Annotated in this window: 108 protein-coding genes and 1 pseudogene (1 of these 109 only partly in view); 66 read left to right on the forward strand and 43 right to left on the reverse strand. The window is 72.3% G+C overall.

From position 1 onward, the window contains the following. Positions 1–93: 93 nt before the first annotated feature. Positions 94–1146 (forward strand): tyrosine-type recombinase/integrase, encoded by a 1053-nt coding sequence (locus IG74_RS0100005; RefSeq protein WP_051854405.1) that lies wholly within the window; start codon positions 94–96, stop codon positions 1144–1146. 200 nt (positions 1147–1346) lie between these two features. Here IG74_RS0100005 and IG74_RS0100010 read toward each other — a convergent pair whose 3' ends face one another. The 4 genes from IG74_RS0100010 to IG74_RS0100020 form a co-directional block, all read right to left on the reverse strand. After that, entirely contained in the window at positions 1347–2036 is a 690-nt protein-coding gene (locus IG74_RS0100010; RefSeq protein ID WP_051854406.1) for a DNA polymerase III subunit epsilon, read from the reverse strand. A gap of 384 nt (positions 2037–2420) precedes the next feature. Beyond that, the gene (locus IG74_RS53085) at positions 2421–2954 is read right to left on the reverse strand and encodes a hypothetical protein (RefSeq protein ID WP_234334163.1); all 534 of its coding nucleotides are present in this window, start codon (positions 2952–2954) and stop codon (positions 2421–2423) included. 63 nt (positions 2955–3017) lie between these two features. Beyond that, the gene (locus IG74_RS53090; RefSeq protein ID WP_234334164.1) at positions 3018–3257 is read right to left on the reverse strand and encodes a hypothetical protein; all 240 of its coding nucleotides are present in this window, start codon (positions 3255–3257) and stop codon (positions 3018–3020) included. A 448-nt stretch (positions 3258–3705) separates the two neighbouring features. Beyond that, on the reverse strand, positions 3706–4749 hold the full coding sequence (locus tag IG74_RS0100020; protein ID WP_078868466.1) for a magnesium and cobalt transport protein CorA: 1044 nt from the start codon (positions 4747–4749) through the stop codon (positions 3706–3708). Positions 4750–5005: 256 nt separating this feature from the next. On the opposite strand from IG74_RS0100020, the gene IG74_RS0100025 reads away from it, so the two are divergent. From IG74_RS0100025 to dmpI, 3 genes are all read left to right on the forward strand, one after another. Beyond that, positions 5006–6127 carry a winged helix DNA-binding domain-containing protein gene (locus IG74_RS0100025; RefSeq protein ID WP_030667334.1) on the forward strand — a complete coding sequence of 374 codons (1122 nt, stop codon included), beginning with the start codon at positions 5006–5008 and terminating at the stop codon, positions 6125–6127. Between the two features lie 44 nt (positions 6128–6171). After that, a complete protein-coding gene (locus tag IG74_RS0100030; RefSeq protein WP_030667336.1) occupies positions 6172–7062 on the forward strand; it encodes a LysR family transcriptional regulator in 891 nt (296 codons plus the stop codon). A 204-nt stretch (positions 7063–7266) separates the two neighbouring features. After that, positions 7267–7449, forward strand: a complete 183-nt coding sequence (gene dmpI, locus IG74_RS0100035; RefSeq protein ID WP_030667339.1) for a 4-oxalocrotonate tautomerase DmpI — start codon at positions 7267–7269, stop codon at positions 7447–7449. Between the two features lie 81 nt (positions 7450–7530). On the opposite strand, the gene IG74_RS0100040 is transcribed toward dmpI, so the two are convergent. Continuing rightward, positions 7531–8373 carry a helix-turn-helix transcriptional regulator gene (locus IG74_RS0100040; protein WP_030667343.1) on the reverse strand — a complete coding sequence of 281 codons (843 nt, stop codon included), beginning with the start codon at positions 8371–8373 and terminating at the stop codon, positions 7531–7533. A gap of 152 nt (positions 8374–8525) precedes the next feature. Between IG74_RS0100040 and IG74_RS0100045 the strand changes: the two genes are divergently transcribed. Further along, complete coding sequence (locus IG74_RS0100045) at positions 8526–10229, forward strand: AMP-binding protein (protein ID WP_030667345.1); 1704 nt, start codon at positions 8526–8528, stop codon at positions 10227–10229. 56 nt (positions 10230–10285) lie between these two features. Then, complete coding sequence (locus tag IG74_RS0100050; protein WP_037824195.1) at positions 10286–11920, forward strand: AMP-binding protein; 1635 nt, start codon at positions 10286–10288, stop codon at positions 11918–11920. 109 nt (positions 11921–12029) lie between these two features. Here IG74_RS0100050 and IG74_RS0100055 read toward each other — a convergent pair whose 3' ends face one another. Beyond that, positions 12030–12752 carry a hypothetical protein gene (locus IG74_RS0100055; RefSeq protein WP_030667349.1) on the reverse strand — a complete coding sequence of 241 codons (723 nt, stop codon included), beginning with the start codon at positions 12750–12752 and terminating at the stop codon, positions 12030–12032. 353 nt (positions 12753–13105) lie between these two features. On the opposite strand from IG74_RS0100055, the gene gcl reads away from it, so the two are divergent. Both gcl and IG74_RS0100065 read left to right on the forward strand, forming a co-directional pair. Beyond that, positions 13106–14884, forward strand: a complete 1779-nt coding sequence (gcl, locus tag IG74_RS0100060) for a glyoxylate carboligase (RefSeq protein WP_030667351.1) — start codon at positions 13106–13108, stop codon at positions 14882–14884. Positions 14885–14984: 100 nt separating this feature from the next. Further along, complete coding sequence (locus IG74_RS0100065) at positions 14985–16211, forward strand: Shedu anti-phage system protein SduA domain-containing protein (RefSeq protein ID WP_234334165.1); 1227 nt, start codon at positions 14985–14987, stop codon at positions 16209–16211. A 38-nt stretch (positions 16212–16249) separates the two neighbouring features. On the opposite strand, the gene IG74_RS0100070 is transcribed toward IG74_RS0100065, so the two are convergent. From IG74_RS0100070 to IG74_RS0100085, 4 genes are all read right to left on the reverse strand, one after another. Further along, a complete protein-coding gene (locus IG74_RS0100070; RefSeq protein ID WP_051854429.1) occupies positions 16250–16819 on the reverse strand; it encodes a hypothetical protein in 570 nt (189 codons plus the stop codon). A 400-nt stretch (positions 16820–17219) separates the two neighbouring features. Then, complete coding sequence (locus IG74_RS0100075; RefSeq protein ID WP_030667357.1) at positions 17220–18677, reverse strand: catalase; 1458 nt, start codon at positions 18675–18677, stop codon at positions 17220–17222. A gap of 189 nt (positions 18678–18866) precedes the next feature. After that, entirely contained in the window at positions 18867–19763 is an 897-nt protein-coding gene (locus IG74_RS0100080) for a 2-hydroxy-3-oxopropionate reductase (protein ID WP_030667359.1), read from the reverse strand. Positions 19764–19812: 49 nt separating this feature from the next. Then, complete coding sequence (locus tag IG74_RS0100085; protein ID WP_030667361.1) at positions 19813–20646, reverse strand: TIM barrel protein; 834 nt, start codon at positions 20644–20646, stop codon at positions 19813–19815. 160 nt (positions 20647–20806) lie between these two features. Here IG74_RS0100085 and IG74_RS0100090 point away from each other — a divergent pair, with 160 nt between their 5' ends. The 8 genes from IG74_RS0100090 to IG74_RS0100125 all read left to right on the forward strand — a co-directional run bounded on the left by IG74_RS0100090 (position 20807) and on the right by IG74_RS0100125 (position 28029). Beyond that, positions 20807–21067 carry a thiamine-binding protein gene (locus IG74_RS0100090; protein WP_078868467.1) on the forward strand — a complete coding sequence of 87 codons (261 nt, stop codon included), beginning with the start codon at positions 20807–20809 and terminating at the stop codon, positions 21065–21067. Continuing rightward, positions 21064–21426, forward strand: coding sequence for a helix-turn-helix domain-containing protein (locus IG74_RS0100095; protein ID WP_030667374.1), 363 nt, complete (start codon positions 21064–21066; stop codon positions 21424–21426). The genes IG74_RS0100090 and IG74_RS0100095 overlap by 4 nt, the downstream gene beginning before the upstream one ends. Before the next feature lie 124 nt (positions 21427–21550). Beyond that, a complete protein-coding gene (gene uraD, locus IG74_RS0100100; RefSeq protein WP_107058831.1) occupies positions 21551–22108 on the forward strand; it encodes a 2-oxo-4-hydroxy-4-carboxy-5-ureidoimidazoline decarboxylase in 558 nt (185 codons plus the stop codon). Between the two features lie 6 nt (positions 22109–22114). Beyond that, entirely contained in the window at positions 22115–22522 is a 408-nt protein-coding gene (gene uraH / locus IG74_RS0100105) for a hydroxyisourate hydrolase (protein ID WP_030667381.1), read from the forward strand. Between the two features lie 3 nt (positions 22523–22525). Further along, positions 22526–23497, forward strand: coding sequence for a factor-independent urate hydroxylase (gene pucL / locus IG74_RS0100110; protein WP_030667383.1), 972 nt, complete (start codon positions 22526–22528; stop codon positions 23495–23497). 64 nt (positions 23498–23561) lie between these two features. Beyond that, the gene (locus tag IG74_RS0100115) at positions 23562–24959 is read left to right on the forward strand and encodes a nucleobase:cation symporter-2 family protein (protein WP_030667385.1); all 1398 of its coding nucleotides are present in this window, start codon (positions 23562–23564) and stop codon (positions 24957–24959) included. Positions 24960–25007: 48 nt separating this feature from the next. Beyond that, complete coding sequence (locus IG74_RS0100120) at positions 25008–26396, forward strand: 8-oxoguanine deaminase (RefSeq protein ID WP_030667386.1); 1389 nt, start codon at positions 25008–25010, stop codon at positions 26394–26396. A gap of 202 nt (positions 26397–26598) precedes the next feature. Next, entirely contained in the window at positions 26599–28029 is a 1431-nt protein-coding gene (locus IG74_RS0100125) for a nucleobase:cation symporter-2 family protein (protein WP_030667388.1), read from the forward strand. Between the two features lie 34 nt (positions 28030–28063). Here the strand turns inward: IG74_RS0100125 and IG74_RS0100130 are convergent, their stop codons facing one another. Together IG74_RS0100130 and IG74_RS0100135 are read right to left on the reverse strand one after the other, a co-directional pair. Then, positions 28064–28933: an alpha/beta hydrolase gene (locus IG74_RS0100130; RefSeq protein ID WP_030667391.1), complete on the reverse strand. Its 870-nt coding sequence runs from the start codon at positions 28931–28933 to the stop codon at positions 28064–28066. Between the two features lie 157 nt (positions 28934–29090). Continuing rightward, positions 29091–29954: a chitosanase gene (locus IG74_RS0100135; protein WP_030667394.1), complete on the reverse strand. Its 864-nt coding sequence runs from the start codon at positions 29952–29954 to the stop codon at positions 29091–29093. Between the two features lie 419 nt (positions 29955–30373). Between IG74_RS0100135 and IG74_RS0100140 the strand changes: the two genes are divergently transcribed. After that, positions 30374–31018: a DUF4360 domain-containing protein gene (locus tag IG74_RS0100140; protein ID WP_030667397.1), complete on the forward strand. Its 645-nt coding sequence runs from the start codon at positions 30374–30376 to the stop codon at positions 31016–31018. A gap of 102 nt (positions 31019–31120) precedes the next feature. Here the strand turns inward: IG74_RS0100140 and IG74_RS0100145 are convergent, their stop codons facing one another. Together IG74_RS0100145 and IG74_RS0100150 are read right to left on the reverse strand one after the other, a co-directional pair. Further along, positions 31121–33340, reverse strand: a complete 2220-nt coding sequence (locus tag IG74_RS0100145; protein ID WP_030667400.1) for an alpha-N-acetylglucosaminidase — start codon at positions 33338–33340, stop codon at positions 31121–31123. Positions 33341–33485: 145 nt separating this feature from the next. Then, positions 33486–33776, reverse strand: a complete 291-nt coding sequence (locus tag IG74_RS0100150) for a hypothetical protein (RefSeq protein ID WP_158857365.1) — start codon at positions 33774–33776, stop codon at positions 33486–33488. A 307-nt stretch (positions 33777–34083) separates the two neighbouring features. On the opposite strand from IG74_RS0100150, the gene IG74_RS0100155 reads away from it, so the two are divergent. Continuing rightward, complete coding sequence (locus IG74_RS0100155; RefSeq protein ID WP_030667407.1) at positions 34084–35901, forward strand: alpha-L-fucosidase; 1818 nt, start codon at positions 34084–34086, stop codon at positions 35899–35901. Here the strand turns inward: IG74_RS0100155 and IG74_RS0100160 are convergent. From IG74_RS0100160 to IG74_RS0100175, 4 genes are all read right to left on the reverse strand, one after another. Beyond that, the gene (locus IG74_RS0100160) at positions 35870–36685 is read right to left on the reverse strand and encodes a GNAT family N-acetyltransferase (protein ID WP_030667410.1); all 816 of its coding nucleotides are present in this window, start codon (positions 36683–36685) and stop codon (positions 35870–35872) included. The two genes, IG74_RS0100155 and IG74_RS0100160, sit on opposite strands and share 32 nt — an antisense overlap. Further along, a complete protein-coding gene (locus IG74_RS0100165) occupies positions 36682–37260 on the reverse strand; it encodes a TetR/AcrR family transcriptional regulator (protein WP_030667414.1) in 579 nt (192 codons plus the stop codon). Before IG74_RS0100165 ends, IG74_RS0100160 begins: the two co-directional genes overlap by 4 nt. Positions 37261–37269: 9 nt before the next feature. Then, positions 37270–38484 (reverse strand): Cmx/CmrA family chloramphenicol efflux MFS transporter, encoded by a 1215-nt coding sequence (locus IG74_RS0100170; protein WP_030667417.1) that lies wholly within the window; start codon positions 38482–38484, stop codon positions 37270–37272. A gap of 158 nt (positions 38485–38642) precedes the next feature. After that, complete coding sequence (locus IG74_RS0100175; protein WP_030667420.1) at positions 38643–39473, reverse strand: MOSC domain-containing protein; 831 nt, start codon at positions 39471–39473, stop codon at positions 38643–38645. A gap of 307 nt (positions 39474–39780) precedes the next feature. Between IG74_RS0100175 and IG74_RS0100180 the strand changes: the two genes are divergently transcribed. Continuing rightward, positions 39781–40392 (forward strand): S1 family peptidase, encoded by a 612-nt coding sequence (locus IG74_RS0100180; RefSeq protein ID WP_234334166.1) that lies wholly within the window; start codon positions 39781–39783, stop codon positions 40390–40392. Here IG74_RS0100180 and IG74_RS0100185 read toward each other — a convergent pair. Further along, a complete protein-coding gene (locus IG74_RS0100185; protein ID WP_030667425.1) occupies positions 40386–40634 on the reverse strand; it encodes a DUF397 domain-containing protein in 249 nt (82 codons plus the stop codon). The genes IG74_RS0100180 and IG74_RS0100185 overlap by 7 nt on opposite strands. Further along, positions 40634–41464 (reverse strand): helix-turn-helix domain-containing protein, encoded by an 831-nt coding sequence (locus tag IG74_RS0100190; RefSeq protein ID WP_030667428.1) that lies wholly within the window; start codon positions 41462–41464, stop codon positions 40634–40636. The genes IG74_RS0100185 and IG74_RS0100190 overlap by 1 nt, the downstream gene beginning before the upstream one ends. A gap of 192 nt (positions 41465–41656) precedes the next feature. Here IG74_RS0100190 and IG74_RS0100195 point away from each other — a divergent pair, with 192 nt between their 5' ends. Then, positions 41657–42049: an ATP-binding protein gene (locus IG74_RS0100195; protein ID WP_420709842.1), complete on the forward strand. Its 393-nt coding sequence runs from the start codon at positions 41657–41659 to the stop codon at positions 42047–42049. Positions 42050–42108: 59 nt separating this feature from the next. Here the strand turns inward: IG74_RS0100195 and IG74_RS0100200 are convergent, their stop codons facing one another. Together IG74_RS0100200 and IG74_RS0100205 are read right to left on the reverse strand one after the other, a co-directional pair. Next, positions 42109–42540 (reverse strand): hypothetical protein, encoded by a 432-nt coding sequence (locus IG74_RS0100200; protein ID WP_030667435.1) that lies wholly within the window; start codon positions 42538–42540, stop codon positions 42109–42111. A gap of 390 nt (positions 42541–42930) precedes the next feature. Next, a complete protein-coding gene (locus IG74_RS0100205) occupies positions 42931–43602 on the reverse strand; it encodes a hypothetical protein (RefSeq protein WP_037824122.1) in 672 nt (223 codons plus the stop codon). Between the two features lie 100 nt (positions 43603–43702). Here IG74_RS0100205 and IG74_RS0100210 point away from each other — a divergent pair, with 100 nt between their 5' ends. Next, positions 43703–44596, forward strand: coding sequence for an oxidoreductase (locus IG74_RS0100210; RefSeq protein WP_051854407.1), 894 nt, complete (start codon positions 43703–43705; stop codon positions 44594–44596). 3 nt (positions 44597–44599) lie between these two features. On the opposite strand, the gene IG74_RS0100215 is transcribed toward IG74_RS0100210, so the two are convergent. After that, a complete protein-coding gene (locus IG74_RS0100215) occupies positions 44600–45046 on the reverse strand; it encodes an acyl-CoA thioesterase (RefSeq protein ID WP_051854408.1) in 447 nt (148 codons plus the stop codon). 236 nt (positions 45047–45282) lie between these two features. On the opposite strand from IG74_RS0100215, the gene IG74_RS45380 reads away from it, so the two are divergent. Beyond that, positions 45283–45786: a hypothetical protein gene (locus tag IG74_RS45380; RefSeq protein WP_234334167.1), complete on the forward strand. Its 504-nt coding sequence runs from the start codon at positions 45283–45285 to the stop codon at positions 45784–45786. Between the two features lie 89 nt (positions 45787–45875). Continuing rightward, positions 45876–46508 (forward strand): hypothetical protein, encoded by a 633-nt coding sequence (locus IG74_RS0100225; protein ID WP_030667446.1) that lies wholly within the window; start codon positions 45876–45878, stop codon positions 46506–46508. Between the two features lie 46 nt (positions 46509–46554). Here IG74_RS0100225 and IG74_RS0100230 read toward each other — a convergent pair whose 3' ends face one another. The 4 genes from IG74_RS0100230 to IG74_RS0100245 all read right to left on the reverse strand — a co-directional run bounded on the left by IG74_RS0100230 (position 46555) and on the right by IG74_RS0100245 (position 50378). Continuing rightward, positions 46555–47154, reverse strand: coding sequence for a histidine phosphatase family protein (locus tag IG74_RS0100230; protein ID WP_030667448.1), 600 nt, complete (start codon positions 47152–47154; stop codon positions 46555–46557). Between the two features lie 87 nt (positions 47155–47241). After that, positions 47242–48459 carry an FAD-dependent monooxygenase gene (locus IG74_RS0100235; RefSeq protein WP_030667451.1) on the reverse strand — a complete coding sequence of 406 codons (1218 nt, stop codon included), beginning with the start codon at positions 48457–48459 and terminating at the stop codon, positions 47242–47244. Between the two features lie 48 nt (positions 48460–48507). Beyond that, entirely contained in the window at positions 48508–49119 is a 612-nt protein-coding gene (locus IG74_RS0100240) for a C39 family peptidase (protein WP_030667454.1), read from the reverse strand. 47 nt (positions 49120–49166) lie between these two features. Further along, positions 49167–50378, reverse strand: a complete 1212-nt coding sequence (locus IG74_RS0100245; protein WP_030667456.1) for a pyridoxal phosphate-dependent aminotransferase — start codon at positions 50376–50378, stop codon at positions 49167–49169. An 84-nt stretch (positions 50379–50462) separates the two neighbouring features. Between IG74_RS0100245 and IG74_RS0100250 the strand changes: the two genes are divergently transcribed. Next, positions 50463–51098 (forward strand): winged helix-turn-helix transcriptional regulator, encoded by a 636-nt coding sequence (locus tag IG74_RS0100250; RefSeq protein WP_030667459.1) that lies wholly within the window; start codon positions 50463–50465, stop codon positions 51096–51098. 80 nt (positions 51099–51178) lie between these two features. On the opposite strand, the gene IG74_RS0100255 is transcribed toward IG74_RS0100250, so the two are convergent. After that, positions 51179–51931, reverse strand: a complete 753-nt coding sequence (locus tag IG74_RS0100255) for a hypothetical protein (RefSeq protein ID WP_030667462.1) — start codon at positions 51929–51931, stop codon at positions 51179–51181. Further along, positions 51931–53214, reverse strand: a complete 1284-nt coding sequence (locus tag IG74_RS0100260; protein ID WP_030667466.1) for a VWA domain-containing protein — start codon at positions 53212–53214, stop codon at positions 51931–51933. The genes IG74_RS0100255 and IG74_RS0100260 overlap by 1 nt, the downstream gene beginning before the upstream one ends. A gap of 71 nt (positions 53215–53285) precedes the next feature. Between IG74_RS0100260 and IG74_RS0100265 the strand changes: the two genes are divergently transcribed. Then, positions 53286–54200, forward strand: coding sequence for a HipA family kinase (locus tag IG74_RS0100265; RefSeq protein WP_030667469.1), 915 nt, complete (start codon positions 53286–53288; stop codon positions 54198–54200). Further along, entirely contained in the window at positions 54197–54472 is a 276-nt protein-coding gene (locus IG74_RS0100270; protein ID WP_030667471.1) for a SelT/SelW/SelH family protein, read from the forward strand. The genes IG74_RS0100265 and IG74_RS0100270 overlap by 4 nt, the downstream gene beginning before the upstream one ends. Before the next feature lie 2 nt (positions 54473–54474). Here IG74_RS0100270 and aceB read toward each other — a convergent pair whose 3' ends face one another. Continuing rightward, entirely contained in the window at positions 54475–56097 is a 1623-nt protein-coding gene (aceB, locus tag IG74_RS0100275) for a malate synthase A (protein WP_030667473.1), read from the reverse strand. Positions 56098–56428: 331 nt separating this feature from the next. After that, positions 56429–57052: a nucleotidyltransferase family protein gene (locus IG74_RS0100280; protein WP_030667476.1), complete on the reverse strand. Its 624-nt coding sequence runs from the start codon at positions 57050–57052 to the stop codon at positions 56429–56431. A gap of 97 nt (positions 57053–57149) precedes the next feature. Between IG74_RS0100280 and IG74_RS0100285 the strand changes: the two genes are divergently transcribed. Beyond that, a complete protein-coding gene (locus IG74_RS0100285) occupies positions 57150–57461 on the forward strand; it encodes a DUF5955 family protein (RefSeq protein ID WP_030667479.1) in 312 nt (103 codons plus the stop codon). A 193-nt stretch (positions 57462–57654) separates the two neighbouring features. Here the strand turns inward: IG74_RS0100285 and IG74_RS0100290 are convergent, their stop codons facing one another. Then, a complete protein-coding gene (locus IG74_RS0100290) occupies positions 57655–58467 on the reverse strand; it encodes an IclR family transcriptional regulator (protein WP_030667482.1) in 813 nt (270 codons plus the stop codon). A 346-nt stretch (positions 58468–58813) separates the two neighbouring features. Between IG74_RS0100290 and allB the strand changes: the two genes are divergently transcribed. Beyond that, positions 58814–60151 carry an allantoinase AllB gene (allB, locus tag IG74_RS0100295; protein WP_030667499.1) on the forward strand — a complete coding sequence of 446 codons (1338 nt, stop codon included), beginning with the start codon at positions 58814–58816 and terminating at the stop codon, positions 60149–60151. Between the two features lie 29 nt (positions 60152–60180). After that, on the forward strand, positions 60181–61284 hold the full coding sequence (alc, locus tag IG74_RS0100300) for an allantoicase (RefSeq protein ID WP_420709843.1): 1104 nt from the start codon (positions 60181–60183) through the stop codon (positions 61282–61284). 97 nt (positions 61285–61381) lie between these two features. Here the strand turns inward: alc and IG74_RS0100305 are convergent, their stop codons facing one another. Then, entirely contained in the window at positions 61382–62131 is a 750-nt protein-coding gene (locus IG74_RS0100305) for an SDR family NAD(P)-dependent oxidoreductase (protein WP_030667505.1), read from the reverse strand. 254 nt (positions 62132–62385) lie between these two features. On the opposite strand from IG74_RS0100305, the gene IG74_RS0100310 reads away from it, so the two are divergent. After that, a complete protein-coding gene (locus IG74_RS0100310) occupies positions 62386–62994 on the forward strand; it encodes a dihydrofolate reductase family protein (RefSeq protein ID WP_030667507.1) in 609 nt (202 codons plus the stop codon). A gap of 123 nt (positions 62995–63117) precedes the next feature. After that, the gene (locus IG74_RS0100315; protein ID WP_030667509.1) at positions 63118–63552 is read left to right on the forward strand and encodes a ribonuclease domain-containing protein; all 435 of its coding nucleotides are present in this window, start codon (positions 63118–63120) and stop codon (positions 63550–63552) included. A 30-nt stretch (positions 63553–63582) separates the two neighbouring features. Here IG74_RS0100315 and IG74_RS0100320 read toward each other — a convergent pair whose 3' ends face one another. Then, on the reverse strand, positions 63583–63792 hold the full coding sequence (locus IG74_RS0100320; RefSeq protein ID WP_030667510.1) for a hypothetical protein: 210 nt from the start codon (positions 63790–63792) through the stop codon (positions 63583–63585). Between the two features lie 280 nt (positions 63793–64072). Between IG74_RS0100320 and IG74_RS0100325 the strand changes: the two genes are divergently transcribed. The 6 genes from IG74_RS0100325 (at position 64073) to IG74_RS0100350 (ending at position 70417) form a co-directional block, all read left to right on the forward strand. Beyond that, positions 64073–65293, forward strand: a complete 1221-nt coding sequence (locus IG74_RS0100325) for a sensor histidine kinase (RefSeq protein ID WP_030667511.1) — start codon at positions 64073–64075, stop codon at positions 65291–65293. 165 nt (positions 65294–65458) lie between these two features. Next, a complete protein-coding gene (locus tag IG74_RS0100330) occupies positions 65459–66667 on the forward strand; it encodes a hypothetical protein (RefSeq protein WP_078868469.1) in 1209 nt (402 codons plus the stop codon). Continuing rightward, a complete protein-coding gene (locus IG74_RS0100335; protein ID WP_030667513.1) occupies positions 66664–67851 on the forward strand; it encodes a hypothetical protein in 1188 nt (395 codons plus the stop codon). Before IG74_RS0100330 ends, IG74_RS0100335 begins: the two co-directional genes overlap by 4 nt. 59 nt (positions 67852–67910) lie before the next feature. Then, positions 67911–68579 (forward strand): response regulator, encoded by a 669-nt coding sequence (locus IG74_RS0100340; protein WP_030667515.1) that lies wholly within the window; start codon positions 67911–67913, stop codon positions 68577–68579. Positions 68580–68746: 167 nt separating this feature from the next. Next, positions 68747–69931 (forward strand): cytochrome P450 family protein, encoded by a 1185-nt coding sequence (locus tag IG74_RS0100345; protein ID WP_030667517.1) that lies wholly within the window; start codon positions 68747–68749, stop codon positions 69929–69931. Between the two features lie 51 nt (positions 69932–69982). Continuing rightward, positions 69983–70417 carry a PaaI family thioesterase gene (locus IG74_RS0100350; protein WP_420709844.1) on the forward strand — a complete coding sequence of 145 codons (435 nt, stop codon included), beginning with the start codon at positions 69983–69985 and terminating at the stop codon, positions 70415–70417. 70 nt (positions 70418–70487) lie between these two features. On the opposite strand, the gene IG74_RS0100355 is transcribed toward IG74_RS0100350, so the two are convergent. Then, positions 70488–71507: a Gfo/Idh/MocA family oxidoreductase gene (locus IG74_RS0100355; protein WP_030667524.1), complete on the reverse strand. Its 1020-nt coding sequence runs from the start codon at positions 71505–71507 to the stop codon at positions 70488–70490. 141 nt (positions 71508–71648) lie between these two features. Between IG74_RS0100355 and IG74_RS0100360 the strand changes: the two genes are divergently transcribed. The 8 genes from IG74_RS0100360 (at position 71649) to IG74_RS0100395 (ending at position 80126) form a co-directional block, all read left to right on the forward strand. Then, on the forward strand, positions 71649–72398 hold the full coding sequence (locus IG74_RS0100360; RefSeq protein ID WP_030667527.1) for a GntR family transcriptional regulator: 750 nt from the start codon (positions 71649–71651) through the stop codon (positions 72396–72398). 129 nt (positions 72399–72527) lie between these two features. Next, entirely contained in the window at positions 72528–73526 is a 999-nt protein-coding gene (locus IG74_RS0100365) for a sugar ABC transporter substrate-binding protein (RefSeq protein ID WP_030667530.1), read from the forward strand. Between the two features lie 191 nt (positions 73527–73717). After that, a complete protein-coding gene (locus IG74_RS0100370) occupies positions 73718–74701 on the forward strand; it encodes a sugar ABC transporter substrate-binding protein (RefSeq protein WP_107058834.1) in 984 nt (327 codons plus the stop codon). Next, the gene (locus IG74_RS0100375; protein WP_030667535.1) at positions 74698–75756 is read left to right on the forward strand and encodes an ABC transporter permease; all 1059 of its coding nucleotides are present in this window, start codon (positions 74698–74700) and stop codon (positions 75754–75756) included. Before IG74_RS0100370 ends, IG74_RS0100375 begins: the two co-directional genes overlap by 4 nt. Further along, entirely contained in the window at positions 75753–76580 is an 828-nt protein-coding gene (locus IG74_RS0100380) for an ATP-binding cassette domain-containing protein (protein WP_030667538.1), read from the forward strand. The genes IG74_RS0100375 and IG74_RS0100380 overlap by 4 nt, the downstream gene beginning before the upstream one ends. Before the next feature lie 214 nt (positions 76581–76794). Then, positions 76795–77952, forward strand: coding sequence for an ROK family glucokinase (locus IG74_RS0100385; protein ID WP_030667542.1), 1158 nt, complete (start codon positions 76795–76797; stop codon positions 77950–77952). Next, positions 77953–78552 (forward strand): hypothetical protein, encoded by a 600-nt coding sequence (locus tag IG74_RS0100390; RefSeq protein ID WP_030667545.1) that lies wholly within the window; start codon positions 77953–77955, stop codon positions 78550–78552. A gap of 305 nt (positions 78553–78857) precedes the next feature. After that, complete coding sequence (locus IG74_RS0100395; RefSeq protein ID WP_030667548.1) at positions 78858–80126, forward strand: sulfite oxidase; 1269 nt, start codon at positions 78858–78860, stop codon at positions 80124–80126. Positions 80127–80133: 7 nt separating this feature from the next. On the opposite strand, the gene IG74_RS0100400 is transcribed toward IG74_RS0100395, so the two are convergent. Continuing rightward, a complete protein-coding gene (locus tag IG74_RS0100400; protein WP_030667551.1) occupies positions 80134–81111 on the reverse strand; it encodes an ornithine cyclodeaminase family protein in 978 nt (325 codons plus the stop codon). A gap of 238 nt (positions 81112–81349) precedes the next feature. Here IG74_RS0100400 and pcaC point away from each other — a divergent pair, with 238 nt between their 5' ends. From pcaC to IG74_RS0100415, 3 genes are all read left to right on the forward strand, one after another. Further along, on the forward strand, positions 81350–82645 hold the full coding sequence (gene pcaC / locus IG74_RS0100405) for a 4-carboxymuconolactone decarboxylase (protein ID WP_030667554.1): 1296 nt from the start codon (positions 81350–81352) through the stop codon (positions 82643–82645). Positions 82646–82699: 54 nt separating this feature from the next. Then, positions 82700–83368 carry an MBL fold metallo-hydrolase gene (locus IG74_RS0100410; protein WP_051854410.1) on the forward strand — a complete coding sequence of 223 codons (669 nt, stop codon included), beginning with the start codon at positions 82700–82702 and terminating at the stop codon, positions 83366–83368. Between the two features lie 65 nt (positions 83369–83433). After that, on the forward strand, positions 83434–84213 hold the full coding sequence (locus IG74_RS0100415; RefSeq protein WP_030667562.1) for an exodeoxyribonuclease III: 780 nt from the start codon (positions 83434–83436) through the stop codon (positions 84211–84213). Between the two features lie 9 nt (positions 84214–84222). Here IG74_RS0100415 and IG74_RS0100420 read toward each other — a convergent pair whose 3' ends face one another. Next, a complete protein-coding gene (locus IG74_RS0100420) occupies positions 84223–85995 on the reverse strand; it encodes an SGNH/GDSL hydrolase family protein (RefSeq protein ID WP_030667564.1) in 1773 nt (590 codons plus the stop codon). 209 nt (positions 85996–86204) lie between these two features. Between IG74_RS0100420 and IG74_RS0100425 the strand changes: the two genes are divergently transcribed. From IG74_RS0100425 to IG74_RS0100450, 6 genes are all read left to right on the forward strand, one after another. Continuing rightward, on the forward strand, positions 86205–86648 hold the full coding sequence (locus IG74_RS0100425) for a DUF3093 domain-containing protein (protein ID WP_030667567.1): 444 nt from the start codon (positions 86205–86207) through the stop codon (positions 86646–86648). A 170-nt stretch (positions 86649–86818) separates the two neighbouring features. Continuing rightward, a complete protein-coding gene (locus IG74_RS0100430; protein ID WP_030667571.1) occupies positions 86819–87259 on the forward strand; it encodes a DUF6278 family protein in 441 nt (146 codons plus the stop codon). A 124-nt stretch (positions 87260–87383) separates the two neighbouring features. Next, on the forward strand, positions 87384–88127 hold the full coding sequence (locus tag IG74_RS0100435; RefSeq protein WP_030667574.1) for an amino acid ABC transporter ATP-binding protein: 744 nt from the start codon (positions 87384–87386) through the stop codon (positions 88125–88127). A 16-nt stretch (positions 88128–88143) separates the two neighbouring features. Further along, positions 88144–89058, forward strand: a complete 915-nt coding sequence (locus IG74_RS0100440) for a glutamate ABC transporter substrate-binding protein (RefSeq protein ID WP_030667576.1) — start codon at positions 88144–88146, stop codon at positions 89056–89058. Between the two features lie 9 nt (positions 89059–89067). Continuing rightward, complete coding sequence (locus IG74_RS0100445; protein ID WP_030667579.1) at positions 89068–89712, forward strand: amino acid ABC transporter permease; 645 nt, start codon at positions 89068–89070, stop codon at positions 89710–89712. After that, positions 89709–90599, forward strand: a complete 891-nt coding sequence (locus IG74_RS0100450; RefSeq protein WP_030667582.1) for an amino acid ABC transporter permease — start codon at positions 89709–89711, stop codon at positions 90597–90599. The genes IG74_RS0100445 and IG74_RS0100450 overlap by 4 nt, the downstream gene beginning before the upstream one ends. A 49-nt stretch (positions 90600–90648) precedes the next feature. Here IG74_RS0100450 and IG74_RS0100455 read toward each other — a convergent pair whose 3' ends face one another. The 3 genes from IG74_RS0100455 to IG74_RS0100465 form a co-directional block, all read right to left on the reverse strand. After that, positions 90649–92235, reverse strand: a complete 1587-nt coding sequence (locus IG74_RS0100455; RefSeq protein ID WP_030667585.1) for a CocE/NonD family hydrolase — start codon at positions 92233–92235, stop codon at positions 90649–90651. Positions 92236–92352: 117 nt separating this feature from the next. Next, positions 92353–93558, reverse strand: coding sequence for a L,D-transpeptidase family protein (locus tag IG74_RS0100460; RefSeq protein ID WP_078868470.1), 1206 nt, complete (start codon positions 93556–93558; stop codon positions 92353–92355). Positions 93559–93696: 138 nt separating this feature from the next. After that, positions 93697–94443: a hypothetical protein gene (locus tag IG74_RS0100465; protein ID WP_030667591.1), complete on the reverse strand. Its 747-nt coding sequence runs from the start codon at positions 94441–94443 to the stop codon at positions 93697–93699. A gap of 104 nt (positions 94444–94547) precedes the next feature. On the opposite strand from IG74_RS0100465, the gene ggt reads away from it, so the two are divergent. Then, the gene (gene ggt, locus IG74_RS0100470; RefSeq protein ID WP_030667593.1) at positions 94548–96434 is read left to right on the forward strand and encodes a gamma-glutamyltransferase; all 1887 of its coding nucleotides are present in this window, start codon (positions 94548–94550) and stop codon (positions 96432–96434) included. A 132-nt stretch (positions 96435–96566) separates the two neighbouring features. On the opposite strand, the gene map is transcribed toward ggt, so the two are convergent. Further along, complete coding sequence (gene map, locus IG74_RS0100475) at positions 96567–97334, reverse strand: type I methionyl aminopeptidase (protein WP_030667595.1); 768 nt, start codon at positions 97332–97334, stop codon at positions 96567–96569. 48 nt (positions 97335–97382) lie between these two features. Here map and IG74_RS0100480 point away from each other — a divergent pair, with 48 nt between their 5' ends. Then, positions 97383–97634: a helix-turn-helix domain-containing protein gene (locus IG74_RS0100480; RefSeq protein WP_030667597.1), complete on the forward strand. Its 252-nt coding sequence runs from the start codon at positions 97383–97385 to the stop codon at positions 97632–97634. A 97-nt stretch (positions 97635–97731) separates the two neighbouring features. Here IG74_RS0100480 and IG74_RS0100485 read toward each other — a convergent pair. Then, positions 97732–98898 (reverse strand): annotated as a pseudogene (locus tag IG74_RS0100485) (Cmx/CmrA family chloramphenicol efflux MFS transporter); the annotation flags it as partial. A gap of 446 nt (positions 98899–99344) precedes the next feature. Between IG74_RS0100485 and IG74_RS0100490 the strand changes: the two are divergent. The 7 genes from IG74_RS0100490 (at position 99345) to IG74_RS0100520 (ending at position 108173) form a co-directional block, all read left to right on the forward strand. Continuing rightward, positions 99345–100976 carry a hypothetical protein gene (locus IG74_RS0100490; protein ID WP_030667602.1) on the forward strand — a complete coding sequence of 544 codons (1632 nt, stop codon included), beginning with the start codon at positions 99345–99347 and terminating at the stop codon, positions 100974–100976. Between the two features lie 198 nt (positions 100977–101174). Continuing rightward, on the forward strand, positions 101175–102017 hold the full coding sequence (locus IG74_RS0100495; protein ID WP_030667603.1) for a nitrilase-related carbon-nitrogen hydrolase: 843 nt from the start codon (positions 101175–101177) through the stop codon (positions 102015–102017). Then, entirely contained in the window at positions 102014–103294 is a 1281-nt protein-coding gene (locus IG74_RS0100500; protein WP_030667605.1) for an aspartate aminotransferase family protein, read from the forward strand. The genes IG74_RS0100495 and IG74_RS0100500 overlap by 4 nt, the downstream gene beginning before the upstream one ends. 72 nt (positions 103295–103366) lie before the next feature. Beyond that, complete coding sequence (gene hydA / locus IG74_RS0100505; protein WP_030667606.1) at positions 103367–104770, forward strand: dihydropyrimidinase; 1404 nt, start codon at positions 103367–103369, stop codon at positions 104768–104770. Positions 104771–104781: 11 nt separating this feature from the next. After that, complete coding sequence (locus IG74_RS0100510; protein WP_030667608.1) at positions 104782–105780, forward strand: TIGR03842 family LLM class F420-dependent oxidoreductase; 999 nt, start codon at positions 104782–104784, stop codon at positions 105778–105780. Positions 105781–105865: 85 nt separating this feature from the next. After that, positions 105866–107419: an NCS1 family nucleobase:cation symporter-1 gene (locus IG74_RS0100515; protein WP_030667610.1), complete on the forward strand. Its 1554-nt coding sequence runs from the start codon at positions 105866–105868 to the stop codon at positions 107417–107419. A 7-nt stretch (positions 107420–107426) separates the two neighbouring features. Further along, positions 107427–108173, forward strand: coding sequence for a DUF4232 domain-containing protein (locus IG74_RS0100520; RefSeq protein WP_051854411.1), 747 nt, complete (start codon positions 107427–107429; stop codon positions 108171–108173). Here IG74_RS0100520 and IG74_RS0100525 read toward each other — a convergent pair. After that, a complete protein-coding gene (locus IG74_RS0100525) occupies positions 108139–109203 on the reverse strand; it encodes a lipoate--protein ligase family protein (RefSeq protein WP_030667614.1) in 1065 nt (354 codons plus the stop codon). The two genes, IG74_RS0100520 and IG74_RS0100525, sit on opposite strands and share 35 nt — an antisense overlap. A gap of 108 nt (positions 109204–109311) precedes the next feature. Here IG74_RS0100525 and IG74_RS0100535 point away from each other — a divergent pair, with 108 nt between their 5' ends. The 3 genes from IG74_RS0100535 to IG74_RS0100545 all read left to right on the forward strand — a co-directional run. Continuing rightward, positions 109312–111135, forward strand: a complete 1824-nt coding sequence (locus IG74_RS0100535; protein ID WP_030667617.1) for a gamma-glutamyltransferase family protein — start codon at positions 109312–109314, stop codon at positions 111133–111135. A 115-nt stretch (positions 111136–111250) separates the two neighbouring features. Continuing rightward, positions 111251–112105 (forward strand): inositol monophosphatase family protein, encoded by an 855-nt coding sequence (locus IG74_RS0100540; protein ID WP_030667620.1) that lies wholly within the window; start codon positions 111251–111253, stop codon positions 112103–112105. 108 nt (positions 112106–112213) lie between these two features. Continuing rightward, positions 112214–113019, forward strand: the 5' portion of a protein-coding gene (locus tag IG74_RS0100545; protein WP_030667623.1) for a phytoene desaturase family protein. The gene runs 616 nt beyond the window's last position; only the first 806 of its 1422 coding nucleotides appear in the window; the start codon lies at positions 112214–112216; its stop codon lies beyond the right edge, outside the window.

The raw sequence follows: 113019 nt of genomic DNA on the forward strand, positions 1-113019 counted from the left end.
CAGCAACGCGGGCCTACTCAGTGACCTTGGTCGATCACTCGGGAAGGTACGCCCTTCACGTCCCGCCCGAGCCTGATCCACAAGTCCTGAGCATTGCTCTTCGTCGACCCGCGCGATGGCTCCATCACGCTGGCCGACTACGTCACTCGCTTCTGGAAGGAGGGCGTACGGGGCGCCCCGGGCACGATCAAGCGCGTCGACGAGCGCGTCCGCCTCCACATCCTTCCGCACCTCGGCGCGGTCGGTCTGAGGGACATCTCGGCGACCGTCCTGCGCGGCTACATCGCCACGCTCGAAGGCGAATGCGCGCCGCGCTACGCCCGCCAGATCCTGACCACCCTCTCGAACATCTTCGAGACGGCCATCGACGACAAGCGCCTTGTCCGCAACCCGATGCGCGCCAAGTCGGTGCGCTGGCCCAAGGTGCCGGAGGACCAGCGGGAGGCATGGCCGCTGGAGACCGCGCAGCGGATGCGGGACGCGATCAAAGCGCGGTACCGCATCGCGGTCGTGGTCGCCCTTGGCTGCGGGCTGCGGCAGGGAGAGGTCTTCGGCCTCTCACCGGAGGACGTCGACTTCCAGCGAGGCGTTATCCGCGTGCGCAGGCAGGTCCAACTGCTCAACGGCCGCTTGTACTTCGCCCTGCCCAAGGGTGGGAAGACGCGCTTCGTCGACATGCCTGGGTCGGTCGCGGCTGAGCTGGCAGTGCACTTCCTTCAGAACCCGGCCGTCGAGGTCGAACTGCCCTGGGGCGGGCCCGAGCCGGAGCGGGAGAAGCGGACGTTCCCGCTCGCCCTGACGACGACGTACGGCAACGCGCTGCGGGCCAACATCTTCAACGACGAGGTCTGGAAGCCCGCCCTCGCCGAGGCCGGGGTCATCCCGATGCGGGAGAAGGGGCAGCGCTGGAAGGCGTCCCGCAAGGACGGCTTCCACGTGCTCCGGCACACCTTCGCCTCGGTCATCCTCGAAGCGGGCGAATCTGTCGTCACCTTGGCCCGCTGGCTCGGCCACTCCAGCCCGACGATCACGCTCGACCACTACGCGCACTTCATGCCGGAGGCTGGCGGCAAGGGACGGGCGGCCGTCGACGCGTTGCTCGGGGTGGTTCCTGAGTACGTACCAGAGGGCCTCGCGAGCGTGTGAGGGGGAACGGGTGGCACAGCGCACGCTGTGCCACCCGTTTTGCTGTACCTGGGCGAGCTCGGGATTCGCCAACTTGCCCACAAGACGCACTGCTCGCTGATGACGCTGAGGCCGTGCGACGTCGTGCCGCGACCAACCCCGCCATCGCGGTGAACTGGCCTATTGGATTTCTCGGCACCGCCGATCCCACCATCGCCGCGTCAGGCGGGATCGTGTTCCTTCCAGGCCAATACCTGGACTGTCTCAAGGGGCCAGTGACGGTCCCTGTTCCTGTCGGGGCGTCGAGCCTCCGCCTCTTGTACGAACTGCTCGTTCCAGTGGGCCTGTTCCCGGTGGAGCGCAGGTCGGGACAATCGTCCGATGGCGGGATGGCAGGCCGCGACGACCTGTGCGAGGACGAGTGCGGCTTCGGCATCGCAGGAGGGATCACCGGGGCGTTCGTGCGGGATGCCGTACCACTCGGTGACGGCCTCCAGGGAGCGCCGACCGGAGCGGAAGGGTTCGGCGTGCCGGTCCAGGACGAGTGGATCACAGATCGGTGACAGGCCGTTGGCCAGGCGATCGGTCAGTGACGTGAGCCCGTGCCGGAGGAGTTCCGTCTCCAACGAGGTCAGCACGAACGGGGCGTGCCAGACCACCAGAGGCTCCTTGGCCACCAGATGCCCGATGAGCGTGGTTGTCAGTTCCTCCAACGCCTGGGCGGCAGGCTCCCCGCGAGCACGTGCGTGCTCCACCGAGATGCCGTGCTTCTTGCGAGGCGTGACAGACAGCGGGCCAGGGCCAGGATCGATGAGCCAGGTTTGCTCCGTCCCGTCGCTGGTGCGCAGCGCGGCACCGAGGATCCGGTCGACGTTGTATCGGTTTCCCGTGGTCGCGATGTCCAGGGCCATGAGGCGACGTCGGTGCCAACCCGGGTGGCGACGGCGGCGTGGCGGTGCGGGCTCGCGGGCGTGTTCGCGGTGGTACACGTCCCATCCGCCGAAGGCGGTGTCCACGAGCACACCGAGCCCTGCTGGAACGATCGAGCCGCAGACCTCGCACTCCCCGTCCCTCCGGTTGGGCCGCATCGCAGAGGGGTCCGACGTGGTGCCGTCCGGATCGGGTGCCGGCGCGTGTGCTGGGTGATAGACCACCCAGCCGCCCCATGCGCTGCGGAGCAGTACGCCGGCCTCGGCCACGACCTCCGCGCTGCACCGGGCGCAGTGACCCGCGAATTGGTTCGTTCGAACGTGACTGTTCATTGGCCACCTCTATGAGGATCCAATGCTGCCGGGTCAATACCCGCGGTCGTAGATCTCCCGTAGCCACGGTTCCAGGACGGCGGGCATCCGCGCCAGCGTGTACCGGAAGGCATCGCCAGACGGCCGGAATGGCAACCACGGGTGTGTCGGCAGCGGATCATCCCGCTCCACGCCCGTTGGCAGTCCGCCGACCGTCGGCAGGCGCGTGCGATGGGGCGGGAAGACCAACTCGGCCCAGAGCGTGGCATCGAGGGGCACGACCACGGCGCCGCCGCTCGGCTGCCACATCTCGCCGGTCTGCGGATGTACCGGCACCAGCACCAGCTCGGCGGCTGGCGCACTGAGCCCCGGTCCCGCCAGGTCCAGCCGCTTCGTGGCTTCCCCCGTAGGTAATAGCTCGGCGAGGACCAGGCTGAAGAGCTCGGCGACAGACCCGGGCACCACCTCCACTGGTCGGCCCCTGGCGGTCACCACGACGTGGGCGAGGGCCACGCCCGCCGGGATGTCCCGGTACTCGCCGAGCTCTTGCCACAGTGCGCCGTTGGCCAGCAGCTCCAGCCAGTCCATGACGGGCCGCTCCGTCGGTCCGGGCAGCCGCACGATCGCCTGCGGGAGGAGTCGGACGAACTGTCAGCACCCGCAATCGTCCATCCTCGTTCCGATCAGCAGATCGCAGCCCGCGCAGGCAAGGTTCGGCCCGTCCCGCCCGTCGATGCCCATGCAGTAGCCCGCGGCCCGTTCGAGGATGAGTCTGGTGCCGCGCATGTCGCCGGGTGCGAGGAGGACGGTGTCCGACGGTCCGTCGGACAGGTTGCCGGACGGGGCGAAGACTCCTCGCGCTGCCGACGCCTGCGCCCGAACTCCTCCCACGTCCGCCAGGGCGGACCGTACGGCTTGGGGTCGACGGCATACGTCCCTGCCTTCAGGAGGGGCGGGTGCGACCTCTCCCAGTGGGTGTCGCGCAGGTGGACCGGCAATGCCACCTCCGACGCCGCCGCCGTCAGCACCGCACCGCAACCCGCACACTGCCAAGCTGTCCCCTCCCGCCATCGAAACCCCTGCATCGCACCAGGATGGCGACCGGCAAGCAACGGGTTTTCGTCCGATGTCGAACGTCTCGCCAGCCACTCTCGGTAACGGTCAATGGCAAGTGCTCGGCTGGAGCCGAGGCTCTCGACAGGTGTGGAGCAGCAGGTGGGGGAGGCGATTGCGCACTCCCCACCGCAGCGCATTCTCCCCAGATTCTCCCCAGGGGGTCAGGAGTGAACCTAACGATCCTTCGCGTACGCGAAGTTGATCAACGGCTTAGAGTCCGCTACTACAGCCAATCCCGCCGCTTGAAGATGAAGTACAAGCTCACACAAACCACCGCCATCAGCAGGATCGCGAACGGATACCCGAGCCCCCACCCCAGCTCTTGTTGGGTGACCAGGGTCGCGTTGACCGTGAGGATGTCTGCGAGGGCCTGGCGGAAGCCGTCGACGCGTTCGCTGGTGTGGGTGACGTGGTCGGCTACGTCGCGGAGGTAGCGCTGGAGTTCCTCGTCGGTGCCGTACTTGGCGAAGCCGGCCATGAGGGCGTGCAGCATGCCGACCAGGGGGCGGGTCGCGCGTTGGAACTCGACCATTTCGCGGGCGAGTTCGTAGATGCGGCGGGAGACTTCGGGGGCGCCGCTGAAGACCTCGGTCTCGATTTCGTCGATGTCGTTCTGGACGCCCGCCACGACGGGTGCGTAGCCGTCCACCACCGCGTCCAGGATGGCGTACAGGACCGCCTCCGGGCCCAGGCGCAGGAGTTCGGGGTCGTCCTCCATGCGGTGGCGCACCGCCGAGAGGTCGGGGGCCGCGCCGTGCCGGACGGTGATGACGAAGTCGGGGCCGACGAAGACGTGCAGCTCGCCGAAGTCGACCTCCTCGGGCGCGTCGAGGTAGCGGGCGGCGCGAAGGACGACGAAGAGCGTGTCCCCGTACCGCTCCAGCTTGGGGCGCTGGTGGGCCTCCATCGCGTCCTCGACGGCCAGTTCGTGCAGGTCGAACTCGGCGGCCAGGGAGAGGAGTTCCGCCTCCGTGGGGCGGGCGAGGCCGATCCACGCCATGCCGTCGGGGCGGGTGCGCAGCTCGCGGTACGTCTCGGCGAGCGTCGTGGGCGACGACACGCGGATGCCGTCCCGGTAGAGGGCCGCCTGCACCACGCTCGGCGCCTGCGGCGCGGTGCGGCGCTGGGGGCGGCGGCGGGGCGGTTCGGCGGCCGACGGGGTCGGGGTCGCTGATCCCTCGGGCGTGCGGCGCTCCGCGGCGCGCCGCCAGGAGTGCTTGCGCGTCGACTGTGGACGTGGGCTGTGTGCTCGTCGCTCCGGGGTCACCGGTGGCCCTTCCTGTCGCCGGTCCGTCTGTCTGCTTGCCGGGCCGGTTCTCGTTCTCTGGTCGCCGGTCCTTCTGCTGGCTCGCCGGGTCGGCTGTTCGCTGTCTGGTGTCTGCCGGTTCCGTCTCTGTGTCCTGTGCCTCGACGGCCCTGAGCAGGATATATGCGGCAGATGACGCGAGTGTGACGCCGGTGCGCCGCCGCCCCCGGAGGGCTTGCGGACGGTATCTGTCCGCAAGGCGCGTTAGCGTGCGGGCATGACGAAGACCCCGTCGGCCCCGGTGCTGAGCCGCCACGCGCTGAACCGCGCCACCCTCGACCGGCAGCTCCTGCTGCGCCGGACGCGGATGTCCGCCGCGGCCGCGCTCACCCACCTCGTGGGCCTCCAGGCGCAGAACGTGAAGCCCCCGTACTACGCCCTCGCCGCCCGCCTCGACGGCTTCGTCCCCGAGGAGCTCTCGGACCTGATGAGCGGCCGCGCGGCCGTACGGGCCGTCACCATGCGCTCCACCGTGCACACCCTCACCGCCGACGACCTGCTCACGCTGCGCCCGCTGACCCAGGCCGCCATCGACCGCGAGCTGCGGGCGTTCCGCAAGGGCCTCGGCGGCGTCGACCTGGACCGGCTCGCCGCCGTCGCCCGCGCGTACGTCGAGGACGAGCCCCGCACCCCCGCCCAGCTCCGCGCCGAGCTGGCCCGCCACTGGCCGGACGCCGACCCGCAGTCGCTCGGCATCGCCGCCCGCGCCCGCCTCCCGCTGGTCCAGGTCACCCCGCGCGGCCTGTGGCGGCGCAGCGGCCGGGTCGCGCTCACCACGGCCGAGCACTGGCTGGGGCGCCCGCTCGTGGCGGCGCCCGCGCCCGACGCCGTCGTGGAGCGCTACCTCGCCGCCTTCGGGCCCGCTTCCGTCCAGGACATGCAGGCCTGGGCCGGGGTGACGCGGCTGCGGGACGCCTTCGAGCGGCTGCGGCCTCGGCTGCGCACGTTCCGCGACGAGAACGGCGTCGAGCTCTTCGACCTGCCGGACGCGCCCCGGCCCGACCCGGAGACCCCGGCGCCCCCGCGCTTCCTGCCCGAGTTCGACAACCTCCTGCTGTCCCACGCCGACCGTTCCCGCGTCGTCCCCGCCGAGTACAAGGCCCGCACCTGGAAGTCCAACCAGGCCTTCTGCGCCTTCCTGGTGGACGGCTTCCTCGCGGGCGTGTGGCGCCTGGACGAGACGGACAGCGATACCGTCGCCGTCGTCGTCGAGGCGTTCGGGACGCTGACCGAGACGCAGCGCGCGGACGTCGAGGACGAGGCGGTCCGGACGGCGCGCGTGCTGGCCCCGGGCGCCTCCTCGTACGACGTGCGGTTCGGGGCCGTGATCGACGGCTGAACCCGCGGCCGGGGCGGGCGGACCCGCTGCGTAGGGTTCGAGGCATGGAACTGCGGCAGCTCGGCTATTTCGTGACGGTCGCCGAGGAGCTGCACTTCGGGCGGGCCGCGGAGCGGCTGCACATCGTGCAGTCGGCGGTGAGCCAGCAAGTGCGGCGCCTGGAGCGGGAGCTCGGCGCCGAGCTCTTCGACCGCTCGCCGCGCCAGGTGCGGCTCACCGCCGCGGGGGAGCGGCTGCTGCCCGAGGCGCGGGCCGTCATCGCCGCCGCCGAACGGGCTCGGGCCGCGGTCGGCGCCCGCCCGCGCGGCCTGCGCCTCGGTACCTGTACGGGGCTCGGCGAGCACCTCGACCGCGTGCTCGCCCACTTCGCCGAGCGGGCGCCCGGGGCCCCGGTGGAGCTCGTGTCGGTCAACGCCGGGGAGCGGCTCGCGCGGGTCGCGGACGGGCGCCTCGACGCGGCCTTCGTACGGGCCGCCGAGCCCGCGCCCGGGGTACGGATCGTGCCGCTGTGGCGGGACCCCCTGGTGGCGGTCGTACCGGCGGGGCACCCGGTGGCCGAGCGCCCCGACGCGGCCCTCGCCGACCTCGCGGACGTGCCCCTCGCGCTCACCGCGCGCCGCGCCAACCCGGCCCTGGTCGACCTCGTCGTCGGCGCCTGTCACGCGGCCGGGTTCACGCCGGTGCGCGGGCCGGTCGGCGGCTCGCTCCAGGACACCCTCGCGACGATCGGCGCGGGGGCCGCGCCGCTGTGGACCGTCGTGTACGCCTCGCACGCGCGGCTGCTGCGCAGCACCCGGGTGGCGTTCGTGCCGTTCGCGGCGGAGCTCGCCCTGGAGACGGGGCTCGTGGTCAGGGACGGGGCGCCGGACGCCGGTGCTCCGCTCGACGGGTTCCTGGCGGCGTGCGCCGCCGCCGCTGACGATCTCGGTTCGTGATCGCCGCGATCGTCGGCTGCTTCTTGGTCGCGGCGCGCGGGTGGGCTGAACTGATGTCGTCCCGCAGGGGACACGGAGGAACCGGATCGGGCGATCCGGCGCCTCGGACCATCAGCCGTGCCGGTCACTCCGGCCGTCACCCGTGCCGGTCACTTCGGCCGTCACCCGTGCCGGTAAGCCCGGCCTTCGACAAGGGAGTTCAGCATGCCCACCGTCACCGTTCAGCAGGGTCCCCGGGACGTCGAGCTCAAGCGGGAGCTGGTGCGGCGGATCACGGACGCGTTCGTGGACGCGTACGCGATTCCGGCGGAGACCGTCACCGTGTGGATCGAGGAGTACGGGGCCGAGAGCTGGGGGGCCGCGGGTGTGCTGACCGCTGACAAGTAGGCCCGGGGCTTCGCCCCTTGGCCCCCACTCGGCGTGGCGCGGTGCCGTGCGCAAGGTGCCGCGCTGCGCAGCTCGGTGGCGCTACGGCAACACCCCCGCCCGCCGCGCCGCCACCACCGCCTCCCACCGCGTGTGCACCCCCAGCTTGCGCATCGCCGAGCGCAGATAGGCCTTCACCGTCTCGGGGCGCAGGCCGAGCCGCTCCGCGGCCGCGGCGTTCGTGGTGCCCAGGGCCACGCAGGTGAGGACGTCGAGTTCGCGCGGGGTCAGGGCGACCGCGGGGGAGTCGCCCGCGGCGGTCAGCGTGGCGCAGACGGCGAGGAGGTCGCGGCGCAGGGCGGGGTCGGCCGTGCGCGCGGCGAGCGCGCGCAGGGCGCCGTGCGCCTCCCGTACGCGCTCCCAGGCGGCGGGCCCGGGACCGGCCGCCGCCGTGTCCCGCGCCGCCGCTACCAGGGCGCGGGCCTCCTCGCGCACGACGAGGCCCTGCTCGACGTCGCGCGCGGCGGCGACGGCCGCGGCCAGCGTGCGGTCCCCCAGCGGCTGCGCGGTGCGCAGGGCGCCGTACAGCAGGCCGCGCACCCGGCGGCGCACCACGACCGGCACCGCGAGCACCGAGCGCAGGCCCTCCGCCTCCACCGCGGCGTCGTACTCGTGGCTGATGTGCCGCGAGGAGCTGTAGTCGGTGACGGCGCACGGCCGGGCCAGGGCCAGGGCCTTGCCGCCGAGGCCGTTGCCCAGGCGGATGCCGAGGCCGCGCAGGACGTGCGTACCGGTGCCGCTGAGCTCGGCGATCCGCAGCTGCGGGGCGGCATGGGGCTGCGCGTCGGTCAGCCCGCCGAACGCCACCGGAAGCCCCGTGGTGCGCCGAAGCCGCACCAGCGCGGCCCGTACGTACCCCGCCTCACCCGCGCCCGCAGCCGTCACGCGCCCGCCCTTTCACCGCACCGCACCCCCGTCCGGGGGTAGTGAGACCCACATCACGGACTCCACGATGGTACGGATGCGGAGCGGGCCGGGGAACGGCCGCGCGACCGGTCGTGTGGACAGCGGAGACCCAGGGAGAGCGGAGCATGCCGATGACGGTGACGGAGACAGGGGGCGGCACGGAGGCGTTCCGGGCCGCACGGGACTTTCTGCTGCGCCACCGCGAGGACTACGCGGCCGCGTACGAGGGCTTCGCGTGGCCGCGCCCGGAGCGGTTCAACTGGGCGCTCGACTGGTTCGACGCCATCGCCGAAGGCAACGACCGCACGGCCCTGCACATCGTCGAGGAGGACGGTTCCGAGGCCCGGCTGACCTTCGCCGAGCTCGCGCGGCGCTCCGCGCGGGCCGCGAACTGGCTGCGCGGGCTCGGCGTCGCGGCCGGGGACCGCATCGTCGTGATGCTCGGCAACCAGACCGAGCTGTGGGAGGTCGCGCTCGCCGCCATGAAGCTGCGCGCCGTGGTCATCCCGGCGACGCCGCTGCTCGGCGCGGCGGACCTGCGCGACCGGATCGAGCGCGGCCGGGCCCGGCACGTGGTGGTGCGCGCCGAGGACACCGCCAAGTTCGCGGACGTGCCCGGGGACTACACCCGGATCGTGGTCGGCGACCCGGCCGCGGGGTCGTCCGGCGCGCCCGGCTGGATCTCGTACGACGGCGTCGACACCGCACCGGACGACTTCGCGCCCGACGGCGTCACCCTCGCCACCGACCCGCTGATGCTCTACTTCACCTCCGGCACCACCGCCCGGCCCAAGCTGGTCGAGCACACCCATGTGTCGTACCCCGTCGGGCACTTGGCGACGATGTACTGGATCGGGCTCAAGCCCGGCGACGTCCACCTGAACATCTCCTCGCCCGGCTGGGCCAAGCACGCCTGGTCGAACCTGTTCGCGCCGTGGAACGCGGAGGCGACCGTCTTCATCCACAACTACACGCGCTTCGACGCCGGCCGCCTGATGCGCGAGATGGACCGCGCGGGCGTCACCAGCTTCTGCGCCCCGCCCACCGTGTGGCGGATGCTCATCCAGGCCGACCTGACCCAGCTGAAGACCCCGCCGCGCGAGGTCGTCGCCGCGGGCGAGCCGCTGAACCCCGAGGTCATCGAGCGGGTGCGGAGCGACTGGGGGGTGACCATCCGCGACGGCTTCGGCCAGACGGAGACCGCCGTCCAGGTCGCCAACACGCCCGGTCAGCCGCTCAAGCCCGGCTCCATGGGGCGGCCCACGCCCGGCTTCCGCGTCGTGCTGCTCGACGCGGTGACCGGCGAGCCGGGAGCCGAGGAGGGCGAGGTCGCGCTCGACCTGTCCGCCGCGCCCGTGGGCCTGATGGCGGGCTACCACGGCGACCCGGAGCGCACCGCGGAGGCCATGGCGGGCGGCTTCTACCGCACCGGGGACATCGGCGCGCGCGACGCCGACGGCTATCTGACGTACGTGGGCCGCTCCGACGACGTCTTCAAGGCGTCCGACTACAAGATCTCGCCCTTCGAGCTGGAGAGCGCGCTGCTCGAACACGACGCGGTCGCGGAGGCCGCCGTCGTGCCCGCGCCCGACCCGGTGCGCCTCGCCGTGCCGAAGGCGTACGTGGTGCTCGCCGAGGGCTACGCGCCGGGGCCCGACACCGCCAAGGTGCTCTTCGAGCACTCGCGCGCGGTCCTCGCGCCCTACAAGCGCCTGCGCCGCCTGGAGTTCGGCGCGCTGCCCAAGACGGTGTCCGGCAAGATCCGCCGCATCGAGCTGCGCGAGGCCACGGCGAAGGGGTCCGACGCCGAGTACCGCGAGGAGGACTTCCGGTGAGCGCCGCCCCTCCGCGCGGCGCCGGGGGAGCCGACGGGCCGCCGCCCGCGCACGAGCTGTCGTACGCGCACGAGCCGCCGCTCGCACACGAGTTGTCGTACGCGCACGGCACCGGCTCCGTGCCGCTGCTCGGCGACACCATCGGGCAGAACCTCGACCGGGCCGTCGCCGCCTGGCCGGAGCGCGAGGCCCTGGTCGACGTGCCGTCCGGCGCGCGCTGGACGTACGCCGAGTTCGGCGCGGCCGTCGAGCGCCTGGCGCGCGCCCTGATGGGAGCCGGTGTCGACCGGGGCGACCGGGTCGGGATCTGGGCCGTGAACTGCGCCGAGTGGGTCCTCGTCCAGTACGCGAGCGCGCGCGTCGGCGCGATCATGGTGAACATCAACCCGGCCTACCGCTCGCACGAGCTGTCGTACGTCCTGCGGCAGGCGGGCATCGGTCTGCTCGTCGCCACGCAGACCCACAAGAGCAGCGACTACCGCGCGATGGTCGAGCAGGTCCGGGACGAGTGTCCTGACCTGCGCCGGGTCGTCTACGTCGCGGACGGCTCGTGGGACGCGCTGCTCGCCGCCGCCGACACCGTCACGCCCGCCCAACTCGCCGCCCGCGAGGCGGAGTTGACCTGCGACGACCCGGTGAACATCCAGTACACGTCGGGCACCACCGGCTTCCCCAAGGGGGCCACCCTCTCCCACCACAACATCCTCAACAACGGGTACTGGGTGGGCCGCACCATCGGCTACAGCGAACAGGACCGCATCTGCGTGCCGGTGCCCTTCTACCACTGCTTCGGCATGGTCATGGGCAATCTCGCGGCCACCTCGCACGGGGCGTGCGTCGTCATCCCCGCGCCGTCCTTCGACCCCGTCGCCACCCTGCGCGCCGTCGAACGCGAGCGGTGCACGTCCCTGTACGGCGTGCCGACGATGTTCATCGCGGAGCTGAACCTCGCCGACTTCGCCGCGTACGACCTGTCGTCGCTCAGGACCGGGATCATGGCCGGGTCGCCGTGCCCCGTCGAGGTCATGAAGCGGGTCGTCGCCGAGATGCACATGGAGCAGGTCTCCATCTGCTACGGCATGACCGAGACCTCGCCCGTGTCCACGCAGACCCGCATGGACGACGACCTGGAGCGCCGCACCGCCACCGTCGGCCGGGTGCTTCCGCACATCGAGGTCAAGGTCGTCGACCCCGCCACCGGCGTCACGCTGCCGCGCGGCAGCTCGGGCGAGCTGTGCACCCGGGGCTACAGCGTGATGCTCGGCTACTGGCGCGAACCCGAGCGCACCGCCGACGTCATCGACTCCGGGCGCTGGATGCACACGGGCGACCTCGCGGTCATGCGGGACGACGGGTACGTCCGGATCGTGGGCCGCATCAAGGACATGATCATCCGTGGTGGCGAGAACATCTACCCGCGCGAGATCGAGGAGTTCCTGTACGCCCACCCGAAGATCGCGGACGTCCAGGTGGTGGGCGTGCCGGACGAGCGGTACGGGGAGGTGCCGCTGGCGTGCGTGATCCTCCACGAGGGCGTGGACACCCTGACCCTCGACGAGGTACGGGCCTTCTGCGAGGGCCGCCTCGCCCACTTCAAGGTCCCCGCGGGCCTCCGGGTCCTGGACGCCTTTCCGATGACGGTGTCCGGGAAGGTGCGCAAGGTGGAACTGCGCGAACGCTTCGGAAACTGAGGAACGGTCGGAAACCGAGGAACGGACCGGGGGCGAAAATCGCAGCCCGTCCGGCGTTTGAGGACGAGCCCGCAGGGCGAAACCCCCGTGCCCCCTGCCTTGGAAGGGCCTACGCCCCGCGGGCGGCCAGCTCGTCCGCCGCCCCGTTCAGCGCCGCGGGCACCCCGTCCAGCTCGATGCGGAACAGCGGTACGCCGAGCTCCGCGGCGCGCTCGCAGGCCTCGGGCGTGAAGTCGGACAGGGCGAAGCACACGCACGTGACCTCGTGGGTGAGCGCGGTGAGCCACGCGCACTCCAGGTCGCGCAGGGAGGCGGGCCGCGCCGAGGGCTCGACGTGGGCGAGGACGCCCCGCGCGGTGAGCCGCGCGCCCGACGGCGCGCGGCTCTCGGGCCCGGCCTCGGCGTCCCGTACGTCCGCGTAGCCCAGCCAGCGCAGATACAGCGCGGCCGTGGTCACGGCGTCGCGCGCGCTGCGCACCGGGACGGGCCGGAACGCGGGCCGGGGCGCCGGCGCCGTCGCGGGCGGCGGCTGGGGTGCGGCGAGGTCGGGCCCCGGCGCCGAGACGGCCTCCGTGAGGACCGGGATCCGCAGCACCGCCCCGCACGCGCAGCCGACCTCCGGCTGGGGCCAGTCCGCCTCGCGCCCGCAGGACCCGCACCGCACCGTCACCCAGTCGTCGGCCCAGCTCCGCTCGGTGACGGGGGTGGCGGCGGCGCCGTACGCGACCGGCGGGACGACGGGCGCGCCGCAGGAGCAGGGGAACGCGGGGGGAGCGTAGGCCTGCTCGTGACGGCACACCGGGCAGCGCACCGGGACCCCGCCCGTGGTCATCTCCCTCACCGCCTCCCCCTCGTCACCCGTGACGCATCGCCGGACAAGCCTGGGCCCATGGTCTTACGGAACGCAACTACCCCGATACGCGATTTCGAGCTTCGGGAGTGCTCCCGGGCGCGTCGTGCCGCCGGTCGCGCCCCTCCCGTCCCGCTCCCCGGCCGGGACTCCCTTGACGACCCCGCCGCCCCGCCCTACATTGCTTCCACATAACAGAAACTCAATTCCGCAATGTGAAAGTACAGCTCACGGCCGCGAGGCCAGCCAACCGCAGGACCGGAATTCACAGCTCACCGCGGGGCGCGACGGGAGCCCGAATTCGCCAGCTGGAGCAGGAGAACTCAATGGCTCGTATGACCGCCGCCCGCGCGGCAGTTGAGATCCTCAAGTGCGAGGGCGTCACCAACGCGTTCGGTGTGCCGGGTGCCGCGATCAACCCCTTCTACAAGGCGCTGCAGGAGGGCGGTGGCATCGACCACACGCTCGCCCGCCACGTGGAGGGCGCCTCGCACATGGCCGAGGGCTACACCCGCGCGAAGCCGGGCAACATCGGCGTCTGCATCGGCACGTCGGGCCCGGCGGGCACCGACATGATCACCGGCCTGTACTCGGCGATCGGTGACTCGATCCCGATCCTGTGCATCACGGGCCAGGCGCCCACGCACGTGATCCACAAGGAGGACTTCCAGGCCGTCGACATCGCCTCGATCGCCAAGCCGGTGACGAAGATGGCCGTGACGGTCCTGGAGGCGGCCCAGGTCCCCGGCGTCTTCCAGCAGGCCTTCCACCTGATGCGCTCGGGAAGGCCCGGGCCCGTCCTGATCGACCTGCCCATCGACGTCCAGCTCACCGAGATCGAGTTCGACCCGGAGACGTACGCGCCGCTGCCGGTCTACAAGCCCGCGGCGACCCGCGCCCAGATCGAGAAGGCCATCGGCTTCCTGCTCGCGTCGGAGCGGCCGCTGATCGTCGCGGGCGGCGGCGTCATCAACGCCGACGCCTCCGACCTCCTGGTGGAGTTCGCCGAGCTGACGGGCACTCCGGTGATCCCCACCCTCATGGGCTGGGGCGCCATCCCCGACGACCACGAGCTGAACGCGGGCATGGTGGGCCTGCAGACGTCCCACCGCTACGGCAACGCCACCTTCCTGGAGTCGGACTTCGTCCTCGGCATCGGCAACCGCTGGGCCAACCGCCACACCGGCTACAAGCTGGACGTGTACCGCGAGGGCCGGAAGTTCGTGCACGTCGACATCGAGCCCACCCAGATCGGCAAGATCTTCGCCCCCGACTACGGCATCGCGTCCGACGCCGGGGCCGCCCTCACGCTCTTCGTCGAGGTCGCGCGCGAGCTGAAGGCGGCGGGGAAGCTGCCCGACCGCAGCGACTGGATCGCGGCGGGACAGGAGCGCAAGGCCACGCTCCTGCGCCGCACCCACTTCGACGACGTCCCGATCAAGCCGCAGCGCGTGTACGAGGAGATGAACAAGGCCTTCGGCCCCGAGACGCGGTACGTCTCCACGATCGGCCTCTCGCAGATCGCGGGCGCCCAGATGCTGCACGTCTACAAGCCGCGGCACTGGATCAACTGCGGCCAGGCGGGCCCGCTCGGCTGGACCATCCCCGCCGCGCTCGGCGTCGCGAAGGCGGACCCGGAGGGCCAGGTGGTCGCGCTCTCCGGCGACTACGACTTCCAGTTCCTCATCGAGGAGCTGGCGGTCGGCGCCCAGCACCGCGTTCCGTACGTCCACGTCCTCGTGAACAACTCCTATCTGGGCCTGATCCGCCAGGCCCAGCTGGGTCTGGACATCAACTTCCAGGTCAACCTGGAGTTCGAGAACGTCAACTCGCCGGAGCTCGGCGTCTACGGCGTCGACCACGTCAAGGTCGCCGAGGGCCTCGGCTGCAAGGCGATCCGGGTGACCGACCCGAACGAGCTCGGCGCGGCCTTCAAGCAGGCCAAGAAGCTGGCCCAGGAGTTCCGCGTGCCGGTGGTCGTGGAGGCGATCCTGGAGCGGATCACGAACATCTCGATGAGCCGCACGGCCGACATCAGCGACGTGACCGAGTTCGAGGAGGTCGCCACCGAGCCGTGGCACGTCCCGAGCGCGATCAAGGCGTTCAAGGCCTGACGGCGCCGGACACCATGGGGCGGTCCGTCCAGGGCCGCCCTTTCGGTGTCCCCTGACGTCGCGCCGGGTGTTGTCAGACCCTTCCCGCACAATGCCCCGCATGGCAACACGAGTCGACATGACACTTGAGTGGCAGCTGCGCGACGTCAGCAAGGAGTGCGCCGACGACGGGGTACGGCAGGCCGTGGACGCGGTCATCACCCACATGCACAGCGGCCGGAGCAACAAGCGCCGCGGGGGTAAGGAACTGGTACGTCTGCTGGCCGAGGCGCGGTCGAAGGCCGCCTGTGCGGAGGAGTGGGAGATCGTCCGTCAGCTCCACGACTCGGTCGCCTACGCGGAAGGCCGCATCCTGCGTCATGACTTCGAGGAGCGGTACCGACTCTTCCAGGACGGCGCTCGGGATGAGATCAACCGCGACTACCTGGGGCGCACCATGTGGGCGACGCATCAATGGATGGTCTCCACCGGGGGGAAGTATCTGGAGGCGCACCCTGAGGCCACCGCGGCGGAAGTCCTGGAGCATTTTCGCGCCGAGGGCGAGGACGCCTGGTTCCTGGAGGCGCCTGCGGACCGCCCCGGCCGGTACGTCATTCCTCGTGGCAGGGCCGAGACTGCCTTGTGGCTGGAGCGCATCCTGCGGAGTGGTCGCATCGACATCGAGGCCCCGGCAGAAGCGGCACGCAAGATCGCCTCTTCTCCGGAGGCGCTTGCGCTCCTCGCGGCCGACGAGCAGGGGCACCTGGTGCTCCAGGCCGCCGAGTTGCGCCGACGCGCGGCCGGCCTCGACGAACTGCGCCGCGTCATTGAGGACCCGGGGGCCCTGGAGCGAGAGTTGCAGCAGGCGCTGGAGGGGCAGCACTGGATCTTCGGCGGCCGGTTCGTCGGCGAGGCGGCCCAACGCAGGCTCGTCCCCGGCGATGAGGTGGACATACCTCTGATCCGTGGCGACGGTGCCTTGCACGTCGTCGAGTTGAAGCGCGCCATGGGACTCAAGGGGCCTCTGGTCAAGCGGCACCGCGAGGCCTGGGTGCCCGCCGCGTCGGTGCACGAGGCCGTGGGGCAGGCCGTCAACTACCTCGTCGGGCTGGACGAGCACCGCACCCATATCCGTGAACACCTGGGGATCGAAACACGCAGGGCAAGTGCTCTGGTGCTCATCGGCCACCCTGCTGTCCAGCCGGAGGCTCCCGAAGAGGAGCTCAACGAAGCGCTGCGGACGTTCAACGCCCACCTGAGTCGTGTGGAGGTCCTCACCTATAAGGAACTCCTGGATAACGCCCGTCGTTCGTTGGCCGGAGCTGACGTCGGCAGGAGTGCCGGGTGATGTCCGAGGCTTTCACCCGCAGGCCGATGGTGTCCTGCTCACCTGGACCCGGTCGGCGCCGACACGCGGTTCGCGTTCGCCGTGGACGTGTTCACGGAAGGGGTCGCCGCCCGGCGGCGTACGGCGTAGTGGACGGTGAGCGCCAGGACCAGCGGCCCCCACAGACCGACGGGCAGGACGCAGATCCGGAACAGCAGCTCCCAGGCGCCGTTGTCGAACCCCGTGAAGGCGAAGCCGGGCACCCCGAGGGCGCCGAGTGTGAACGGCCCGAAGAGGACGGTCGCGCCGAGACCCCCGAGGGTCGCGGGGACCAGGGCGACGGCGGGGTGCAGGCGCCGTCCGCCGACCACCGGCACCCACGCGGGCGCCACCTCTCCCCAGCCGCGCACCAGGCCGAAGGAGAGCAGGGCGAGGGCCTCGGTGAGCAGGCTCAGCGTGAAGACGTACGGCACGGAGATCCACAGGCTGCCGATCGAGCCGGTGCCCGAGCCCATGTCGAACCCGAAGGCGAAGGGCAGCCGCCAGACGCACTGGGGGAGCAGGACGAGCGGGATCAGATGGGCCACGCGCTCGGCCCAGCGGGGTACGGGGACTGCGGTTGTCGTCATGCCCATGAGCTTTCCGCGCGGCCGCGCGGAGATCGTCACCACATGAGTCGAACCGCCTCCACCGTATGGCGGAGGCGGTCATGTCCCTGGTGTACGAGCGGGCGGTGCGCAGGATCGAGCCCGTCCGGCGATTGAGGACGAGGCCGAAGGCCGATCAGCCGGTTCTGGCACGCTTCGCGAGGGACCGCGGCGGCCGGGCGATGGCCCCCGGCCGCTCCTCCTCTGGTCGAAGGGGCGGCCGGGGCCTTCACCACCGCACTGGCTCGCCTCGAGCCGCCGCGGTCCTCGTCCCCCCGCGTGCCGTGTGCCACCCCTCATCCGGGCCACGGCGTCGCGGGATCCGCGCTGGGGGACCGACCTCCCGTCAAGTCCCCGGCGCAGTCTGTGAGGTGATGGTGCGTCAGTCCTCGCGCAGGGCGCGGACCGCGTCCTCCACGCGCTTGCCGTAGTCGGCGTCGGCGGCGTGGAAGTGGGCCAGGTTCTTCTCGATGACGTCCTCGCGGGACACCTGGGACAGACCGCCCGCGATGTTCGCGACGAGGCGGGACCTCTCCTCGTCCGACATCAGCCGGTACAGCTCGCCGGCCTGGAAGAAGTCGTCGTCCTTGGTGTGGGCGGGCGCCTCGTGCGTGCCGGTGTGGCCGGTCACGGCGAGCGGCGCGGACAGCGGCCTGCCGGTCTCGGCGGGGCCGTCGTACGAGTTGGGCTCGTAGTTCTTGCGCTCGCGGCCGTAGGCGTTGGACGCCATGAAGCCGTCGCGGCCGTAGTTGTCCGCCGTGGTCGCCTTCGGCGCGTTCACCGCGAGCTGGGTGTGGTTGACGCCCAGGCGGTAGCGGTGCGCGTCGGCGTAGGCGAACAGGCGGCCCTGGAGCATCTTGTCCGGCGAAGGGCCGATGCCCGGCACGAAGTTGTTCGGCGAGAACGCGGCCTGCTCGACCTCGGCGAAGACGTTGTCGGGGTTGCGGTCCAGGACGAGGCGGCCCACGCGCCGCAGCGGGTAGTCGCTGTGCGGCCACACCTTGGTGAGGTCGAACGGGTTGAAGCGGTAGTTCGCCGCGTCCGCCGCGGGCATGAGCTGCACGTGCAGCGTCCAGGACGGGTTCACGCCGCGCTCGATGGCCTGGAGCAGGTCCGTCTGGTGGGAGTTGGGGTCCTTGCCCGCGAGCTCCTGGGCCTGCTCGGTGGAGAGCGAGCGGATGCCCTGGTTCGTCTTGAAGTGGTACTTGACGAAGAAGGCCTCGCCCTGGGCGTTGGTCCACTGGTAGGTGTGCGAGCCGTAGCCGTTCATGTGCCGGTACGAGGCCGGTATGCCGCGGTCGCCCATCAGCCAGGTCACCTGGTGCGTGGCCTCGGGGGCGTGCGCCCAGAAGTCCCAGACGTTGTCCGGCTCCTGCTTGCCCGTGAACGGGTCGCGCTTCTGCGAGTGGATGAAATCGGGGAACTTCAGCGGGTCCTTGATGAAGAAGACCGGCGTGTTGTTGCCGACGAGGTCGTAGTTGCCCTCCTCGGTGTAGAACTTCAGGGCGAAGCCGCGCGGGTCGCGGACGGCGTCGGCGCCGCCGAGGTTGTCGGCCACGGTGGAGAAGCGCAGGAAGACCTCGGTGCGCTTGCCGACCTCGGCGAGGAAGTCCGCGTGCGTGAAGCCGGTGACGTCGTCGGTCACCTCGAAGTAGCCGTACGCGCCCGAGCCGCGGGCGTGCACCACGCGCTCCGGGATGCGCTCGCGGTTGAAGCGGGCGAGCTTCTCCAGGAGGTGCTGGTCCTGGAGCAGGAGCGGGCCGCCGACACCTGCGGTGGCGGAGTTCTGGTTGTCGGCGACAGGGGCGCCGGACTCGGTCGTGAGCACGCGCTTCGGCATGGTGGTAGGTCGGCCTTCCGTGCAGAAATGCTGGAGCTGCTTGAGGTGACGCGAGCGTAAGGACGCCGGATCCGTCACGTCAACAGTTTGTTGAAGTTGGAGGTGGAGCGGGGTTCCGGGCCGCGGCGGAGCTTGGGCGCGACAGGACAGGTGTCAGCGCCGCCGCGGCCCGGAAGTCTGGGGGGGGGCTCAGGCTGCCGGGCCGCCGGAGAGGCGCTCGACGGAGCGGAGCAGCGCGGAGTGGTCGAGGCCGCCGTCACCCTGGGCGCGCAGGCTGGCGACCAGCTGGGCCACCACGGCGCCGACGGGCAGCGCGGCACCGACGGTGCGGGCGGCGTCCGTGACGATGCCCATGTCCTTGTGGTGCAGGTCGATGCGGAAGCCCGGCTTGAAGTCCCGGTTCAGGAAGTTGTCCTTCTTGCGGGTCAGGACGGTGGAACCGGCGAGCCCGCCGTTCAGCACGTCGAGGGCCGCGGCCAGGTCCACGCCGGACTTCTCCAGGAAGACCACGGCCTCGGCGCAGGCCTGGATGTTGACCGCGACGATGAGCTGGTTGGCGGCCTTCACGGTCTGGCCCGAGCCGTGCGGGCCGCACCGCACGATGGTCTTGCCGAGGGCGTCGAACAGCGGCTTGGCCGTGTCGAAGTCCGCCCGCTCGCCGCCGACCATGATGGAGAGGACGGCCTCGATCGCGCCGGCCTCGCCGCCGGAGACCGGGGCGTCGAGCACCCGGATCCCCTTGGCCGCGGCGGCCTTCGCGAGGTCCACGGAGGTCTGCGGGGTGATCGACGACATGTCGATGAGCAGCGCACCGGACCTGGCGTTCTCCAGGATGCCGTCGGGGCCGTAGGCGATGGCCTCGACCTGCGGCGACGCGGGCACCATCGTCACGATGACGTCGGCGTCGCGGACCGCTTCGGCGATCGAGGCGGCCGCGGTGCCGCCCGCGGCGGCGAGCCGGTCCAGCTTGTCCTGCTCCAGGGTGTGGCCGGTGACGGAGTAACCGGCCTTGATCAGGTTCTCGGACATGGGCGAGCCCATGATCCCGAGTCCGATCCACGCGACCTTGGGGAGCGTGCTGCTCATGAGGGGGACCTCTCTGCTTGCGTCGGTACGTGGTGAGGTGGGCCGGGCGTCAGCCGCGGGCCCCGGCGGGGAGCCAGTCGAAGGACTCGTGGCTCGGGCGGTCGCCGGGCTTGTACTCCAGGCCGATCCAGCCCTCGTACCCGGCCTTCCGCAGCTGGTCGAGCAGGTCTTCCAGGGGCAGCGACCCGGAGCCGGGGGCGCCGCGCCCGGGGTTGTCGGCGATCTGCACGTGCGCGGTCCTGTCGGCGTACGCGGCGATCGCCTGCGGCAGGTCCTCCCCGTTCATGGAGAGGTGGTACAGGTCCATCAGGAACTTGGCGTTGCCGAGCCCGGTGGCCTCGTTGACCTTGTCCACGATCTTGACGGCCTTGGGGGCGCTGACGATCGGGCAGCGCGGCGACTCGGGGGCGTTCAGCGCCTCGATCAGCAGGACCGCGCCCACGCGGTGGGCGGCGCGGGCGGCAAGGGCCAGGTTCTCCAGGGCGAGTTCGTCCTGGGCGGCCGGGTCCACGCCGTCGACGCGGTTGCCGTACAGGGCGTTGAGTGCCGTGCAGCCCAGGGACTGGGCGAAGTCCGCGGCGACGTCCACGTTCGCGCGGAACTTCTCGCTCTCCTCGCCGGGGATCGACAGGGCGCCCCGGTCGGGCCCCGGCAGCTGCCCGGCGTAGAAGTTCAGGCCCACCAGCCGGACGCCCGCGTCCTCGATCGCCTGCTTCAGGGCGTCCAGCTCGGACCGCTCGGGGGTGGGGGTCTCGACCCAGGGCCACCACAGCTCGACGGCCTTGAACCCCGCCGCGGCGGCGGCCGCGGGGCGCTCCAGGAGCGGGAGCTCGGTGAAGAGGATCGACAGGTTCACATCGAAGCGCTGCTCGGAGAATCCCATGGGGCTTCCGCGCTCCTTCCGTAGTGCCGTGGCCGTGACGCCGTCGGGCAGATTTCGTATTGCGGAAGTTCGTTTCTGCTTGATGGAAGACTGCCTCCGTTTCGCGGAAGCTGTCAAGAGGGGCTGCCGCAGATTCCGGAGTCCGAAGTAGGTTGAGGCCGTGCGATTGAGAGTGGAGTTCACGACCGAGCCCTTCGATCTGGACGAGGCGCCCCCGCACGCGGTGGTCGCCCGTGAGGTGGTGCAGGGAGCCGGCCTCGACGCCGTGGACGTCGGCCCGTTCGGCAACACCGCGGAGGGCGACGCGGACGCCGTGCTCGCGGCCGTCGACGCGATGCTGCGCAAGACCCTGGGCGCGGGCGCCACCCGCGTCTCCCTCCAGGTGAACGTCATCGGCGGCGCCGGGGAGGGCGAGGGATGACCGGCTTCGCGGACGACCCCTTCGCCCTCGCGGTGAAGCCGCTGGTGGACGCCATGGGCGGGCGGATCCTGCCGCCCGGCGACGCGGGCGAGGACGATGTCGTGCTCGCCTGGGAGGGCCGGGACGTGCTCGCCGTGCGGCTGCCGCAGCTCGCCGACTCCCTGGACCACATCCTGCTCGCCCTGGAGCGCAAGCACGGCAAGCCCCTCGCGGAGCTCGACCGCAAGACCAAGCAGGAGGTCGTGCGGATGCTGGAGGCGCGTGGCGCCTTCGCTGTGCGCCACGGCGTGGAAACGGTCGCCACGGCGATCGGCGTGAGCAGATTTACGGTCTACAACTACCTGAACCGCTCCACCTGAAGCCCCAGCTCACAAGCGAATCCTCGGCAGTGACACCTGGCCGCCGTCCGTTCATCGGGCGGCGGTCGTTGTTTCCCGAAGTTTTCAACAAAGTGTTGACGTCGACTTTCGGACGGCGTTAGCTATGCGCAGCCCGTCCAGCACAAAGGCCCCGGAGGCCCCCGTGACTTCGAGCACCAAGACGCCGGGCCTGGCCCGGTTCAACGCCCTCGACGAGGCCGCGGCCCGCACCGCGCTCCACGAGGCCTGCGCCTCGACCGTCTGGGGCGACACGATCCTGGCCCGGCGCCCCTTCGCCACCGCCGACGCCCTGTACGCCGCGAGCGACGCCGCCACGGCCGAGCTGACCGCGGCCGACCTGGCCGAGGCGATGGCGGGGCACCCGCCGATCGGCCGCCCGAAGCCGGGCGACCCGACCTCGTCCCGCGAGCAGCGGGGCATGGCCGGGGCCTCCGCGGAGCTCAAGGCCGAGATGCTCGAACTCAACCTGGCCTACCAGGACAAGTTCGGCCACGTCTTCCTCATCTGCGCCACCGGCAGGACGGGGGAGCAGATGCGGGACGCGGTCAAGGACCGGATCGGCAACACGCCCGAGCGCGAACGCGAGATCGTCCGCGCCGAACTGGGCAAGATCAACCGGATCCGCCTTGCCCGACTCGTCGACGTCGTTGAAGAGGACTGACGCAGCATGAGCACAAGCACCACGGCCTCGGTGTCCACGCACGTCCTGGACACCTCGGTCGGCCGCCCCGCCGCGGCGGTCGCCGTCCGGCTCTCGGCCCGCAGCGGGTGGACGGCCGACTGGCAGGCGCTCGGCGGTTCGCGGACCGACGCGGACGGGCGCTGCAAGGACCTCCCGGCCCTTCCGGAAGGCACCACCCACGTGCGCCTCGACTTCGCCGTCGAGCCGTACTTCCTGAGCAAGCAAGCCAAGCAAGCCGAGGCGCAGCAGGACGCCCCCGCGAATCGGGACAGCGGTGCGGACAGCACGTTCTTCCCAGAAGTAGTGATCACGTTCGCCGTCAACCCCGGCGAGCACTACCACGTACCGCTGCTGCTCAACCCGTTCGGCTACTCCGTATATCGAGGGAGCTAGCAGATGGTCGACTCTTCCCGCCACGCCCGCCCTGTGATCCTGGGACAGAACCAGTACGGCAAGGCCGAGAACCGAGTCGTAAAGATCACGCGGGACGGCGACACCCACCACATCAAGGACCTGAACGTCTCCGTCGCCCTCTCCGGCGACCTGGACGACGTCCACTACAACGGCTCGAACGCCAACTGCCTGCCGACGGACACCACGAAGAACACCTGCTTCGCCTTCGCCAAGGAACACGGCATCGAGTCCGCCGAGAGCTACGGCATCCACCTCGCCCGGCACTTCGTGGAAAGCCAGCCCTCCATCCACCGGGCGCGCATCCGCATCGAGGAGTACTCCTGGGAGCGCATCGCCGCCTCGGACGGCAACTCGCAGTTCATCGGCGCCGACGAGGTCAAGCACTCCTTCGTGCGCAAGGGCCAGGAGACCCGCCTCGCCCAGATCACCTACTCCGCCGAAGGCGACGGGGAGGCGCGCTTCGAGGTGCTCAGCGGTCTGAAGGACCTGACCGTCATGAACACCACGAACTCGGAGTTCTGGGGCTACATCAAGGACAAGTACACGACGCTCAAGGAGGACTACGACCGCATCCTCGCCACGTCCCTCTCGACGTGGTGGCGGCACAACTGGACCGGTGACGAGCAGCGCGCGCCGAGCTGGAACAAGTCCTACGAGCAGGCGAAGAAGCACATCCTGCACGCCTTCGTGGAGACGTACTCCCTGTCGCTCCAGCAGACGCTGTACCAAATGGGCTCGCGGGTCCTCAACAACCGCAGCGAGATCGACGAGATCCGCTTCTCCGCGCCCAACAAGCACCACTTCCGCCAGGACCTCTCCTTCTGCGGCCTCGACAACGACGCCAAGGACGGCGCGGTCTACTACGCCGCGGACCGTCCCTACGGCCTCATCGAGGCCACCATCCTGCGCGACGGTGCCGAGGCCAAGATCCCGGTCGACATGACCAACCTCTGACGCGGGACGCGCGCCCCGCCCGCCCGCAGGGGCGGGGCGCGCCACACCGGAGGGAACGACAGCTATGGCACAGCCTGCCGAAGGGCCGACCGACGGCCCGTGTTCCACCCCGCCGGACGCATGCCACCCGGTGGATGAGAAGCTCCATGTCTCGCGGCTCGTCCCCGCCGCTCTCCAGCACATCGCCGCCATGTACGCGGGTGTCGTCACCCCTCCGCTCATCATCGGCCAGGCCGTCGGCCTCGACACCGCCGCCCAGACCCGGCTGATCGCGGCCAGCCTGCTCATCGCGGGACTCGCCACGCTCCTGCAGACGCTCGGCGTCAGGAACGCCGTCGGCAACCGCCTTCCGTTCGTCAACGCCGCCTCCTCCGCGGGCATCGCGCCGATGCTCGCCATCGCCGAGAACAGCGCCACCGGCCACCAACTCCCCGCGATCTACGGCGCGGTGATGGTCGCCGGACTCTTCTGCCTCGTCGTCGGACCGTTCTTCGGACGGCTCCTGCGGTTCTTCCCGCCGCTGGTCACCGGCGTCGTCATCACGCTCATCGGCGTCACGCTCATGCCCGTGCCCGTCGGCTGGGCCCAGGGCGGCGACAAGGAGGCCGCCGACTTCGGCGACATGCGCTACCTCGCGCTCGCCGCGTTCACGCTCGTCGTGATCCTGCTCTTCCAGCGGTTCGCACGCGGCTTCTTCAAGCAAGTGGCCCTGCTCATGGGCCTGTTGATCGGCACGCTCGCGGCGATCCCGTTCGGGCTCGCCGACTTCTCCCCGCTGGAGTCCGCGCCGGTCGCGGCCCTGCCCACGCCCTTCGCCTCCGGCGCGCCCGAGTTCAAGGCGGCCGCGATCCTCTCGCTGTGCATCGTGATGCTCGTCCTGATGACCGAGTCCAGCGCGGGCATGCTCGCGCTCGGCGAGATCTGCGAGCGCAGGACGGACGGCGCCACCATCACCCGCGGCCTGCGCACCGACGGCATCGCGACCCTCGTGGGCCCCGTCTTCGGTGGCTTCCCGACCTCGGCCTTCGCGCAGAACGTCGGCGTGGTCTCGCTGACCCGGGTGCGCAGCCGGTACGTCGTCGCCGTCGCGGGCGGCGCCCTGATCGTGCTCGGCGCCTTCCCCGTGCTCGGCGCGGTCGTCAGCCTCGTACCGATGCCGGTGCTCGGCGGCGCGGGCATCGTGCTCTTCGGCTCCATCGCGGTCAGCGGCATCCGCACGCTCTCCGAGGCGGGCCTCGACGACAGCTCCAACATCGTCCTGGTCGCCGTGGCGCTCGGCGCGGGCATCATCCCGCTCGCCGCACCCACCTTCTACGCCGACTTCCCGGCCTGGGCGCAGACCGTGCTCGGCTCCGGCATCAGCGCGGGCGCGCTCGTCGCCGTCTCGCTGAACCTGTTCTTCCACCATCTCGGCACCCGTGACGGCGCGCGCAGCGACGTCGCGGCACTCAAATCTCCCTAGGGTCATGCCGTGCCCGATTCCTCGCCACCCATCCGAGAAGGACGCACCATGGCACCTTCGGCAGCCCCGCAGCGCACCGTCATCGAGAACGTCGCGATCGCAACCGTCGACGCGGAGGACACCGAGTACGCCTCCGGGCACCTCGTCGTCGCCGGGAACCGGATCGAGTCCGTCGGCGCCGGACCGGCCCCGCGGGGCCTGGAGAACGTCGTGCGCCGCGTCGACGGCACCGGCCACCTCGCGACGCCCGGCCTCGTCAACACGCACCACCACTTCTACCAGTGGATCACCCGCGGTCTCGCCACCGACCACAACCTCTTCGACTGGCTGGTCGCGCTGTACCCGACCTGGGCGCGCATCGACGAGGACATGGTCCGCGCCGCCGCCCGCGGCTCCCTCGGCATGATGGCCCGGGGCGGCGTCACCACCGCCATGGACCACCACTACGTGTACCCGAAGGGCTCCGGCGACCTGTCCGGCGCCGTCATCGGGGCGGCCCGTGAGACGGGCGTGCGCTTCACCCTCGCCCGCGGCTCGATGGACCGCAGCGAGAAGGACGGCGGCCTGCCGCCGGACTTCGCCGTGGAGAGCCTGGAGGGCGCGCTCGCGGCCACCGAGGAGACCGTCCGGGTGCACCACGACGCGTCCTTCGACGCCATGACGCAGGTCGCCGTCGCGCCCTGCTCGCCGTTCTCCGTCTCCACCGAGCTCATGCGCCAGGGCGCCGAGCTGGCCCGCCGCCTGGGTGTGCGACTGCACACGCACGGCAGCGAGACGGTCGAGGAGGAGAAGTTCTGCCACGAGCTGTTCGGCATGGGCCCGACCGACTACTTCGAGTCCACGGGCTGGCTGGGCGACGACGTGTGGATGGCGCACTGCGTCCACATGAACGACTCCGACATCGCCGCCTTCGCCAGGACCGGCACCGGCGTCGCGCACTGCCCGTCGTCCAACGCCCGGCTCGCGGCGGGCATCGCCCGCGTCCCCGACATGCTCGCCGCCGGGGTGCCGGTCGGGCTCGGCGTGGACGGCACCGCGTCCAACGAGTCCGGCGAACTCCACACCGAGCTGCGCAACGCGCTGCTCATCAACCGTCTGGGCGCCCACAAGGAAGCCGCCCTGAACGCCCGTCAGGCCCTGCGTCTCGGCACCTACGGAGGCGCCCAGGTCCTCGGCCGCGCGAGCCAGATCGGCTCCCTCGAAGCGGGCAAGCTCGCCGACCTGGTCCTGTGGAAGATCGACGGCATCGGACACTCCTCGATCGCCGACCCGGTCACCGCGATCGTCTTCGGCGCCGCCGCGCCGGTGACCCTCTCCCTCGTGAACGGCGAGCCGGTGGTCGAGCACGGCCGCCTGCTGAAGGTCGACGAGGACGCCGTCGCCCGCGCCGCGCGGGACGAGGCACAGCGACTCGCGCGCATCGCCGCGGAGCGCTGACCGCGCGGGCGACCGCAGATGTCCGGCTGAGGGGGACGGCCCTCAGCCGGCGCCCGTGGACCCGAGCGGGGTCCGCGGTCACTGTGGCCGGGGGCGCGCACGCCGTGCGCGCCCCCGGACCCTCACCTCCCACCTGCTCCACTGCACCACCTCCCTGACACCCGCGTCACGCGGTGACGTGTAACCGACCGGAGGGTCCGCCGTGGCCAAGCCAAGCTCCCGCAAGGACGCAGCGACTGCCGCTGCGCAGCACCCTGTTGACGAGCGCCTCCCGGCGCTCAAGATGGCCACCACCGGCCTCCAGCACGTCGCCGCGATGTACGCGGGCGTCGTGGCGCCGCCCCTGATCGTCGGCGCGGCGGTGGGCCTGTCCGCCACCGAACTGACCTTCCTCACCGGGGCCTGTCTGTTCACCGCGGGCCTGGCCACGTTCCTGCAGACCCTCGGCGTCTGGAACATCGGCGCCCGCCTGCCGTTCGTCAACGGCGTCACCTTCGCGGGCGTCGCGCCGATGCTCGCGGTCGTGGACTCCACCAAGGACAAGGACGACGCGCTGCCCGTCATCTTCGGCGCGGTGATCGTCGCCGGGATACTCGGCTTCGTCGCGGCCCCGTTCTTCTCCAAGGCGGTCCGCTTCTTCCCGCCCGTGGTCACGGGTACGGTCATCACCCTCATCGGCATCTCCCTGATGCCGGTGGCCTTCGGCTGGGCCCAGGGGCCGAACCCCGCGGCCGACGACTACGGCTCGCGGAAGTTCCTGGCCCTCGCGGGCATCACGCTGGTCATCGTGCTGCTGCTGCGCCGGTTCACCCGCGGCTTCGTGAAGCAGATCGCGGTCCTGCTCGGCCTGGTCGTCGGCACCCTGGTGGCGATCCCGTTCGGCGTGACGGACTTTGACCCGGTCACGCAGGCGGACGTGGTCGGCTTCCCGACGCCGTTCCACTTCGGAGCCCCGCAGTTCACGGCGGCGGCCATCCTCTCCCTGTGCGTCGTCATGGTCGTCTCCATGACGGAGTCCACGGCCGACATGCTCGCGCTCGGCGAGATCGTCGACCGCCCCGCCGACGAGAAGACCATCGCCGCGGGCCTGCGCGCCGACACCCTCGGCTCGGCGGTCAGCCCGCTGTTCAACGGCTTCATGTGCAGCGCCTTCGCGCAGAACATCGGCCTCGTGGCGATGACGAAGATCCGCAGCCGCTACGTCGTGGCGACCGGCGGCGGCTTCCTCGTCCTGATGGGCCTGTGCCCGATGGCGGCCTCGCTGATCGCGGTCGTGCCCCGGCCCGTGCTCGGCGGCGCGGGCGTCGTCCTCTTCGGCTCGGTCGCCGCCAGCGGCATCCAGACCCTCGTCAAGGCGGGCCTCGACAAGGACAACAACGTCCTGATCGTCGCGGTGTCCCTCGCCGTCGGTCTGATCCCGATCTCGGCGCCGGAGTTCTACCACGCGTTCCCGGAGACCGCGCGGATCATCCTGGACTCCGGCATCTCCACGGGCTGCGTCGCCGCGGTGGTCCTCAACCTAGTCTTCAACCACATCGGCAGCGGCAGCGAGGACGACGAGGTCACCGCCCCGATGGAACCGGGCGAGGAGATCTCCAGCTCACGGCTCCCCAAGCAGGCACCCGCCCACTGACGGTCCGTTGAGGTCCCGGGCGCGCTTCGGGACCTCAACGCCCCAGTGCGGCGAGGGCGTCCGTGACCGGCCCGGGGTCGAGCGGTCCGACGTGGGAGGCCGCCGCGAAGTTCCGGACGCGGAAGGCGTTGCCGGGCGTCCGTGCGTCCGCCCGCGCGATCATCAGGTCCTGGAGTGCAGGGGTGACCAGCCGGTCCCTGCCGAAGCGCAGATACGTCCGCGGGACCCGGCCCCAGGACGGGACCTCGCCGACGGCGCGGTCGGTGGCCACCCGGTCCGACTCGTCGGGCTGGAGCCCGGCGAGCACGCGCCGGAAGTCGGCGTCGGGGTAGTCCGCGCAGACCATCTCCTTGAACAGGGCGAGGTCCTCGGCGTCGCCGGTACGCAGGTTGAGCCGGATCACCCCCAGCTCCTTCGGGTCGCCGATGACCTGCCGGTCGGGCACGATCGCGTCGGCCGCCTCGGGCGTGGCCATGCAGTCGGCGATGCTGGGGAAGTCGGGGCCCGGGCAGTACGCCGCCATGTACACCAGGTGTGCGAGGAGGTGGGGCACGGCGTTCGCCACGCGGTTGACGGAGACGCCGCCCATGCTGTGCCCGACGAGCACCACCTTGCCGTCGCGCGCGCCGCGGGCCGCCCGGCGCACCACGCCGGTGACCCGCCGCTCGAAGTCGTCGAGTCCCAGCCGCCCGAGCGGCGTCGGCTCGGTCGCGAGCGCCGCCAGGTCCTGGCTCTGATAGGAGGCGGGAAGGTACGCCTCCGCTCCGTGGTAGGGCTGGTCCACCGCGACGACGCGGTGCCCGCGCAGGGTCAGCTCCCGCGCGATCGGCGCCCAGAAGGCCCCCGCGCTGTTGGTGCCGTGCACCAGGACGTAGGTCTGCTCGGTCACGGTCGCTTCAGTCATGGTCGCGAACGTAGGCAGTCCGGACGTGTGGCTACAAGGGGGCATCGGGTCAGGTGTGGCGCGGGGTGCGCACGGCCCCCCACGGGCCGTGCGCACCCCGCGCTCAGGTGCTCAGCCGCTCAGGTGCTCAGCGGTTCAGCGATCAGTGGTCAGTGGTTCAGCGGGAGATGTGGAACGACTGGCCGTAGACCTTCCAGTCCAGCGGCGGGTTGAGGTTCAGGTTCTTCTTGTTGAGGAAGACGCGCTGGGCGGTGTCGACGCGGCTGGTGTTGTCGTGGGCCGGCTCCTGCTTCATGGCCCAGACCCGGGCGTCGAGGAAGGCGTGCAGGTACTTCACCTCGTCGCCGCCCTGCGCCGGGGGCTTGGCGCTGCGCAGGGCGCGCTTGCGGATGTTGCTGAAGCTGGTGCTGTCGCCGCCGTCGCCGTGCATGACGATCGCGTCGTAGTACGCGAACTGCCCCAGGACGCCGATGCCGTCGGCCTTGCCCTGCTTGACGGCCGGGTTGAAGTAGACGCGGTCGCGCTCGTCGTTCTGGGCCTGCTGGAAGGCCGGGTCCTTGGCGGCCTTCTCCCAGTCCTTGGTGTAGTTCGGGTCGAGGCCCGCGTGCGAGTCGGAGCCGTTCACGCGGCGCAGCGCGGGCAGGTACTTCTCCAGGACGTTGCCCGGCTTGCGCTTGGCGTACAGCTCGACGAGGTCGAGCATGTCGCCGGTGCCGGAACAGAAGCCGATGATCCCCGCGGTGTAGCCGCGCTTGTCACCGATGTCCTCGATGTACTTGTACTGCGCCTTCCAGTCGAGCGAGGAGTTCTCCGCGCTCGACACCAGCTTCATCGCGATCTCCTTCTTCGCCGGATCGTCCAGGCCCACCGCGGCGGCGCTCGCCGGGGCCGCGGCGCGGGGCGCGGGCGCGGCGCCCGCGGACTGGGTGACGATCAGGGGCCCCGCTATCAGGGCGGCGCCTATCAGGCCGACGACGGCGCGCCGGGTGCTGGTGCGGTGGGGGGTGGGGTGGGAGTGCAACGGAACCTCCAGAGGGGGGAGTTCTTGGTGCCGTGTGCGGGTCTCGCTTTGTTAGGAAGGTTTCCTACCAGAAATCGGAGATGACGTATACCCGTCAAGCACGGTCGGGATCGCGGTCCGGTTCGCGGCACAGGAGTCACAGCGGTTCCCCGACGCGGCACGCCGCCGCGTCCCAGCGGGCCCAGGAGCGCGCTCGTACATGGCCGGTCATCGCCCTAGTCGCTGCTCACGCTGGTCCGTACGATCCCAGCACCCTCAGCCTCCGCTCATCGCACGCCGACCGGTCGCCGACCCGTGAGCGGACCCGTGCGATGGCTGAGTCAGTTCCTCCCAGCACACGCTCCATCCCCCACCTCGCGGCGGTACGCCCTGCGTGCGTACCGCCGCGGGCCGAAGCACTCGATGGGAGAACCACGAACATGTCCGCTGCACTGCTCGCGGGTGGCGCCCTCGCCACCCTGCTCGCCGCGGGTCTGCCCGCTCACGACCCGACCGAGTTCAGTGACCCGCCGCCCGACAAGATCGTGATCGAGGTCGCGACCGTGAACGGTTCGGGTTGCCCCAGAGGCACGGCAGCCGTCGCCGTCTCCGAGGACAACACCGCGTTCACCGTCACCTACAGCGACTACCTCGCCCAGGCGGGCGGCAACTCCGCCCCCACGGCGTTCCGCAAGAACTGCCAGCTCAGCCTGATCGTGCACGTCCCGCAGGGCTTCACCTACGCGATCGCGAGCGCCGACTACCGCGGCTTCGCCTCGCTGGAGCGGGGCGCCAAGGGCACCGAGAAGGCCTCGTACTACTTCCAGGGCTCGCCGGACACGGGCGCCAAGTCCCACTCGTTCTCCGGCCCGGTCGCCGACAACTGGCAGGCCACCGACGAGACCGAGGTCACCCAGCTGGTCTGGGCGCCCTGCGGCAAGAAGCGCAACTTCAACATCAATACCGAGCTGCGCGTGGACATCGGCACCTCGGACCGCACCAAGACCAGCTTCATGACGATGGACTCCACCGACGGGGCCATCAGCACGATCTACCGGGTGAAGTGGAAGGAGTGCCCGCGCTGACCCAGCTCGCTAGAGGGGCTGACTGACCAGATAGTTCCTGGTGAGGGGGTCGCGCCTCCGGCAGGGCGGAGCCCGCCCGGAGGCGCGACGACGGGCCCCGCGTCAGCGGGACCCGTCGAGAGCGTCACGCACCTTCTTCGCGATCGCGTACGTGTCTCCGGTGGGAGTCACGGCAAGGCGCCCCGGCTCGCGGATCCACCGGTCCTCCAGGGCGAACCAGTCCGCCCGGTCGAGGGTCCGCGGCTCGCGGCCCTCGTCGAGCGCGGCGCGCAGCTCGTCGAAGTACGTCGTCCAGCGCAGCCGGTACAGGCCCGAGACCAGGCCCGCCCACTCACGGTTGGCGTAGTCCTTCAGGCCCGCGTCCGCCCCGGCACGGGGACCCCACACGGTCACCAACGACAGCTGGTCGTAGGCGAGTTGCTCGCGCTCGCGGCCGTCGGCGCCCCAGGCGCGGGCGTCCGCGACCCACCGCCCGAGCAGCTGGCCGGCGTCGGTCGCGGCCAGGCGGTCGAGCAGGTCGAGCAGGCGCAGCCAGGTGCGGGTGTGCCGTTCGAAGAGGGCGGTGTCCCGCGCGTCGTACGCCGCCTCGATCCGGGGCAGCAGCACCCGGCTCCGGTTCGACAGGGCCTGCCGGGCCACGTCGAGCAGATCGCGCCGGTACGCCGCTGAGCCGCGCAAGTCCCGCCGTACCAGCAGGAGTTCGTCGAGTGCGGGCTCGAAGTCGGCCGCCGGATAACGGAGCTTCTTCGGCGACCAGGAGGCGGCGGAGCGCGCCGTGAGGGCGGGGCGGGCACCGAACAGGCCGTCGGCGCCCTCGGCCCACGAGTCGGCGCGGGTGGTCCCGTAGCAGGTGCGGCGCAGCACGTCCCAGGCGCGCTCGGCATGCGCGTCGGTGTCGCCGTACCGGCTGGTGGCCCACTGCGCGAACCACTCCTTGAGGTTCAAGTCACCTTGTCGCCAGGCGAGTTCGGAGAACAGCTCGAAGGCGGCCGGGTTGTTGTCGGCGGCCTCCGGCAGCAGTGCGATGCCGCGCAGGGCGCTGCCGTCCCTGGTGCGCCAGCGTTCGTAGAGTGCGGCCCAGTCGGGTGTGTTCGCGCCGAGCACGGTGTGTCCGCCGAAGTTCCAGATCGAGCCGAAGGCGTACGGCGTGCCGCCCCAGTCGGCCTCGCGGTCGGTGACGTGCGGGAAGCGGTCGGACAGGCCGTCGACGACGAGCATGCGGTCCTTGTCGACGGCGTCCGTGAGGGCCTTCGGCGGGTTGTGCTGCCAGCCGAGGATCACCCACAGGGCCTTCGGGCGCGCGGTCCGCAGCGCCCGCTCGACGGCCCGGGCGGCCTCGCCCACCGGCACGTCGCCGGGTTTCCCGCCCTCGTGCAGCAGGTCCATCTTGTACATCGTGGACGGTCCGAGCAGCTCGCCTTGGACGCGGTAGTGGGCGGCGGCGACCCGGGCGAATGCGTCGGTGCGCGGATCCAGCCAGTCGGGGCGCGCGAAACCCACCCAGTCGCCCTGCGGTACGGTCCGCGCGCCCGGGTTCCGCTCGGCGAAGCCGGGCGGGACGGTGCCGAAGTACCCCGGGAACACGGGTGTCATGCCGAGCGCGCGCAGCCGGTCCGCGATGCGCCGCCCGAGGCGGGCGCGCCGCTCCAGGAGCTGCCGCGACACCGGGTGCGGGAAGGCCGCCATGTTCTGCAGCAGCCACCACGGCTGGTGCGCGGGCCCCGGCACCCAGGCCCGCAGCTCCTCGTCCCCGTAGCCGAACTCCTGGAACACCCGGTGGTGGACGGCGTCGGCGCCCGCGCACACCAGGACCTCGTTGTAGCCGTGCAGGGCGAGCACGTCGATCTCGCGCTCCCAGTAGGACCAGTCGTGGTACGCGTTCGTGTAGCCGTCGTTGGTGTCGTTGAGGGCGAACCGGTGCGGGGTGTTGGCCCGACCGGTGACCGGCGCGCCGGGCGCGGGCAGCAGCTTCGGCAGGGCGAGCTGGTGGCCCGCCCAGGTGATGTTGGCGTGGCAGACCTGCTTCAGGTAGTGGTACAGGCCCTTGAGCTGGACGGCCGGGGTCGGCCCCGCCACGGTGACGCGGCCGCGCGTCCCGGTCACGCGGTAGGTGTCCGGGTCCCCGGACACCACGAAGTCGATCTGTTCCCCGTGCCGGGGCAGAAGCCGCCGGGCGGCGGCCGCGGCGCTCCCCGGATCCCCGGACGGCCCCCCGCCCACCCGCGCCGCCCCGTCGGCGGCGCGCCCCCCGGAACAGGCCACGACGGTCCCGGCCGATCCGACGAGACCGGTCAGCAGGGCGCGGCGGGGCAACTGGGACATGAGGACTCCCGGACTCGGCAGACGGTTCGACCCCCGAGCTGACTCTTGCCCCGCGGGCCCCCACTCCCTAACCAACCGTCAGACGATCGACCCCGCGCCGCAACGGCCCTGCCCCTGCCTTCGGACCCAATGGGCGACGTCACGCCTATGAGCCATCTGCGCCAGCGTGGAACAGCTTCTGCTGGCGCCTTCTTTCCAGGTAGCAGGAGCCGGTGAAGACCGCGCCCATGAGGATGCCGCCCAGGAGGGGGGTCAGGATGCTGTGGGCGACTCCATTCCCCGCGTCCAGGGACGTGAGGGAGAAGATCGCCAACATGACCACCCCCGCGAGCGTCCCGATGAGCACGGGATGCCTTGCGGAGAATTGCTGGCTTCGGGTGGGCGGACGGCTGCAGCGTCTTTCGAAGCGCCAGTAGGCATTGGTGAAGCGAGCCATCCGGCTCCTCGGGTTCGGAGGTCCCATCCGGTCGTCATCCCCTCAGTCGGGGAGGTTCCGGTCAGACCTCCACCGGTTGGCCGCAGGGCCGGGCTTCCCCGCGAAGCTACCAGTCGTCGCCCCTGCCGCGGCTGTCAGGTCGTCGGTGATTGTCCGGGCCGCGCCCAGGTCCAGAGCAGGGCAGTCATCGGAGCACCGTACGAAACATGGCGCGATTTGCGGCACGGGAGCCGCGGTTGGGGCCATTGACATCCGATGTATCCGCTCCTACGTTCCCGAGCGTCCCGTAGTCGAACAGGAGCCGCTCATGCGACGAAGAGTGACCGCACTCGCCCTGCTCCTCACCGCCACCGCCCTGCCGCTGTCCGCCGTCGCGCCCGCGCAGGGCGCGCCCCGGCACCAGCAGGCCGCGGGCCCCGGTACGGACCACGCCGCCGACGACCCCTTCACCGCCGACCGCACCAACTGGTTCCGCCAGGACCGGTTCGGCATGTTCATCCACTTCGGCGCCTACTCCAATCTGGAGGGCGAGTACACGCGCCCGGACGGCACCGTCTGCCGCAACGCCGAGTGGATCAAGCGCCAGTGCCGGATCCCGACGGCCGAGTACGAGCGGCGGGCGCGGTCGTTCGACCCCGCCGACTTCGACGCCGAGGCCGTCGTGAAGGCGGCGAAGGACGCCGGGATGAAGTACATCGTCATCACGTCCAAGCACCACGAGGGCTACGCGATGTGGCCGACGAAGGTCAACTCCTGGAACCTGCGCGACCATTCGTCGTTCGACAAGAAGCGCGACATCCTCGCCGAGCTGAAGGAGGCCGCCGACGCCGCGGGCATCAAGCTCGGCTTCTACTACTCCATCTGGGACTGGCACGACCCGGACTTCCCGGACCCGGCGACCTTCCCGAAGTACGAGAAGCGGATGTACGCGCAGCTCAAGGAGCTGGTCGACCAGTACGACCCGGCGCTGCTCTGGTTCGACGGCGAGTGGGACACCGAGGACCCGCACAACCCGTGGACCGCCCGGGACGGCGAACGCCTGGAGGCGTATCTGCGCGGCCTGGACCCCGACCTCGTCGTCAACAACCGCGTCGGCAAGCGCCGCGTGGTCGACGGCGACTACGGCACGCCCGAGCAGGAGATCCCCGACGCGCCCGTGGACGGCCAGCTCTGGGAGTCCTGCATGACCCTGAACGACCACTGGGGCTTCGCCCGCCACGACCAGAACTGGAAGTCGGGGCAGACCCTGGTGCGCAACCTCCTCGCCACGACCTCGCGCAGCGGCAACTACCTCCTGAACGTCGGCCCCGACGCGCGCGGCCGCGTCCCGCAGCCGTCCGTGGACCGGCTGGGGGAGATGGGAACCTGGCTGCGCACGGCCGGCCAGGGCGAAGCGGTCTTCGGCGCCCGCTACGGCGGCCTCGTCGAGGAGCCGGACTGGGGCACGGTCAGCCGCAAGGGCGACACCCTGTACGCGGCGGTCACGCGCTGGCCGGCCGCGGGCGGGTCCCTGCATCTGAAGGCCCGCACGGACTTCGCGGTCAAGTCGGCCCGGGTGCTCGGCAGTTCGCAGCGGGTCACCGTCACCAAGTCCGGCGACGGCTACGACCTCACCCCGTCAGGCGCGGCCACCAACCCCACCGCCACCGTCATCGAGCTGAGGGTGGACCCCGGCCGCGCGGCCCGCCCCGGCGACGGCAAGGGCCTGAAGCAGGAGGTCTTCGACAACGCCGAGCTGTCCGGCGCCCCGAAGGTGACCCGGACCGACCCCACGGTCAACCACTCCTGGAAGTACACCGGTTCACCCCACCCGGCCGTCGCGGCGGATCGGTTCGGCGTGCGCTGGACGGGTTCGGTCGAGCCGCGCCGCTCGGAGACGTACACGCTCACCACGGTCTCCGACGACGTCGTGCGCGTGTGGATCGACGGGAAGCCGGTCATCGACTCCTGGAACCCGCACGAGCCCAAGGTCGACAAGGCCCAGGTGCGCCTGGAGGCGGGCAAGCGGCACGCGATCCGCGTCGACTACGCGGAGCAGACGGGGGAGGCCCACATGAAACTCCTGTGGTCCAGCCCGAACCAGCCGCAGGAGGTCATCCCTTCGACGCAGCTGCGGACCCGCTGACCACGGCGTACTCGGTGAACGTGCCGCAGGCCGCGAAGCCGAGCGCGCGGTAGACGGGCTCGCCCTCCGGTGACGCCTGGAGCACCGCTGCGCGCAGTCCGGCGTCGCGGCCCGCGTGCAGCGCGGCCAGCGTGATGGCCCCGCCGTAGCCGCGGCGCCGGTCGGCGGCGAGCGTCGAGATGTTGTAGATCCCGGCGACGCCCGCGTGCAGGAACGCCTCGGCGGTGCACACCGGCCGCCCGTCGACGTACCCGACGAGGTAGCGGGCGGGGCAGTCCGCGGCGAGCGCCCCCTCGGCGACGGCCGCGTAGAAGGCGCGGACCGTCGCCGCCGGGGGCTCCCAGTTGGCGGCCAGGACCTGGGCGTACGCGTCGAGTTCGGCGGCCGTGGTCACGGCCCTGATCTCCAGGCCCGGCGCGTGCGCGGGCGGCGGTGCCGCGCCCAGGTCGAGCCGCATGCCGGTCTCGGTCCCGGACGCGGGAAGCCCGGCGGCGGCGAGCCGCGCGCCGAGGTCGCCCGGCGTCGAGGTGTCACCCACCCACCAGGAGAAGGCGCGCCCGGTGCCGGTCAGCTCTCGCACGGTGGCGGCGACGCGCTCGTCCGCGCTCTCCTCGGTGAACCGGGCCGCGGCGACGATGTTGAAGGTGTCGTCGTCGATGCCGCTGTCCGCGACGACCAGGTCCCCGTGGTCGGTGACGGCGGCCCCCGGCAGGTGCCGGTGGAGGTGACCGGCGTGGGCGGCGAGGTTCCGCTCGGCGGCGGCGCGCGCGTCCGGCCCCGTCACAGCTCTTCCAGGACGGCGTCGACGGTGGTCACCAGGGCCTTCCGGTCGTCCCGTACGCGGGCCAGGACCCGCAGGCCGTAGTACGTGCTCTGCACCAGGCGCGCCACCTCGCGCGGGTCGCGCCCCGCCGCGATCTCGCCGGTGGCCTGCCCGGCCCGGGTCACCGCGCACACCTCGTCCTCGACGCGGTCGAAGCCGCGCCGCACGGCCCGGCGCACGTCGCCGTCGAGCCCGGCCCGCTCGATCGCCGCGTTGATGGCGAAGCAGCCGCGGCCGTCGTCCGCGTCGAGGTCGCTCTCGATCGAGTGCAGGATCATCGCCCGCAGCCGCTCCTTGGCGGTGCCGGGGCCTTGGAGCCGCTCGACCTGCGCGCCGGTGACCGTGTCGTAGTAGCGGTCGAGGGCGCGCAGGTACAGCTCGCGCTTGCCGCCGAAGGTGTTGTAGAGGCTCGACGGGCCGAGGCCCGTCGACTCGCACAGGTCACGCGTCGACGTGCCCTCGTACCCGCGGCGCCAGAAGGTCTCCATGGCCGCGGTGATGACGCGGTCCTCATCGAACTGTCGTGGCCTGGCCATGCGCGGACCCTATCCGTTTTGGAATACCTTTTCAAAACTGGCCGACGCCGAAACGGAAGGTGCTGGGGCGGTCCGCCGCTCCAGCATCCCCGCCCACACCGCCGCCGCGCAGCCGAGGGCCGCGAGCCCCGCCCCGACCCAGGCCACGGCCGCGTACCCGTAGCCCGCGTCGATGGCGAGACCGCCGAGCATCGGCGCGAGGGTGTTGCCGACGTTGAACGCGGCCGTGTTGGTCGCGTCGACGAGCGTGGGCGCGCCCGGCGCGAGCGTGAACACCCGTGACTGGAGGGCGGGGTTGGTGACGTACCCCGCCATGCCCAGCAGGAAGACGAGCGCCACCACGACGGCCACCGCCGAGCCCGCGGTCAGCGCGAGCACCGCCGAGATCGCCGCGAGCGCGCCGAGCCCCCACGCGAGCGTGGCCACCGCGTGCGTCCGGGCGGTCCGGCCGCCGATGACCAGGCCGAGCATGCCGCCCGCGCCGAACAGCGCGAGCACCGCGGGCACCCACCCCTCGCTCAGGCCCGTCTCGTCGGTCAGCAGTGCGGCCAGATAGCTGAAGGTCACGATCACCGCGCCGAAGGCGAAGGCCGTGACGGCGTATGACAGCCACAGCTGGGGCCGCGCCATGCCGCGCAGCTCCGTCCGCACGGAAGGGGCCGCGCCGCGCTCGCTCCGGGCGCCGCCCGGCACCGCCACCACCGTGCACACCAGGCTCACCACCGTCGCCGCCGCGACCGCCCAGAACGCGGCCCGCCATCCCGCCGACTGACTCAGTACGGTGCCCGCCGGTACGCCGACGATCGTCGCGAGGGTCAGACCGCCCGCGACCAGGGCCACCGCCTTGCTCTTCGCCTCGCCCGGCACGAGCGCGACCGCCGTCGCCACGGCCACGCCCCAGAACCCCGCGTACGCGAGCGCGCTGACGATCCGCGTCGCGAAGAGGAGGCCGTAGCCCGGCGCCACCGCGCCCACCACGTGGCCCGCCACGAACACGGCTTGCAGGATCACCAGGGCCGTCCGGCGCGGCCAGCGCAGCGTCGCCACCGCGAGCAGCGGCGCCCCGACGACCATGCCGATCGCGAACGCCGAGATCAGCAGCCCCGCGTCGGGAACGGACACCCCCAAGTCCTCCGCCATGCCCGGCAGCAGCCCGGACAGCATGAACTCCGATGTCCCTTGCGTGAAGATCCCGAGCGCCAACACGTAGACGGCGAGCGGCATGGGTGTCCCCCTGGAGTAGGTGTGTTTGTTTTGGAGCGGTCGCTTCAAAACCAGGGTGGACGGTAGCATGTTCTGAAGCGTCCGCTTCAAAATGCGGGGGGGCGCCCCGTAAGGGGCGCGGGGAACTGCGCGAACCACCCCCATGCACCCGCAGACGACTACTCGGCGGCAGACTCCCAGACGGTGACGTCCAGTTCATCGCCAAGGGTCAACTTGCCCGTGCGCAGCACGGAGAACTTGGCCCCGAGGGAAACCCCTCCGCCCGGCTGCCGCCGATACGTGGCCAACGTACGCAGCGGCTCGGGCCCCGCCCGCTCGCCCGAGTCCTGGTCGACGAGGGTCACCGCGCAGCGCACCGCGAGCTTGGCGAAGCCCAGCTCGGTGTTGCCGATGCCGACGTTGCGGACCGCGTCCTCCGTGTGCGGCGCGTCCCACCCGTCGACGACGACGTTGGGCCGCAACCGGCTCAGGGTCACCGGAGCGCGACCGGCGGCCTCGATGCGCGCGTTGAGGTCGTCGTACGAGGACCGTGACAGCAGGTGCAGGGCGCCGCTGTCGGCGAAGCCGGACGTGCCGGGGTGGAGCCCGTCGGTGACCCGGTCGTGCTCCGGCGGCACCCGCACCAGACGGCAGTCCGTGCCGAGCACGTCCGACAGCCACCGGGCCGCGTCCGCGCCCTGGTCGACGGCCCGGAACGGCGCCCCGAACAGGTCCACGTCGCAGCGCGGCGACTCGGTGTCCACCTCGATCTCCAGCGGCTCCACGTCCGGGGCCCGCAGCGTGAGCCGTCCGCCGTCCCAGCTCACCTCGGGGCGGATCACCGCGAGCCGGGTGTCCTTGCGCTGCGTGCGGTACACGCCGGAGTCGTCGACCACCATGAACGCGCGGTCGTGCGTGAGGCCCGCCGGAGTCAGACCGCTCTCCGTGAGCGCCACCCCGGCACATCCCTTGACCGGATACGTGATGAGGTCCGTGACTACCGCCGTCATGCCGGTCCGATCGCGGTGACGTCGTCCATGGGTGCTGCCTTTCGGTCGGTCTGCGGTCGATCTTCCCCGTCCGCCTCAGCATGGTTCGCCGACCTGTGCGGCATCAATGCCTTTTGCCCAACCGAAAGGATCACCACGCCCGCGCTACCCGCCTCTGTAACGGTCGGCGTCCGTCCGATCGCCTGCGTTACGGTCACTCCGCCACAATGGCGGCGCCCCCACCCTTCCCCGCACTGGAGGCGCCATGAGGCCCCGTACCGCCGTCGCCCGACTCTTATGTGCCGTACTCATCGGCGCGTTCGCCCTGATGGCGGCGCCCGCCGCCACGGCCGCCCCGGCGCAGACACCGCTGCGCGGCGGCACCCTGCTCTTCAGCCCCGCCGGGCGGTGCGTCGTCTCCTTCAACGCCACCAACGGCACCCACTACTACGGCATCATGGCGGGCCACTGCGGCGGCGTCGGCACCAAGTGGTACGCCGACCCGGGCCTCACCACCCAGGTGGGCATCACCGAGACGGCCGTCTTCCCCGGCAAGGACTACGCGCTCGTGCGGTTCACCAACCCCGACTACTCGTATCCGAGCGAGGTCGCCGCCGGGGTCCAGATCATCCGCATCAACCGCGCCGCGAACCCCGTCGTGGGCCAGTCCGTCTGCCGCTCGGGACCCACGACGGGCATGCGCTGCGGCCGGGTCACGGCGACGAACGTGTCGATCACCTACCCGCAGGGCACGGTCACCGGCCTGTTCGCCGCGACCGTCTGCGCCGAGCCCGGCGACTCCGGCGGCCCCACCTTCAGCGGCGACGCCGCGCTCGGCTTCCTGGTCGGCGGCAGCGGCAACTGCACCTCGGGCGGGACGACGTACCACCAGCCCTTGGCGCCGGTGCTCAGCGCGCACGCGCTGCGGGTGGGCTACTGACCGCTGCCCGCGTACGGGACGAAGTCGGCCCACGCCTCCGGGGTGACCGTGAGCTGGGGTCCGGCCGGGCGCTTGGAGTCACGGATGTGGATGGTGGTGGGGCAGGTGGCTACCTCTACGCAGTCACCGTCTCCGCCGCTGCTGTGGCTGGACTTGCGCCAGGAGAGAGCGACCTCTACGCAGTCGCCCGAACTTCCGCTGCTGTAACTGCTTTTGAACCAGGCCAGTTTGAGGGTGCTCATCATGCTCCTCGCATCCGCTCCAGCAGGCTCACCGAGTGTTCGAAGGAGAGAGCCTGTGAGCGCATCCTGGCATACCGCATCTGGAGCACGCTGATCTCTTTCGGGTCGGAGAGAAGCTGGCCGGACCGCTGGCCTTCGCAGTACGCGAACCACCTGTTCTCAGGGGTTTCCAACAGCTGGATGGGACCGTCGAGCCCTGAGTGCGTCTCGCGCCTCAGCGGCATGATCTGAATCTCGATGTTCCGGCGCTCGGCGAGCTGGAGGATGTGGTCGATGACCCCCCGAGTGACCTCGTCCCCACCCATGCTCCGCAGGAACAGATGCTCTTCCAGGATGAAGCTGTACGCCGTGTTCGGCCGGTCCGTGAGGAGTTTCTGGCGCTCCACGCGTGCCGCGAGCTGGGCCTGGATCTGCTCGTCGCCCAAGGGTGGAAGCTGATTGGCGAACAGCCGCTCCGCGTACGCGGGTGTCTGCAACAGGCCCGGAATCAGGCGGCACTCGTACGTGTAGAGGGTGAGGGCTTCCTGCTCAAGGCGAGCCCACTGGCGGAACCACGCGGCCAACCCCCGCTGCCGCGAAAGCTGGTTCACCATGAGCCGCAGCGTCCCGAAGGCGTCCAGCGTGGCCTCCGTCTGGTCCACGAAGCGTGGTGGCGGAAAGCGCCTGCCCTGCTCGATGGATGCGATGAAGTGTGTCGAGTACCCGATCTCGGGGGCCAGGGACTCCTGTGTGTACCCGGCCCGCTTGCGGAAGCTCTTGAGCGCGGCGCCGAACGCCTTGAGCCCATCGGTCGGTTCGGGCTCCTGAGAGCCCTGCGTGCTTGACGACATCACGGGTATCCCCTGACGCTCGCTTACCGTCCCCGCCAACGCGCCCATGCTTACGGGCAGTCACCCCCACTGTCTACGTTTCGCACTCGTACACTTACGGAGCGTACGAGTTTGGTGCCTCCCGAACCGCGCGTTCACACGGTCACCGTGGACCGCATGCCACCCCAGGTACAAACCCCCACACCAGCACATGTGTTCACACGGCGTATCAGCGCCAGCCCGCGCGGGGCCCGCCGGGCGAGAACGCTCGCGCGCGACCAGCTGAACGGCTGGGGAATCCCTTACGGCAGCGAACTCTCCGACGCGGCGGCCCAGATCGTCGCGGAGCTGGCCGCGAACGCGGTGACGCACGGGCGGGTTCCCGGGCGCAGCTTCGAGCTGAGGCTGCTGCTGCTCGCGGGGGCGCTGCGGATCGAGACGTCGGACACGCGCGCGGAGTGCGCGCCGCCGGAGTCGGTCGAAGTGCCGTCGGACGAAGCGGAGTCGGGCCGCGGACTCGTCCTCGTAGCGGCGCTCGCCGAGGCGTGGGGCGTGGAGGGCCGGGAGATCGGCAAGACGGTGTGGGCGCGGCTGCCGCTCGCCTGAACAGAGGTGGGCCCCGGTCACGCGCAGGGGCGTGGCCGGGGCGGCTGGGACAGGGACCGCTAGTCGGCGGGGCCGATGAAGTGGAACGACCAGGCCTCGTTGGGCGTGTCGTCCTCCTGGGCCAGCTTGACGTGACTGCCGATGTACTCGGCGCGCACGACGAGCCCCTTGTCCGAGGTGATCTGGAGCCCGGACGGGGTGGGCTGGATCCGCCAGGGGGTCGGCGAACCCTGGCTGACGAAGACCTCTTCGCCGGTGTAGGTCAGGTACTGGTCGGACGGGCCGACGTAGGGACGTATGTGGTACTGCCCCGGCAGGTCCTCGCTGGCGCGCTCGATGACCCATTCCTGGGCGATCGGGGGGATCAGCTCGGGTGCCGCGATCACGGGCCGGCCGTGCTGGACGGCGTGCGGGGTGGGAGTGAGGACGATCCGGAAGCCGATGTGGGCTCCGATGACGTAGCGGCCGTTGGGAAGGTTGACATCGGGCATGGCGTTTGTCCTCCGCTTCTTCGGGGCGGACAGGTGACGGATGCCACCGGCCTGTACACCGGCTCACTCTCACGGCACACCCGGCACCACAGGCAGACGAAATGCGGCCATGAGGGGCAGTGGCCCTAAATGCCCGTCAGATGGGCAGATATCGCCAACGTCTGCCGTGCAAGGGGAGGGTGAGGGGGCGCGCGATGCCACGCAGCGGCGCACACGCCATGCGCCCCGCCGACCGCGACCGCCCCGACAACGACCGGAATGACGTCCGCGACCGACACCATCCAGCCCGTCCGGCGTTTGAGGACGAGGCGCGGAGCGCCGATTCGGGGGTTCAAGGGGGCGGAGCCCCCTTGTTCGGGAAGGGGCGGGCCTGGGGCGCGCCCGCGAGGCCTACCGCCCCCGCACCCGCACCCCCGCCTGGAAGCGAGACGTCGCCCCCACCCCGGCCATGAGCTCCGCGACCCGCCGCCGATACGTCCGCAAGGACATCCCGAGCCGCCGGGCCCCGGCCTCATCGGTCAGGCCGTCGCTCAAGGCGCCCAGGACGAGGCGGGCCTCCTCGTCAAGGGCGGGCACGGACGCCCGCAGGGCATCGGCGAGCGGCTCGGCCGCCTCCCACGTGGCGTACAGCAGCGACCGCACCCCGTCGACGACCTCGGGCACCCGCACCACCGTGTACGTACGCGGCCCCCGGGACTCCGAACCGGCGAGGACGGCGATCCGCCGGTCGATGACGATGGCCTCGCGGGCGAGGGGCGCCGACGAGATGCGGACGTCCGCGCCGGACGCGGCGATCGCCGTGAGCCGCCGCTCCGAGTACGGGTCGCCGAGCGCCTGCCGCGTGTACACCTTGCGCATGACGAGGCCGTCGCGCGGCGCGGGCTTCGGCAGGGGCGGGCGCTTGCCGTCGGCGAAGACGGCGTTGACGCCGCCGGACCAGGTGACCAGGTCGGCGGCCCCGCACAGGAACTCCTCGCGCGCGGCGGCGAACAGGTCCCCGGCGCGCAGCACCAGCTCGCGCTCCCCGCGCAGCGTGACGACGTCCTCGTACGCCCCGCTCATCCCACTCACCTCTCTCTTGCTCGGGCGCCGGCGCGGCCCCGGCTGGCAACAACCTGCCACCCTCCCGCTCCCGGCTCCCACCGGCTCCAGAATCGTCCCCATGCCGCACGAGAACACCACCCCGCACGAGACAGGGTCACCCGCCTCCGCAGCAGGACGCTGGACCGTGGGAGGCGACCTGCCGGTGAACCGCATGGGCTTCGGCGCGATGCGGCTGCCCGGCCGCACCTGGGAGGGCCCCGCGGGCGACCCCGAGGCGGCCGTCGCCGTGCTGCGCCGCGCCGTCGAACTCGGCGTCGACCACATCGACACGGCCGCGTTCTACTTCTACAAGGACCTGTCCGCCAACGCCTTCATCCGGCAGGCCCTGCACCCCTACCCCGACGACCTGGTGATCGCCACGAAGGTCGGCCCCGACCGCTCCCCGGACCACGACTGGCTCGACGCCGCGGGCCCCGCGAAGCTCAAGGCCGACGTGCACCGGAACCTGCGCCAGCTCGGCGTCGACCGCCTCGACCTCGTCTACCTGCGCTTCCTCAGCCAGGACGGCCCCGGCGAAGGCCGCTTCGAAGCCCTCGCCGAACTGCGCGAAGAGGGCCTCATCCGGCACCTCGGCGTCAGCAACGCCACCGCCGCGCAGCTCGCCGAGGCCCAGGCGATCGCACCCGTCGCCGCCGTGCAGAACCGCTACAGCCCGGTGTCCCGTGACGCCGAGGCCGACGCCCTGGTGGAACTGTGCGCCCGCCAGAACATCGCCTTCGTACCGTTCTTCCCGCTCGGCGGCGCGGGGGCCCCGCACATCGCCGCGCTGCGCCGGGTCGCGGACCGGCACGGCGCGAGCCCCGCGCAGGTCGGGCTCGCCTGGTCCCTCTCCGTGTCCCCGGCGGTCCTCGCCATCCCCGGCACGTCCTCACCGGCACACCTGGAGGAGAACGTGGCGGCGGCCGCGCTCACCCTGGACACCGAGGACCTGGCGGCGCTCGCAGCCGCCTGACGCCTACAGGCCGAGGACCCGGACGTCCGTCGCGAGCGCCCGGAAGTACTCCTTCGGGTCCTCGACCATCCGCCGCTCCTTCAGATCGAGCAGCCCTGCCACGCCGGTCAGCTCCGCGGCGACCGTGCCGTCCGGCTTGGTGAAGACCTGCTCGACCCGGAAGGTCTTCCGCTCGCCCCACACGAACCGGCACGACACGGACACCTCGTCCCCGGCCCGCAACTCACTGCGATACCGCAGCGTGTTCTCCAACGCCACCGGCCCGACGCCCTTCTCGATCAGATCCGCCTGCCGGATCCCCGCCTCCAACAGCATCGACCACCGCGCGTGCTCCGCGTACTGCAGATAGACGGCCTGATTCAAATGCCCCTGCGAGTCCGTCTCGTACCCCCGAACGACGATCCCGACGGAGTACGCCCCCGCTCCGGATCCCCCCTGCTGCTGCGCCACGGTGCTCCCTCTTCTGTGCGGTACACGCCTTGCAGGGCATTCAACTCCACACGACTTCCCGGCATTCCAGACCGAGCTCCCCGGGCCTGCCCACCCCCCGGGGTGAGCCAAGCCGGGAAGACCGCCTACCACGCCACGAGGGCGTCCGCGGCGGCCAGCACCACGATCGCCGCCCGCGCCCAAGCGGCTTTAATCAAGAAAATATTCGCAGACCTTGATGAAAGACGAGGCATGCGATGAGTGACGACAAGCTGTCGGTTATCCCGAGCAATCCGCACTGGCAGCCCGGCCAGGATGCGGCCGACCGGGCCGCCGCAGTTCTCACGGAGTTCGCCACCGGGAGCGGTGACACCGGCGAGGTCGAGGTGATGTGGTACGACACAGCCACCTTCGTCGACTGCGGTGCGAACCTGGACAGGATCGAATGCCCTCGCTGCGACGCTCCCCTCGACATCGGATGGTGGGCGGACCGGATGGGAACGCACGGCGAGAGCGGCTTCGCTGATCTCACGGTCACTGTGCCTTGCTGCGGGGCCCACACGTCTCTGAACGTACTGAACTACGACTGGCCGTGTGGTTCGCTCAGTTTGAGATCACTGTCCGGAACCCGCAGCGGGACTGGTTCAGTGAGGGGGAACTCGCTTTGGTCGCTGAGGCGCTGGGGCAGCCTGTGCGCCAAGTCAAGGCGCATGTCTGAGCCTGCGGTTCAGGCGCGCTGCGTGAACGCCTCAACCGCATAGGGCCATGGGGCGGCCGGGGGTGCATCCCTGCCGCCCCGTTGCGGTGCCTGGAGAGGCCGATGTCAGTGGGGTGCGGCACCATCGGAGGCATGGCCAAGCCGACTACCGCCGCGCAGCGGCGCATCATCGCGGAGGCGGACCCCGTGACGGGGCGCCTGCGTGGGACGGAGGCGCAACTCACCGCGCTGGTGCGGCTCCAGCTGGCCTTCCGGCACCCCCGTCCGCCGCACGCGTACTTCCTGACACCCGCGGGCCACCGCGTGCGGGAGGAGCCGGCGGGGGCCGTCCCCGAGACGGCGCCGGTGGAGGCGGAGTCCGGGGTGTTCGCGGCCCGCACCGGCACCGAGCAGGACCGGCCCGGCGAGGACGGGCCCGCGCGGGCCCGGGAGGTGCGCGGCGCCTGGCTCGGCATCGTCGAGATGCGGCGCATGACGAACCCCGGCGGCGACCGGGAGACGCCCTGCGCGTGGGAGCGGGCGCACCAGGTGCGGGCCGTGGCGATAGCCCTGGAGGCGGCGGGCCGGACGCCGGCGGGGCCCGGCCGGGAGGGGTACCGCGTGGTGGACGCGGTGCAGCCGGACGTGGTCGAGGTGCGGGAGGAGACGAGCGAAGGCGTGCGGGCCTGCGGCGCGGTCCTTGAGCGGGCGGGGTGGCTGGTCAGCGAGCACGGCGACGCCCGGACGGGACGGCGGTACGTTCTGGTGTCCCCACGCCGGGCTTAGCTCCGGTCCTGCCCCATCGCGCTCCGCGCGAGCGCGATGGCGCGATCTACGCCGACGGCCGGAGGTTCCAGGTGGCCACCACCGGGCGGCCGTGTTCGTAGCTGAGGCGGCTCACCGTGCCCGTGGCCAGTTGGAAGTGGGCCCCCGCCGACGGCGGGAGGCACAGGCGGCGGGCGGCGAGGACGCGGAGGAAGTGGCCGTGGGCCACGAGGAGCACGCTGCCCTCCGTGTTGGCGAGGGCCGCGTCGACCTTGGCCAGCATGCGGTCGGCCCGCGCGCCCACCTGCTCGGGGGACTCGCCCGGATGCTCGGGCGGACCCGCGGCGACGCCGTCCGTGAACAGGAACCAGTCGGGCCGCGTCCGGTGGATCTCCACCGTCGTCACGCCCTCGTACGCCCCGTAGTCCCACTCGGCCAGGTCGTCGTCCACGCGCGCGTCCGCGAAGCCCGTGAGCGCCGCGGTCTCGCGGGCCCGCAGGCGCGGGCTGGTGAACGCCGCGTCGACCCGGTACCTCCCGATCAGCGGCGCAAGCGACCGCGCCTGCTCGCGGCCGTGCTCCGTGAGGGGGATGTCCGTCCAGCTCGTGTGCTGCCCGGACAGGGACCATTCGGTCTCGCCGTGCCGGACCAGGAGGAGATCACCCATGTGCGTTCCGTTCTGCTCGGTTCCGCTCAGTGCGAACCGCGCGGAGGGTGCTCGTATTCCATGATCCGTACGTCATGGAGAGGGGGCTCACCCGCGCCGCAGCTCCCGCCCGCCGAAGGCTCCCGCGCCGTCCGCCCGCTGCCACCACGCCTCCATGCCGCCCTGGCCGAGGGAGCGCCAGTCGGGGGTCTCCTGCACCAGGGCGCGGCCCAGGCGCCGCCCCAGGTCGACCATGGTGCGGCCCGCGACGGTGCGGTCGGCGTCGTAGGAATCCAGGGCGTCCGGCCAGGTCACCGCCGTGGTGATGGCGGACTCCAGGACGGTGGCGTCCTGGAGGGCCTTCACCGCGCCCGCGCCCGTGTGCGGACGGGCCACCGTCGCCGCGTCGCCCGCGAGCAGCACCCGGCCCTCGGTGTAGCGCGGCGCCGTGTAGTCGTACATGGGCTGGACGAACACCTCGGCCGGTGCGGTGGCGCGCACCACCGCTCCCCAGTAGGGCGGGAGCAGCACGTCGGCCACGTACGCCAGATGGCCGCTCAGGGCGTCCGTGAGGGTGCCGGGCGGCAGGCTCCGCGGATGGTCGAAGCCCAGGTCCGCGTCCAGGCCGCGGGGCGGCGCCGTGTACAGCACCCAGTTCACCCGCCGCCCGCCCGTCCCGTCGGGGATGCGGTAGAGGATCACGTGGCCGCCGTCGAACACGGCGTACACGCAGTCCTCTACGCCCCACAGGTCCGGCTCCGACAGGCGCTCCTCCGGGTACGCGCCGCGCCACGCCAGATAGCCCGCGTACTCGGCGCGCACGCCGGGGAACGCCGCCTCGCGCACCACCGAGCGGTAGCCGTCCGCGCCCACCACCACGTCGAAGCGCTCCGTGCCGTCGTCCGTCTCCACCACGGCCCCTCCCGGGCAGGCCCGCACCCCGGTGACCGCGGTGGCGGTGCGGAACGTGACCGTCTCGGGCACCCGGCGCCGCAACTCGCCCCACAGCGGACCCCAGTTGTACGTCCGGAACGGGAAGGGCATCACCGCGACCGCGTGCCCGCGCGGGTCAGCCGCCGCGTCGTCGCGCACGTACCAGTGGCGTCTGACGAGCTGCACCCACTGCATGTCCGCGTCCAGGTAGCCCGCCGACTCCAGCTCCGCGTAGCGGGAGTTGTGGACGGCGAGGCCCACGCCCCGGTCGGCGAGGCGGCCCGCGGCCCGCTCGTACACGGTGATCTCGTCCGCGCCGCCCCGGTGCGCGGCCAGTGCGGCCGCGCAGCCCGCGACGCTGCCGCCCACCACGGCGACCCTGCCTGAGTGCATCATCGAGCCATCCTGACAGGACGGGTGACGTCCTGTCATGACTGTCGGTCAGCGCATGGATACACCGCGTCCGGCGAAGAACGGCTCGAACTCCGCGCGCGGGAGCTGTGCCGTGCGCGTGGGCGCGTCGATCCCCGACGGGTTGTGGAAGTGCAGGCTCCCGTCCGCCGTGCGCGCCGTGACCAGGACCAGGTGCCCGCCCCTGCCGGGCGCCGGGCGCTCCGGGCGGCGGATCTCGAAGTGCACGGACGTGATGACCGTGTGCCCGGTGTCGACGAGGTCGACCACCTCGTCGAGCGTCAGCCGGCGGTGCACCGACGCCTCGATGCCGTGCGTCTCGCGCGCGTACTCGACGAACGGCGCGTAGATCAGGCCCTTGATCGTGCCGTCGTGCGGGTCCTCCGTGTACGCGCCGTACTTCAGGGCCCCGTCGCGCAGCTCGAAGAGCGACGGGGCGTCCGGGCCGAGCGCCATCCGCAGACAGGCGAGCCCGCACAGGTGCTTGCACCAGCGCGCGTAGTCGTCGAGCGTGGCCGCGCCCGAATCGCGCCAGGCGGGGTCGTCGGCGGCGTCGTGGCCCTCGTACACGATCTTCCCGACCAGGCCGGGCGAGGCGAACTGGGTCAGGGACGGGACCTGGCAGGTGGGGCAGGCGGCCACGGGCGTGCTCCTCGTCGCGGTGGCGGCCCCGGTCGAGGCCGCGGAGGCTACTGGCGATAACCGCTCAGGAAGCGGCCGATGCGGCTGATCGCCGCGTCGAGGTCGTCAGCGTACGGGAGCGTCAGGATGCGGAAGTGGTCCGGGTGCGGCCAGTTGAAGCCGGTGCCCTGGACGACCTGGATCTTCTCCTGGAGGAGCAGGTCGAGGACGAACTTCTCGTCGTCGTGGATGGCGTGCACCTTGGGGTCCAGGCGCGCGAAGGCGTACAGGGCGCCCTTCGGCTTCACACAGCTGACCCCGGGGATCTCGTTGAGCTTCTGCCAGGCGCGGTCGCGCTGCTCGTGCAGGCGGCCGCCCGGCGCGGTCAGCTCGTGGATGGACTGCCGGCCGCCGAGCGCGGCCTGGATCGCGTACTGGGCGGGCGCGTTGGCGCACAGGCGCATGGAGGCCAGCATCGTCAGGCCCTCCAGATAGTCCCGCGCGTGCTGCTTGGGGCCCGTCACGACCAGCCAGCCGGAGCGGAAGCCCGCCACCCGGTACGTCTTGGAGAGCCCGCAGAAGGTGAGGACCACCAGGTCGGGGGCCAGCGCGGCGACGCTGTGGTGCACCGCGTCGTCGTACAGGATCTGGTCGTAGATCTCGTCGGCGAACACCATCAGGCCGTGCCGCCGTGCCAGGTCGAGGATGCCTTCGAGGACCTCGCGCGGGTAGACGGCGCCCGTCGGGTTGTTCGGGTTGATGATCACGACGGCCTTGGTGCGGTCGGTGATCTTCGCGGCCATGTCGTCGAGGTCGGGGTACCAGTCGGCCTGCTCGTCGCACAGGTAGTGCACGGCCTTGCCCCCGGAGAGGGTGGTCACGGCCGTCCACAGCGGGAAGTCGGGAGCCGGGATGAGGACTTCGTCGCCGTCCTCAAGGAGCGCCTGCACGGCCATCGTGACCAGCTCGGACACGCCGTTGCCGAGAAAGACGTCATCTACGGAGACGTCGTCGATGCCCAGCGCCTGGTAGCGCTGCGCCACGGCGCGGCGGGCGGAGAGGACGCCCCGCGAGTCCGTGTAGCCGTGGGCGCTCGGGAGCATCCGGATCATGTCCTGGACGATCTCCTCGGGCGCCTCGAAGCCGAACAGGGCCGGGTTGCCGGTGTTCAGGCGCAGCACGCTGTGGCCCGCCTCCTCCAGGGCGTTCGCGTGCTCGATGACCGGGCCCCGGATCTCGTAACAGACCTCGCTGAGCTTGCTGGACTGCCGGAACTCCATGCGGTGTGCCTCCCGTAGCGTGGGTTCCTTGGTTTTACCAAGCTTGAGCTTGGAAAGTCCAACAGCTTGTCTACACTGCGACGCATGCCACCTCGACCGCGCCGTAGCTACGACCAGTTCTGTGCCGCCGCCCGCGCCCTCGACGCCGTCGGCGACCGCTGGACCCTGCTGATCGTCCGCGAACTGCTCATCGGTCCGCGCCGCTACACCGATCTGCACGCCGACCTGCCGGGCGTCAGCACCGACGTGCTCGCCTCGCGCCTGAAGGACCTGGAGCAGTCGGGCCTCGCCACCCGCCGTCGACTGCCGCCGCCCGCCTCCGCGTACGTCTACGAACTCACCGGGCGCGGCCGGGACCTGACGCCCGTCCTGCGGGCCCTCGCCGCCTGGGGCGCCCCCGAACTCGCCGAGCGCCGGCCCACCGACGCGGTGCGCGCCCACTGGTTCGCGCTGCCGCTCCTCGACGCCGTCGCCCTGGAGGAGGGCCTGGTGGAGCTGAGCCTGGAGGAGGGCGAATTCCACGTGCGCATGGGCGGCGACGGGACCGTCGCGTACGGGGACGGGCCCGCGCCCGAGGAGCCCGACGCGCGCATGACCCTCGACGCCGGGACGGCCGTCGAGGTCGGGCGGGGGACGCTGAGCGTGGCCGACGGGGTGCGCGGCGGGCGGATCGCCGTGACCGGGGACGGCCCGCTGGCCAAGGCGTTGCGAGAAGGGTGAGGGGGCCCGGGGGCTGCCGCGCCCCTGGACCCCCTCTGTGGGTGCCTCGCCTCTGGACTCCCTCTGCGGGTGCCGCGCCCTCAGACGCCGGGCGGAGCGGCCGGAGGCCTGCCGTTGCCGCGCGTCAGGGTGTAGCCGCCCACGCCCGCGAGCGCCGCGAGGACACCGCCGACGCCCGTCCAGACCCAGCGGTCCGTCCACCACCCGGAGGACCAGCCGTCCTCGGGCTCGGCCGCGGAGGGCTTGGAGCCCGGCACGAGCGGGTCGCCCAGGGTGCCGTCCACCGCCGCCGAGCCGCCGACGTCCTTCGACGTGGCCTCGACCTCGGCGGTGACCGGCTGGCCCAGATCGGCGGTCCGCAGGCCGGTCGCCGTCAGGCGCACGTAGTACGTGCCCGGCAGCGGATCGTTGGCCCACGGCTCCGACCAGGCGCGCACCGTGCGCAGGGTGCAGGCGAGCTCCACCGATTCGCCCGCGGCCTTGCGCGCCTGCATGCCGTACATGCAGGACTGGCGGCGCCGCAGACCGTCGTACACGTCGATCCGCCACTTGGCGTCGGACGCCCCCGCGGCGGACCCGGGCAGCTTCACGGTCGCCTTGACCGTGGGCCGCTGACCGGAGTCCGCGGGGAAGGACCAGTACAGGTAGTCACCGGACGAGGCGCTCGCCGTGGCCTTGTGGCCCTGCTCGATCTCCGTCGCCGTACGGAAGGACGTGCCCGCGTCCGTGCGCTCCTTGCCGTCGTCACCGGAGGCCGCGAACGCGGGGCCGGAGGCGAGGAGGGCGCTGAGGCCGAGCAGCCCGGCGGCCGCCAGCAGACGTTTCGTACGCATCAGTTCGTCCTCCAGACAGCGACGCGCCAGCGCGAGAGCCAGCCCCACAGCACACCGCCGACGAAGCCGGTGAGCACGAGCGCGCCGAGCAGCCACCAGCCGCGGCCGAGGCCGAAGGCCGCCACGTCGGACGAGCCGTCGGGCGCGTCCACGACGTCGACGGCCAGCTCGACCGGCAGACCGGGCTTGCCCTTGGCGGCGGCCCCGGCGGCGGCCGAGTAGGAGTGCGACACCTGGAGGCAGACGGTCTCCTTCTCGTCGGCGCCGTCCTCGTCGTCGTCCCGCTCGGGCTTCGGATACCGGAGCCCGGTGGAGATCACGTCGGTACGGCCGTCCCCGGCCTCGGAGCCGCGCACGATCTCGCGGTCGTGCTTGGTGACGGCCCGGAGCAGAACGCCGTAGTCGTTGTTCACGGCCCGGTCGGCGCCCACGCTCACCGAGGCGCGCAGCTCCTTGCCCGGCGCCACGTCCACGCGGTACCAGCGGTGCTCGCCGAACCCGGCGCGGTCCGTGTACAGGCCCGGCTTGAGCTCCGGCGCGGCCGAGCAGCTGGCGGCGCCGTCCACGGCCACGGGGTTGACGACCGGATCGGCCGCGCGGTCCACCAGCTGGCCCACCCGGTCGGTGAGTTCGTCGGTGTGCCGGATGGAGGTGTACGTGCCGCCGGTGGCCTCGGCGATGCAGCTCAGCTGCGCGCGCATCTTGGTGTTCGGGACCAGGCCCAGGGTGTCGACGGTCAGGTTGATGCCCTTGGCCGCGATCTCCCGCGCCACCTCGCACGGGTCGAGGGGCTGGCAGGTGTCCTCGCCGTCGCTGATGAGGACGATGCGGCGCGAGCCCTCGCCGCCCTTCAGGTCGTCGGCGGCCTTCAGCAGGGCCGGGCCGATCGGGGTCCAGCCGGTCGGCGAGAGGGTGGCCACCGCGGTCTTGGCGTCCCTGCGGTCGAGCGGGCCCACCGGGTAGAGCTGCTCGGTGTCCTTGCAGCCGGTCTTGCGGTCGTCCCCGCGGTAGTTGGCGCCGAGGGTGCGGATGCCGAGCTCGACGTCCTCGGGGGTGGCGTCGAGCACCTCGTTGAAGGCCTGCTTCGCCGCGGCCATCCGGCTCTTGCCGTCGATGTCGCGGGCCCGCATCGAACCGCTGACGTCGAGGAGGAGCTCGACCTTGGGCTTCGCCCCGCCCTCGTCCGGTTCGTCGGCCGCGTACGCGGCGCTGGGCGCGAGCCCCATGCTCAGGGCCGCGAACAGGGCACAGGTGCCCGCCGCGAGCCGTTTTCTGGTGATCATCAGCGGATCCTATGGATCAAGGTCCGTCCGCTCCAAAAAAGCAGTTGAGGGCGCCGGTTAGGGTGGCGGGTGTGCTGCGAGAAGTGACGGCTGTTCGATATCTGGAACCCCTGCGGGCGGGCGGCTCCGTGCCCGGCGTCGTCGAGGCCGACGACCTCGGGACCTACGTCTTGAAGTTCACCGGCTCCGCGCAGGGCCGCAAGGCGCTGGTCGCCGAGGTCATCGTCGGGGAGCTGGCCCGCAGGCTCGGCCTGCGCGTGCCCGAGCTGGTCCTCGCCCACTTCGACCCGGCTGTCGCCGCGCACGAGCCGCACCAGGAGGTCCAGGACCTGCTGCACCGCAGCGCGGGCCTCAACCTGGGCATGGACTATCTGCCCGGAGCCCACGACTTCACCCCGGACACCGAGCTCGACGTGGACCCGCTGGAAGCGGGCAAGGTGGTCTGGCTCGACGCCCTCACCGCCAACGTCGACCGCACCGTGCACAGCTCGAACCTCATGGTCTGGCCCACGTTCGGCGTCCGCCCGCCGCAGCTGTGGCTCATCGACCACGGGGCCGCCCTCGTCTTCCACCACCGCTGGGACGCCGCGTCGGTCCTCGCCACCGCCGAGAAGGCGTACGACGTCCGCCAGCACGCGCTCGGCCGCTACGGCCCCGACACGCGGGCGGCCGACGCGGAGCTCGCGCCGCGGGTGACGGAGGAGCTGCTGCGGGCGATCACCGCGGACGTCCCCGACGCCTGGCTCGCCGACGAGCCGGGCTTCGCCACCCCCGACGAGCTGCGCACGGCCTACGTCACCTGCCTGACGGCCCGCGCCCGCGCCTCCGCGGCCTGGCTGCCCACCGACTTCCCGTCCCGGGCCCAGCTCGCCGCCGAGGACGAGAGCCGCGCCCGGGCCACCGAGGCGGGCCGCCCCGCCTGGCTGAAGAAGGTCCCCAACCTGCACGGCAAGCCCGACCCGCGCCCCGCGAAGAGGTACCCATGAGCCATCGCGTAGAGATCGAGTACTGCACCCAGTGCCGCTGGCTGCCCCGCGCGGCCTGGCTCGCCCAGGAACTCCTGACCACCTTCGAGGCGGAGCTCACCGACCTCGCCCTCAAGCCGGGCACGGGCGGCGTCTTCGTCGTCCGCGTCGACGGCGAGCCGGTCTGGGACCGCCGCGAACAGGGCTTCCCGGAGCCCACGGCCGTCAAGCGCCTGGTACGCGACCGAGTGGCCCCGGGCCGAAGCCTGGGCCACTCGGATCCCAAGGCCTGACGTCAGCGCAGGCGCTCGTACGCGGGGAGGGTGAGGAAGTCCGCGTAGTCGGCGTCCAGGGAGACCTGGAGGAGGAGGTCGTGGGCCTCCTGCCACTTGCCCGCCGTGAAGGCGTCCTCGCCGATCTCGGTGCGGATCGCGGCCAGTTCGGCGGCGGCGACCTCGCGGGCCAGGTCCGCGGTGGCGGCCTTGCCGTCCTCGAAGACGACGCCCGCGTTGATCCACTGCCAGATCTGGGAGCGGGAGATCTCGGCGGTGGCCGCGTCCTCCATGAGGTTGAAGATGGCGACCGCGCCGAGGCCGCGCAGCCAGGCCTCGATGTAGCGGATGCCGACCTGCACGGCGTTGACCAGGCCCGCGTAGGTGGGCTTGGCGTCGAGCGAGTCGATGGCGATCAGGTCGCCGGGGGCGACGGAGACGTCCTCGCGCAGGCGGTCCTTCTGGTTCGGCCTGTCGCCGAGGACCTTGTCGAAGGACTCCAGGGCGATGGGCACCAGGTCGGGGTGGGCGACCCAGGAGCCGTCGAAGCCGTCGCCCGCCTCGCGGTCCTTGTCGGCGCGGACCTTCTCGAAGGCGACCTTGTTGACCTCGGCGTCCTTGCGGGACGGGATGAAGGCCGCCATGCCGCCGATGGCGTGTGCGCCGCGCTTGTGGCAGGTGCGCACGAGCAGTTCGGTGTAGGCGCGCATGAACGGGGCCGTCATCGTGACCAGGTTGCGGTCCGGCAGGACGAACTTCTGGCCGCCGTCGCGGAAGTTCTTGACGATGGAGAAGAGGTAGTCCCAGCGTCCGGCGTTCAGCCCGGAGGCGTGGTCGCGCAGTGCGTAGAGGATCTCCTCCATCTCGTACGCGGCCGTGATCGTCTCGATGAGGACGGTGGCGCGGACGGTGCCCTGCGGGACGCCGACGTAGTCCTGCGCGAAGACGAAGATCTCGTTCCAGAGGCGGGCCTCCAGGTGCGACTCCGTCTTCGGGAGGTAGAAGTACGGGCCCTTGCCGAGGTCGATGAGGCGCTGGGCGTTGTGGAAGAAGTACAGGCCGAAGTCGACGAGGGCGCCCGGGACCGGGGTGCCGTCCGCGTCCGTGAGGTGCCGCTCGTTCAGGTGCCAGCCGCGCGGGCGCATCACGACGGTGGCGAGTTCGCCCGCGTCCTTCAGGGCGTACGACTTGCCGGTGCGCTCGTCGGTGAAGTCGATGCGGCGCTCATAGGCGTCGGTCAGGTTGAGCTGGCCGAGGATCACGTTCTCCCAGGTGGGGGCGGAGGCGTCCTCGAAGTCGGCGAGCCAGACCCGCGCGCCCGAGTTGAGCGCGTTGATGGTCATCTTGCGGTCGGTGGGGCCGGTGATCTCGACCCGGCGGTCGTTCAGGGCGGCCGGGGCGGGCGCCACCTTCCAGGAGTCGTCCGCGCGGACGGCGGCGGTCTCCGGCAGGAAGTCCAGGGCGGAGGTGCGGGCGATCTCGGCGCGCCGTTCGGCGCGGCGGGCCAGGAGCTCGTCACGGCGCGGGGTGAACCGCCGGTGCAGCTCGGCCACGAAGGCGAGCGCCGCGTCGGTCAGGACCTCTTCCTGCCGGGGCAGGGGCTCGGCGTCGACGATGGCCAGCGGGGACGGCGCTGGTGCGGACATGAGCTGTCACTTCCTTCAGCGAGCGTGCTTCACGGGCGGCGCGGCGGTGGCGGCGGAACGACCGTCGGCCCGGTCATATGGCACCGCGTGCCACGGTGCCGGGACACGGCCGTGGGCGCCGTCCACCGGGTCAGGCGCTTCTGAACAGTGGATACTAGTTTCCTCATGGTGGAAGTTCAATCGTTTGTTGATGTCGAGATTCTCTTCGTCGACAGAACGCGGCGCAGAGTGCCACGGCCGTCACTCCCAGTGGAGCAGGGGTGCGGCGGGGAGGCCAGGGGGCGCCGGGGCGGTCGTGCCGACGGCGCCCGCGTCCCTCCGCCCGCCCTCTTCATTCCAGTCGTTCCAGGTCCGAGAACGTGTCGATGTCGTACGGCTCCGCGATGTCCCCGCACTCCACGAGCGTGAGCGCGGCCGCGTGCTCCTTGAGGTAGGCGCGGGCCCCCTGGTCGCCCGTCGCGGCCGCCGCGACGCCGTCCCAGTGGTCCGCGCCGAACAGGACCGGATGGCCGCGCTCGCCGTCGTACGCGGCGGCCGCGAGATCGGCGGGGGAGCGGTACGCGGCGAGCAGCCGGGCCACCGCGGCCGCGCCGATGCCGGGCTGGTCCACGAGCGTGACGAGCGCGGCCCGCGCCCCGGTGTCCCGCAGCGACGCCAGGCCCGCGCGCAGCGAACTCCCCATCCCTTCCCGCCAGTCCGGGTTGTCCACGAGCACGCACCCGGGGAGCGTCGCCTGCTCCCGTACGACGTCGGCGGTGGCCCCGAGCACGATGTGCACACGGGTGCAGCCGCCCTCGCGCAGGGCCCGCGCGGCGCGCTCCACGAACAGCTCCCCGCGGTGGTCGAGCAGGGCCTTCGGACAGCCGCCCAGGCGCCGTCCGCCGCCCGCGGCGAGCAGCAGACCGGCGACATCGGCGGCGGGGGCGGACGGGGCGGGTGACAGTGATTCGGTCATGACCCTTGCTTACCGCATGGCTTCTGGGGACCCTGTTCCGGCCGGGGCGTGGCCGAAAGGTGCGGCTGCCGCACAACGACGTGCGAGGGGGAGAGCTGTGTTGCGGAGCATGGGGCAGAGAGCGGCGACAGGCGGCTACGAGGATCCGCGGGTGACGGAGCTGCGGGCCGCGGTGTCCCGGCTGCGCCGTGAACTGGCCTCCTATCCGGGGGAGTTCCCCGATCGGGCGATCGCGGAGGACGAGTTGGCGGCGTTGGCCGCGATGGCTGCGGCGGGCGCGCCCGATCTCCGCCGGCTGCGGCGGTCCCTCTTATTGGTCGCGGGGTCGATCGGCTCGGTCAGTGCCTTGACGGGGGCGCTGGGCGGGGTGCGGGGCGCGGTGGAACGCTTTCGCGAGGCTTACGGCTGAGGCGCCCTCGTGGGTGGCGCCCCGCTGTGTCCATCAGCGCGCTCCGCGCGCGGGCGCCCCTTCCCGATTCCTGGGGGCTCCGCCCCCAGACCCCCGCTTTTCGGCGCTTCGCGCCTCGTCCTCAAACGCCGGACGGGCTGGATCTTCCAGCCCCAGTGCGTGAAGGGGCGGGCCAGGGGCGCACCGCGAGGGACTACGCCGACGGGCCCGAGCTGGCCAGGGCGGTGGAGAGTTCCGTCGCGACCTGTTGGAGGACGGGGACGATGAGGCGCGTGGCCTCGTCGGTGACGCGGCCCGCGGGGCCCGAGATGGAGATCGCCGCGGCCGTGGGGGAGTCGGGGACGGAGACGGCGAGGCAGCGCACGCCGATCTCCTGTTCGTTGTCGTCGACCGCGTACCCCGCCCGGCGGACCTCTTCGAGCGCGTCGAGGAAGCCGTCCGGCGTGGTGATGGTCTTCTCCGTGGCGGCGGGCATCCCCGTGCGCGCGAGCAGCGCCCGCACCTCGTCCGGCGGCGTGTGCGCGAGCAGCGCCTTGCCCACCCCGGTGGAGTGCGGCAGGACCCGCCGCCCCACCTCGGTGAACATCCGCATGGAGTGCTTGGACGGCACCTGCGCCACGTACACGACCTCGTCGCCGTCGAGCAGCGCCATGTTCGCCGTCTCGCCGGTCTCCTCGACCAGGCGGGCGAGGTAGGGGCGCGCCCAGGTGCCGAGCAGCCGGGAGGCGGACTCGCCGAGGCGGATCAGGCGGGGGCCGAGCGCGTACCGCCGGTTGGGCTGCTGGCGGACGTACCCGCAGGCGACGAGCGTGCGCATCAGCCGGTGGATGGTCGGCAGCGGGAGCCCGCTGCTCGCGGACAGCTCGCTGAGCCCGACCTCGCCCCCGGCGTCGGCCATCCGCTCGAGCAGGTCGAAGGCGCGCTCGAGGGACTGGACGCCCCCGCTCGCGGGCGCGGGAGCGGAGGACTTCGCGGCGTCGGTGGTGCTGGCGCTGGACGTCGGCACGGCGCGTTCCTTTCGACTGGCAGGCGGTATGCAGCCTACCGGGCGCCTGCGGGGGCGTATCCGGCGCGGGCGGGCCGTCCGTGCCGGTCAGTGCGTGTTTGTCCGGTCTCCCGCGAGGCGGTCGGAGCGCCCAGGGCGGTGTGGGTTGTACGGAGCTACGTTCTGAACTACGGAATTCTACTTCCACTTTGTGGAAACGTATAGACCCTTGACTCGGCCCGCGGCGAAGTGAAAACTCCTTCAACAGAACGTTGAATTCCGCTGGCCGGAAGGCCGCCGGAACCCAGGCCCGCCGGTAGGGGCCCAGCAGGCCCCACGCGTGGGGCCCATACGGAGAGGGGTCGCGGTGTCCGACGTCGAACTGGTGCTGCGCTCGACGCGCGTCATCACCCCCGAGGGGGCGCGCGCCGCGTCCGTCGCCGTCAGCGGCGGCACGATCGTGGCAGTACGTCCCCACGACGCGCCCGTGGAGCCCGGCGCCCGCCTGGAGGACGTCGGCGACCACGCGCTGCTGCCCGGGCTCGTCGACACGCACGTGCACGTCAACGACCCCGGCCGCACCGAGTGGGAGGGCTTTTGGACGGCCACCCGCGCGGCCGCCGCCGGCGGCATCACGACGCTCGTCGACATGCCGCTCAACTCCCTGCCGCCGACGACGACCGTCGGTCACCTCCGTACGAAGCAGGACGTCGCCCGGCCCAAGGCGCACATCGACGTCGGCTTCTGGGGCGGCGCCCTGCCCGACAACGTGAAGGACCTCAGGCCCCTGCACGACGCGGGCGTCTACGGCTTCAAGTGCTTCCTCTCGCCCTCGGGCGTGGACGAGTTCCCGGAGCTCGACCACGATCAACTCGCCGCCTCCATGGGGGAGATCGCCGGGTTCGGCGGGCTGCTCATCGTGCACGCCGAGGACCCGCGCGAGCTGGCCGCCGCGCCCGCCCGCGGCGGACCCAGGTACGCGGACTACCTGGCGACCCGGCCGCGCGTCTCCGAGGACACCGCCATCGAGGGCCTCATCGCCCTGGCCCGGCGCATCGGCGCCCGCGTGCACGTCCTGCACCTGTCCTCGTCCGACGCCCTGCCGCTGATCGCCGCGGCCAGGCGCGAGGGCGTCCGGCTGACCGTCGAGACCTGTCCGCACTACCTCACGCTCACCGCCGAGGAAGTCCCCGACGGGGCGAGCGAGTTCAAGTGCTGCCCGCCCATCCGCGAGGCGGCCAATCAGGACCTGCTCTGGCAGGCGCTCGCCGACGGCACCATCGACTGCGTCGTCACCGACCACTCCCCGTCCACCGCCGACCTCAAGACGGCGGACTTCGCCACCGCCTGGGGCGGCATCTCCGGCCTCCAGCTGAGCCTGCCCGCCGTGTGGACGGCCGCCCGCGCGCGCGGCCACGGCCTGGCGGACGTGGCGCGCTGGATGTCCACCCACCCGGCGCGCCTGGTCGGCCTCGACCGCAAGGGCGCCATCGAGGCGGGCCGCGACGCCGACTTCGCGGTCCTCGCGCCCGACGAGACCTTCACCGTGGACCCCGCCCGGCTGCAGCACCGCAACCGCGTCACCGCGTACGCGGGCAAGACCCTCAGCGGCGTCGTCAAGTCCACCTGGCTGCGGGGCCAACGCATTGTGTCCGAGGGTGAGTTCACCGCCCCCTCGGGCCGACTCCTGGAAAGGAAGAACTGATCACTGTGACGGCACGGCATCAATCCCTTGTGGCCACCTTCACCGGCGACGCCAACCCCTACGGCGGCGGCGAGCCCTACGCCGACTACCGCACCGCCGACTTCCCCTTCACCCAGTACGCGAACCTCGCCGACCGGCAGCTCGGCGCCGGAGTCATCGCCGCCAACGACGAGTTCTTCGCGATGCGCGAGAACCTGCTCCTGCCGGGCGCGGCCGAGTTCGACCCCGAGCACTTCGGGCACAAGGGCAAGGTCATGGACGGCTGGGAGACCCGGCGCCGCCGCGGCGTGTCCGCCGAGCAGCCCTGGCCCACCGAGGACGACCACGACTGGGCCCTCGTCCGGCTCGGCGCGCCCGGCGTCGTCCACGGCGTCGTCGTCGACACCGCCCACTTCCGGGGCAACTACCCGCAGGCGGTGTCCATCGAGGGCACGGCCGTCGACGGGGCGCCGACACCCGAGGAGCTCCTCGCCGACGACGTCAAGTGGACCGTGCTCGTCCCGCGCACGCCCGTCGGGGGCCATGCCGCGAACGGCTTCGCCGTGGACCTGCCGCAGCGGTTCACCCACCTGCGGGTCAACCAGCACCCCGACGGGGGCATAGCCCGCCTCCGGGTCTACGGAGAGGTCGTCGCCGACCCCGACTGGCTCACCGCGCTCGGCACCTTCGACGTCGTCGCCCTGGAGAACGGCGGCCAGGTCGAGGACGCCTCCGACCGCTTCTACTCGCCCGCCACCCACACCATCCAGCCCGGGCGTTCGCGCAAGATGGACGACGGGTGGGAGACGCGGCGGCGGCGCGACCAGGGGCACGACTGGATCCGCTACCGGCTCGTGGCGCAGGCCTCCGTGCGGGCTCTGGAGATCGACACCGCGTATCTCAAGGGGAACTCGGCGGGGTGGGCCTCGGTGTCCGTGCGCGACGGTGACGAAGGGGCGTGGGTGGAGGTGCTGCCGCGCACCCGGCTGCAGCCCGACACGAACCACCGCTTCGTGCTGCCCGAGACCGCCGTCGGCACCCACGCGCGCGTGGACATCTTCCCCGACGGCGGCATCTCCCGCCTCCGCCTCTTCGGCCGCCTGACGGAAGCGGGCTCCACCGCCCTCCGCTCCCGCCACCGCGAACTGGGCTGATCCCACGCGCCGGAGGGGCTGGAATCCCTGCCGCGAGCGGCACCATCCAGCCCGTCCGGCGTTTGAGGACGAGGCGCGAAGCGCCGAAAAACGGGGGCTACGCCGCGTGGCCGCCGTCCACCGAGAGCTCCGTGCCCGTGACGTACGCCGCCTCGTCCCCGACGAGGTACGCCACCATCGACGCCACCTCCGCGGCGCTGCCGAAGCGCCCCACCGCGGTGTCGGCAGCCTGGGCCGCCGCGTACGGCCCGTCGGCCGGGTTCATGTCGGTGTCGATGGGGCCGGGGTGCACGAGGTTCGCCGTGATGCCCCGCTCGCCCAGCTCCCGCGCGAGCGCCTTGGTGAGGCCGATGAGCGCCGCCTTGCTGGTGGCGTACAGCGTCCCGCCGGGACCCGGCACCCGCTGCGCCATGCAGCTGCCGATGGACACGATGCGCCCGCCGCGCGGCAGCCGCGCGGCCGCCGCCTGGGAGGCCAGGAACGCCGCGCGGACGTTCACGGCGAGGACGCGGTCGACGTCGGCGAGGCTGAGGGACTCCAGCGGGCCGATGACGCCTGCGCCCGCGTTGTTGACCAGGATGTCGAGGCCGCCCAGGTCGTCCGCGGCCCGCTCGACGGCGCCCGCGGCGTCCCCGGCGTCGGCCCCGTCGGCCCGGATCGCGAAGCCGCGCCGCCCGGTCGCCTCGATCTTGGCGACGACCTCGCGGGCCGCGTCCTCGCCCTGTACGTAGGTGATCGCCACGTCGGCGCCCTCCTGGGCGAGCCGCAGCGCGATCGCCGCGCCGATGCCCCGGCTGCCGCCGGTGACCAGGGCCGTCTTGCCGGTGAGACCGGTGAGTGAAGACATGTCAGTACCGCGCTTTCGCATTCGTTCCGCGGCGGCCGCCGGTGGCGGCCCCGTGCTTGCGTGCTCCATCAAAGTCGCGGCCGCACCCCGGGGCTGGCGGGAATCGGACGCCGAGGCGCGGGCGGCGGAACCCTGCCGGAGAGCGATGAGTTCCGGGCGGTGCGAGGGTCGGAACAGGTGACGGGGCGCGGACGCGCCCGGCAGCCGGAAGCCACGCGGCACGAGGCAGAGGCACGACACAGAAGGCGGTCGCCATGAAGATCACGCTCACGCAGTTCCAGACCCTCGACGGCGTCATCCAGGCCCCGGGCGGGCCCGACGAGGACACCAGCGACGGCTTCGAGCACGGCGGCTGGTCCGTGCCGTACGGCGACGAGGACTTCGGCCGCTTCGTGGACGAGGTGTTCGGCCGGGTGGACGCCTTCCTCCTGGGCAGGCGCACGTACGAGATCTTCGCGGGGTACTGGCCGAAGATGACCGACCCCGCCGACCCGATCGCCTCCCGGCTCAACGCGCTGCCCAAGTACGTGGCGAGCCGCACGCTGACCCGCGCCGACTGGACGGGCACGGAGATCATCGGCCGTGACGACCTGGTGAAGGACGTCACCGCGCTCAAGGAGCGGCCTGGCCGCGAGCTCCAGCTGCACGGCAGCGCGGGTCTCGCGCAGAGCCTGCTGGCCCACGAACTGATCGACACGCTGCACCTGCTGACGTTCCCGGTGGCCCTCGGCACCGGCAAGCGCCTGTTCGCCGACGGCGGTCTGCCGACGGCGTTCCGGCACACCGGCTCCCGTACGACGTCCACGGGCGTCGTGATCAACTCGTACGACCGCGCAGGCCGTCCGGAGTACGGGAGCTACTAGTTCGCCGTGCGGGCAAGGCCGCCCGGAACGGGCGGCCGGGCCCGGTTAACTCCAGGAAAATTCCTCGGACTTACACCCCATTGTCATTGACACATCAACCTCTACGCGCGTCACACTGGCCCCATGCGAATCCCCCCACGGATCACCCGTCTCGTCAGTGTGTCCGCCCTCGCCGCCGCGTTCCTCGTCGGCGGCACCGTCACCGGCGTCGCGAACGCCGCCCCGCAGGCGGCGCCCGCCGTCGTCGGCCCCGCCGGGTACTCCGTCGCCGCGGTCGGCGACATCTGTTACTCGGACCTGCCCCCGCAGGCGCACGACACGCTCAAGCTGATAGCGAAGAACGGACCGTTCCCGTACCCGCAGGACGGCACCGTCTTCCAGAACAGGGAGGGCGTCCTGCCGAAGCAGAGCACCGGCTACTACCACGAGTACACCGTCAAGACCGCGGGCTCCTCGAACCGCGGCGCCCGGCGCATCGTCACCGGCGAGCGGAACCAGGAGGACTACTACACCGCCGACCACTACCGGTCGTTCGACCTGGTCGACCGCAGCTGCTGAGCCGCGGCCGCTGATCCGCCCCCAGGGGGCTCACCGCGCCTTGCTGCCGCTCTCCGCCGCGGCGAACAGCGCGAACGCGAGCACGACGAGCGCGATGCTCAGATAGAGCTCGTAGCCGTCGGCGAAGCCCAGGTGCTGGACCACGCCCCAACCGCCCAGCCAGCCGGTGAACTCGTGCACGAGACCGGCGACCCCCTGGACCAGCAGGACCAAACCGATCCCCTCAAGAAGCTGTTTCATGGCACAAGATCCTCGTCCCGCGGACCCCCCACGCACATCGGCCGCGGGACGAGGCCCCCTCTGTCGTACGGCCGCATCGGCCCGCGCCCGGATGCGTCCAAAGTCGCGTACGCCGTGACTTTCGTCGACGATCACCGCTGGTGGGAGGGTCCCGCCCGCTCAGTGCGTAGATTTGTCGCTTGTGAACGACAGTGCAACCACACGACCGGCCGTCGACGGGGGACGGCCGGCCGGCGTGGACCGCCAGACCGAAGCGGACCGCCCAGGAGGAACCGAGCCCGTGGTGCGCAGCACGTGGTTCCTGCCCTCGGCCGTCGCCACCGAACTGGACCCGGACCGGACGGACGGCGGCGGCAGGCGCGTCCGGCGCACCCTGCGCGACTGGGTCGTCGACTTCTGCTTCTTCCTGGTCGCCGTGGTCATCGGTCTCATCGGCGCGGACGGCGCCGCCAAGAACCAGGCGCTGTCCGAGAACATGGTCGTGCTCGACCAGCTGATCGGCGCCGCGGCCTGCGCCGCCGTGTGGCTGCGCAGGCGCTGGCCCGTCGGCCTCGCCGTGGCGATGCTGCTCGTCAGTGTCGTGTCCGACTCCGCGGGCGGCACCGCGCTCGTGGCCTACTTCACGCTCGCCGTGCACCGCCCGTTCAAGTACAGCGCGCTGATCGGCGGCCTCGCGGTGGGCATGCTCCCGCTGTTCTACTGGCTGCGGCCCGACGGCGACACGCCGTACCTGGTGTCGGTCCTGCTGACCTCGATGCTCATCGTCATCGTCTTCGCCTGGGGCATGCTCGTGCGCTCCCGGCGCCAGCTCCTGATCGCCCTGCGCGACCGGGCCAGGCGCGCCGAGAACGAGGCCGCGCTCCGGGCCGAGCAGGCCCAGCGGCTCGCCCGCGAGGCCATCGCGCGCGAGATGCACGACGTGCTCGCGCACCGCCTGACGCTGCTCAGCGTGCACGCGGGCGCCCTGGAGTTCCGGCCCGACGCCCCCCAGGCCGAGATCGCCCGCGCCGCCGGAGTCATCCGGGAGAGCGCGCACGAGGCGCTCCAGGACCTGCGCCAGGTCATCGGCGTGCTGCGCGGCGGCGAGGCGGAGGCCTCGTCCGGGCGGCCCCAGCCCACCCTCGCGGCCCTGGACACGCTCGTCGCCGAGTCCCGCGACGCGGGCATGAAGGTGGTGCTCGACCAGCGCGTGGCCGACCCCAAGGCGGTGCCCGCAGCGATCGGCCGCACCGCGTACCGCATCGCCCAGGAGGCCCTGACCAACGCCCGCAAGCACGCCCCGGGCGCCGAGGTCACCGTCACGGTCGCGGGGGCGCCCGACGAGGGCCTGACCGTCACCGTCCGCAATCCGGCGCCCCCCGGCGACGTGCCGCCCGTGCCCGGCTCCGGGCAGGGGCTCATCGGGCTCACCGAACGGGCGTCCCTCGCGGGCGGGCGGCTCGCCCACGGCGCCGGGCGCGACGGCGGCTTCGTCGTCGAGGCATGGCTGCCGTGGGGGTGAGTCCCCGGACTCCCGGGCAAGCCGCCCGGATTGCCGTGGTTTGATCCTCAACTCCCCGCTCCCCAGGGCCTGCTGAGGGGATGTGATCGCCGCCCGGCTACGATCGGCCGCTGCACAGAAGCAAAGGCCCGTGAGCAAGGGCTCGCGACCGGAGAGGTGAAGGCTGTGACGGGGGAGAGCGCGCCGGACGACACCGGCCGCCCACAAGAGGGCAAACGGTTCATACGCGTACGGCAACGCCTCGGGGCCCGGCGCGGCGCGCTCGCCGTCGGCACCGTGGCCGTGCTGCTCGCCGCGGGCCTCGGCACCTGGACCACGGACACCTGGCCCTTCGACGGCCGCGACCGCTACTGCTGGGGGGCCTGGGAGGAGGACAGCGGTCCGGGCATCCTCGGCGACGAGGCCTTCGACGGCGACGACGCCCACAGCCGCACGGCGGAGGAGACCGCGCCCACCGAGGGCAGGCCGCAGGGGCGGTGCGTGCTCGCCGTGCGCTCCGAGCACACCTTCAGCGACGGCGACAAGGGCGTCCAGGACACCCGGGTGACGGTCACGTACGGACCGGCGCCCGAGCGGGCCGCCGCCCGTCTCGCCTGGTTCACTACCTTCGTCGGCGGCCGCGCGATGCCGCTGCCCGAAGGGCTCCCCGGCGCCGTCGACGGCAGCCACGGCCTGCTGGTCCTGCCCAGGAGCTGCGACACCCGCGACGGGCGGCCGACCGCCGTCACCCTGCGGGCCGAGGAGAAGGAGCCGGGCGACGTCGTCGGCGGCACCGACCTCGGCGGTGCCGACGCGGCCGTCGAACTCCTCCTCGCCGCCGCCGACCGGGGCATGCGGGCCGCGGGCTGCGCCCCCGCGAAGCCGCTGCGCGTCACCTCACCGCTGCTCAGGCTCCCGGAGAAGGACGACTCGAGCCCGGCGGGCGCCGCCTGCCGCATCCACGGGCTCGACGTCGGATCCGGCCTCACCAAGGAGGCCGCGCTGCGGGTCGTGGCCCAGACCGGCGCGGTCACCCGGGACCGGCAGTCCTGCTCCGTACGGATCGGCCGCTCCCTGCGGCTCGGGGAGCGCGAGGACACCCGGATCTTCGACGCCCTGATGATCCGCGAGCCCCGGCTCGGCGCGCTGCTCGACGGCGTGACCGGCGACGGGCCGCCCGCGCCCGGCTGGCGCGGCACCGGCGTCTTCGCCGACGGCCACCAGGTGGTGCGCGCCCGCTGCGCGGGCCGCCCCACGACGTTCCTGATGCTCGGCTCGGCGGCGCGCGAGACCAAGGGCCACTTCACCACGTTCACCGACGCGGTGACGCGCCGCCTGGGGTGCGCGCCCCTCGCGCCGAAGGCGTCGGCCACCGCCGCGGGGGAGAACCGATGAGCGACCACAGCACGACGGCCACCGGGGACACCTCCGACATCGGGGGAGACGTGGCGGCCGCGGTCGCCACAGCGGTACCGCGCCGCCCCTGGTGGCACTGGCGCCAACTCACCCGAGGCCGCCTCCGGCCCGCGCTCGCCGCCGCCCTCGCCGGGGTGCTGCTCGGCGGCGCGGGCGTGGCCTGGCAGGCGCAGGCGGGCCCGTTCGCCGACGAACGGGCCTGCTGGGGCGCGCTCGACGAGGACGACGTGGCCGACCTCTTCCAGGGCAAGCGCGACATCGAGTCCTCCGAAGTGCCCGTCACCACCAGCAGGATCGGCTCGGAAGGGCCCTCCGGGCTGTGCCGGCTGAAGTCCCCGCGCGGCGCCCGCGTCACCGCCCGGCTGCACCAGCTCGACGTCCGCTTCGGCGGCGCGGGCGACAAGTGGGCCGACGAGTACCTGTCCGCGCGCATGACCCCCCTCGGCGGCGGCCTGCTCGGCATGGTGTCCGACACGCGCGCGTGGCTCGCGATCCCCGAAGGCTGCGTCGGCCGCCAGCGCGAGGACGACGGCCCGCTCGTCGTCGACATGGAGACCGGCTGGACGGTGTACGACGACGAGGTCGACACCGACGAGCGCGCCCGGCTCGCCCGCGCCGTGGTCAAGCTCGTCAACGACTACATGACGGACCAGGGCTGCACCCGCACCCTCGCCGACCCGACCGGCAGTCTCGGCGCCCCCGCGCGGTTCGCCGACGAGAAGCGCGACGCGATCTGCGGCATCAAGGGCCTGCGCACGCACGACGGCAAGGACGCCGACCACTACCGCCGCCCCCTGGTCACCGCGGGCGACGCCCCCGTGCGCACCTGCGACCGCGACGTCCTCTTCGGCCATCCCTCGCTGCGCCTGATGACGGTCACGGACTCCCGCGTCGCCGTGCTCTACAAGGACCTCTCCTACGACGGCGGACAGCAGCGCATCACGGCCGTCGGCGACACCCGCAGGCACGCCCGGGGACACGGCTTCCTCCGCGACGACATGGCCCTCTACCAGGCCGAGTGCCAGACCGGCGACGTCACCTTCCTGATCCGGGCCGACGACGGGGAGCGCGCCGCCGACATCCGCGCGCTCATGCCCCGTTACGTGGCGGCGGAGGCCGACCGCGCGGGCTGCGGCCCGCTGCGGATCAGGCTGCCCGGGTGACCGCGCCCCCGCCCCGCCCCCGTCCTTCGCCCGGCGCGGGGCTCGTTACGGTAGGGCCCATGAAACCGATCAGGCTCCTGCTCGTCGACGACGATCCGCTGGTCCGCGCCGGACTCTCCTTCATGCTCGGCGGCGCCGACGACATCGAGATCGTGGGCGAGGCGGGGGACGGCAGCGAAGTCGCCGCGCTGATCGGCGAGGTGCGGCCGGACGTCGTCCTCATGGACATCCGGATGCCCACGATGGACGGCCTCGCCGCCACGGAGGCCCTGCGCAAGCGCCCCGACGCCCCCGAGGTCATCGTCCTCACCACGTTCCACGCCGACGAGCAGGTGCTGCGGGCGCTGCGCGCCGGGGCCGCCGGGTTCGTCCTCAAGGACACCGCGCCCGCCGAGATCGTCGCGGCGGTACGGGCCGTGGCCGCCGGGGAGCCGGTCCTCTCGCCCTCGGTGACGCAGCAGCTGATCTCCCAGGTGACCGGGGGCGGGCCGCAGCTCGACCGCCGCCAGCGGGCCCTCGCGCGCCTCGGCGCGCTCGGCGACCGGGAGCGGGAGGTCGCCGTGGCGGTGGGCCGGGGCGCCTCCAACGCGGACATCGCCGCGGAGCTCTTCCTGAGCGTGGCCACGGTGAAGGCCCACGTCTCGCGCATCCTGACGAAGCTGGACCTCAACAACCGCGTGCAGATCGCCCTCTTGGTCCACGACGCGGATCTCCTGGACGGGGCCTGACCTGCCGCGATCGGCGACGGTGCCAGCCCCTCCGGCGTTTGAGGAGCGGGGTCTGGGGCGGAGCCCCAGTTCGGGAAGGGGCGGGCCGGGGGCGCCCCGCGAGGGAACTACCCCAGCGGCCCCGTTCGTTCGGTGAGCACCAGGTAACCCGCACGAGGGGACGCCCCATGGCAGACGAAGCCATCGACCTCGCCGCGTACGAGGACTTCACCACCAACCCCCACCGGGCCTACGCCGAGCTGAGGACCCGCGCCCCCGTCCACCGCGTCCGCTTCCCGGCCCCGGACCACGACGTCGACCACTACTTGGTGGTGGGCCACGAAGAGGCCCGCGCCGCCCTGGCCGACCCCCGCCTGACCAAGTCCACCGCGGGACACGAAGGGGTGTTACCGGACGAGGAGCTGATCGGCCCGCACCTCCTGACGGTGGACCCGCCGCACCACACCCGCCTGCGCGGCCTGATCGCCCGGGAGTTCACCACCCGCCGCGTCCAGGCGCTGCGCCCGCGGATCCAGCGGATCACGGACGGCCTCCTCGACGGGATGCTCGCCAAGGGCAGCCGCGCCGACCTGGTCGAAGCGCTCGCCTTCCCGCTGCCCATGACGGTCATCTGCGAGCTCCTCGGCGTGCCCGACCTGGACCGCGAGCGATTCCGCCAGCTGTCGAACGAGGCCACGTCACCGACGACGGAGGAGTGGGAGACCGAGGTCTTCGTCGAACTCGCCGCCTACTTGGACGACTTGATCGAGGCCAAGCGCGCCCTCCCCGGCGACGACCTGCTCAGCGCCCTGATCCGCACCCGCGCGGAGGACGGCGACCGGCTCTCCCACGAGGAGCTGCGCGGCATGGCGTACCTCCTGCTCATCGCGGGACACGAGACGACGGTCCACCTCATCACCAACACCGTCCACGCCCTGCTCACCCGCCCCGCCCACCTGGCCGCGCTGCGCGCCGACGTGAGCCTCCTGGACGGCGCGATCGAGGAAGGGCTGCGCCACGAGGGCCCGGTGGAGAACTCCACGTACCGCTTCACCACCGAGCCCACCGAGATCGGCGGCGTGCTGATCCCGGCGGGCGCCGTCGTCGTGGTCGGCCTCACCGCGGCCAACCGCGACCCGGGCAAGTACGGAGCGCCGGACGACTTCGACCTGCGCCGCGCCCCGCAGGGCCACGTGGCCTTCGGGCACGGCATCCACTTCTGCCTGGGCGCCCCGCTGGCCCGCGTCGAGGGCCGGATCGCCATCGCCTCGCTCCTGGAGCGCTGCCCGGACCTCGCCCTGGACGGCCCCGCGGCGGACTGGCGCCCAGGCATGCTGATGCGCGGCCTGCGGCGCCTCGACGTCCGCTGGTAGCGACGGGGCGGGCATGTGCAGCAGTAGTTACCGAGTGGTAGAAGTCCTTCCATGACCGACGCCATGGAACACGCCCAGGCTCTGGACCTGACCCTCGCTCAGCAGACCCTCGACGCGCAGCCGTTCAGCCGCCTCGTCCGGGCCGAGCTCACCGCGTTCGGCGACGGCGCGGCCACCCTGGAGATCCCCCTGCGCACCGAGCTGCTCCAGCAGAACGGCTTCGTGCACGGCGGCGTCCTGTCGTACGCGGCGGACAACGCCATCACGTTCGCCGCGGGCACGGCCCTCGGCCCCGCGGTCCTGACGTCCGGCTTCTCCATCCAGTACGTGCGCCCGGCCACCGGCACCCGGCTGATCGCCCGCGCCACGGTCGCCCACGCGGGCCGCCGTCAGGCCGTGGTGCGGTGCGACCTGCTGACCGTCGACGGCGAGGGCGCCGAGACGCTCTGCGCGCTCGCCCAGGGCACGGTCCGCGCGGCGGGCTGAGCCCCGGGCGAGCGCGCGACGCGCAGGGCCCCGGCCCGAGGGGGGAGGCCGGGCCGGGGCGTACCGGGGCTCAGGCCCCGGCGATCTCCGCGAGCCGCACCACCCGGCGCTCGGCCCGCGACAGCTCGCACGCCTCGGCGATGCGCAGCGCGTGCAGCGCCTCCCGGCCGTCGCAGGGGTTGGCGAGCTCGCCGCGTACGACGTCGACGAACGCGGCGAGCTCCGCCTCGTACGCCGGGGCGAAGCGCTCGAGGAAGCCCGGCCACGGCTTGTCGGGCGCGCCGGGGCCGTCCGGCTCGGCGGAGGTGAGCGGGGTGCGGGCGTGCAGGCCGACCGCGATCTGGTCGGCCTCCCCGGCCAGCTCCATGCGGACGTCGTAGCCCGCGCCGTTGCAGCGCGTCGCCGTCGCCGTGGCCAGGGTGCCGTCGTCGAGGGTGAGGAGGACGGCCGCCGTGTCGACGTCGCCCGCCTCGCGGAACATCGCGGGACCGGCGTCGGACCCCGTCGCGTACACCTCGGTGACCTCGCGCCCCGTCACCCAGCGCAGGATGTCGAAGTCGTGCACGAGGCAGTCCCGGTACAGGCCGCCGGACAGCGGCAGATACGCGGCGGGCGGCGGCGCCGGGTCCGAGGTCGTCGCCCGTACGGTGTGCAGCCGCCCGAGCCTGCCCGAGCGCACGGCCGCGCGGGCCGCCGCGTACCCGGCGTCGAAGCGGCGCTGGAACCCCAGCTGAAGGATCGTTCCGGCGGACTCGACCTCGGTGAGCGCGGCGAGCGTGCCCGGCAGATCGAGCGCGATGGGCTTCTCGCAGAACACCGGGAGCCCGGCCCGCGCGCCCCGGGCGATCAGCTGGGCGTGCGCGGACGTCGCCGCCGTGATCACCAGCGCGTCCACGCCGGACCCCGAGGCCCCGCCCGGGAACAGCGCGTCCACCGAGGGGGCCGCCGTCGCCCCGAGCCGCGCCGCGAGGTCCGCCGCCCGCGCGGCGTCCACGTCCGCGACGACGAGCGATTCCACCTCCGGACGGCGGGCGAGGGCCGCCGCGTGGAAGGTGCCGATACGTCCCGTTCCGATCAGTCCGATGCGCATGGGCCCCACCCTCGCGACGGACCCGCGCTCCTGTCAATGGTTTGTCCTGACAACAGAACTTCCGAACTTCCCGTCATCATCTCCCCGGACTACGCTCGCTCCGTGACCGAACAAGGAGCAGCCAAAGCCGCGAAACCGGCCGTGGACCCCACCGTGGCCCTGCACCTCGGCGTCGACCGCAGCAGCCCGGTCCCGCTGTACTTCCAGCTGTCCCAGCAGCTGGAGGCGGCGATCGAGCGCGGCGCCCTGACGCCCGGAAGCCTGCTCGGCAACGAGATCGAGCTCGCCGGGCGGCTCGGCCTCTCCCGGCCCACCGTCCGCCAGGCCATCCAGTCGCTCGTCGACAAGGGCCTGCTCGTGCGCCGCCGGGGCGTCGGCACCCAGGTCGTGCACAGCCAGGTCAAGCGCCCCCTCGAGCTCAGCAGCCTGTACGACGACCTGGAGGCCGCGGGCCAGCGCCCCGAGACCCGGGTCCTGCGCAACGTCGTCGAGCCCGCGTCCGCCGAGACCGCGGCCGCCCTCGGCGTGGCCGAGGGCAGCGACGTCCACCTGGTCGAGCGGCTGCGGCTCGCGCACGGCGAGCCCATGGCCCGGCTGCGCAACCACATCCCGGCCGGGCTGCTCCCCCTCGACACCGAACGCCTGGAGGCCACCGGCCTGTACCGCCTGATGCGGGCCGCGGGCATCACGCTGCACAGCGCCCGGCAGTCCGTGGGCGCCCGTGCCGCCGGGACCGAGGAGGCCGAGCTGCTCGCCGAGGAGGCGGGCGCGCCGGTGCTCACCATGCGGCGCACGACCTTCGACGACACGGGCCGCGCGGTCGAGTACGGCTCGCACATCTACCGCGCCTCGCGGTACTCCTTCGAGTTCCAGCTGCTCGTGCGCCCCTGACCTGGCCGGGCGCCACAGAAGTAAGAATGTTCTGACAAAGTCATTGACGGTGGGCCGCGCCCCCGGCTACAACTCCCTCCAGCCGCACAGGAGCGGCCGGGAGCAAGCCGGGAGAAGGGTGGCACCACCATGCGTACAGCCCGCACGGCAGCAGCCGTCACAGCGGTCGTCGCGCTCGCGGCAGGCTGCAGCAGCTCCGGCGGCAAGAGCGGCGACGACGGCGCGGACGGCGAGGGCGGTGGCTTTGGCGGGCAGGCCGCGGGCACCCCGCGCCTGAAGATCGCGATGGTCACGCACTCCGGCGAGGGCGACACGTTCTGGGACATCGTGCAGAACGGCGCCAAGGCGGCCGCGAAGAAGGACAACGTGGAGTTCCTGTACTCCAGCGACAAGGAGGGCAAGGGCCAGGCCGAGCTCGTCCAGACCGCCATCGACAAGAAGGTCGACGGGATCGTCGTGACCCTCGCCAAGCCCCAGGCCATGCGAGCCGTGCTCGGCAAGGCGAAACAGGCGGGCATCCCCGTGGTCACGATCAACTCCGGCGGCGAGTTCTCCACGCGGTTCGGCGCGCTGAGCCACATCGGGCAGGACGAGGCCGTGGCGGGCGAGGCCGTCGGCGACGAGCTGAACGAGCGCGGCAGGAAGAAGGCCCTGTGTGTGATCCACGAGCAGGGCAACGTCTCCCTGGAGCAGCGCTGCGCGGGCGTGAAGAAGACCTTCCGGGGAGCGGTCGAGAACCTGAACGTCGACGGCACCAACCAGCCCGGCGCCCAGTCCTCGATCAGCGCGAAGCTCCAGGCCACCAAGGGCATCGACGCGGTGGTCACGCTCGGCGCGCCGGTCGCGGCCGTCTCCGTTAAGGCCAAGGAGGACGCGGACAGCAAGGCCGAGATCGACACCTTCGACCTGAACGCCGAGGTCGTCCGCAGGCTCAAGGCGGGCGAGGTCGGCTTCGCCGTCGACCAGCAGCCCTACCTCCAGGGCTACCTCGCGATCGACGAACTGTGGCTCTACAAAACCAACGCGAACGTCCTCGGCGGCGGCAAACCGGTCCTGACCGGGCCCGCCGTGGTCACCGAGAAGGACGTCCCGAAGCTGGCGAAGTTCACCGCCCGCGGTACCCGATGACCATGCGGGGCGGCGGCGTGACCGATACTTGGGCGGCTGGGTCCGGTCACCGGGCCCAGCGGCACGAGAAGCACGGCAGGACGCGGCACACTTTGCACACTGCGAACACGGCGATCTCGACAGGCACTGCAAGCACGGCACAGCAAGAAGGGCACGGCGACGTGGCAAGGGTTCGGACGGGAGTACGTGCGGTGGGTGCCGTGCTGGTTGCGGTGCTCGGGGCGTCCCTCGTGGGATGCAGCAGCACCGGCGGCAAGCGCGCCGAGGACGCGCGCAAGGCGGCGCAGGCGTCGGGCAGGGCCGCGGTGGACACGCCGCGCTGGACCTTCGCGATGATCACCCACTCGGGCGACGGCGACACCTTCTGGGACATCGTCCAGAGCGGTGCCAAGCAGGCCGCCGTCAAGGACAACATCAAGTTCCTGTACTCGCACCACGACGAGGCGCAGCAGCAGGCCCAGCTCGTGGACGCGGCCATCGACAAGAAGGTCGACGGCATCATCGTCACGCTCGCCAAGCCGGACGCGATGAAGGCCGCCGTGGCCCGCGCCCGCAAGGCCGGCATCCCGGTGGTGACCGTGAACTCGGGCTCGGAGGAGTCCAAGGAGTTCGGCGCCCTGACCCACATCGGCCAGGACGAGACCATCGCGGGCGAGGCCGTCGGCGACGAGCTGAACAAGCGGGGCAAGAAGAAGGCCCTGTGCGTCCTGCACGAGCAGGGCAACGTCGGCCACGAGCAGCGCTGCGAGGGCGCCAAGAAGACCTTCAAGGGCGAGATGAAGAACCTGTACGTGGAGGGCACCAACATGCCCGACGTGCAGTCCGGTATCGAGGCCAAGCTCCAGGCCGACAAGGACATCGACGCGGTCGTCACGCTCGGCGCCCCGTTCGCCGACACCGCGGTGAAGGCGAAGGAGGGCGCGGGCAGCAAGGCCGAGATCGACACCTTCGACCTGAACGAGAAGGTCGCGGGCGGCCTGAAGTCCGGCACGCTCGGCTTCGCCGTCGACCAGCAGCCCTACCTCCAGGGCTACGAGGCCGTGGACCTGCTGTGGCTCTACAAGTACAACGCCGACGTCCTCGGCGGCGGCAAGCCGGTCCTCACCGGGCCGCAGATCGTCACCAAGGACCAGGCGGGCGAGCTCGAGGACTACGCGAAGCGGGGGACCCGATGAGCGCGACCGCACCAGCACCGCACAAGCCCGCGAAGGCGGCGGACGAGCGCCTCCTGACGACCTCCCCCCTCAAGAAGCTCCTCGGCCGCCCCGAGCTGGGCTCGGTCGTCGGCGCCGTGGCCGTCTTCCTGTTCTTCGCGATCATCGCGGACAGCTTCCTGCAGGCCAACAGCATCGCCACGGTCCTGTACGCGTCCTCCACGATCGGCATCATGGCGGTCCCGGTGGCGCTGCTCATGATCGGCGGCGAGTTCGACCTGTCGGCGGGCGTCATGGTCACGACGTCCGCGCTGATCTCGTCGATGTTCAGCTACCAGATGACCGCGAACGTCTGGGTCGGCGTCGGCGTCTCGCTGCTCGCGACCCTCGCCATCGGCGTGTTCAACGGCGTCATGCTGATCCGCACCGATCCGCCGAGCTTCATCATCACGCTCGGCACGTTCCTGATGCTGACCGGCGCGAACCTGGGCTTCACCAAGCTGATCAGCGACACCGTCTCCACCAAGTCGATCTCCGACATGGAGGGCTTCTCCTCCGCCAAGGACGTCTTCGCCTCGACGATCACCATCGGCGGCGTCGACTTCAAGATCACGATCGTCTGGTGGCTGGCGATGGTCGCGGTCGCCACCTGGATCCTGCTGCGCACCCGCGCGGGCAACTGGATCTTCGCGGTCGGCGGCGGCGAGCAGGCCGCCCGCGCGGTCGGCGTCCCCGTCGGCAGGACGAAGATCGGCCTCTACATGGGCGTCGCCTTCGGCGCCTGGGTCTCCGGCCAGCACCTGCTGTTCAACTACGACGTCGTCCAGTCGGGCGAGGGCGTCGGCAACGAGCTGATCTACATCATCGCGGCCGTCATCGGCGGCTGTCTGATCACCGGCGGCTACGGCTCGGCGGTCGGCGCCGCGGTCGGCGCGCTGATCTTCGGCATGACCAGCAAGGGCATCGTGTACGCCGAGTGGAACCCGGACTGGTTCAAGTTCTTCCTCGGAGCGATGCTGCTCCTCGCGACCCTGCTGAACGCCTGGGTCCGCAAGCGTGCGGAGGCGACGAAATGACGACCGAGGCCGCGTCCAAGGACGCCACGGCCCCCGCGGACCGTACGCCGCTCGTCGAGCTCGACGACGTCAGCAAGTACTACGGCAACATCCGCGCCCTCGAAGGGGTCTCCCTGGAGGTGCACGCGGGGGAGATCTCCTGCGTGCTCGGCGACAACGGCGCCGGCAAGTCGACGCTGATCAAGATCATCGCGGGTCTGCACCGGCACGACGCGGGCACCTTCCGCATCGAGGGCGAGGAGACCCGGCTCGCCAGCCCCCGCGAGGCCCTGGACCGCGGCATCGCCACCGTCTACCAGGACCTGGCGGTCGTCCCGCTCATGCCGGTGTGGCGGAACTTCTTCCTCGGCTCCGAGCCCACCAAGGGCACCGGCCCGTTCAAGCGCATGGACGTCGACCTCATGCGCAGGACCACGCACGCCGAGCTGCTTCGCATGGGCATCGACCTGCGTGACGTCGACCAGCCCATCGGCACCCTCTCCGGCGGCGAGCGCCAGTGCGTGGCGATCGCCCGCGCCGTCTACTTCGGCGCGAAGGTCCTCGTCCTGGACGAGCCGACGGCGGCGCTCGGCGTGAAGCAGTCCGGCGTCGTGCTGAAGTACGTCGCCGCCGCGCGCGATGCGGGCCTCGGCGTGGTCTTGATCACCCACAACCCGCACCACGCCTACCTCGTCGGCAACCGCTTCGTCCTCCTCAAGCGCGGCCGGATGTCCGGCTCCTACACGCGAGCCGACGTCACCCTCGAGGAACTGACCCGCCAGATGGCGGGCGGCTCCGAGCTGGATGACCTGCGCCATGAGCTGGAGCGAGGGAGCGCCCCGTAAGGGGCGCGGGGAACTGCGCGACCAGCCACCACGAAGCCGCAGACGCAGCTGCCGAGTACCGAGCAGACGCGTCTGCGGCTTTTCGCGCGCTGAGCGCGCAGTTCCCCGTGCCCCCCAGGGGGCTCACCCAGGGCCCGGGCGGGGAAGCCCGGGGCGGCCGCGCCCCGGGTCCCCGTTGTGCGCGCCCCCGCGAGCGTGAGGCAGAATCGGCGCGATGAGCACCTACCGCGACCTCACGCACCGCGGCTCCGCACGAGCCACCGTTCTGCGGACCGTGGGCACGCGTGAGCGCCGTTCGCACCTGACGGCCCCCCGTGTCCCCACCGTCGGCATCGACATCGGCGGCACGAAGGTGATGGCGGGCGTCGTGGACGCCGACGGCAACATCCTGGAGACCCTGCGCACCGAGACGCCGGACAAGTCCAAGAGCCCCAAGGTCGTCGAGGACACCATCGTCGAGCTGGTCCTCGACCTGTCCGACCGGCACGACGTGCACGCCGTCGGCATCGGCGCCGCGGGCTGGGTCGACGCGGACCGCAACCGCGTCCTGTTCGCCCCGCACCTGTCGTGGCGCAACGAACCCCTCCGGGACCGCATCTCCGGGCGCCTCGCGGTGCCCGTCATGGTGGACAACGACGCGAACACCGCCGCGTGGGCCGAGTGGCGCTTCGGCGCGGGCCGCGGCGAGGACCACCTCGTCATGATCACCCTGGGCACCGGCATCGGCGGCGCGATCCTGGAGGACGGCCAGGTCAAGCGCGGCAAGTTCGGGGTCGCCGGCGAGTTCGGCCATATGCAGGTCGTGCCCGGCGGCCACCGCTGCCCGTGCGGCAACCGCGGCTGCTGGGAGCAGTACAGCTCCGGCAACGCGCTCGTCCGCGAGGCCCGCGAGCTGGCCGCCGCCGACTCCCCGGTCGCGTACGGCATCATCGAGCGGGTCAAGGGCAACGTCCCCGACATCACCGGGCCGCTCATCACCGAGCTGGCCCGCGAGGGCGACGCCATGTGCGTCGAACTGCTCCAGGACATCGGCCAGTGGCTCGGCGTCGGCATCGCGAACCTCGCGGCGGCCCTCGACCCGTCCTGCTTCGTCATCGGCGGCGGCGTCAGCGCGGCCGACGACCTGCTCATCGGCCCCGCCCGCGACGCCTTCCGCCGCCACCTCACCGGGCGCGGCTACCGCCCCGAGGCCCGCATCGCCCGCGCCCAGCTCGGCCCCGAGGCCGGCATGGTCGGCGCCGCCGACCTCGCCCGCCTGGTGGCCCGCCGCTTCCGCCGCGCCAACCGCCGCCGCGTCGAGCGCTACGAGCGGTACGAGCGCTACGCGGAGGCCCGCCGCGCCAACGACCGCACCGCCCAGGGAACCCAGTAGATGACCGTCCCCCGCCAGCCCTCGCCCCCGGACCTGCCCGGCCCTCCCGGCCCCGCGGACGGGGAGGCCCGCCCCGAGGGCCGCCGCCACATGATCCGCCGCCGCTGGCTCACCGCGACGATCATCGTGCTGCTCATCGGCGTCCCCGCGGGCTACCTCCTGATCTCCGCGAACCAGTCCCGCGACAGCGGCCGCGACAAGGAGAAGAAGTACTCCGCGACCGGCCTCACCGCGGGCTGGCCCTCCAAGGTCCAGCGCCGCCTGTACGACGTGCCGGTGCCGCCGTACTCCGCGGAGGTCGCCTACTACGAGACGAACAACTGGCGCACCAGCCGGCTGTACGTCCAGTTCCTCACCAGCAACGAGGGCCTGGAGAAGTTCCTCAAGGAGACCGGCACCAGCGCGAGCAAGCTCAAGAAGGACGACATCACCATCAGCAAGCGCGACCAGAACGTCGTCGGCTGGGAGTTCACGGGCCCCGGCCCCTGGTGGGGCGTGACCCACGACCAGGACAACCCGGCGCCCACCCAGGACATCGTGGTGAGCCGCGCCAACCCGAAGCACCCGATGGTCTACGTGGTCTCCGCGACGACGCCCTAACCGATCAGGGCCCTACGGGGGCAGGGAGGTCCTACGGGGGCGGGGAGGTCCTACGGGGCAGGGAGAAAGAGGCCGTGGCGGGTTCCGCCGCGGCCTCGTAGCATGTCCCCATGATCCTCGGCCGCGGCAGCTCCGCCACCGGTGCCCACCGGGCCCGTGCGCTGCCTTCGCGCGGCTGTTGTTGATCGTCGAGCGCACCCCCGCCGAGCGACTCCCGTACGCCGTGTGACTTCCGTCCGGCGTACGCGCCCCGCCGCATCACTCCTGTCACGCCGCCCTGTCACGCCGCGCGGAAGGCCGCCCCCATGACGCTGCCCCACCCCTCCCCGACCGAAGCCGACCACGACCGGCGCAGGCTGCGCCAGTGGCTCGCGGGCGAGGCCCGCGCCGACGGCGTGGCCCGCCGCGACCTGCTGCGACTCGCGGCCGCCGCGGGCCTCGCGGCTTCCCTGCCGACCGCCTGGAACGCCCCGCGCGCGTACGCCGCCACCGCGCCGGGCATCGTCAAGGCGCTGCCCGACGACCTGTTCACAGTGCGCGGCACCAACGCCGAGACGAAGTTCGAGGCCCTCGCGGCGACCGGCCACCTCACGCCCGCGTCCCACTTCTTCGTCCGCAACCACACCACGACGCCCCAACTCGCCGCCCACGACTGGAAACTCACCGTCTGGGGCGACGGACTCACCAGCGGGCCAAAGGAGTTCACGCTCGCCGACCTCAAAGGGCTGCCGTCGACGACGCGCACCGCGTTCGTGGAGTGCGCGGGCAACGGCCGCAGCCTGTTCGCCACCCAGCAGGGCCAACAGGCCTCCGGCACGGCCTGGACGCTCGGCGCCATCGGCCAGGCGCGCTGGCGCGGCGTGCGCCTCGCCGACGTGCTGCGCCGGGCGGGCCTCGCCCGCGGCGCCGTGGACGTCATGCCCCGCGGCCTCGACGGCGACTACGTGACGGCGGACGGCACGAACCTCGGCCCGGTGCGCCGCCCGCTGCCCCTCGCCAAGGCCCTGGACGACGTGCTCCTCGCGTACGAGATGAACGGCGAGCCGCTGCCCGCCGACCACGGCCACCCGGTGCGCGTCCTCGTGCCCTCCTGGATCGGCATCGCGTCCATCAAGTGGGTCGGCGACATCGAGGTCTCGGCGACCCCGCTCTACTCGCCCTGGAACACCGACTTCTACCGCCTCTTCGGCCCCGGCCACCCCGCGGGGGGCTCCGCGCCGCTCACCCGCCAGACCCTCAAGTCCGCCTTCGAACTGCCCTGGAACGCCCCCCTGGCCGCGCACGCCCGGCACTGCCTCACCGGGCGCGCCTGGTCCGGCGCGGCCGCCGTCGCCCGCGTCGACGTCAGCACCGACGGCGGCGCCACCTGGCACCCGGCCCGGCTGCGCGACGAGCCGCGCCGCGGCTCCTGGGTGCGCTGGAGCACGACCTGGCGCCCGCGCGCCACGGGCCCGGCCACGCTGCTCGCCCGCGCCACCGACGCGACCGGCCGCACCCAGCCGACCACGACGCCGCACAACACCCAGGGCTACCTTTTCGACGCGGTGGTACGGCACCCGGTGACGGTGGTGTGAGCCGCCGTCAGCCCACCGGGCCCGCGCCGCGCCGTTCGTACGCCGCCACGGCCACCGCCAGGTCCTGCCACGCCATCCCCGCCGACTTGAACAGGCGCGGCCGGTCCGCCGCGACCGGCACCTCACCCCGCACCAGCTCACCAAGGGTGTAAAGCTGTTGGGGATCGAAGGCGTGAGCGGCGACGGCCTGCACGATGTCGCCGCACTCGCGCAGCGCCACGGACCGGGCCTCGGCGACGACCGTGGCCCGGCCCACCAGCCGCTCGTCCACCTCGCGCGCGGCCGCCTCGTGCGAGCCGACCGCGGCGACGGCCGCGTGCGGCGCGAGCAGCGCGCTGTCGAACAGCGGCTCGCGCGCCGTCGTGCAGCAGCACACCACGTCGGCGTGCGCGACGTCCGCGGGCGTCGCGGCCGCCGCGGTGAGCCCCGCGCCCCGGCAGCGCTCCACGAACGCCGCGAGCCGCTCCCGGTCCCGGCCCACCACGTCCACGTGCGCGAGCCCGGGCCGCACCGCCCGCACCGCCTCCACGTGCCCCCACGCCTGCGGCCCCGTCCCGAACACCAGCAGCCGCTCGGCCCCGGGCACGGCCAGGCGCCGCAGCGCCGCCCCGGACACGGCGGGCGTGCGCAGCGACGTCAGCGCGATGCCGTCGAGCAGGGCCAGCGGGGTGTGGGTCGCCCCGTCGAGCAGCAGATACAGGCCCTGGACGCGAGGCAGCCCGCGCGCGGGATTGCCCGGCGTCACCGAGGCGACCTTCACACCCGCGTACGCCGTCGTGGCCGAGGGCATCAGGAGCAACTGCCCGCCCGGCACCCCGACCACGGCACGGGCGGGCTCCGCCTCCGGGTCGAGGCCGCCCCCGCAGAGCGCGGCCTCGACGGCATCGACGGCGACAGCCATCGGAACGAGCCGGGCTACGGCGTCGGCGTCGATGTGAAGGAGAGGATTTCCTGAAGGTTCTGCGGAGACCGGTAGCGGATTCATCCCATGATCCTCACCGACGCCGGCACCCCGGAAACACCGCACGGGGCCGGGCAACAGCTCCCTGAGGAGCGCGGGGAACGGCGCGACCAGCCACAACAATCCCGCAGACGCGCAAGCGCAGCCACCGGGCAGAGGGGAGGGCGGCCTCCCACCGGCGCGGAGGGCACCGGCGCGGAGGCCCGGCCCGGGCGCCGCCCCCGTCACTCGCCGCCGAAGGCGACTGGCTAGCGTGGAGCGGGTGAGTGAGAAGAAGAACCCTGCCCTCCAGTTCCGCTTCGACGGCCCGGACGACGCTCCGGTCCTGGTCCTCGGACCGTCGCTCGGGACCACGTGGCACATGTGGGACCGGCAGGTGCCCGAGCTGAGCAAGCACTGGCGGGTGCTGCGCTTCGACATGCCAGGTCACGGCGGCGCCCCCGCGCACCCCGTGGAATCCGTCGGTGAGCTCGCCGCCCGCGTGCTCGCCACGCTCGACGAGGTCGGCGTGCAGCGCTTCGGCTACGCGGGCTGCTCGCTCGGCGGTGCCATCGGCGCCGAGCTGGCCCTCAGGAACCCCCAGCGGGTCGCCTCGCTCGCGCTCATCGCCACCTCGCCGCGGTTCGGCACCGCCGACGAGTGGCGCCAGCGCGGTGTGATCGTCCGCACCAACGGCCTCGACCCGGTCGCCAGGACCTCGCCCGAGCGCTGGTTCACGCCCGGCTTCGCCGCCGCCCAGCCCGCCATCACCGACTGGGCGGTGCAGATGGTGCGCACCACCGACCCCGGCTGCTACATCGCCGCCTGCGAGGCGCTCGCCGCCTTCGACGTCCGCGGCGAGCTCGGCAGCATAGGAGTGCCCACGCTGGTCCTCGTCGGCTCAGAGGACCAGGTGACCGGCCAGGGCGAGGCCCGCACGCTCGTCGCCGGCATCCCCGACGCCCGCCTCGCCGTGGTGCCCGGGGCGTCGCACCTGGCGCCCGTCGAGCAGCCCGCCGCGGTCACCGACCTGCTCGTCCGCCACTTCGGCAGCGCCTGGCAGGCCGCGCCGGACGTCGGCGCGACCGGCCAGCACGCGATCGCCGCGCCGCCCGTCAAGCCCGTGCTCGCCCCGCCGCCCGCCGCGCCCCCGGCCGAGATCGCGCCCGTGGAGCCGCCGCAGGAGCAGGGCGCGCGCCCGGACGCGTACGCCACGGGCATGAAGGTCCGCCGCGAGGTCCTCGGGGACGCGCACGTCGACCAGGCCCTGGCCGCCGCCGACGAGTTCTCGGAGGACTTCCAGGACCTCGTCACGCGCTACGCCTGGGGCGAGGTCTGGAGCCGACCCGGCCTCGACCGCCGCACCCGCAGCTGCGTCACGCTCACGGCCCTCGTCGCGGGCGGCCACCTGGAGGAGCTGGCCTTCCACATCCGGGCCGCGCTGCGCAACGGCCTGACCCCGCCCGACATCAAGGAGGTGCTGCTCCAGGCCGCCGTGTACTGCGGCGTGCCCGCGGCCAACAGCGCCTTCCGGGTCGCGCAGACGGTCATCCGCGAGGAAACGACACCCCAGGAGTAGCGCGGGACCCCGCGGCGAGCAGGATGGGGACCACGGAACGGAGAAGGGGAATCCATGACGACGGCCACCGGCAGCACCGGCAGCAGCGGCACCAAGCTCACGAAGCAGTCCCACGCGTGCGTGCGGCTCGAAAAGGAGGGCCGGACCCTCGTCATCGACCCCGGGGGGTTCAGTGAGGCCGACGCGGCCGTCGGCGCCGACGCGATCCTCGTCACCCACGAGCACCCCGACCACTTCGACGAGGCCCGCCTGCGCGCCGCCATGGAGGCGAACCCGGCCGCCGGGATCTGGACCCTGGCGGCCGTCGCCGACCGGATCGCGGCGGCCTTCCCGGGCCGGGTGCACCGGGTCGGCCACGGCGACGCGTTCACGGCCGCCGGGTTCGACGTGCGGGTCCACGGCGAACTGCACGCCGTGATCCACCCCGACCTCCCGCGCGTCACCAACGTCGGCTACCTCGTGGACGGCTCCGTGTTCCACCCCGGCGACGCCCTCACCGTCCCCGACCACCCCGTGGACACCCTCCTGGTCCCGGTGATGGCCCCCTGGAACAAGATCTCCGAGGTCATCGAGTACGTCCGCGAGGTCAAGCCGCAGCGCGCGTACGACGTCCACGACGCGCTGCTCACGGACCTGGCGCTGCCCATCTACGAAGGACACATCGGCCGGCTCGGCGGCACCGCGCACACGCGGCTCGCGCCGGGGGAGTCCGCGCGGGTGTGACGTCCGCGCGGGTGTGGCCTCCGCCGGGCCGACGGCTGTCAGACCCGGCAGGTAGGTTGTCCGTCATGCGCATCGCGACCTGGAACGTGAACTCGATCACCGCACGCCTTCCCCGCCTCCTGGCCTGGCTGGAGAAGAGCGGCACGGACGTCCTGTGCGTCCAGGAGACCAAGTGCACCGCGGAGCAGTTCCCCACCGAAGCCCTGCGCGAGCTCGGCTACGAGTCGGCGGTCAACGCCACCGGCAGGTGGAACGGGGTCGCGCTGCTCTCCCGCGTGGGCCTGGAGGACGTCACCACCGGCCTGCCCGGCGGACCGGACTACGACGGCGCGCAGGAGCCCCGGTCCATCGCCGCCACCTGCGGCCCCCTGCGCGCCTGGTCGGTCTACGTGCCGAACGGCCGCGAGATCGACCACGCGCACTACGCCTACAAGCTCCAGTGGTTCGAGGCCCTCAAGGCCGCCGTCACCGCCGACGCCGCGGGCCCGCGCCCCTTCGCCGTCCTCGGTGACTACAACGTCGCGCCGACGGACGACGACGTCTGGGACGTCGCCCGCTTCGAGGGCCTCACGCACGTCACGCCCGCCGAGCGCGCGGCCCTCGCCGCCCTCCGCGAGACCGGCCTCACGGACGTCGTCCCCCGCCCCCTCAAGTACGACCACCCCTTCACCTACTGGGACTACCGCGAGCTGGGCTTCCCCAAGAACAAGGGCATGCGCATCGACCTGGTGTACGGCAACGAGCCGTTCGCCAAGGCCGTGTCCGACGCGTACGTGGACCGCGAGGAGCGCAAGGGCAAGGGCGCGTCCGACCACGCCCCCGTGGTCGTGGACCTCGACCTCTAGGCCGCCGCCCTAGGGCCGGAGCGCCCCGAGCGGCACCGCCCCGGCCAGGGCGGCCAGGCCCGCGTCTCCGGGGTGCAGATGGTCGCCGCTGTCGTACTCCGGCAGCAGGCGCGAGGGCAGCGCCGGGTCGCGCAGCACCGCGTCGAAGTCGAGCACGGCGTCGAAGCCCGCGTCGCCGCGCCGCAGCGCCGCGTTCACCGCGCCCCGCTCCGCGTCGACGGCCGCCGTGCACCGGGCCTCCCCGGCGCACGGCACCAGCGTCGCCGCGACGACCCGCAGTCCCCGCGCGCGGGCGCGCGAGGCGATCTCCCGCAGACCGGCCACGACGTCCGCAGCGGGCGCCCCGGCCCGCAGGTCGTTGATGCCCTGGAAGACGACGACGGTGCGCGCGGAGGTCTGCGCCAGCACGTCCCGGTTGAGCCGGTGCAGCGCGCTGACGCCCCCGGTGTCGGTGGACACCCCGTCCCCGGGGTAGCGGTCGCCGACGACGCGGTTGGCGGAGATGCCCTGGTTCAGGACGCCGAGGCGCGGCGCCCCCGGCTCCTCCAGGAGCCGCCGCGCCAGTACGTCGGGCCACCGCCGGTTCGTGTCGGGCGTCGAGCCGACCCCGTCCGTGATGGAGTCGCCCAGCAGCACCACCGACCCCGCCCCGTCCGCCACGTCGACCCCGGTGAGCAGCGGCCACGCCCGCACCGTGGAGGTGTACGCGGCCCCGGCCGCGTCCGCCGAGTGATCGCCCGGCTCACTCACGTACGAGGTCTGCAGGGCCTGGCTGTGCACCGGCGCCGCCGCCACCGTCCCCGGCAGATAGAAGCTGACGAGCAGGTCCGCGCCCGCGGGCACCGCGAACCGCACGGGGTCGCTGAACACCTGCGCCCCCGCGGGGACCTCGGCCCCGCCCGCCCCGCCGAACGTCAGCGCCACGGGCGCGCCCCGCGCCCCCGCCCCCGCGCCCCGCACGGCGACGCTCGCGCTCCCGACGCGCACGGGCGCCGAGGCGAACGTGTTGTCGAGCCGGATCCGCACCCGCGGCCCGCCCGCGCTGGTGTGCACCACGAGCCGCACGGTCCGGTCCGTCCACGGGCCCACGCGCGCGTACCCGGCCGTCGACGCCGACCAGGTCCCCGTCCACCCCGTGGCGCGCGCCCGTACCGACAGGGCGAAGACGTGCAGGTCGGCGGCGCCGGGGTCACCGGGAAGGCGCACCGACGCCACCTCGCGCCCGCGCGCGAGCGGCACGGTGACGACGTACAGCCGTGCCTTCTCGGCGCGTTGCCCGCCCGGCGTGTTGACGTGCGGCAGGGCGACGGACTTGGTGGCGAGCGGTCCGGTGCGCCAGTCGGGAGCGGTCAGGCGGTACGTGGTGCGCGACCCGTCGCCGTACCGCACGGTGCCGATGCCACGCGCCTCGCCGCCGGTGCCCGCCACCAGGAAGGCGAGCGCGTCACCGCGCCCGCGCAGCCGCACCCACTGCCCGTCGGCCCGTACGTTGTCCGGCTCGCCCGCGCGCGTGTCCGGCCAGCTGAGGCGCGCGCCCTCAACTCCCAGTGCGCGCCCGGGAGTCCACCCGGCCGCCGCCAGGTCCGACGCGGACAGTGAGGCGCCCGCGCCGTCGAAGTCCGCGCCGTCGGGCCGCGCGTCGTCGCTGACGGCCTTGTTGTCGAAGAGCCGCTCCAGGGGGAGCGGCCCGGGTCCGTGCGGCGCGGCCCCGGCGGCGCCCACGGGGGCCAGACCTCCCAGGAGTGCGAGAACGACGGCGGCACCCCAGACGCGTCGGCGCACGACGGCCCCTTCCCCGAGCCTCGGTGTTCCCCGGTGTTCCCTGGTGTTCCCTGGTATGACAGGTGGCGCGCCCTGAAGCTAAGGAGCCGTCAGGTGCCAGTCAAGACGGCGACCGTGCGCGTCACCCCGTCGGTGAGCCGCCGTCACCGTCCGGACGGAGTCGGGCACCCCTGCCGTCGCCCCCCGAACCCCTTTGCCAGGATGGGCCCATGCATCTTTACGATGAGCGCCTGAGTGTCCCGGTCGCGTGGTGGTTCCTCGTCGTGCTGGGCGGGGGGCTGTTCGCCGCGCTGCTGCTGCCGCTCGGCCCCGTGGCCGCCGGATTCGGCCTCGTCCTCGTCGTCGCCGTCTTCGGCCCGCTCGTGCACCGGTACGGCTCGGCGCGCATCGTCGTGACGCCGGGCACGCTCGTCGCGGGGGGCCGGGCGATCCCCATCGACGAGCTCGGCACCACCGAGATCCTGGACGCGGGGGAGGCCTTCGAGTGGCGCACCCGCAAGGCGAACGCGTACGCGCACCTGCTGCTGCGCAGCTATGTGCCGACCGCGCTGCGCGTGGAGCTGCGGGGGCCGCACCACACCGCGCCCTATCTGTACCTCTCGACGCGCCGTCCGATGAACCTGGCCACGATCCTCGCCTTCACCCGCCGCTGAACGCCCGCGCCGGCGGCGCCGCGTACGGCACCCGTCGCGGGCACGACACGTGCGCCACATGAGCCAAGCGGAGTGATTCGCCTGATTCCGTGATCAACTGCCGCAAGATACATTCCTTGGAATGCGCAGCCGCCGTCCGATCGCTCGGGCGCCCCACGGAGAGGCCGGTCATGAACATTCCGTTCCTGGACAAGTGGCGCAAGCGGCACGCGGGCGGACCGGGGCTGAAGCTCGCCGCCGCCTTCGAGGCCGATCCGGAGGGGGTGGCCGAGCTGTTCTCGGAGTGCGAGCTGCTGCGCTCCCAGGCGGCCCGCGCCGGGCTCGAACTGGACGACAGCCCCGCGTCGTTGGCCGCGCTCGACCAGCTCACGCCGCGCTGGCGGGAGGACCCCGAGACCCTGCCCTGGCTCGGCAACGACGCGGGCCTCTACCTCGGCACGGTCATCGTCCGCACCGTGCCCGGCGCCGTGTGGCACGTCCTGCCGGGCGGCACGCCCGTCGTCCGGCTGCCCTCGGGCCGGGAGCTCCAGGTGGTCGCCGCGGGCCTCGACTGGGCCGTCCAGGGCACCCCCGAGCTGTCCCAGATGTACGCCGAGACCTCCGAGACATAGCCATGCGGTGAACACCCGGTCTCAAATACGGTTAATGCCCGTAAGTGCGTGTCGTCCCATAAGTCCAGTTTTGCCGTGGATAGTTTGCGCGGACCGACACAGCTGAGAGTGGGCAGGTCTGGGCATGGCCGTCGATCCGTTGATCGAGCTGCGTGACGTGAACAAGTACTACGGCGAGTTGCATGTCCTGCAGGACATCGACCTCACCGTCGGCAAGGGGGAGGTGGTCGTGGTCATCGGCCCGTCAGGGTCGGGCAAGTCAACGCTCTGCCGGACGATCAACCGGCTCGAGACCATCCAGTCGGGCACCATCCGCCTCGACGGGCAGCCACTGCCCGAGGAGGGCAAGGCCCTGGCGCGGCTCCGCGCCGAAGTCGGCATGGTGTTCCAGTCGTTCAACCTCTTCGCGCACAAGACCGTGCTGCAGAACGTCTCCCTGGCCCAGGTGAAGGTCAGGGGCCGCAAGCGGGACGAGGCGGACCAGCGCTCGCACGAGCTCCTGGAGCGGGTCGGGCTCGCCGCGCACGCGCAGAAGTACCCCGCGCAGCTCTCCGGCGGGCAGCAGCAGCGCGTGGCCATCGCCCGCGCGCTCGCCATGGACCCCAAGGTCATGCTCTTCGATGAGCCGACGTCGGCCCTCGACCCGGAGATGATCAACGAGGTCCTGGAAGTCATGCAGTCGCTCGCCCGCGACGGCATGACGATGGTCGTCGTCACCCACGAGATGGGCTTCGCGCGCTCGGCCGCCAACCGCGTCGTGTTCATGGCGGACGGCCGGATCGTCGAGGACCGGGCCCCCGAGGACTTCTTCACCCACCCGGAGAGCGAGCGCGCCAAGGACTTCCTCTCCAAGATCCTCAAGCACTGACGGGGGGATGAGTCCCATGCGTACGACACGTCTGCTCGGGCTGCTCGCGGCCCTGTCGCTCACCGCGCTCGCCACCGCCGCCTGCGGCAAGGAGGGCAGCCCGCCGACCAAGGGCCCCGCCGCCGGAAAGCTGCCCGTCTACCGGGTCGCCCAGGGCTTCGAGCTGCCCGGGTCCGGCACCTGGCGCAAGGCCAAGAACCGCGGCCGCTTCGTCGTCGGCGCCAAGGAGGACCAGCCCTACCTCGGCGAGAAGGACCCCGCGACCGGCCGCTACTCCGGCTTCGACATCGAGATCGCCAAGATGGTCTCGGCCTCGCTCGGCCTCGACCCGAAGCGCATCTCCTTCAAGACCATCGCGTCCGCCAACCGCGAGACCGCCCTGCAGAACGGGCAGATCGACTACTACGTAGGCACCTACACCATCAACGACAACCGCAAGAAGCTCGTCGGCTTCGGCGGCCCCTATTACATGGCGGGCCAGGGCCTGCTCGTGCGCCACGACGAGGAGGACATCAAGGGCCCGAAGGACCTCGACGGCAAGCGCGTGTGCTCGGCCGCGGGCTCCACCCCGTACCAGCGCATCCAGAAGGACTACCCCAAGGCCACGCTCGTCGCGTACGACACGTACTCGGTGTGCGTCGACAACCTGCTGACGTACCAGGTCGACGCGGTCACCACCGACGACGCGATCCTCATCGGCTACGCGGCGAAGGTGCCCGACGAGCTGAAGGTGGTCGGCAAGCCCTTCTCCGAGGAGCCCTACGGCATCGGCGTCCCCCGGGGCGACAACACGCTGAGGTTCGCCATCGACGACGCCCTCGCCGCCCGCGAACGCGACGGCGACTGGAAGAAGGCCTACGACGCGACCCTCGGCCTGTCCGGGGTGCCCGCGCCGAAGCCGCCCGCCATCGACCGCTACCCGGCGAGCTGAGGAGGCGTCGTGGACGTACTGACGGACAACTTCTCCACCTACGGCGAGGGCTTCCTCGGCACCGTCGAACTCACCGTGTACGCCTCCGTCCTGGCGCTCGTGCTCGGCTTCGTCATGGCCTCCTTCCGGGTGGCGCCCGTCGGGTCCTTCCGGGTGTTCGGCGCGGTGTGGGTGGCGGTCCTGCGCAACACCCCGCTGACGCTGCTGTTCTTCGCCGTCCTGCTCGGCCTGCCGCGCTTCGGACTCGTGCTGCCCTTCAAGGTGTTCGCCGTTCTCGCGCTCGGCTGCTACACCTCCGCCTTCATCTGCGAGGCGCTGCGCTCCGGCATCAACACCGTGCCGAGAGGGCAGGGCGAGGCGGCCCGCAGTCTCGGCATGACGTTCGGTCAGACCCTGTCCGTGGTGGTGCTGCCGCAGGCCTTCCGCTCCGTGATCCCGCCCGTGGGCTCCACGCTCATCGCGCTCGCCAAGAACTCGGCGATCGCCGGCGCCTTCAGCGTCACCGAACTCCTCGGCACCTACAAGACGCTCAGCGAGCTCGGCTACAACATCGTCTGGACCTTCCTCTGGATCGCCCTTGGCTACCTGATCATCACCCTCGCCATCAGCGCCGTCTTCAACATCCTCGAAAAGCGCTGGGGAGTCGCCCGATGACCACCACCGCCGCCGAAGCCACCGCCCTCTACGACATCCCGGGCCCCAAGACCCGCAGGAGACACCTGCTGTACGGCGTCCTGTCGACCGCCGTCATCGTGGGGCTCGTCGCCTGGATCCTGTACCTGCTGTTCGACACCGACCAGTTCACGCGCACCAAGTGGGCGCCGTTCGAGTACAAGGGCATCCAGGAGCTGCTCCTGCGGGGCCTCGGCAACACGCTCAAGGCCTTCGCCATCGCCGCCGTGCTCTCCCTTGCGCTCGGCGCGCTCCTCGCCACCGGGCGCCTCTCCGAGCACCGCGTGGTGCGCTGGCTGGCCACGCTGGTCGTGGAGTTCTTCCGGGCCATGCCCGTACTCGTGATGATCTTCTTCGTCTTCGTGGCGCTGAAGGTCCAGCCGCTTCCGGCGCTCGTCGCCGGGCTCACGCTCTACAACGGCTCCGTGCTCGCCGAGGTGTTCCGCTCCGGCGTCAACTCCGTCGAGCGCGGACAGAGGGAGGCCGCCTACGCGCTGGGGATGAGAAAGACTCAGGTCATGTCGTACGTCCTGGTGCCACAGGCCGTGCGGGCCATGCTGCCCGCCATCATCAGCCAGTTGGTCGTGGCCCTGAAGGACACCTCGCTCGGCTATCTGATCACCTATGAGGAGTTCCTGCACGCCGGGAAACTGATCGCGTCGAACCTCGACTACGATTTGCCTTTCATCCCCGTGGTCATGGTGATCTCACCGATCTACATCGGGATGTGCATGCTGCTGTCGTGGTTCGCCTACTGGGTGTCCAAGCGCCAGCGGCGCAGTCCCAAGACAGAGGCCGTGGACGTCGCCCCGGCTGAACCAGGGACGCTGCTGCCGGGAGGGGGTCCCCCCAGGGCCCCCGCCCCCTAGGGGGGGAGCAGTAGCTGGAGGGCCAGGCCCGCCCGGCAGCAGCCGGAGATCACTGCTCGCGCAGGGGGATCGACACGTACGACGGGTCGGTCCCGGGCGAGGAGAAGGTCAGCTGCGCGCCGGTCGGGTTGTGCTCGATGTAGAGCGGGTCGACCGTGTCGACCACCAGGGCGAGCCGGTGCCCCGCCGGGACGTCGTAGGCCGTGGAGAACAGCTCCAGGTCGACGCCGAACGGCTTGCCGGGGGTCTTGCCGTGGAAGGTGTACGGCGCGTTGCTGACCAGCTTGCCGAGGCCGAGCGGGCCCACGTCGTAGAGGTACGCGACGAGGGTGCCGCTCTCCTTGGTGCTGGTGAGCGTGGTGTGCAGCTTCGCGGTGCCGCGCACGCGCTGGGGCCGCTCGGACCGCTCCGACTGCCAGACGGCCGCGTACCGGCGCGGCAGCAGCGGCAGCGACGCCATCGGCGGCAGCTTCAGGAACTGGTCGAGGGCGTTGGAGAGCAGCACGGTGCCGCCGTTGGCGCCCGAGTCGACGCCCGTGCGGATGGTGGTGGTGCCCGCGAGGTCCAGCTTGCGCTGGGTGGCCCCGACCGACTTCCAGTCGGGGTAGCCCTCGTAACCGCCCGTGGAGCGCGACTTCAGCTGGACGGGCTGCTCCTGGTCGACGCCGTTCTTCTCACCCTTCAGATAGCGGTCGAACCACCGCTGGGTGCTCTTCCAGGTGTCGTTGGGCAGGCCGAAGAGGCCCGTCGCCTCGGCCGTCGCGTGGTCGCCGGGGCGGAACTCCAGGCGCTTGGGGCCCTTGAGCTTCTCGTAGAACGCGGCGTACTCGTTGGGCGGGAAGATGGTGTCGCCCCAGGCGTTGCCGAGCATGACGGCGGCGCCGTTGCCGTTGATGCGGTCCACGTACGTCTCGGGGGAGCGCTCGGCGCCCCACGCGATCATCTCGTCCTCCTGGTCGAGGTTCGAGCCGAGGAAGTCCTTCAGGATCCCCTTCAGCTCGGCGCTGGGGCGGCCGGTGAGGTAGCCCGCGCCACCGAGCAGGGCGGCCGCCTGGACGTGCTGGGTGCGGCCGCTGTAGATGGACTCGACGAGGTCGCTCCAGCCGCTGAGCGCCGCGACCGCCTTGACCCGCTTGTCGTGCCCGGCGGCCAGCAGGCTGATGCCCGCCCCGTAGCTGACGCCCGCCATGCCGACCTTGTCCGGGTCGGCGGGGGTGTTCGCCAGCGTCCAGTCGATGACGCGGGAGGCGTCCGCGACGTCCTCGGGACCGCCGACCTCGATCTCGCCGCCGGACTGCCAGAAGCCGCGCGAGTTGTAGCTCACCACCACGTAGCCGGCGTCGGCGAGCTTCTTGGCCTGCGCGATGTATTCGATCTGCGGCATGGCCCAGCTGGTGGGCAGCACGACGACGGGGTACGGGCGGTCCGCCGACGCGCCCGCGGGCGTGACGACGTTGGCCTTGAGGACCGTGCCGCCGTCCCCGGGGATGTCGACGAAGCGGACGCCCGGCGCGGCGGCCCCGGACGGGGGCGCGGCCTGCGCGGCGGGGGCGAGGCCGAAGGCGGCACCGGCGACCAGGACGGTGGAGACGGCCCCTGCGGTCAGCGACCGCAGGGACGGGTGGGGGTCTCGCACGGGTCACTCCTCACTTGTTGAAAGTGCAAAGTGACCGCACGGTAACCGCGGTTGTTTACCGGTGGTAACCCGTCGGTAAGTTACGCCCCGGTAACGATTGTTGACGCGGTCGTCAGCTCAAGAGGTCTGCTTCAGCGCGCTCTTGGCCTGCCAGTCCGCCCACGACACGTTCCACGCGCCGAAGCCGTTGCCGGGGTCCGGCGTGCCCTTGGAGCCGTTGCCCGAGACCTCGAACGGGTCGCCGATCTGGACCTGGCCGTACAGCCACGCGGCGTTGCCAGTGCTCATGCCGACGCAGCCGGAGCTGTGGTTGGTGTTGCCGAAGTACGCCGCGTTCCAGGGGGCCGCGTGGGCGTACATGCCCGACCAGGTCAGACGCATCGAGTAGTCGACCATCTTGTTGTAGCTGTTGCCGAGGCCGACGGTCTCGGAGCGCATGTTGATCGTGCCCTCCTTGGCCATCAGGACCGACGTGCCGCCCCAGGATGCCTTCTCGCCACCGGGCGTGCCCGCGGACATCGGTACGGACTTGACCGTCTTGCCGTCGCGCGTCAATGTCGCGGTCTTGTTGTCAAGATTGACCTTGACGACCTGGTTCTTGCCGACGGTCATCGCGGTGTCGTAGTCGCGCACGAACCAGCCGCCGTCGGTGCCGGAGTCCACCCCGTTGAGCTGGGCGTCGAGGGACACCTCGGTGCCCGACTTCCAGTAGTCCTTGGGGCGCCAGTCGACGCGGTCCTTGCCGTCGTAGTTCTTGATCCAGCCCCAGGAGCCGACGGTGTCGTCGGACGTCTTCACTTTGAGGTGCTTCTCGACCTCCGCCTTGTTCTTGACGGGGTGGTCGAAGACGATCGAGAGGGGCTGGGCCACGCCGACGGTCTTGATGTTCCGGCCCGGGGTGATGGTGACCTTGTTGACCTTCTCGGGCGCGGCGGTGGTGAACGCCTTGCCGGTCTTGCCGCCCTCCTGTGTGGTGGCGTTCACGGTGTAGCGGGTGCCGGGCGCGGCCACGCGTGCCGAGGTCCAGGCGCGGCCGTCGGCGGAGACCTTGCCCGGCAGCTTGGTGCCCTCGGCGTCGGCGACCGTGACGTCCTTCAGCTTGGCGTCCCCCGTGGCCAGCTTCACAGTGACCGGGACGCCTGCCTTGGCCTGCTTGCCGGTGAGGTTCACCGAGATCTTCGGCTTCTCGGCCTCGGCGTCGTCGCCCGAGCCGCCGCCGGAGCAGGCGGTCAGGGCGGCCGCCAGGGCCGCGGCGCCCGCGACGGCCGCGTACCGGGGGCGTATGGAGCGGCGGCTGGAGCTCAGGGACCTGCGGGACCTCAAGGAAACGTACCTCCGTGCGGATGTTCATGCCTGCCCGGAGTGAGAGGGCGGAGGGTTCCTCGTGGTTGCCTGTTGTCCGGAAAATCCGGACTGCGTCATGGAAGCGTTATAGGGGTCTTGCGTTCCGTGAACGTTTGCTCACTTGGCGCGATGGGAGTTGCGTGCGGACGGTGCGGGGAGCGGCTCCTGGGCGGCGCGGGTCACGTCCCCGACCAGCTCGACCACGTCCGGACCGTACGCCTGCGAGTTCACGACCTTCAGGAGCAGCACGAACGAGCCGCCCTGCTTGCGGGCGAGCCGCTCGTGGTGGCGGGCCAGATAGCGGGTGGCCGCCTGGTTGGTGATGGCGCGCTGGCCGCAGAAGAGGAACACGGGCCGCGCGTCCTGCCCGGCGGTGAGCCGCGCGAGCAGCACGTACTCCGCCGTGCCCGCCTCCATCCGGTAGCGCTCGGCGCCGATCTGGAAGGCGCCGCGGTCCGGGCCCGGCTCCGGGTCGGCGTTCACGCGCACGCCGGGCAGCAGTGAGTGCATGTGCGCGGCCATCCGGCGGTGGAACGCGGGATTGCCGAGGCAGAACTCGGTGCGCTCGCCGAAGCCCTGCTGAGCGGCGTCGTGGGCGACGATCTGGGTGTGCGCGCCGCACTCCTTGACGAGGGCCGCGAGTTCGAGCAGTGAGAGCACGTCGTGCCGGGTCACGGTCAGCTCCGGGCCGCCCGCCTCGTGGTTCACGACGAACAGCGAATCGGAGTGCTCGGGCAGCCCGAAGAACGCCCGCTTGCGCCGCAGCCGGCGCCGCGACAGGCAGCCGCGGACGTACAGGGCCAGGGCGGCGCTGACGACGGCCGCGCCGGGGCCGAGGACGAGAAGGCGCACGTCTTCAGTCATGGGCGCGCATGCTAGCGGCCATTCGCGGCCACCTCGGCAGGCGCCGTGGCCCGCGAAGGGGCGCGAAGTTACGCTGCGCGGAAGGTCGTTGACTGGAGGTGCTCATGCGGCGTGAAGTGGTACGTAATCTGACGCTATTGGCGGTCGGTGGGGTATTGGTGACGGTCGGTGCGGCCGCGCCCCCTTCGCCTTCGCGCACAGCGGAACCGGGCACGACGGCCGAAGCGGCCACCCGTGCCCAAGCGGGCACAAGACCGGATTCGGCCAGTACGGCCGGTGCGTCCCGGACTCCGCCGAAGGTGCCCGAGGCCATCGGATACGGCGGGGCCGTCGCGAGCGTCGACGCGGACGCGTCCGCCGCGGGCATCGAGGTCCTGAAGAAGGGCGGCAACGCCGTGGACGCGGCGGTCGCCACGGCCGCCGCGCTCGGCGTCACCGAGCCGTACTCGGCGGGCGTGGGCGGCGGCGGGTACTTCGTGTACTACGACGCGAAGACCCGGAAGGTGCACACCCTCGACGGGCGCGAGACGGCGCCGCGCACCGCGGACTCCGGCCTCTTCCTGGAGGACGGCAAGCCCCTGGCGTTCGCGGACGCCCAGACCAGCGGCCTCGGCGTGGGCACGCCGGGGACGCCCGCCACCTGGCGGACGGCGCTCGACAACTGGGGCAGCGAAGGGCTCGGCACGCTCCTGCGGCCCGCCGAGCGCCTTGCCCGCGAGGGCTTCACGGTCGACCGGACGTTCCGCTCGCAGACCGAGGCCAACCAGGAGCGCTTCAAGGACTTCCCGGACACGGCGGAGCTGTTCCTGCCGGGCGGGAAGCTGCCGGTCGTCGGCTCCACGTTCAAGAACCCCGACCTCGCGCGCACCTACGCCGAACTGCGGCGCAAGGGGATCGACGCGCTGTACCGGGGCGACATCGGCAAGGACTTCGTCCAGACGGTCAACAAGCCGCCGGTGGACCCGGACTCGGACCGCAACGCGCGTCCCGGCGACCTGTCGATGAAGGACCTGCGGGCCTACGAGGTGAAGGAGCAGGCGCCGTCGAAGACCACGTACCGCGGCCTCGGGGTCTACTCGATGGCCCCGTCGTCGTCCGGCGGCACGACCGTCGGCGAGGCGCTCAACATCCTGGAGCGCGGTGACCTCTCGCGCGTCGGCAAGGCGCGCTATCTGCACCGCTTCATCGAGGCGAGCCGGGTGGCGTTCGCCGACCGGGGGCGCTGGGTCGGCGACCCCGCGTTCGAGGACGTGCCCACCAAGCAGCTGCTCTCGCAGCGGTTCGCGAACGCGCGCGCCTGCCTGATCAAGGACGACGCGGTGCTCAAGAGCCCCGTCGCGCCCGGCGACCCGCGCCACCCCGAGTCCTGCGCCAGCGCGGGCAAGGCGGCCCCGACGCCGTACGAGGGCGAGAACACCACGCATCTGACGGCGGCCGACAAGTGGGGCAACGTCGTCGCCTACACCCTCACCATCGAGTCCACCGGCGGCAGCGGCATCACGGTGCCGGGCCGCGGCTTCCTGCTGAACAACGAGCTGACCGACTTCTCCTTCGCGCCCGCCAGGCCCGGCGTGCACGACCCGAACCTGCCGGGTCCCGGCAAGCGGCCGCGCTCGTCGATCGCGCCGACCATCGTGCTCGACGAGGACCGCGAGCCGGTCGTCGCGCTCGGCTCGCCCGGCGGCGCGACCATCGTGACGACGGTCCTGCAGACCCTGACCGGCTTCCTCGACCGGGACCTGGAACTGGTCGACGCGATCGCGGCGCCGCGCGCGAGCCAGCGCAACGCCGCGCAGACCGAGCTGGAGCCCGGCCTGTGGGACAGCCCGCTGCGCCGCGACCTGGAGGCGCTCGGCCACTCCTTCAAGCAGAACCCCGAGATCGGGGCGGCGACCGGCGTCCAGCGGCTGCCCGGCGGCAAGTGGCTCGCCGCGGCGGAGCCGGAGCGCCGGGGCGGCGGCTCCGCGATGGTGGTGCGCCCCAGGCCGTAAGGCCCGCGCGCCCGCCGTGGGCACAGACCGGGGCCCGTGCCGCTCGCCCGAGCGGCACGGGCCCCGGTGCGCGTGCGGCCGTCGCCGCCCGGACGAGCCCCTCGGGCGGGCCTCAGGGGCTCGTACGGCCGGTCACAGGGCGGTCAGGACGCGCGGGCCCGCGTCCGTGATGGCGACCGTGTGCTCGGCGTGCGCCGCGCGGCTGCCGTCGTCCGTGCGCAGCGTCCAGCCGTCCGGAGCGGCGTGGAAGCCGTCCTTGCCGCCGGCGATCAGCATCGGCTCGATGGCGAGGACCATGCCGTGCCGCAGGGGCATGCCGCGGCCCGGTCGCCCCTCGTTCGGCACGGCGGGGTCCTCGTGCATCTGGCGGCCGATGCCGTGGCCGCCGAAGCCGTCCGGGATGCCGTACCCCGCGTCGCGGCAGACGGTGCCGATGGCGTGGGCGATGTCCCCGATCCTGTTGCCCACCACCGCCGCCTCGATGCCCGCGTGGAGGGCGCGCTCGGCGGTCTCGATCAGGTGGACGTCCTCGGGGCGGGGCGTGCCCACGATGAAGCTGATCGCGGAGTCGCCCGCCCAGCCGCCGAGGTGCGCGCCGAAGTCGGCGGAGAGCAGGTCGCCGTCGCGCAGGCGGTAGTCGTCCGGGATGCCGTGCACGATCGCGTCGTTCACCGAAGCGCACAGCGTGGCCGGGAAGGGGACCGGGGCGAACGACGGGTGATAGTGCAGGAACGGCGATGTGGCACCCGCGTCCTTGAGCACCTGGTGCGCCACTTCGTCCAGGTCGCGCAGGCTGACGCCGACGGTCGCCGCGGCCCGCACCGCGGCCAGGGCCCGGGCGACCACGCGCCCCGCCTCCCGCATCGCGTCGATCGATGTGTCTGTCTTGAGTTCCACCATGCCAATTACTATACCGGTATTTGAATGGGGTTCGCGTAGACTGGCGCCATGGTGCGCACCCCTCTGACCCCTGAAGAGCGCGAGCGCGGCGAGCGGCTCGGCCGTCTGCTGCGGGAGGCGCGTGGCGAGCGGAGCATGGTGGAGGTCGCCGCGAGCGCCGGAATCTCGGCGGAGACGCTCCGCAAGATCGAGACGGGCCGGGCGCCGACGCCCGCGTTCTTCACGGTCGCGGCGCTCGCGGTGACCCTTGAGCTGTCTATGGACGAGGTGGCACGGACGTGTGTCCTGGTCCCGGTGTGAGGCCCGCCTGGTCCACTGGATCCGCCTGGCCCGCTGGATCCGCCCGGTGCACTGGATCCGCCTGGTCCACCGGGTCCGCCTGGTCCACCGGGCCGACGCGTGTCGGGCGAAGGCGTGCGGAGCGGCGGACCGCGAGTGCCGCGCCGCCCGCCGTCATGAGCGCGAGCGCCACCAGCAGGGCGCTGGCCCACAGCGGCGAGCGGTAGCCGAGCCCCGCGTCGATCGCCCGGCCCCCGGCCCACGGACCGACCGCGGCGCCGACGTTGAACGCCGCCGTGGCGAAGGCGCCGCCCAGGGTGGGGGCCGCCGTCGCCGCGTACAGCGCGCGGGCGATGAGCGTGGCGCCCACCGCGAACGACAGCGTGCCCTGGACGAAGGCGAACGCCACGGTCGCCGCGGTGTGCTGAGCGGTCAGGGCGAAGGCGGTCCAGCCCGCGAGCAGCGCGAGCGAACCGGCCACGAGCAGCGGCACCGGACGGCTGTCGGCGAGGCGCCCGCTGAGCGTGACCCCGGCGAACGAGCCGAGCCCGAAAAGCGCGAGAAGCCCGGGCAGCCAGGCGTCCCCGACCCCGGTGACGTGGGTGGCGAGCGGTTCCAGATAGGTGAAGGCGCAGAACGTGGCGCCGTTCACGAGCGCGCCGAGCAGCAGCGTCACCACCAGGCGCGGGGAGCACAGGGCGCCCAGTTCCGAGCGGGCGCCGGTCGGCGCGGAGCCGGGGGCGTCCGCCGGTACGGACCGCGCGATCGCGACGACCGCGGGCAGCGACACGAGGGCCACCGCCCAGAACGCGGCGCGCCACCCCCACAGCTGGCCGAGCAGCGCACCGCCCGGCACGCCCGCGACGCACGCGAGCGTGGTGCCGCCGAGCAGCACCGACGTCGCCCGGCCCTTGGCGTCCGGGGCGACCAGGCCCGTCGCGGTCGCGAGCGCCACCGCGAGGAAGCCGGCGTTGGCGAGCGCTCCGACGACGCGGGTCGCGAGCAGCACGCCGTAGCTGGTGGTGAGCGCGCCCACCACGTGCGCGAGCAGGAAGGCCACCAGGAAGGCGAGGAGCGCCCGGCGGCGCGACCAGCGCAGGCTCAGGACCGCCATCAGGGGCGCCCCGGCGACCATTCCCACGGCGAATGCCGAGGTCAGCGCGCCCGCGGCGGACAGCGACACGTCCATGTCGGCGGCGATGTCCGAGACCAGGCCGGACAGCATGAACTCGGACGTGCCTTGGGCGAACACGGCGAGTCCGAGCAGGTAGAGGACCAGAGGCACAGCGAGACTCCAGAGTCACGTCAGCCGCTCCGCGGGCGCGAGGGCCCACGGAGTGGCTGGGGAAAGGGAAATGTCCGTGACTGCGGCGCGGTGATGGTCCCCTGGCGAAACCGCCGCGGAGCCCCGAGGGGGCTGCGACGCGGCGGCAGGCCGAATCGGCTGGACCGGATCGGATCAGCTGGGATCGGACCGGATCAGCCGGACCGGACCGCATCGGCCTGGATCAGCCGGATCGGCCCGGATCGGAGCGAGGCCACCGGAGCGCGCCGGTGGCTAGCGTCTGCTGGCTTCGGGACTGGACATGTGCGCAGACTAGCCACGCTTCCCGGCGCACGTCCAAGTAATTAACGAAGGCTCCGGAAAACCACGTGTAGCCGTTCCGAAACGCGTCTGGTGTTATCTTCCGGACCGGCAGACCCTAGTCTCCCAGGGGACGGTGCCCGACGATGGCAGTGGGACAACTCCCGGAACAGGTAACGGAGTTCGCGCGGTACTTGAACGAGCTCCTGGCACGCCTCGATCAGAGTGCCGGGTGGTGCGGCGTGTTCTGGTCCCGCGATCCCGACGGCATGAGGGCCTGCCTCGACGGCGCCGAGGTGCCGCCCTGGGACGTGGTGCAGGCGCTGCTCCACGATCTCGCGGCCGATGTCGGCGTGGGTGTCGCGCAGGCGGAGACCGGCCGGGCGCGGGCGCTGCACGCCGCGTCCGTCGCGGCGCACGACGACCGGCCCGGCGGCCGCGAACTCCTCAGCGACCGGCTCGACATGATGCTCCAGGAGCAGCGGTTCGCCGTCGAACGGGAGCAGGAGCTGGCCCGTTCCCTCGCCCTCGCCGCGACCCCCGACGAAGTGGACCGCATCCATCTCGACCTGGCCTGGGTGCGCGACGACCACGAGCGCGCCGCGGCGCGCTGCGGCGAACTGCGCCGCCGCATGGAACGGCTCGACCGGGCCCGGGCCCCGCGCTGGGTGGACTTCGGCGGCGCTCCGTCGGACGGCGGCGACTTCCCGGCAGAGGCGCCCGGATCCCCGGCCCACTTCCCGGAGGAGGCCGCGCGGTTGCCCGCCGAGGACGTCCGGCCGGACGCGTACGACGACGGCCGCGTGTTCACGTACGACCGGGAAGGCCGTACGGAAGCGTACGACCGGGACGGCCGCGCGGACGGGTATGAGCGGGACGGCCGCGCGGACGGGTACGACCGTGACGGCCGCGCCGCCGCCTACGGCACGGACGGCCACGACACCGCCTACGGCCACCCCCAGAGCCCCGAGGACCCCGATCCGCCCCGGCGGGACGCCGAGCCGGAGCCCGGTCAGGACGCGGTGCCGCGGGTCCCCGCCCAGCCGGGCCGCTCCCGGCTCGGGGGCCGGCGCCGCCCGCGCGGCGCCCGGTTCGCGGGCCTCGACGGCGCGGGCGACGACGTGGCCGAGCCCGTCGCCGCGCCGGCCGCGGACGCCGCCCCCGGCACCCCGCGCGGCGCCCGCTACGTCCAGGCCGTCGACGCGCCCCCGCGCACCCACCCGGCGCCGCCCGCGGCCCCGGACGCCGCCGACGACGAGCGCGCCACCGTCGACGCCGTCAGGGCCCTCATCCGGCTGCGCGGCGAGGGCCGCAGCGGCGAGGCGCACGGCGTGCTCGTCGAGGCGGCCGGGTGGCCCGCCGGGCGGCTGCCGCTGTTCGCCGACGAACTGCACCACGCGGGCCTCGCCGCCGACTGGGCGACCCTGCTGTGGGAGGCCGCGTCGCTGCCGCCGGACCGCCTCGTGGCCGTCGCCGACGCGCTCGCGGGCGCGGGCCGCGCCGACGACTGCCGCAAGCTCCTGCGCCAGGGCGTGGCCAGGCCCGCCCCGGAGATAGCCGAGTCCCTGCTCGCGCTCCTGGACGCGGGGCGCGAGCGCGAGGCCCGCGCGCTGCTCGACGCGTACGTGCGCGTGCGCACCGCCGAGGACGTCGCGGCCTGCGCGCACACCGACCCGCAGCGGCTCATCCCGCTGCTCCTGGAGATGGCCAAGGGCGTCTCGGACGAGCACCAGTGGGACCTCGTGCACGCGCTGCGCGTCGCGGGCTTCACCACCTGACCGCACCGGCCGCCCGACGTGCGGAGCCGCCCCCGCCGCACCCGCTCGGGTGATCGGTGCCCCCTGAAACATGATCGACTCTGCCGCGTTACGGCGATGGTCTTGGCAAGGCCGTCGATGGGGCTTACGTTCGTCTGTCTACGCACCAAGTCTACGGGCGTAGAAGCTCTCTGACGTCCTGTCGAAGGAGCACAGCTCATGGTCAACGTCGTACGCGCCGCACTCGTCCAGGCGACCTGGACCGGCGACACCGAATCCATGATCGCCAAGCACGAGGAGCACGCCCGCGAGGCCGCCGGGCAGGGCGCCAAGGTGATCGGCTTCCAAGAGGTCTTCAACGCCCCGTACTTCTGCCAGGTCCAGGAGAAGGAGCACTACCGCTGGGCGGAGCCGGTGCCGGACGGGCCGACGACGCGCCGGATGCAGGACCTGGCCCGCGAGACCGGCATGGTGATCGTCGTGCCCGTCTTCGAGGTCGAGCAGTCCGGCTTCTACTACAACACCGCGGCCGTGATCGACGCCGACGGCAGCTACCTCGGCAAGTACCGCAAGCACCACATCCCCCAAGTCAAGGGATTCTGGGAGAAGTTCTACTTCCGTCCGGGCAACCTGGGCTGGCCGGTCTTCGACACCGCCGTCGGCCGGATCGGCGTCTACATCTGCTACGACCGGCACTTCCCCGAGGGCTGGCGGCAGTTGGGCCTGAACGGCGCCCAGCTGGTCTACAACCCGTCGGCCACCTCCCGCGGCCTGTCCGGCTACCTGTGGCAGCTGGAGCAGCCCGCCGCCGCGGTCGCCAACGAGTACTTCGTCGCCGCGATCAACCGCGTCGGCCAGGAGGAGTACGGCGACAACGACTTCTACGGCACGAGTTACTTCGTGGACCCGCGCGGGCAGTTCGTCGGCGAGACGGCGAGCGACAAGGCGGAGGAACTCGTCGTGCGCGACCTGGACTTCGACCTGATCGACGAGGTGCGCGAACAGTGGGCGTTCTACCGGGACCGCCGCCCGGACGCGTACGAAGGGCTGGTCAAGCCGTGAAGGACCTGCACACCCGGCACAGGGCCGTCCTGCCGGACTGGCTCGCGCTCTACTACGGCGAGCCGATCGAGCTCACCCACGGCGAGGGCCGCCACGTCTGGGACGCCCAGGGGCGGCGCTACCTCGACTTCTTCGGCGGCATCCTCACCACCATGACGGCGCACGCGCTGCCCGAGGTCACCAAGGCCGTCGCCGAGCAGGCGGGCCGCATCATCCACAGCTCGACGCTGTATCTGAACCGCCCGATGGTGGAGCTCGCCGAGCGCGTCGCCGCGCTGTCCGGCATCCCCGACGCGCGCGTGTTCTTCACGACGTCCGGCACGGAGGCGAACGACGCGGCGCTGCTGCTCGCCACCGCCCACCGCGGCTCGAACCAGATCCTGGCGATGCGCAACAGCTACCACGGCCGCTCGTTCTCGGCCGTCGGCATCACCGGCAACCGCTCCTGGTCGCCCACCAGCCTGTCCCCGCTCCAGACGCTCTACGTCCACGGCGGCGTGCGCACCCGCGGCCCCTACGCGGCCCTGAGCGACGCCGAGTTCACCGAGGCGTGCGTCGCGGACCTCAAGGACATGCTCGGCCAGACCCGCGGCGTCGCCGCGCTGATCGCCGAGCCGATCCAGGGCGTCGGCGGCTTCACCTCGCCGCCCGACGGCCTGTACGCGGCCTTCCGCGAGGTCCTGAAGGAGCACGGCGCCCTGTGGATCGCCGACGAGGTGCAGACCGGCTGGGGCCGCACCGGCGACCACTTCTGGGGCTGGCAGGCGCACGCCCAGTCGGGCCCGCCGGACCTGCTCACCTTCGCCAAGGGCATCGGCAACGGCATGTCGATCGGCGGCGTCGTCGGCCGCGCCGAGGTCATGAACTGCCTGGACGCCAACTCCATCTCCACCTTCGGCGGCTCCCCCGTGACGATGGCCGCGGGCCTCGCCAACCTCACCCACCTGCTGGAACACGACCTCCAGGGCAACGCGCGCCGCGTCGGCGGCCTGCTCATCGAGCGCCTGCGGGCGATCTGCGCCCAGCTGTCCGCCGTCCGCGAGGTGCGCGGCCGCGGCCTGATGATCGGCATCGAGCTGGTCAGGCCGGGCACCGACGAAGCCCACCCCGAAGCGGCCGCCGCCGTCCTCGAAGCGGCCCGCGAGGGCGGCCTCCTCATCGGCAAGGGCGGCGGCCACAGCACCAGCGTGCTGCGGATCGCGCCCCCGCTGACCCTCACGGTCGCCGAGGCGGAAGAGGGCGCGGCGATCCTCGAACGGGCCCTCAACGAGCTCTAGTTCGCGGGCGCGCCCGCCGCCGGCGCGCACCACGGCCGCCCGTCACCCCCGTACGAAAGGGAGCGCACCACCATGAGTACCCGCACCCTGATCCACGGCGGACTCGTCGTCACCGCCGCCGAGGAAGTCCACGCCGACGTGCTCATCGAGGACGGCCGGATCGCCGCGCTCGCCGCCCGCGGCACCGAGGCCGCGGCGGCCTGGACCGCGGACCGCGTCATCGACGCGAGCGAGAAGTACGTCATCCCGGGCGGCGTGGACGCCCACACGCACATGGAACTCCCCTTCGGCGGCACCTTCGCCTCGGACTCCTTCGAGACCGGCACCCGCGCCGCCGCCTGGGGCGGCACCACCACCGTCGTGGACTTCGCCGTGCAGACCATGGGCCGCTCCCTGCGCTCGGGCCTGGACGCCTGGTACGCGAAGGCCGACGGCAAGTGCGCGATCGACTACGCCTTCCACATGATCCTCTCCGACGTCAACGAGCGGACCCTGAAGGAGATGGACCTGCTCGTGGAGGAGGGCATCACCTCCTTCAAGCTGTTCATGGCCTACCCGGGCGTCTTCTACAGCGACGACGGACAGATCCTGCGCGCCATGCAGCGCTCCGCGGCCAACGGCGGCCTGATCATGATGCACGCCGAGAACGGCATCGCCATCGACGTCCTCGTCGAGCAGGCCCTCCAGCGCGGCGAGACCGACCCCCGCTACCACGGCGAGGTCAGGAAGGCCCTCCTGGAGGCCGAGGCGACGCACCGCGCGATCCAGCTCGCCCGGGTCGCGGGCGCCCCCCTGTACGTCGTGCACGTCTCCGCCGAGGAAGCCGTCGCCGAGCTCACGGCCGCCCGCGACAAGGGCCTGCCCGTCTTCGGCGAGACCTGCCCGCAGTACCTGTTCCTGTCCACCGACAACCTCGCCGAGCCCGGCTTCGAAGGCGCCAAGTACGTCTGCTCGACGCCCCTGCGGCCGCGCGAGCACCAGGCCGCGCTCTGGCGCGGCCTCAGGACCAACGACCTCCAGGTGGTCTCCACCGACCACTGCCCGTTCTGCTTCACCGGCCAGAAGGAGCTGGGCCGCGGCGACTTCTCGAAGATCCCGAACGGCCTGCCGGGCGTCGAGAACCGCATGGACCTGCTCCACCAGGCCGTCGTCGACGGGCACATCAGCCGCCGCCGCTGGATCGAGATCGCCTGCGCCGCGCCCGCGCGCATGTTCGGCCTCTACCCGAAGAAGGGCACCATCGCGCCCGGCGCGGACGCCGACGTCGTCGTCTACGACCCGGCCGCCACGCAGGTGCTCTCCGCCGAGACCCACCACATGAACGTCGACTACTCGGCGTACGAGGGCAAGCGGATCACCGGCCGCGTCGAGACCGTCCTCTCGCGCGGCGAACCGGTCATCGACCAGCGCGCGTTCACCGGCCGCGCCGGGCACGGCGTCTACACGCCCCGCGCCACCTGCCAGTACCTGAACTAGGAGGCACCCCCGTGGATTTCGGACTCGTCCTGCAGACCGACCCGCCCGCGTCCGAGGTCGTCGGCCTGATGCGGCGCGCCGAACAGAACGGCTTCCGCTACGGCTGGACCTTCGACTCGGCCGTCCTGTGGCAGGAACCCTTCGTGGTCTACAGCCAGATCCTGGAGCACACCCAGGAGCTGATCGTCGGCCCGATGGTCACCAATCCGGGCACCCGCACCCCGGAGGTCACCGCCTCCACCTTCGCCACGCTCAACGCCATGTTCGGCAACCGCACCGTGTGCGGCATCGGCCGCGGCGACTCCGCGATGCGCGTCGCGGGCCGCAAGCCCAACACGCTGGCCCGGCTCGGCGAGGCCATCGAGGTCATCCGCGACCTCGCCGAGGGCCGCGAGGCCGACGTCGGCGGCCAGACCCTGCGCATCCCGTGGATCAAGAACGGCAAGCTCCCCATGTGGATGGCCGCGTACGGCCCGAAGGCGCTCGCGCTCACCGGGCAGAAGGCCGACGGCTTCATCCTCCAGCTCGCCGACCCCTACCTCACCGAGTGGATGGTCAAGGCCGTGCGGGACGCGGCCGCGGCCGCCGGACGCGACCCCTCCGCCGTGAAGATCTGCGTGGCCGCGCCCGCGTACGTCAGCGCCGACCTGGCGCACGCGCGCGAGCAGTGCCGCTGGTTCGGCGGCATGGTCGGCAACCACGTCGCCGACCTCGTGGCCAAGTACGGCGAGCACTCCTCGATGGTCCCCGAGGCCCTCACCGCGTACATCAAGGAGCGCGAGGGCTACGACTACGCCCACCACGGACGGGCCGGGAACCCCGACACCGGCTTCGTGCCCGACGAGATCGTCGACCGCTTCTGCCTGGTCGGACCCGCCGCCGCGCACATCGAGAAGCTGCGCGCCCTCAAGGACCTCGGCGTCGACCAGTTCGCCCTGTACGCCATGCACGACGCCCGCGAGGACGTCATCGACGCCTATGGCGCGGAGGTCATCCCGGCGCTGACCTGACCCCCGGCCCCGCCCGCCCCACCGCGCCGGTCGGCCCCCGTACGGCCCCCCTGGTTCCCGCCGTCCTCCAGCGAAGGGCCCGCCCGTGACCGACACCGTGCCCGCGGGGCCGCCGCCCGCCGAATCCCCGTCCCAGACCACCGCCGCCGACGGCCGCGTCGAGCTGTCGCCCGGCGCCTATCCGCACGACAGCCGCTTCGCCAACGACGACCTCAGACCCGTCCCGCTCGCCGAACGCCACTGGTCCACCTACAACTTCGCGGCCCTGTGGGTGGGCATGGCCCACAACATCCCCTCCTGGACGCTCGCCTCCGGCCTGGTGGCGTTCGGCATGGACTGGAAGCAGGCCGTGTTCACGATCGCGCTCGCCAACGTGATCGTGCTGCTCCCGATGCTGCTCACCGGGCACGCCGGGCCCAAGTACGGCATCCCCTTCCCGGTGCTCGCCCGCGCCTCCTTCGGGCTGCGCGGCGCCAATCTGCCCGCCCTGGTGCGGGCGGCGGTGGCCTGCGGCTGGTTCGGCATCCAGACGTGGATCGGCGGCCAGGGCGTCTTCGTGCTGCTCGACCGGGTCTTCGACGGCGGCTGGAGCGACGCCTCGCACATCGGCGGCCATCCCTGGCCGCTGTGGCTGTGCTTCCTGGCGTTCTGGGCGCTGCAACTCGCCATCATCCACCGGGGCATGGAGACGCTGCGCCGCTTCGAGAACTGGGCGGCGCCGTTCGTGCTCGTCGGCGCGGTGGTGCTCCTCGTGTGGATCTCCGACAAGGCGGGCGGGCTCGGGCCGCTCCTGGACCGGCCGTCGAAGCTGGGCTGGGGCGCCGACTTCTGGCCGGTGTTCTTCCCCGCCCTCATGGGCATGATCGGCTTCTGGTCGACGCTCTCCCTGAACATCCCGGACTTCACGCGCTTCGGGAAGGGACAGCGGGCCCAGGTGTGGGGCCAGACCCTCGGCCTGCCCACCACGATGACGGCCTTCGCGCTGCTGTCCGTCCTGGTCACCTCCGGCTCGGAGGCGGTCTACGGAGAGCCGATCTGGGAGCCGGTGGACCTCGCCGCCAAGGCGGACAACGTCTTCGGGCTGCTCTTCGCCCTGGTCACGGTCCTGGTCGCGACGGTCTCCGTGAACATCGCGGCGAACGTCGTCTCGCCCGCGTACGACCTCGCGAACCTCGCGCCCAAGCTCATCACCTTCCGTACGGGCGCACTCGTCACCGGGGTCGTCGGCGTGCTCATCTTCCCGTGGAAGCTCATCGAGACACCGGAGTTGTACATCTTCGTCTGGCTCGGCGTGGTCGGCGGGCTCCTCGGCACGGTCGCCGGAGTCCTCATCGCCGACTACTGGGTGATCCGCCGCACCCGGCTCGCACTCGCCGAGCTGTACCGGCCCGAGGGCCGCTACTGGTACGCGCGCGGCTGGAACTGGCGGGCCGTGGCGGCCTTCGCGACGGGCGGGCTCCTCGCGGTGGGCGGCTCGCACTCCGACCCGGGCAAGGGGCCGTTCCCCGAGGACGGCCTGATCCCCTTCCTGGAGCCGCTGGCCGACTACGGGTGGGCCGTGGGGCTCGGGGCGGCCTTCGCGGTGTACCTGGCGCTGATGTGGCCTGCGCGGGAACGGGAGTTGCGAGGCCTGGCATGATGCGGGCATGAGCCGCATACCCTCGGGGCGGGCCGTCGCCGTGCTCGGTGCCGCCGTCGCCCTGCTCGTCGCCGGCTGCGGGCAGGACGGTCAGGACCGGCACGCCGGGGACGGGCGGGGCGAGGGAAGCGGCGCCGGGGCAGGAGTGCCGTCGCCCCTGGTCACCCCCGAGACGCTGGACCCCGACACCTTCCCGCAGTACGGAGCGGAGCCGTCCGGGCCGCCGCAGCCGTCCCGGGACTGCGCGGGGCGGACCGGCACCCTGCTCGAACCGGGCCCCGTCGACAGCGCGATGGGCCTGCGGGCGATGACGCTGTGGCTCACCCACTGCGGCACCGGCACGTACCGCGTCGACGGTTACCCGACGCTCCAGGTGCTCGACGAGGACGGCACCCCCTTCGACGTCCACAGCCTCCGGGGCGCGGAGCCCATCACGACCGGCGTGCGGGACCCCGGGCCGCACCCGGTGACGCTCCGCCACGGCGAGTCGGCGACCGCGGGCGTGGTCTGGCGCAACACCTACGCCAACACCACCGAGGACCCCGTCAACGGCACCCGGCTCCAGGTGCTGCCCGCCCCCGGCAGGCCCGCGCGGACCGTCGCCCCCGACGGCGGGATCGACCTCGGCAGCACGGGCCGCATCGGCGCGACGGCGTGGCGTAAGGCCCCGACGACCGAGCCAGGCGCGGCGCGGCCCACAGGACCTCCGACTTCGCGGCCTACGGCACCCGCGCCGTCCACTCCGGCGAGCTGAACTTCGTCCGCGCGAGCTCCTGGGCGCGGGCCAGCTCCCCTTCGCCGACCTTGCCCGCCGTCAGGCCGTACCGCCCGCGGAAGGAGTCGACCATCCGCTCGATGACGGCCTCGCGCGGAAGGCCGGTCTGGCGGCGCAGCGGGTCCACGCGCTTCTTGGCGCTCTTCGTGCCCTTGTCGGAGAGCTTCTCGCGGCCGATGCGCAGGACTTCGAGCATCTTGTCGGCGTCGATGTCGTAGGCCATGGTCACGTGGTGCAGGACCGCGCCCGGGCCGCCGTCGGGGCCGACCATCCGCTTCTGCGCGGCGCCCGCGATCTTCCCGGCGTCCGTGGCGATGTCGTTCAGCGGCTGGTACCAGGCCTTGACGCCCATGTCGCCGAGCGCGCCGAGCACCCAGTCGTCGAGGTAGGCGTAGCTGTCCTGGAACGACAGGCCCTGCACGAGGGCGTCCGGCACGGACAGCGAGTACGTGATGGTGTTGCCCGGCTCCACGAACATCGCGCCGCCGCCGGAGATCCGCCGCACCACCTCGATGCCGTGCCGGGCCGCGCCCTCGGGGTCCACCTCGTTGCGCAGCGACTGGAAGCTGCCGATGATCACCGAAGGGGCGCCCCACTCCCACACGCGCAGCGTCGGCGGCCTGCGCCCGGCCGCGACCTCCTCGGTGATGACCTGGTCGAGCGCCATGTGCAGCGCGGGCTGTTGCGGGCCCTCGTGGACGAGCTGCCAGTCGTAGTCCGTCCAGTCCGTGGCGTGCGCGAGGGCCCGCCGCACGGCGATCGCGACCCCCTCCGCCGTCAGCCCGTACATGACGGTCCCCGCGGGCAACGCCGCCTCCACGCGCGCGGCGAGCCCGACGGCGTCCGTGTCGGCGGGAGCACCCTCCAACGCCGCGTCGATGGCGAGGATCGCCTCATCGGGCTCAAGAAAGAAGTCCCCAGCCACCCGCACCCACCGCAGCCGACCGTCCTCGACGTCCAGGTCCACCACGACGAGCTTGCCGCCAGGGACCTTGTACTCGCCGTGCACCGCGATCCTCCTGTTGTCCGCTGCTGTCCGGAACCCGCCCGGAAAGTCCCTCTACGCTAACCCAGCACCCCTGTGGCGAGAGGCGACCCCGGCGTTAGCCTGCCGGGCATGTTCACGTCGCGTCCTACTCTTCAGGGCACTTTCGGCATGGTGTCCTCCACGCACTGGCTCGCCTCGCAGTCCGCGATGGCTGTTCTGGAGGACGGGGGGAACGCCTATGACGCCGCTGTCGCCGCGGGGTTCGTGCTGCATGTCGTCGAGCCGCATCTGAACGGGCCCGCGGGGGAGGTGCCGATCATCCTGGCGCCCGCGGGCGGGCCCGTGCGGGTGCTGTGCGGGCAAGGCGTCGCGCCCGCCGGGGCGACCGTCGCGCACTACCGGGACGGGCTCGGCCTGGACCTGGTGCCCGGCACCGGGCCGCTGGCCGCCGCCGTGCCCGGCGCGTTCGACGCGTGGATGCTGCTGCTGCGGGACCACGGGACGAAGCGCATCGGAGAGGTCCTCGCCCACGCCATCGGGTACGCGGAGGACGGGCATCCGCCGGTGGAGCGGGTCGGGCAGACCGTGGAGGCCGTACGGGAGCTGTTCGAGACGGAGTGGGCGTCGTCGGCGGAGGTGTACCTGCCGGGCGGTATCGCGCCCACCCCGGGGGAGCTGTTCCGCAACCCCTGCCTCGCCGCCACCTGGCGGCGCCTCGTCGCCGAGGCCGAGGCGGCGGGCGGCACCGACCGCGTCGCGCAGATCGAGGCGGCCCGCGAGGTGTGGCGGTCCGGCTTCATCGCCGAGGCCCTGGTGCGCCAGGCCGCGCGCCCCACCCTGGACACCAGCGGCGAGCGGCACGCGGGCACCCTCACGGCCGCTGACCTCGCCGCCTGGTCGGCGACGTACGAGGACCCCGTGACGTACGACTGGCGGGGCTGGACGCTGTGCAAGGCCGGACCCTGGAGCCAGGGCCCGGCCTTCCTCCAGCAACTCGCCCTGCTGCCCGACGAACTGCCCGCGTACGGCTCGGCCGACTACGTGCACCTGCTCGTCGAGGGCTGCAAGCTCGCCATGGCGGACCGCGAGGCCTGGTACGGCGACGCCGCCGACGTCCCCCTCGACGAGCTGCTCTCCGCCCCCTACAACGCCGAGCGGCGGTCCCTGATCGGGGCCGAGGCCTCCCACGAGCTGCGGCCCGGGACGCCGGGCGGGCGGAAGGCGGAACTGTCCGCCCGCGCGCGGGCGGTCGCCTCCGGCGCGTCCGCGTACGACCCGCAGGGCATCCTGGCGGGCACCGGCGCCGCCGCAGGCGCGGGGGAGCCGACCGTCGCCCGGAACGGCGCCACCCGGGGCGACACCTGCCACCTGGACGTCGTCGACCGCTGGGGCAACATGGTCGCGGCCACGCCCTCCGGCGGCTGGCTCCAGGCCAACCCCGTCGTGCCCGAGCTCGGCTTCCCGCTCGGCACCCGGCTGCAGATGGCCTGGCTGGAGGAGGGCCTGCCCAACTCGCTGGCCCCGGGCCGCCGCCCCCGCACCACCCTGACGCCGTCCCTCGCGCTCAAGGACGGCGTGCCGGTCATGGCCTTCGGCACGCCCGGCGGCGACCAGCAGGACCAGTGGCAGGTGCACTTCTTCCTGTCCGTCGCGCTCCGCCCCGCCGTGCGCGGCGGCCTCGACCTCCAGGGCGCCATCGACGCCCCGAACTGGCACAACGACTCCTTCCCCGGCTCGTTCTACCCGCGCGGGATGCGGCCCGGCAGCCTCACCGTGGAGTCCGGCACGGACCCGGCCGTCATCGAGGAGCTGCGCGTACGCGGGCACGACGTGACCGTGGCGGAGCCGTGGTCGGAGGGGCGGCTGTGCGCGGTGGCGCGGGACCCGCGCACCGGGGTGCTCTCGGCGGCCGCGAACCCCCGCGGGATGCAGGGGTATGCCGTGGGGCGGTGAGGTATGCCCCCTCTGTGGCCCCATGGCGGCCTGGCGGCGGTCGATTTCATCCTGATTCCACCCTTTGTTCACCCCCTCCGCACGGGATGTCAGTGGCGCGTGCTCTCATGGAGGCATGATCGAAACGCAGGAAATCAAGGAAAGCATCGACGACTTTCTCGCACGTCAGGCCGCCGACGTGGAGCGCGTGATCCGCGAGGCCGCCGCAGCGGAGATCACCCCGCGGTTCCGGCAGCTCGCCGAGGACGACGTCGTCCAGAAGAGCGGCCCGCACGACCTGGTGACCGTCGCCGACCGCAGGGCGGAGGAGTTCCTCACCCGCGAGCTCACGGCGCTCCTGCCCGGCTCGGTCGTCGTCGGCGAGGAGGCGGTGCACGCCGACCCGGCGAGGTACGACGCGATATCCGAGAGCGCCCCGGTGTGGATCGTCGATCCCGTCGACGGGACACGCCAGTTCGTGCACGGCGACCCCGGCTTCTGCACCCTCGTCGCCCTCGCCCTGGACGGCGTCGTGCTGGCCTCCTGGACGTACGCCCCGGCGCTCGACGAGTGCGCCGTGGCCGTCCGCGGCAGGGGCGCGACGCTGAACGGCGCGCCGCTGAGCACCGGGACCCCCGAGCCCGGCCGCGACCTCACCGTCGCCACCTCCCACCCGGACTTCACGACGGACGACCAGAAGCGCGCCCTCCTCGGCGTGTTCACCGACGGCTTCACGCCCCGCCCCTGCGGCTCCGCGGGCCTGGAGTACCTGGCGGTGGCGCGCGGCGAGCTCGACGCCGTCGCGTTCAGCTGGGAGCTGGCCTGGGACCACGCGGCGGGCCTGCTCCTGGTCGAGGAGGCGGGCGGGGCCCACCTCACGCTCGAGGGCGTGCCCTTCGCCATCACCGGGGGCAACGCCCTGCCGTTCACGGCCGCACGGGACGAGGCGACGGCCCGCCGGGTCGCGGACGCGCTGGTGGCCGGGGCCTGACCGCCCCGCCGCTGCCGCCGGTGCCCGCGACCGGGTTCCCGCCGGTCCTCCGGCATATCCTGTGCGGCACTGGCCACCGGCTGACGAAGGAGTCCGAAGGTGCCGTCGATGCTCGATGCCGTCGTCGTGGGAGCGGGTCCGAACGGTCTGACCGCCGCCGCTGAGCTGGCCCGCCGCGGCCTCTCGGTGGCCGTCTTCGAGGCCGAGGGCACCATCGGCGGCGGCGCCCGCACCGAGGAGCTCACGCTGCCGGGCTTCCGGCACGACCCCTGCTCCGCCGCGCACCCCCTGGGCATCAACTCCCCGGCGTTCCGCGCCCTCCCCCTGGAGCGGTACGGCCTGCGGTGGCTGCACGCCCCGCTGCCCATGGCCCACCCCTTCCCCGACGGCAGCGCCGCCGTGCTCGCGCGCTCCGTCTCCGAGACGGCCGCCTCCTTCGGCCCCCGCGACGCGGGCACGTACCGGCGCCTGGTCGCGCCCTTCCTGCCGCACTGGGACGCGCTGGTGCGGGACTTCATGGCCCTGCCGCTGACCGCCCTGCCCCGCGACCCCGTGCTGCTCGCCCGCTTCGGGCTCCAGGGCCTGCCGCCGTCGACGTGGCTGCTCCGGCGGTTCAAGGACGAGAGGGCGCGCGCCCTGTTCGCCGGGCTCGTCGCCCATGTCATCGCGCCCCTCGGCGGCATCGCGACGACCGCCGTCGGCATGGTCTTCGCCCTCGCCGCCCACGCGCGCGGCTGGCCCGTCGCCCGCGGCGGCTCCCAGGCCATCTCCGATGCGCTCGCCGCGTACCTGAAGGACCTCGGCGGCGCCGTCCACACCGACTACGAGGTCAAGCGCCTGGACGACCTGCCGCCCGCGCGCGCGTACGTCTTCGACACCTCGCCCACCGCGCTCGCCCGCATCGCCGGACTCGG

The organism is Streptomyces sp. NRRL B-1347 (genome assembly GCF_000720325.1).
Lineage (GTDB): Bacteria > Actinomycetota > Actinomycetes > Streptomycetales > Streptomycetaceae > Streptomyces.

Coding starts and splice junctions, on each gene's coding strand:
- IG74_RS0100010 (WP_051854406.1), bottom strand. CDS start 2,036: ATGGCCCTGGACATCGCGACCACGGGAAACCGATACAACGTCGACCGG.
- IG74_RS53085 (WP_234334163.1), bottom strand. CDS start 2,954: ATGGACTGGCTGGAGCTGCTGGCCAACGGCGCACTGTGGCAAGAGCTC.
- IG74_RS0100025 (WP_030667334.1), top strand. CDS start 5,006: ATGACGAAGACCCCGTCGGCCCCGGTGCTGAGCCGCCACGCGCTGAAC.
- IG74_RS0100030 (WP_030667336.1), top strand. CDS start 6,172: ATGGAACTGCGGCAGCTCGGCTATTTCGTGACGGTCGCCGAGGAGCTG.
- dmpI (WP_030667339.1), top strand. CDS start 7,267: ATGCCCACCGTCACCGTTCAGCAGGGTCCCCGGGACGTCGAGCTCAAG.
- IG74_RS0100045 (WP_030667345.1), top strand. CDS start 8,526: ATGACGGTGACGGAGACAGGGGGCGGCACGGAGGCGTTCCGGGCCGCA.
- IG74_RS0100055 (WP_030667349.1), bottom strand. CDS start 12,752: ATGACCACGGGCGGGGTCCCGGTGCGCTGCCCGGTGTGCCGTCACGAG.
- gcl (WP_030667351.1), top strand. CDS start 13,106: ATGACCGCCGCCCGCGCGGCAGTTGAGATCCTCAAGTGCGAGGGCGTC.
- IG74_RS0100065 (WP_234334165.1), top strand. CDS start 14,985: ATGGCAACACGAGTCGACATGACACTTGAGTGGCAGCTGCGCGACGTC.
- IG74_RS0100070 (WP_051854429.1), bottom strand. CDS start 16,819: ATGACGACAACCGCAGTCCCCGTACCCCGCTGGGCCGAGCGCGTGGCC.
- IG74_RS0100075 (WP_030667357.1), bottom strand. CDS start 18,677: ATGCCGAAGCGCGTGCTCACGACCGAGTCCGGCGCCCCTGTCGCCGAC.
- IG74_RS0100080 (WP_030667359.1), bottom strand. CDS start 19,763: ATGAGCAGCACGCTCCCCAAGGTCGCGTGGATCGGACTCGGGATCATG.
- IG74_RS0100085 (WP_030667361.1), bottom strand. CDS start 20,646: ATGGGATTCTCCGAGCAGCGCTTCGATGTGAACCTGTCGATCCTCTTC.
- IG74_RS0100095 (WP_030667374.1), top strand. CDS start 21,064: ATGACCGGCTTCGCGGACGACCCCTTCGCCCTCGCGGTGAAGCCGCTG.
- uraD (WP_107058831.1), top strand. CDS start 21,551: ATGCGCAGCCCGTCCAGCACAAAGGCCCCGGAGGCCCCCGTGACTTCG.
- uraH (WP_030667381.1), top strand. CDS start 22,115: ATGAGCACAAGCACCACGGCCTCGGTGTCCACGCACGTCCTGGACACC.
- pucL (WP_030667383.1), top strand. CDS start 22,526: ATGGTCGACTCTTCCCGCCACGCCCGCCCTGTGATCCTGGGACAGAAC.
- IG74_RS0100115 (WP_030667385.1), top strand. CDS start 23,562: ATGGCACAGCCTGCCGAAGGGCCGACCGACGGCCCGTGTTCCACCCCG.
- IG74_RS0100120 (WP_030667386.1), top strand. CDS start 25,008: ATGGCACCTTCGGCAGCCCCGCAGCGCACCGTCATCGAGAACGTCGCG.
- IG74_RS0100130 (WP_030667391.1), bottom strand. CDS start 28,933: ATGACTGAAGCGACCGTGACCGAGCAGACCTACGTCCTGGTGCACGGC.
- IG74_RS0100140 (WP_030667397.1), top strand. CDS start 30,374: ATGTCCGCTGCACTGCTCGCGGGTGGCGCCCTCGCCACCCTGCTCGCC.
- IG74_RS0100145 (WP_030667400.1), bottom strand. CDS start 33,340: ATGTCCCAGTTGCCCCGCCGCGCCCTGCTGACCGGTCTCGTCGGATCG.
- IG74_RS0100150 (WP_158857365.1), bottom strand. CDS start 33,776: ATGGCTCGCTTCACCAATGCCTACTGGCGCTTCGAAAGACGCTGCAGC.
- IG74_RS0100155 (WP_030667407.1), top strand. CDS start 34,084: ATGCGACGAAGAGTGACCGCACTCGCCCTGCTCCTCACCGCCACCGCC.
- IG74_RS0100165 (WP_030667414.1), bottom strand. CDS start 37,260: ATGGCCAGGCCACGACAGTTCGATGAGGACCGCGTCATCACCGCGGCC.
- IG74_RS0100170 (WP_030667417.1), bottom strand. CDS start 38,484: ATGCCGCTCGCCGTCTACGTGTTGGCGCTCGGGATCTTCACGCAAGGG.
- IG74_RS0100175 (WP_030667420.1), bottom strand. CDS start 39,473: ATGACGGCGGTAGTCACGGACCTCATCACGTATCCGGTCAAGGGATGT.
- IG74_RS0100180 (WP_234334166.1), top strand. CDS start 39,781: ATGGCGGCGCCCGCCGCCACGGCCGCCCCGGCGCAGACACCGCTGCGC.
- IG74_RS0100185 (WP_030667425.1), bottom strand. CDS start 40,634: ATGAGCACCCTCAAACTGGCCTGGTTCAAAAGCAGTTACAGCAGCGGA.
- IG74_RS0100190 (WP_030667428.1), bottom strand. CDS start 41,464: ATGTCGTCAAGCACGCAGGGCTCTCAGGAGCCCGAACCGACCGATGGG.
- IG74_RS0100200 (WP_030667435.1), bottom strand. CDS start 42,540: ATGCCCGATGTCAACCTTCCCAACGGCCGCTACGTCATCGGAGCCCAC.
- IG74_RS0100205 (WP_037824122.1), bottom strand. CDS start 43,602: ATGAGCGGGGCGTACGAGGACGTCGTCACGCTGCGCGGGGAGCGCGAG.
- IG74_RS0100210 (WP_051854407.1), top strand. CDS start 43,703: ATGCCGCACGAGAACACCACCCCGCACGAGACAGGGTCACCCGCCTCC.
- IG74_RS45380 (WP_234334167.1), top strand. CDS start 45,283: ATGAGTGACGACAAGCTGTCGGTTATCCCGAGCAATCCGCACTGGCAG.
- IG74_RS0100225 (WP_030667446.1), top strand. CDS start 45,876: ATGGCCAAGCCGACTACCGCCGCGCAGCGGCGCATCATCGCGGAGGCG.
- IG74_RS0100230 (WP_030667448.1), bottom strand. CDS start 47,154: ATGGGTGATCTCCTCCTGGTCCGGCACGGCGAGACCGAATGGTCCCTG.
- IG74_RS0100235 (WP_030667451.1), bottom strand. CDS start 48,459: ATGCACTCAGGCAGGGTCGCCGTGGTGGGCGGCAGCGTCGCGGGCTGC.
- IG74_RS0100245 (WP_030667456.1), bottom strand. CDS start 50,378: ATGGAGTTCCGGCAGTCCAGCAAGCTCAGCGAGGTCTGTTACGAGATC.
- IG74_RS0100250 (WP_030667459.1), top strand. CDS start 50,463: ATGCCACCTCGACCGCGCCGTAGCTACGACCAGTTCTGTGCCGCCGCC.
- IG74_RS0100255 (WP_030667462.1), bottom strand. CDS start 51,931: ATGCGTACGAAACGTCTGCTGGCGGCCGCCGGGCTGCTCGGCCTCAGC.
- IG74_RS0100260 (WP_030667466.1), bottom strand. CDS start 53,214: ATGATCACCAGAAAACGGCTCGCGGCGGGCACCTGTGCCCTGTTCGCG.
- IG74_RS0100270 (WP_030667471.1), top strand. CDS start 54,197: ATGAGCCATCGCGTAGAGATCGAGTACTGCACCCAGTGCCGCTGGCTG.
- aceB (WP_030667473.1), bottom strand. CDS start 56,097: ATGTCCGCACCAGCGCCGTCCCCGCTGGCCATCGTCGACGCCGAGCCC.
- IG74_RS0100280 (WP_030667476.1), bottom strand. CDS start 57,052: ATGACCGAATCACTGTCACCCGCCCCGTCCGCCCCCGCCGCCGATGTC.
- IG74_RS0100305 (WP_030667505.1), bottom strand. CDS start 62,131: ATGTCTTCACTCACCGGTCTCACCGGCAAGACGGCCCTGGTCACCGGC.
- IG74_RS0100310 (WP_030667507.1), top strand. CDS start 62,386: ATGAAGATCACGCTCACGCAGTTCCAGACCCTCGACGGCGTCATCCAG.
- IG74_RS0100315 (WP_030667509.1), top strand. CDS start 63,118: ATGCGAATCCCCCCACGGATCACCCGTCTCGTCAGTGTGTCCGCCCTC.
- IG74_RS0100320 (WP_030667510.1), bottom strand. CDS start 63,792: ATGAAACAGCTTCTTGAGGGGATCGGTTTGGTCCTGCTGGTCCAGGGG.
- IG74_RS0100335 (WP_030667513.1), top strand. CDS start 66,664: ATGAGCGACCACAGCACGACGGCCACCGGGGACACCTCCGACATCGGG.
- IG74_RS0100340 (WP_030667515.1), top strand. CDS start 67,911: ATGAAACCGATCAGGCTCCTGCTCGTCGACGACGATCCGCTGGTCCGC.
- IG74_RS0100345 (WP_030667517.1), top strand. CDS start 68,747: ATGGCAGACGAAGCCATCGACCTCGCCGCGTACGAGGACTTCACCACC.
- IG74_RS0100350 (WP_420709844.1), top strand. CDS start 69,983: ATGACCGACGCCATGGAACACGCCCAGGCTCTGGACCTGACCCTCGCT.
- IG74_RS0100355 (WP_030667524.1), bottom strand. CDS start 71,507: ATGCGCATCGGACTGATCGGAACGGGACGTATCGGCACCTTCCACGCG.
- IG74_RS0100365 (WP_030667530.1), top strand. CDS start 72,528: ATGCGTACAGCCCGCACGGCAGCAGCCGTCACAGCGGTCGTCGCGCTC.
- IG74_RS0100375 (WP_030667535.1), top strand. CDS start 74,698: ATGAGCGCGACCGCACCAGCACCGCACAAGCCCGCGAAGGCGGCGGAC.
- IG74_RS0100380 (WP_030667538.1), top strand. CDS start 75,753: ATGACGACCGAGGCCGCGTCCAAGGACGCCACGGCCCCCGCGGACCGT.
- IG74_RS0100385 (WP_030667542.1), top strand. CDS start 76,795: ATGAGCACCTACCGCGACCTCACGCACCGCGGCTCCGCACGAGCCACC.
- IG74_RS0100390 (WP_030667545.1), top strand. CDS start 77,953: ATGACCGTCCCCCGCCAGCCCTCGCCCCCGGACCTGCCCGGCCCTCCC.
- IG74_RS0100395 (WP_030667548.1), top strand. CDS start 78,858: ATGACGCTGCCCCACCCCTCCCCGACCGAAGCCGACCACGACCGGCGC.
- IG74_RS0100400 (WP_030667551.1), bottom strand. CDS start 81,111: ATGAATCCGCTACCGGTCTCCGCAGAACCTTCAGGAAATCCTCTCCTT.
- IG74_RS0100410 (WP_051854410.1), top strand. CDS start 82,700: ATGACGACGGCCACCGGCAGCACCGGCAGCAGCGGCACCAAGCTCACG.
- IG74_RS0100415 (WP_030667562.1), top strand. CDS start 83,434: ATGCGCATCGCGACCTGGAACGTGAACTCGATCACCGCACGCCTTCCC.
- IG74_RS0100425 (WP_030667567.1), top strand. CDS start 86,205: ATGCATCTTTACGATGAGCGCCTGAGTGTCCCGGTCGCGTGGTGGTTC.
- IG74_RS0100430 (WP_030667571.1), top strand. CDS start 86,819: ATGAACATTCCGTTCCTGGACAAGTGGCGCAAGCGGCACGCGGGCGGA.
- IG74_RS0100435 (WP_030667574.1), top strand. CDS start 87,384: ATGGCCGTCGATCCGTTGATCGAGCTGCGTGACGTGAACAAGTACTAC.
- IG74_RS0100440 (WP_030667576.1), top strand. CDS start 88,144: ATGCGTACGACACGTCTGCTCGGGCTGCTCGCGGCCCTGTCGCTCACC.
- IG74_RS0100450 (WP_030667582.1), top strand. CDS start 89,709: ATGACCACCACCGCCGCCGAAGCCACCGCCCTCTACGACATCCCGGGC.
- IG74_RS0100465 (WP_030667591.1), bottom strand. CDS start 94,443: ATGACTGAAGACGTGCGCCTTCTCGTCCTCGGCCCCGGCGCGGCCGTC.
- ggt (WP_030667593.1), top strand. CDS start 94,548: ATGCGGCGTGAAGTGGTACGTAATCTGACGCTATTGGCGGTCGGTGGG.
- map (WP_030667595.1), bottom strand. CDS start 97,334: ATGGTGGAACTCAAGACAGACACATCGATCGACGCGATGCGGGAGGCG.
- IG74_RS0100480 (WP_030667597.1), top strand. CDS start 97,383: ATGGTGCGCACCCCTCTGACCCCTGAAGAGCGCGAGCGCGGCGAGCGG.
- IG74_RS0100490 (WP_030667602.1), top strand. CDS start 99,345: ATGGCAGTGGGACAACTCCCGGAACAGGTAACGGAGTTCGCGCGGTAC.
- IG74_RS0100495 (WP_030667603.1), top strand. CDS start 101,175: ATGGTCAACGTCGTACGCGCCGCACTCGTCCAGGCGACCTGGACCGGC.
- hydA (WP_030667606.1), top strand. CDS start 103,367: ATGAGTACCCGCACCCTGATCCACGGCGGACTCGTCGTCACCGCCGCC.
- IG74_RS0100520 (WP_051854411.1), top strand. CDS start 107,427: ATGAGCCGCATACCCTCGGGGCGGGCCGTCGCCGTGCTCGGTGCCGCC.
- IG74_RS0100535 (WP_030667617.1), top strand. CDS start 109,312: ATGTTCACGTCGCGTCCTACTCTTCAGGGCACTTTCGGCATGGTGTCC.
- IG74_RS0100540 (WP_030667620.1), top strand. CDS start 111,251: ATGATCGAAACGCAGGAAATCAAGGAAAGCATCGACGACTTTCTCGCA.